Below are 103630 nucleotides of genomic sequence, written 5' to 3'. Positions count from 1 at the left end.
GAGCCATGCCACGAGCCATTATGAGCGGATGTACCGTACCGGAGATCTGGCGCGCTGGATGCCAGACGGTAACATCGAATATCTAGGCCGGATCGACCATCAGGTGAAGATTCGCGGCTACCGGATTGAGCTGGGCGAGGTGGAGGCTCAGCTGCTGAAGGTGGAGGCTGTGCAGGAGGTCATTGTACTCGCGCAAGCGGATGATCAGGGTCAGAACCAGCTGGTGGCCTACTATGTAGCTGAACAAGAAGTTGGTGCAAGTGAGCTGCGCGCTCAATTAGCCGCTGAACTGCCGAGCTACATGGTGCCATCGTACCTGATCCAGCTGGAGCAGATGCCACTGACACCGAATGGCAAGATTGACCGCAAAGCGCTTCCGACTCCAGATGGCAGTCTGCACAGCGGTGCTGAATATGTTGCACCACGTACATGGGTGGAAGCGAAGCTGGCGGAGGTCTGGCAGGATGTGCTGGGTCTAACGCAGGTCGGCGTGAAGGACAATTTCTTCGAGATTGGTGGACATTCACTGCGGGCGACGACACTGGCAGCCAAGATTCACAAAGAGCTGAACAAGCAGCTGCCGCTGCGGCGTATTTTTGAAGCGCCAACGATCGAGCAAATGGCGGTTGTGCTGGAGCAGCTGGAGCAGGTGACGTACGCCGCTATTCCGGTATCGGAAGAGCGCAGCTACTATCCACTGTCCTCGGTTCAGCAGCGACTGTATGTCTTGCATCAGCTGGACCCGCAGGATATTAGCTACAACATGCCATCGGTGCTGCATGTCAGCGGTCCGCTGGATGTGAAGCGGGTAGAGGCGGCATTCCGTCAAGTCATTGCACGTCATGCGACGTTGCGGACTCGCTTCGGAGTAGTGGACGGAGAGCCTGTGCAATGGATTGAAGATACCGTGTCATTCGAGGTCGAGTATGTGCAGGCGCAGAATGAAGCGGCGGCGGCACAAGAGACCGTTACGACACCAGCAGGCGATCTAGATGCGAGCATAGATATGGCCAATCATGCAGCTCCATCGTCATCCATCCAGGCAGACATGGAGACAGACTCAGCTACAACGGATGAAGCAGCGGATGAGAACGCTGTGATTCAGAAATTGGTGAAGAGCTTCGTTCGTCCGTTCGAGTTGCATAACGCTCCGCTGCTGCGGGTCGGTGTGGTCGAATTGACTGCAGGAACGGCATGGTTACAAGAACAATCGCAAGGTCAAATGCAAGAAATGCAAGTGGCGCTGGAGCAGCAAGCGCAAGTAGAAGGCCAGCAACTTGAGCAAGCCCAAGAACAACCACAAGAGCAACCTCAAGTGCAAGCCCAAGGTCAGTATTTACTGTTGCTTGATATGCACCACATTGTCTCGGATGGTGTGTCCATGGGTGTCCTTACAGAAGAATTCGTTCGTCTGTATGACGGAGAACAATTGCAGCCATTGCGTCTGCAATACAAGGACTATGCTATCTGGCAGCACAGCCAGGCACAGCAGGCCTGGATGCAGCGTCAGGAAGCCTACTGGCTAGATACGTTCCGCGGAGAGCTACCTGTACTGGATCTACGGACAGATTATGCTCGTCCGGCAGTACGCAGTAGTGAAGGGGACACGATCGTATTCGGACTGGATCGAGAGGTCAGTGATCGCCTGAAGGAGCTGGCGACCCAAAGCGGATCGACCCTGTACATGGTGCTGCTGGCGGCATATACGACGCTGCTGCATCACTACACGGCACAGGAGGACATTATCGTTGGTACGCCGATTGCAGGGCGTCCGCATGCGGACCTGGCGCCGATGATCGGGATGTTCGTTGGCACGCTGGCCCTGCGGAATTATCCAAGTGCGGAGCAGAGCTTCCGTAGCTATGTGGAGGATGTGAAGCTTCGCGCATTGCAGGCCTTCGAACACCAGGATTATCCGTTCGAGGAGCTGGTGGATCAGCTGAATGTGAAGCGGGATATGAGCCGTAATCCATTGTTCGATACGATGTTCACCTTGCATACGACGGAGGAAGGGGAACTGCAGCAGCTGGCAGAGCTGAGCTTCCGTCCCTATGAGATGGAGCAGGCTCCAGCGAAGTTCGATCTGACACTGGAGGCGCGTGAGGAAGAGGGCGGCATCCAGCTTGGTCTGCAATATGCGACGGCATTGTTCCGTTCTGAAACCATTGAGCGAATGACCCGTCACTTCATTCGTCTGGCAGAAGCCGTGGCAGCGAATCCGAATGTGAAGCTCGGAGAGATCGCCCTGATCACAGAGGATGAGAGTCAGCACATTTTGAACGTATTCAACGATCCGCAGCTACACAGTCTACGCGTGGAAGGTTATGGACAAGGTGCGGAGTCGCCGGGACTCTCGCTTAGCGAACGCTTCGAGGCACAAGTACAGCAGCATCCTGAACGGGTCGCGGTCGTATTTGAGGATACAGGCATGACCTACGCCGAGTTGAATGAGCGAGCGAATCGATTAGCTCGTCTGCTGCGAGCAGCAGGAGTGGAAGCTGACCAACCGGTTGGTATTTTGCTGGAGCGTTCGGCTGAGATCGCTGTGAGTATTCTCGGCATACTCAAGGCTGGAGGCGCGTATGTTCCGATGGATCGCATGTATCCGCAAGAACGGATTCAATACATGCTTGAGGATAGTGGAGCACGTGTGGTGATTACATCCAGTTCAGTTCATTCAGAGGTTCGTTTACCCGCTACGGTCCAAGCTATAGTAATCGACGACGAGGATGTTAGAGCTCTAATGGCTGAGCAGGAAGTCCACAATCTGACTTCCACGGTGGATCTGCATAATTTGGCGTACATCATCTATACGTCAGGTACGACCGGACAACCGAAAGGTGTGCTGATCGAGCAGGGCAGCGTCAACCATCTGGTGGATGCTCTCGCTGATCGTGTATACAGCCGTTATGATAGACCATTGCAGGTGGCTTGGCTGTCGGCCTATGTATTCGATGCATCCGTTCAGCAAATCTTTGCGGCCCTGTTATTAGGTCACACCTTGCATATAGTCTCCCGCGATGTAAGTCTGAACGGCGAACTATTGATTGGCTACTATCGTACGCACAACATTGACTTGTCAGATGGCACACCTGCGCATTTGCAAATCCTGAACGAGACGGTTGCAGTACCCGAGGCGCCAGAGGTCAAGCATTACCTGATTGGTGGCGAGGCGTTGCCGGTAGCTCTTCTTCACACCTTCATGCACAAGTGGTCCGGGTATCATCCGATTATCACCAACGTGTATGGCCCTACAGAAACAACTGTGGATGCTACCGCTTATACCGTGGAGGATGTGAGAAGCCTTGATGAGCTGTTGAAGCAAGGACAGCACACATTATCCATCGGCACACCGCTCGGTAAGCAGTCTCTGTATATTCTGAACGGCAAGCAGCAGTTGGTGCCGATCGGGGTGGCAGGCGAGCTCTATATTGGTGGGCAAGGTGTAGGACGAGGCTACCTGAATCTACCGGAGCTAACGACAGCAAGATTCTTGCACAATCCGTTCGTGAATTCCGTACATGCTGTCGAGATCGAACATCCATCCATTAGTCATCAGACTGACCGGATGTATCGAACGGGGGATCTGGCTCGTTGGTTACCGGATGGAAGTATTGAGTATCTGGGCCGGATGGACCAGCAGGTGAAGATTCGCGGCTATCGGATCGAGTTGGGCGAGATCGAAGCGCAGCTCCTCAAGGTAGACGATATCCATGGTGCGGTGGTTACCGTGTGGGAGCAAGAGGATGGGCACAAGGATCTGTGTGCTTATATCATGGCAGTATCTCCAGTGAATCTGCCGGAGCTGAGAAGCGTTCTGCAGCCAATACTGCCGGATTACATGATCCCGACTTATGTTGTACAGCTGGAGCAATTCCCGCTGACAGCAAGTGGCAAGGTGGATCGCAAGGCGCTGCCTGCGCCAGAAGCAAGACTTGGTGGTGGACGTGAGCATATTGCACCACGGACCGCACTGGAGGCACAGCTTGCACGCATATGGCAGGATGTCCTCAAGCTGTCTAGCGTAAGCATCGGCGACTCGTTCTTCGATGTAGGCGGACATTCTCTGCGGGCGACGACGCTTGTGGCGAGAATCCATCAGGAGCTGGGAAGTCTGATTACGCTGCGTGAGGTGTTCCAGTATGTCACTATTGAGGAGCAGGCTAGACTCATTGCGAAGCAAGGAACGACTGTCTACACAGCCATTTCTTCCGCACCGAAGCGGGCATATTATCCAGTCTCCTCGGCCCAAAAACGAGTATACCTTTTGAGCCATCTGGAGGGCGGAGATACAAGCTACAACATGCCGGGTGTATTGGAAGTGGCAGGAGCCTTGGATGCTGATCGTCTGGAGCAGGCTTTCCGTGCAGTGATTGCTCGTCATGATACACTGCGTACCAGCTTTGAGATGGTGGATGGCGAGGTTGTGCAGCGGATTCATGAGCAAGTTGAATTTGCGATAGAACAACTGGAGGGCGCAGAATCGGAGCTGGATACACATATAGACTCCTTTGTACGCAGCTTTGATCTCCGATCTGCACCGCTATTGCGTGTTCGTCTTGTGCGGACTGGAGGCGACCGCCATCTGTTGATGTACGACATGCACCATATCATCTCCGATGGAGCATCGTCGAACAATATCGTGCAAGAGCTGGTACAACTGTACGAAGGACAGGAGCTTCCACCGCTGCATATTCAGTATAAGGATTATGCGGTATGGCAGCAGCAGCAGATACAAGAGGAGCGCTACCAGCGTCGGGAGCGGTTCTGGCTTGAGCATTTGACGGGCCCACTGCCTGTACTTGATCTGCCGATTGCCTATCCAAGACCTGCAACACGCAGCTTCGAGGGAGCATTGTATGATTTTGCAGTCGAGCCAACTGTGTATGCACAGCTGAAGCAATTGGCAGCGCAGACCGGAAGCACGTTATATATGGTCCTGCTGGGTGCCTATACATTGCTGTTGTCCAAATACAGTGGCCAGAATGATCTAATCATCGGTACTCCGGTGGCTGGTCGTTCACAGCCAGAGCTTGAGCCACTGATTGGTATGTTCGTGAATACGTTGGCGATTCGTCATCAGCCTACGGATAATCACACGTTCCACAGCTACTTGCTTGAGGTGAGAGATCGTACGCTGCAAGCATTCGAGCATCAGGATTATCCGTTAGAGGAGCTGGTGGAGAAGCTGGATATCCCTCGTGATGCAAGTCGGAATCCACTATTCGATACCATGTTCGTGCTGCAAAATACGGAGTCACAGGAGGCGAGTCTGGAATCCCTCTCCTTCCGACCGTATGAGCAGGAGCATCGGATTTCCAAATTCGATCTGACTCTATCCATGAGTGAGGAGGATCGTGTACTGCGAGGATCTTTTGAATACTGTACCAAGCTGTTCGGGGCAGCCGTGATGGAGCGACTCAGTAATGACTTCATCGCGATTCTGTCGCAAGTAGTCGCTAATCCAGATATACCACTCGGTGATATTCAGGTGCACACAGACGAGCAACCAAAAGGCTTCACGCCGGATTCCATTGATTTTGCTTTCTAGCATCTGACGGTAAGTTGAAGTTCCCGGTACTGTTCCTACAGGTTTGATTCACATTGCATGTGCAGAGGGCAGCAGCGAGTCTGCTGTCCCTGCCTGCACTGTATTTTTCCGATAAACGAGCTCAAGTTATTAGCCAAGCACCATTCCAAGCGGGGAGAAACCCCATGAAGCAGGAGGGATGTCATTGAAAGCTTTATTTGAGAAGGAAAAAAAATATTGGAGTCAGAAGCTGGAGCCCGAGGATCGGATCATCACCCTGCCTTATACAACTCATGTACCCAAGGATGTAGCAGCAAACGCTGATTATGCTACATATACATTGACATTTTTATCTGATGTCTCAAGTCGCATATCATCCATCACTGGCGGTAATCCATGGGCTGTATACATGGTGCTGCTTGCTGGAGTAAATAGTCTATTACATAAGTATACAGGTGAGGAGCATGTACTGCTGGGCATTCCTGTTGCAGAGACTGGCAGTGGTGCTGCCAAGCCGCTCAATTCTATGCTCATCCTGAAGAGCACGCTGAATACTGCCACAACCTTCAAGAGTCTGCTCTCACAGATCAAAGCAGATATCAGTGAAGCTATAGAGCACCAGAACATCCCCTTTTGGACCTACACGGAGGGGCTGGATATTCCGCGCAGCAACGCGGACAAGCCGCTATTTCACACGGTAGTCTCCTTACACAATCTTCATGAAGCAGCTTGGATGAATGAGGTTGATGCAGAGCTGCATATGCATTTCAAGTGGGAGAATGACATCGCTTCTCTTACAATGACCTACAATAATAGCTATTACAATGAAACGGCTATTGCATCCTTTGGTGAGCAGCTATCCCGGCTCTATGCCGTTGTACTGCATCAACCGGAGCTAATGTTGTCCAGTGTAGACATACTATCCGCACAGGATGCAGATAGGCTGAAATTTACCTTCAATGATACCATCGTGGATTACCCACGAGAGGCGTCCATTGAAGAGCTATTCTCACAGCAAGCCAAGCAGACTCCTTATCAGGTCGCACTTGTCGAGGAGCAAGGCAGTATGACTTATGGCCAGCTAGACGAGAAGACGAATCAACTAGCTGCTACCTTGCGGAGAGCAGGAGTAGGCCTGGAGCAGCCCGTTGCGATCATGGCTGAGCGATCCGCTGATATGGTCGTCGGCATGCTGGCCATTCTTAAAGCCGGCGGTGTGTATGTACCGATTGATCCAGACTACCCGGAGGAGCGTGTGAGCTATCTGCTGGAGGATTCAGGCGCTGAGTTGCTCCTGGTGACACGAGCTGAGCACAGACCTTTGGGCTATAAGGGAACCATTCTGGATTTGCGGGATGAAGATGTGTATGGTGCAGGTCAGCAGGAATCCTCAGCTTCTGGATCACTGTATGGTCGTGGAGACAACGTTGGCGACAACATAGATGAAGCGACTGACCAGCTCAAGGCTCATAAACCGTTAACTGGCGGCGATCGACTGGCCTATATCATGTATACCTCAGGCACAACTGGTCTGCCCAAAGGGGTCATGGTCGAGCATCGAAATGTTGTGCGGTTGGTGAAGAATACGAATTTCGCAGAGCTTCATGCGGATACAAAAATTTTGCAGACGGGGGCTGTTGTCTTCGACGCATCTACCTTCGAAATCTGGGGAGCACTCCTGAATGGTGGCCAGCTCATCCTCGTAAGCCAGGACGTTATCCTGAATGCTGCAAGATTAAAAGAGACTATACGAGCTCATGGTGTTACGACCATGTGGCTAACGGCACCACTCTTTAACCAATTATCCCAGCAGGACGTGGAGATGTTCGCTGGCCTGAAGGAGCTGCTGATCGGTGGCGATGTGCTGTCTGTACCACATGTGAATCGTGTACTGGAAGCGTACCCGTCATTGAAACTGATCAACGGCTACGGACCGACGGAAAATACGACCTTCTCGACTACGCATGCTATTTCTGGCATTCAGTCGGAAGCGGTGCCGATAGGTCGTCCTATTACGAACTCGACAGCCTATGTAGTGGATCGAGCGCTGCAGCTACAGCCTGTAGGGGCTTGGGGCGAGCTGCTCGTCGGTGGAGACGGAGTAGCCCGCGGCTATCGCAATCGGCCGGATTTGACAGCTGAGAAGTTCATGGAAAGTCCATTCCGCAGTGGTGAGCGCTGTTATCGGACTGGAGATCTTGTGCGTTGGCGTGAAGATGGGACCCTGGAGTATAAGGGAAGAATCGATGCTCAGGTGAAAATCCGCGGCTATCGGATCGAGCTAGGCGAGGTGGAGGCACAGCTGCTGAAGCTGGAAGTGGTAAGTGATGCGATTGTCGTGACACATGAGGATGAGCAGGGGCAGAAGCAGCTATGCGCATATGTCGTGCTGCAGGGCGAGGCTCCTGGGGTGACAATTCACAGTGCTGCTAAAGAAAGAGTTGCTAAGGAGATAACTAGTGATGCTGCTAATGAGCCAACTAGCAGCGTTGCTAACGAGGCAGTAATGGCAGAGACGGCTGCTATCCGAGAGGGAAATATAGCGGGTGTTGCGTCACAGATGCAGGAGCTACGTAACGCCTTGCTTCGAGAGCTACCGGGCTACATGGTGCCTTCATATTTTGTGGAGCTGAAGCAGCTACCGCTCACACCGAACGGCAAGGTTGATCGACGAGCACTACCACAACCGGAGCGAAGCATGCATGGCGGTAGCGTCTATGAACCTCCAAGGACTTCCATGGAGGAGCATCTTGTGAGTATTTGGCAGGAGGTGCTAAATGTCGAGAGGATTGGCATTAAGGACAATTTCTTCGAAGCGGGAGGACATTCTCTACGTGCGACGCATGTTATTTCACTAGTGCATAGACAAATGCATAAAAATCTTCAGCTTAAGGACTTGTTCGACCACCCTACGATCGAGCAGCTTGCACAGGTGCTGGAGACACTGGAGCAGACAGGCTATACTGCGATTCCGATGGCACCGCAGCAGTCACACTACGTGCTATCTTCAGCGCAAAAGCGAATGTACATCCTGAATCAGCTTGAACCGGACGGAACCAGCTACAATATTCCGGGTGCTGTGACACTGACTGGCCCGCTTGATGTCAATGCTATGGAGCAAGCCTTTCAGGAACTGATTCAGCGTCATGAGACATTGCGCACCAGCTTTGATACCGTGCAGGGCGAGCCTGTTCAGCGCTTGCATGACAAGGTGTCCTTTCGCCTTGCGTACATCGAGGCGCATAGTGCTGACAGGGAGCAGACAGATCAGCTGCTACAGGACTTTATTCGTCCATTTGAATTGAACCGGGCACCACTATTCCGGGCAGGATTGATTGCTGTAGGGGCGGACCAGCACATTTTGCTACTGGATATGCATCATATCATATCGGATGGCACCTCCGTTCAGGTGCTTATGCAGGATCTTGTCCGTCTGTACGCCAAGGATGAGCTACCCGCACTACGCATCCAGTACAAGGATTATGCGTTGTGGCAGCAGGAGCAGCATCGAAGCGAACGATACAAGGAGCAGGAGGCATACTGGCTTGGTACCTTCGCTGGTGAGCTGCCAGTTCTGGATATGCCGACAGATTTCCCGCGCCCGGCGGTTCGAAGCTTTGCAGGAGATGTGTTGCCATTTTCACTTGACGCGCGGCAAAGCGCAGGTCTGAAGCATATCGCAGCACAGACGGAGTCTACCTTGTACATGGTGCTCCTGGCTGCATACACAACTCTACTCAGTCACTACAGTGGTCAAGAGGATATCATTGTAGGTTCACCCATTGCAGGTAGGACGCATGCCGAGCTAGCTCCACTAATTGGAATGTTCGTCAATACATTGGCCATCCGCAGCTACCCACAGGGTAGCAAGTCGTTCCGTGATTATGTGCTGGAGGTTAAAGGGCATACGTTACAGGCTTTTGAGCATCAGGACTATCCATTGGAGGAGCTGATCGAGAAGCTAGATCTTGATCGGGATTTAAGTCGTAATCCACTATTCGACACTGTATTTGCATTGCAAAATCTGGAACAGCGCGAGCAGCAGTTGAATGGTCTGAGAATGGAGCCATATCCAGGCGAGCAGACGGCTGCCAAGTTCGATCTAAGTCTATTTGCATTTGAAGATGGAGAAGACATTGTTTGTGGTCTGCAATACGCTACGCGGCTGTATACGCAAGAGACAATTCAGCGCCTGGCCTTGCATTTCCGACAGTTGGTGGACGCGATCATTGAGCAACCGGACATAGCGCTGTCTGCCATCGAGATCATCACGCCGCAGGAAAAAGAACAGATTATTAAAGAGTTCAATAACACGGTCGCAGATTATCCGTATCCCAAAGATTTGCCTGTGCACGTCATATTCGAGGAATATGCAGCGTGTACACCAGAGCAGATAGCCGTTACCTTTGCTGACGAAAGGCTGACCTACCAAGAGCTTAATGAACGATCCGAGCACCTTGCACGAATATTGCAATCTCGAGGGATTCGCCGCAGACAGGGCTCGGATACGCAGCGTGTAGCGCTGATGGCTGAGCGATCCATCGAACTGATCGTTGGTATGCTGGGGATTCTGAAGGCAGGTGGGGCCTACGTCCCCGTTGACCCAGACTACCCGGAAGAGCGCATCCTTTATCTACTGGAGGACTCAGGTGCCGAGCTGCTTCTGGCTCAGCGCTATGATCAGGTGTTCTTTGTGACGGATATTCCAATCCTGGATCTGAGTGATGAGCAACAGTGGCGAGGTGGTTCGCTTGGTGAAGGAAGTGAGTTGAAAGAGACTGCAGGTGATGCCGGGGAATCTGAGAACCTTAATAACCTGCACGGAACTGGCTCGGCATTAACAGAAGAGGATTTTCCTGTGAAGGCAGCATCGACCGATCTTGCCCACGTGATGTACACTTCCGGCACAACAGGCAATCCGAAAGGCGTCATGATCGAGCATCGGAATATCGTTCGACTGGCGAAAAACAGAAGCCATGCCACGCTCGACGAGGGTACACGGCTCTTGCAGACCGGAGCGGTCGTATTCGACGCCTCAACGTTCGAGATCTGGGGGACGCTGTTGAACGGTGGACAGCTACATCTGGTGAGCTATGACACGATTTTGGATACGGTCCAACTCAAGCAGGCAATTCAGCAGCACAGCATCAACACCTTGTTTCTCACGACGTCCTTATTCCACCAGCACTCGCAGCAGGATATTGACCTGTTCACACCGCTGAAGGAATTAATTGTCGGAGGAGACGTACTATCCGTACCACATTTGAATCGTGTGATGGAGACTCACCCGCAGCTTCGAATCATCAACGCCTATGGTCCGACAGAGAACACCGTGTTCTCGACGATCTATGATATTACCGAACCACAGACACAAGCCGTTCCAATCGGTCGGCCTATCGACCATTCCACGACATACATTGTCAATCGAGCGCTCAAGCTACAGCCTGTTGGAGCTTGGGGTGAACTGCTTGTTGGTGGTGACGGAGTGGCGCGTGGATACCTCAACCGGCCAGAGCTGACAGCAGACAAGTTCATTGTCAGTCCTTATCGCACTGGAGAGTATTGCTACCGCACGGGTGACTTGGCACGCTGGCGTGCTGACGGAGTGCTGGAGTACAAGGGTCGAATCGATGAGCAGGTCAAAATCCGAGGCTACCGCATAGAGCTGGGCGAGATTGAGAGCCGTCTGTCCTCTGTAGCTGGGGTAAAGGAATCCATTGTTGTCGTAAGGCAGGATGAGCTGGGACAGAAGCAGCTATGTGCTTATTACGTAACAGACCGTGAGATGGGGGCAGGTCAATTGCGTCAAGCACTATCCCAAGACTTACCCGGTTACATGGTGCCATCCTACTTCGTTCAGCTGGGCGAGCTACCATTGACGCCGAATGGGAAGGTAGATCGTAAAGCACTCCCTTCACCGGAACAGCATGTGGATTCAGGCATGGATTATGTAGCACCACAGACGGAGGTTCAGCAAGCTCTGGCTGATGCGTGGGGAACGATACTTGGTCTTCAGCGTGTGGGAATTCAGGACAATTTCTTCCATTTAGGTGGTGACTCCATCAAGGCAATCCAGGTGTCATCCCGTTTGTTCCAGGCTGGTCATAGGCTAGAAATGAAGGATTTGTTCAAATATCCGACGATTGCTGAGCTATCTACACATGTTCAGCCTGTGACTCAATTGGCGGAGCAAGGAGAAGTTAGCGGCGTGGTACGCCTGACTCCGATTCAGCGCTGGTTCTTTGAGCAACAGACCGCAGAGCCACATCATTTTAACCAGTCTGTCATGCTTTATCGCCCTGAGGGCTACGATGAGCAAGCGCTGCGGCATGCGCTTCAAGCGATCACTACGCATCATGATGCCTTGCGAATCGTCTTCCATACAGCGAACAGCCATTCAGACTATATGGTAGATGACGATCATGTTCAAGGAGAAATTACGGCCTGGAACCGACGAACGGAGGATGGCGAAGCATACCTTCTGGAGGTCTACGATTGCATGGATTTGAATGAGGCGGAACGAACGGAGCAGATTGAGGCTTTGTGTAATGAGCTTCAAGCCAGTATTTCTCTGGAGCAGGGCCCGCTCATGAGATTGGGATTGTTCCGTTGCCCGGATGGCGATCATTTGCTGATGGTCATTCATCACCTGGTCGTGGACGGCGTATCGTGGCGTATTTTGTTTGAAGACCTGGCAGCGGCTTATGAGCAGGCTTCCCAAGTTGCAGAGATCATTCAGCTCCCGCACAAGACAGATTCGTTCCAGACATGGGCTCAGCAGCTCCGTGCTTATGCAGAAGGTCCGGCTATGGAGCAGGAACAAACATACTGGGCAGCGATTGCTCAGACAGATGTGGCTCCGCTACCAGTGGATTATGACCAGACTGATAACGATCAAACCGGCGAAAGAATGCCACTGATTGCCGATAGCGAGACCGTCACCGCCGTATGGAGCATGGAAGAGACAGAGCAACTGCTTAAGCTTGCCAACCGCACTTATCGCACAGAGATGAATGATCTGCTCTTGACGGCAGTCGGTATGGCCTTGCAGGCATGGAGTGGGCAAGAGAGATTTCTGATTCAGCTTGAAGGACATGGTAGAGAGCACATTATCCCGGAAGTGGATATTAGCCGGACGATTGGCTGGTTCACTACCCAATATCCGGTATTGCTCGACATGCCTCAAGCGATGACATTGGGTCAGCGCATCAAGCATGTAAAGGAGGGGCTGCGTAGCGTTCCGAATAAGGGGATCGGCTACGGCATCCTAAAATATATGACAGACTCAGGCAGATTGCCGAGCATGGCAGAGCTTGAAGCTAATCCAGAGATTAGCTTCAATTACCTTGGGCAATTTGACCAGGACATGGAGAGTAATGAGCTTCAGTCCTCGTCATATAACGGAGGGATGCCACTCAGTCCCACGATGGCGCGGACATATACACTTGATTTCAACGGGATGATCTCGGGAGGTCAGCTCGGTCTGACGATCAGCTACAGTACGACCAGCTACCGTTCAAATACGATGGAGGCATTGGCGAGATTGTTGGAAGCGAGTCTCAGAGAAATATTATTGCACTGTATTAGCAAGGAGCAGCCTGAGCTCACGCCAAGCGATATTTCCTATAAGGGCCTTAATGTAGATAGTCTTGATCGTCTCTTGGCCGAGATGAATGTGCACGGAGAGGTGGTCAATGTCTACGGTCTGACTCCGATGCAAAAAGGGATGCTGTTCCACAGCCAGCTGGATCGACAGATGGCTGCACATGATGCCTATGTAGAGCAGTTCAGCTATGATTTGCAAGGAAAGCTGAATATCCAGGCTTTTGCTGAAAGTCTGAACATGCTTGTGCAGCGCCATGAAGCGCTCCGTGCCCATTTTTATTTTGGCCGTGAGACAGAGCCGTTACAGGTCATATACCGTAGTAGGGAGTGCGGCTTTATATATGAAGATTTACGAGAGCTGGCTTCAGAGGAGCAGGAAGCCCGATTAGCCAAGTTCAAGCTGGAGGATCAAGCAAGAGGCTTCGATCTGCGGCGAGACGTTCTTCTGCGTGTAGCAGTTTTGCATACGTCCGAAGACAATTACCGCTTCATATGGAGCTTTCATCACATTGTAATGGATGGTTGGTGTCTGTCCCTGGTAAACAAAGAAGTGTTCGAAGGCTACGCGGCCTTGCAAGCAGGCCAGATGCCGGAGCTAGCACCGCCTGTTCCATACAGCCGCTTCATCGAATGGCTGGAAGCTCAGGATCGCCAGGCGGCAGTAGATCACTGGAAAGACTACCTGACCGGATATGATCAGCAGACTCTGATTCCGGGTACTATATCCGCCCAGTCCCAGCGGACTGAAGGCTATGCTGCTAGTGACTGGGTGAGGGATTTGGATCGCGAGCTGACCCGCCAGGTAGATGACACCGCCAAGCACCATCAGGTGACGATGAATATACTGCTCCAAGCTGCATGGGGAATTGTGTTGCAGAAATATAACCAGCATGAAGACGTACTGTTCGGTAGTGTCGTCTCGGGGCGGCCATCTGATATTAACGGTGTCGAGGAGATGATCGGTCTTTTCATTAATACGATTCCGGTACGTGTTCGAAGTGAGGCAGGGGAGAGCTTTGCAGAGGTCATGAAGAGAATGCAGGAACAGGCTATGGCTTCTCATGCATATGATACGTACCCGCTCTTCGAGATTCAGGCCTTGACGGATCAGAAGCAGACTCTGATTCAGCATATTATGGTATTCGAGAACTATCCAGTGGATGAGCAGGTTGAGCAACTGGGGCACAAGGAAGAAGCTCTGTTTTCCATTGATAATGTGACTGTATTCGAGCAGACCAACTATGATTTCAATCTCGCCGTCATGCCAGGAGAAGGACTCCGTCTGAGCATTGGCTATAATGCTCTGGTATATTCAGAGGCTGATATTGAGCGAATTGCCGGACATTTTGCATATGTACTGCAGCAGGTTGTAGCCAATCCAGACATGGTGATCAGCGATATCAGACTAGCTACCCCTCAGGAGGAGCACGAGATCCTACATGAGTTCAACAGCTGGGGCACAGAACAAGAGGTCTCACTTGAGCAATGCAGTTTTGGAAGAATTGACAGAACGGACAGAGCTCACAGCTCAACGGATCAATTCGTGACTGGTTCAATAAGTAGTTCAACAGGGGAGGTGGGTCAGAAGCTCCATGAAGCTGTTAGCTTCACATTACATGAGCTATTCGAAGAGCAGGCTGCAAGGACACCGGAGCTGGATGCAGTAGTCTTCGAGGACACGAGCTTGAGCTACGATGCTCTGAATCGAAGGGCTAATCAACTGGCAAGAACACTGCGTGATCAAGGTGTGAAGCCAGATCAGTGCGTTGCACTGCTGACAGAGCGCTCCATTGAGATGATTGTCGGGATTCTGGCGATTCTGAAAGCTGGCGGAGCCTATGTGCCGATCGACCCATCTTATCCGTCTGAACGGATTGAATATATACTGAAGGACTCCGGTACAGCGATTCTGATGCTGCAGCAAGGACTTGCAGAGGATATTTCGTTCAGTGGTAAGAAGGTAGTGCTGGATCTTCCTGAAGTCTATGCACAAGAAGACTCCAATCTACCGTCAGCTGCTGGGCCAGAGCACCTTATGTATGTGCTGTATACCTCTGGAACAACAGGCTTGCCGAAAGGGGTCATGGTTGCTCATCGCAGTGTAGCGAACACGGTGAACTGGTTCGCAGATCGCTATGCTGACTATGTCAGACATCGCATTGTGCTGACAGCTGAATATACCTTCGATCCAAGTGTCGAGCAGATCTTCGCCGTGCTCCTGCATGGAGGCGAGCTGCATTGCATTCGGCGGGATACGCTGCTCAGTAAGTCGTTGCTACTCCGTTATATTTCTAAACATGACATTGGCATGCTGGACTTGCCGCCAGTCCTGATGCGGGCTTATCTGGCTGAGGAGCCCAAGCTCGAGAGCTTGAAGACCTTGATCTCTGGTGGTGAGCGACTTGAGGATGCGTTGAAGGATGTCCTACTGAGCAAGGGCTACCGTCTGCACAACCATTATGGTCCGACAGAGACGACAATTGATGCCCTTGCAACCGAATGTGAACAGGGTACAGCCGTACATCTGGGCAAGCCGATTCGGCAGACTGGTGCCTACATTTTGAATGCTCATAGGCAGTTACAGCCAGTAGGGGTTGTAGGAGAGCTCTTCATCGCTGGTGCTGGTCTTGCCAGAGGGTACCTGAACAGGTCTGAACTAACCATGGAGAAATTCGTAGAGCATCCGTATCTTCACGGGCAGATCATGTATGCTACTGGTGATCTGGCACGATGGCTGCCTGACGGAAATGTGGAGTTCGTAGGACGAATGGACGATCAGGTCAAGGTACGTGGCTTCCGGATTGAGTTAGGTGAAGTAGAGGCTCAGCTTGCGGGTATTCCGTCGGTGCGTGATTGCGCGGTCATTGCAGTAGCAGATGAAAATGGTCAGCACCAGCTTTGTGCTTACTTTACGGCTGATGCATCGCTAACGGTACGTTCCATCCGCGAACAGCTGGCGGGTGCCTTGCCCGGATACATGATTCCGTCTACTTTCGTACAGGTGGAACGCATGCCGCTGACGACGAGCGGCAAGATTGATCGCAAGGCATTGCCAGCTCCGGAAGCAGGTATGAATCATGGTATCGAGTATGTAGCTCCTCATACTGATGTTGAGCAAATGTTAGCCTCCATTTGGCAGGAGGTCCTTGATCTTCCGCAGGTGGGTATCCATGACGATTTCTTCATGCTGGGAGGCCATTCCTTGAAGGTGCTGGAGCTTGTGCGCAAGATTCAGCTTGCCACGGGTATTGAGCTTCCGATTCGCACCGTGCTGGATTGCCCAACAATTGAGGAGCAGGCGTTGGAACTGATGAAGGCAGAGCTGGAGACGGGACAGAATCAGCCGATTCTTCGACTTAATGATCATGGCTATGCAACCCTGTTTTGCTTCCCGCCTATGCTTGGTTATGCATTGTCATTCGCAGAACTGGCAAAGCAACTGGACGAGGAGGCGGTTCTGTACGGGCTGGAGTTCCCGGAGGAAGCCATGGATGAAAGGAAGCTGCTGGCAAGCTATGTAGATTTAATTGTCAATACCCAGTCGACGGGACCGTATATGCTGCTTGGTTATTCCATTGGTGGTAATCTGGCGCATAAGGTGGCAGCTGCACTGGAGGTGCAGGGACATTCAGTGGCAGGCATCATTATACTTGATTCGGTGCGTAGCACCGAATACTCATCCGCTACGGCGGAGGAGACGACACAGGAGATTGAGGCCATGCTGGAGCAGGTGCCCGAGGCTTATCGTGAGCTGCTAAATGACTCCTATCGTCGCAAAATGCTCGCCTACGCAGTATATGGTAATCAATTACTGAATACAGAATGCTTGCAGGCTGACATTTACGGACTTGTGGCAGTCGGCTCAGAAGCGGTTAAGGGTAGCGGTGACAATCGTCTACTATGGAAGGATGCCACACAAGGCAGCTATGTAGAGCAGGCCATGATCGGCAATCACTATGAGCTTCTTGAACCAGGCTTTGTGGAGGAGAATGCCAAGATCATTCGTAAGATCATTCGTCATATATGGCAACAAGGAGAGGCGACGGAGAAGTCCAGACTCGTTATCAGCGATAATCGCTGATCAGTTCACTTCTTGCCTTCGCCGAGATCACGATCTTCACATTACTTGTCCTAGCAGCAGAGGATGGTATGATGCCTCTGCTGCGGTGGCAAGCAGATGCCAGACGCTATAGCTACCAAAGCATGTGGCAAAGCACCGTCAAGGCAATGAGTTAACACATCATTAGGTAAGGATGGTACTTCACATGATGAACAAAGGCATGCGTTGCCTGGCAATGTTATTTACAGCGTTGATGCTCTGGAACCAGTCCTATACCCCAATATGGGGCGCAGCAGCCTTGACGCCAGATTCATTGGAACAAGCGATGGATGATCTAATGAGTACAGGATTGGAGCAGTTGCACATTCCAGGCGCAGCTGTTGTTGTGACCAAGGGGGAAGATATTTTCTTCAGTAAAGGCTATGGGTATGCAGATTTGGAACGCTCTACGGCCTTTGATTCGGCCCAGACCATTGTCCCTGTAGGCTCCCTGACCAAATCCTTCAGTGCAAGTGCAGCAATGCAGCTAGTCGAGAGGGAGCAGCTCGATCTGCACGAGGATATTAATCGCTATCTTCGCAGCTATCAAGCATCGCAATATGATAATCATCCCTTTCATATGCATCACCTGCTTACCCACACCTCGGGGCTGGATGAGGCTGTGTATGGGATTAATAGCCATACCCCGACAGGAGCGCTGACAGCAGAAGAGTACCTGCGTGATTATTTTCAGAAGCAACCGCCTATTCGTGAGCCTGGCATCCAGTATGATTACAGCAACGTAGCCTATGGATTGATCGGGAATGTGGTGGAGCAGGTAAGTGGGCAGCAGTTGAACGATTACTTCAAAGCTAATCTTTTCGCGCCCATGGATATGCCCAGTGCTACGCTAGACGTGCCTGTGGATAACCCCAAGCTTGCCCAATCCTATTACTGGCAGGATGACAGCTATGAGAAACAACCTTTCTCATACATCCATCTTCCGGGGGCTGGAGCACTCAGCGTGACGCCAAACGAGTTCTCTCATTATTTGATCACGCACCTGAATGAAGGCTTGTACGGAGGGCAAAGAGTGCTGGAGAGCGAGACGGTTTCAGCGATGCATGCGCAGCAATTCGCAGTAGATGAGCGACTGGATGGGGTAGGGTACGGATTTTTTCGTGGTGAGCTTGAGAATGGAATACCGATGCTGTGGGCTACCGGTGAGATTGATGGTTTTATATCGGAAATGGTACTGATCCCGTCGTATGAGCTAGGTATATTTGTTACAGTCAATGCAGCGAATTCAGGACTGGCCTTGCATGGAGCGGTAGTGAATGCGATCGCCGAAAGACTTCCAGCAGAGGAGCAGGTAGATACGTCTAAGTCACTTCAGAAAGCAGTGAATGAAGAGGATAAACTGCCAGAGGAGGTCGCAGGTGTCTATCAGGCTACCTTGAATCCGGTTCATGGGTGGGGAAAGTGGATTCGCATGCTTGGAAGCATGAAGTACACCGTAAGTCTGCAGGATGAACATACATTGATCGTCAATGGAGAGTTCCCGAACGAGAACCAGACGACAGACAGGGTGTTCCAGACGGCCGCGGATGGCTTGCTGGTCGAGAAGGAGGGTAGCAACAAATTACTGCTATACCAGCAGGACGGTGTATGGACGCTTATCGCCCCGGACAGCAAGACGTTCAAGCAGACAGCGATATGGCATCAATCTCGTATGTTGCTCATCAATTACGCAGCAGCCTCCTTATTCTTTATTTTGGCCCTATTGGTGTGGGTAGTACGGTATGTGAATAGAGCTATACGGCGGACCCAAGCGCGGATCTCTACCAGCCTTGCTGTGATCGCACTGTTGAACACGGTGTTCCTCGGGGTGCAGTTCATTTATGGCAACAGCCAGATCGTATATGGTTATCCAGCTTGGTATATATGGGGAATCTGTACATTGCCGCTGATATCCGCTCTGATTGCAATGTGGGTCATCATCGTAAATGGCAACAAGTTACTTAGGGGAGAAGGCAGGGGCCGGTCGACGGGGAAAATCATGTTTGCGGTCATCACACTGCTGCATACGATATATCTCTATTACTGGAACTTCTTGCCGATCCATTACACTTGATGCTCTTTGGACGATTAGAAGCGTAACGTAGAAGACGTTTTTACAATGTACAGCATGAACAGAGAAAATAAAATCAAAAATTAACAAATTTCACCATGAAAACAAATTGACTTCAAGGAAAAATGTGGTATTTTATTGAATAAGAGATATTTAATTACATTTTTATGCGATAAGAGGATTTTGGAATTTCTAAAAAAATAATTGTTGTTAGGTGGTGTTACAGTGATCATCAGACCCTCATTCCAACGAATCAATAACGCATTTGTGAATGTACAGATGGATAGGGTCTGCTTGATTCCGGAGGCTTTGGATCTTCTTTGCAAATTGGATTACATATGTACACTTATTGCTTTCCGAGTGTGGAACGATTTCCAATCAGGTCAATGGGAGGATGAGTAATGATGAACACATTTGAGGTACTGGAGTCCAATGTAAGATCGTATTGCAGAAGCTTTCCGGTTGTATTTAACAAAGCCAAGAACGATATGCTTTACACCGATTCAGGAGAAGGGTATATTGACTTTTTTGCTGGAGCAGGTGCCTTGAACTATGGTCATAATAATGATTTCATGAAGCAACGCATTCTGGATTATGTAACGGCAGATCGAATCATGCACGGCCTGGACATGTATACGACAGCGAAGCAGGAATTCATAGAATCCTTTTCGGAGCGTATTCTAGTGCCTAAGCAATTGAATTATAAGCTGCAATTCTGCGGACCAACAGGCACGAATGCTGTCGAGGCTGCACTGAAGCTGGCTCGCAAGGTGACGAAGAGAAGTGGAATATTCGCCTTCATGGGTGCGTTCCACGGCATGTCCTTGGGAAGTCTCTCCGTAACCAGCAGTCGCTCGATACGGGAGAGCGCAGGTATTACGCTAGATAATGTAACGTTTATTCCGTATTACAATACCTTTAGTGGGCTGGATACCATTTCTTATATGGAGCACTTGCTCACCGATTCCCATTCGGGGGTAGAGAAGCCAGCTGCGATCATTCTGGAGACGATCCAGGCCGAGGGTGGAATTAACATGGCGGATGCCGATTGGTTAGCGGATCTACGTCATTTGTGCACAGCGCATGATATTTTGCTGATTATTGATGATATTCAGGTTGGCTGCGGACGGACAGGCTCCTTTTTCTCATTTGAACGGGCAGGGATTGTACCGGATATCGTGGTCTTGTCCAAGTCGATCAGCGGTTATGGACTACCTATGTCATTGCTGCTGCTTAGGCCGGAGCTGGATGTATGGAGTCCGGGTGAGCATAATGGTACCTTCCGTGGCAATCAGCTGGCCTTTGTGGCGGCAAAAGCGGCACTGGAATTCAGAGATGCCATCGGGCTAGAGGAGCAGGTGAAGGAGAAGGAGGCGTTCGTTCAGCAATTTTTGCGGGACAGCATCCAGTCGATAGATCCCTTCATCAGAATCCGTGGCATGGGCTTGATCTGGGGGATAGATGTATCGCATCTGGGCGAGGCCTTCGCCAAGGAGGTCACGGAGCTCTGCTTCCGTAGAGGTCTTATTATTGAGCGAGCAGGACGCAATGATACCGTGATTAAGATTATGCCTGCGCTGACGGTAAGCATGGAGAACCTTCGCAAGGGCTGCGATATTCTCGAGGAAAGTATGGAGCAGGTATACAGCTCGCTGGTTACTTCGGTTATGTAGCATGTACTGGGTAGGTCATGATTAAATAAGTAAATGAGGAAGCCGTTCCATGCCGAACTTGCTTTTAATAGCTGGAGAGTCTCTGGCCATTAAAAGCAAGTTCTGTGCTGGAACGGCTTTGTTTACGATGACTACAGTGTAGCTACATCAATGACGAACCGATAGCGAACGTCACTGCGCAATACACGCTCATAGGCCTCGTCCACTTGATCGGCAGAAATCACTTCGATCTGAGGCTTAATATGATGCTCAGCAGAGAAGTCCAGCATTTCCTGTGTCTCGCGGATACCACCTACAAGGGAACCGGCGATGCTGCGTCTGCCCATGATTAAGGAGAATACATGGTACTGATCCGGCTGACTTGGTGCTCCTACGTTCACCAGGGTTCCGTCAATGCGGAGCAGGGATAAATAGGCATCCACGTCCAGATTGGCAGATACGGTATTCAGAATTAGATCAAAACGCCCAGCCAGTGTAGTAAAGGTCTCGGAGTCGCTGGTTGCATAATAATGGTCTGCACCAAAGCTCAAGGCTTCGGCCTTCTTGTCCGTAGAGCGGCTCAGAACAGTAACCTCGGCTCCCAGTGCATGAGCATATTGAATGGCCATATGACCCAGACCGCCCATACCCAGAATGGCTACTTTCTTCCCAGGCCCTGCGTTCCAGTGTCTTAACGGAGAGTAGGTAGTAATCCCGGCACACAGCAGTGGACTGGCTACATCCAAGTCCAGAGCGTCAGGAATACGCACAACGAAGCGCTCCGTTACAACGATCTTTTGACTGTAGCCACCATGGGTTGGTTGACCATCATAGTCCAAGGAATTATAGGTAGAGACCACACCTTTTGTGCAGAATTGCTCCAAATCCTGTTGACAGTATTCACACTCTCCGCAGGAATCTACATAACAACCGACCCCAACGCGGTCGCCTACGGCAAATTTGGTGACAGCCGAGCCGACAGCCTGAACAACCCCAGCGATCTCATGACCAGGCACTAAGGGGAAAATGGCTGCGCCCCAGTCACCGTGGGCAGTATGGATGTCAGAGTGGCAGATACCGCTATATTTAATGTCGATCAGGACGTCATCTGGACGTAGGTCGCGACGCTGGATTGTAGTTGTCTCAAAGTTCGCATTGGCGTGAGACACACTTAATACACGAGATTCACACATGTTATTCGCTCCTCTAGATAGATGTTATAGGTAAGCATATGAGCAAGGCAGACCGAGCTATTGATCTGGGATTGCTCTGCACAAATTGAAGTATAGACCTTCAAGTTAACTTTATAGCAAGAGGAATTTTGAAAATGAACTGAAAAAGATTAGAAAATGATATGTTTGATAGTCTTGGTAGATGGTGGTGGACTATTGACTTCAAGTGAGCTTTAAGTGTTAAATTCAAATATGAATGAAGAAGCACGAGGTGACCTAATGAACATTGCCAAGGTAGCCAAGCAGTTCAATCTGACTTCAGCAACACTCAGGTATTATGAACAGCTTGGTCTGATCCCCCCTGTTATGCGAGATAAGAGAGGGGACCGTAAGTATTCTGAAGAAGATATCAAATGGATTGAATTCATAAAATGCATGCGAAGCGCGGGCCTGACCATCGAGGCGCTAATGGAATATACCTCCTTATTCTCCAAGGGAGAAGAGAGTCTAGAGGAACGCAAAAGCATTCTGATCGAGGAAAGAGAGAAGCTGATTGTCCGTCGCAGAGAGATCGACGAGACGATCCAGCGTCTGGATCAAAAAATTAAGGATTATGACGGAAAGCTGCGGGTAAGTGAGGCGAATCTGAGAGTGGATTATACTTAATTTTGAATAGTTACGAGTAGTTGCGAGATTGGAATCGTGGTAGGGACACTCTCGCGGATGCTGAATGAAAGCCAGGAAAGCATAAATGGAGACCCGGAAAGGGGGGGATATTAGGTGAATCAGATTACTCTTCATCAGTCCGAATTCTCAGATGTGGAGACCATTGCAAATTTAAGAGCAATAGTGCTGTATGATGATTTAACAAGGCTAGGTAGATTTCATGAGGAGAAGGTGCGCCAACGTTTTCGGGATTCATTTGCCCCTGAACATACGTGGATCATACAAGTAGAGTCTACCTTTATTGGGTGCATTGCCTTCAAGCCGTTAGCCAAAGGTTACTTATTAGAGCATTTTTACATAAAACCAGAGTATCAAGGTATAGGCATTGGTGGCCAAGTGCTAGAATATTTCCTTACACAAGATCATGTCGCAGGAAGCCTGGTGACTTTAAATGTTCTTCAAGGAAGTTCAGCCAAACGCCTATATGAACGATTCGGATTTAAAGTGGATCGTGAGGATTCCATAGACATTTTTATGTCAATGATAGCCGGCTTGTAAAGAGAAAGGAAATTAGACGAATGCCATTCGATATTACTAATAAATTTGTGATTGCGGTAGCTTCAAGTGCCTTGTTCGACTTAACGGAGTCTGATCGTGTATTCCAGGAAGAAGGGGAAGCGGCTTATCGAGACTATCAGAGAGAACATGAAAATGAAATCTTAGCACATGGTGTTGCTTACCCACTTATCAAGAGATTGTTAAGTATCAATACACCTGAAGATCAATTAGTGGAAGTGATCTTGCTGTCACGAAATGACCCGGATACGGGTCTCAGAGTGTTTAAGTCCATTGAGCATTATGACCTAACCATAAGTAGAGCTGTGTTTGTTGCGGGGAGTAATCCATTTAAATATATGGCAGCGTTTAATGCAGCCCTTTTTCTATCTGGCAATCCAGATGACGTCAAGGAGGCTGTCGAACATGGATATCCAGCAGGATGTATGTATCCTTCGGATTACATTGATGATGAACAAGATAATGAAATAAGAATCGCTTTTGATTTTGACGGAATTATAGCGGATGATTCAGCCGAGTCTATTTTCCAACAAGGAGCACTCGACCAGTTTCATTCACATGAGAAAGAGCTGGCAAGCCTTCCTTTACCAGCCGGACCACTCTCCAGATTCTTCACGGAAATCTCTAAATTACAACAAAAAGAAATATTGAAAAATCAAAATGACCCTGATTATAAGCCTAGAATACGAATAGCCATTGCTACAGCCAGAAATGCACCTGCACATGAGAGAATGATCAACACACTTAGAAAGCTAGATATCAGAATTGATGAAGCCTTCTTTCTTGGAGGAGTAGAGAAGATCAGAGTGCTGAATGTCTTCAAGCCACACATATTCTTTGATGATCAAGTAGGTCATATTGAGGGTGTAGCCAGAACATTTCCTTCCGTTCATGTTCCATTTGGAGCGATAAATAATAAGCTTGATAAGCAATGAGAAATACAACTGTTGAAGGAGTGGGCTGCCCTTATCATCCAGAACTCACTAATCGAACCTGGAAGGAGGCACGTTGTAGTATTTTTTGAAGGCTTTTGAAAAGGTAAAAGGATCAGGATAGCCAAGAAAGGCGGCGATCTCCTGAATGCTATATTTCTTCTCATATAGATAGTCGCGGGCGCGATTCATCTTAATCTGATAAATGTACTGCCCCGGCGTGATCCCGAGCGCCTTTTTGAAATACGAGATGAAATACTTCTCAGAAATACCGACAAGCGCTGCCAGCTCACTCATTTTGAAGCTCTGGTGCAGGTTCTCATCTATAAAGGCCAGAACTGGCTGCAGCACATCCAGACTTCGCTCCGATGTTCTTATTTTCGTGTCGCTATCCAGAAAATTTCCATGGTATTGACCCAATGCATGCAGCTCGATAATTTTGGCAATCACGGCTGTGAGGCAGGCCTTGACGTATAAGCGGTTCCCTGATTTGCTTCCCTGCTGCTTCAGTCGCTGATAAGCCTGGACAAGCAGGAAGGTCTCATCATGAATCAAGGAGGCAGAAATGATACCCGGGAGCTGAAGCTCACTCAAGATCCGCTCGTTATGACCGATACGAAAATCGAAATGCACATACATAAAGCGACATGCTCCCTCACAGGCTGCGGCAGTGTAAGGCACCCCAGGATAGAAAAATACCACATCGCCAGGCATGACCGTATGTTCCTTACCATGTACCGTGATTTTTGCCTTTCCTTCCTGCAGGAACCACAGATCGTAATCATGATGCATCTTGTGCTCGATCCAGCTCTCGCCATGCTCCGATTCCCAAAAGGAGCTCATACGAATAGTGATCAGCTCGGAGAGCTCATTAAGCATTCCCATGCCCGTGATCTTATCATTCATGAATATCCTTACCCTTCACTCTCTGACATGCATATATATGGCTATTATAACACTTGAGTTAATAACGCTTCCATAAGCTTACTATTTGACATGTACTTCGTACCGACGCATATTCTGTTTTTTGCCACCCAAATTATAATGAACGTAGAACCTATTATTTCAGGGAGGCTAATCATGATAAATACAAATATAGAGCGGCCCAAGGTAGTGGTCATTGGTGCAGGGAGTCTGTTCTTCGGTCGTCAATCCATCTGGCAGATGGTGCACTCATCTTATCTGAATAAAGGAACACTCGCCTTGGTGGATTCCGACCCGGAGAAGCTGTCCAAGATGGTGCGCCTGGCAGAAATGGTGGCTCGTGATAATCAGGTGGAGCTTCGGATCGAAGGAGCTACAGACTGGCGGGAGGTTTTGCCTGGGGCTGATTTTGTCGTGCTAAGCTTCGCCAAGGACTCGGTCAAATATCGTGGTATAGATTGCGAGGTCTCGCTAAAGTATGGCATTCGTATGTGCTCCGGGGATACGATCGGTCCAGGTGGTATCTTTCGGGCGATGCGTGAGCTGCCTGTCATTATGCAATGTGCCAAAGACATCGAGGAGCTATGCCCCGAGGCCTGGGTTATTAATTACATCAATCCTTCCACGGTCCATGGCATTGCGCTGACCCGTTATGCACCAGCCTTGAAATCATTTGCCTTGTGCGACAGCCATCATATGCCCCATAAGAAGATCCATTACGCACTACGTGCAGGTATTATTCAGGAAGCAGAGGAATACACGAGTGAAGTTGATGAGCGTTTTGATTTCCGTATCGCTGGAGTGAATCATTTTACTTGGCTGCTCCACGCAGAGTATGACGGAATGGACGTCATGCCACGGATTGCGGAGGCTTTGCGAGAATCCGCTGGTACCGAGAATGATGGCGGAGATACGGGGGCCAAGGCCCTTCATAACGATGCGATTACGTACGAGCTATATGATATATTCGGTTATATCCCGACCTGCACGGCGCATACCAAGGAATACGTTCGCTATTGGCAGGGACTGGGCAAGACGAAGGATATCATTCCACCGTTGTCAATCTGGGAGACGGAGGACCGCTACAAGCGTCATGAGGAGATGTGGCAGCAAGTGGATGATTTTATAGACGGAACTATTCCAATAGGAGAATATATGAGCACCTTGGGGCCAGATCATGCCACGGATATCATTGAGAGCATGGTGGGCAATCTGGGCAAGAAATTCTTTATTAATACCCTGAATCAGGGAGCTGTGAGCAACATGAATGACGATGCGTTTCTGGAGCTGCTATGCGAGGTTAGTATGGATGGAGTCCGACCGATTTCTGTCGGGGAGATGCCTCGGGGGATAAGAGGGATGCAGGAGCTGGTGCTGGATACGCATGAGTTAACCGCAGCAGCCGTGGTTGAACAGAGCTATACACAGTTGCGAAAGGCTATGTTAACAGATCCATTAGTGAATTCGATTCATGATGCGGATATGATCATTGCAGAACTGCTTGAGCGTGAGAAGGATATCATCCCGTCCATCTGGTATAAGTAACAAGTTGCATAAGAAACAAAATGCATTCATAAACAAAATGTATCAAATAACATCCTGCACCAAGTAACAAAGCAACAAAAGAGTGAGGTCTGTTAAACCGCCCCCAGTCAGCTTGCTCAAAGAATGCTCGCCATGCTAATATGGCGGGCATTTTTGTTCTGCTCAAAAAAAAAATGAATCATTTCGACCGCTGACTTGTCTATAATATAGTCCAACAAGAAAGGAGTGCCGGGGGTGACCGAGCATGAACTATTTAATACTTACAATAAAGAAGTCTACCGCACCTGCCTCTACATGCTTAAGAACAGTCAGGATGCAGAGGATGCATGCCATGATGTATTCGTAACCGTATTTCGGCAGGATTGGTCCAAGGTGCAACATCTACGGGCCTGGATTATGCGGATAGCGATGAATCAGTGCCTGAATGTGATCAAGAGAAATAAGACGAAGACACGCAAGCAGGAGCAACTTCAAGTTCTTCATGACCAGGAAGCGCTTTTCAAGAGATCGGTAGATAGCATTGCTATAGCCAGGGCTTCCTTTGCTGAAATGGAGGAAATGCTGCATAAGCTGCCGGACAAACAGATCAGCGTGTTGACCTTGCGATATATCGGCGATCTGTCCGTACCTGAGATTGCACAGATTCTGAATATTCCGGAAGGAACCGTGCGTTCGAGAATACACAAAGCATTGAAGATACTAAGGCGGAAGCTGGAGCACCAGAATACATTTGGCGTGAGGGGAGAGAACGGATTTGAACTCCATTGAGAACAAGGTTCAAGAGCATATGAACGATGAAGGTGTGCGTTACCCTGATTTCGACCGACTGTGGACGAGCATCCAGAGGGATGAGCTGAGAATGGAAGAGGAGGTCGTGCCCGCTCCTCGATGGTATAGACAAAAGAAGACAGCCATAGCAGCAGGACTAACTGTTGCTCTGATGGCCACTCCAGTCTATGCTGCGATACAATACGACTGGAGCCAACTACTTTCAAGTAAGCCTGGCATTCAGATGGCGCTGCAGGCTGGCTATGGACAGCCCATCGAACAGAGCGTAACCGCCGATGGGGTTACACTGACGGTCCATACGGCCTTTATTGATGAGAATCGTACAGTGCTTCTATATACAGTCAGACCAGGTATAGCAACAGATGGTCAGGAGATCCGATATGATCAGATTGTGCTCAAGGATAGCGAAGGTTCACCGCTGGAAGGTAGATATGTCCAACAGTGGAATGATGAGCTAGGCGTCTATCAAGGCTATTTCGAATCGAATTGGGTCATGCAAGCGGACCAGATGGAGCTGCAATTTGCCATCACGAACGTTCGGTATCTTGAGGACCGAGAGCAGGAAATTCCATGGAATCCGAATGATAAGGAGACACAGAAATTCGAAATTCAGCAGGACGGTATTCAATCGGTCACACTCCAGTCCTTTCCGGCGTCGTCCGATTATATCCGTATCAATTCAGCAGTAAGCTTCACTGATCAAGAGGTACAGGAGGACACCTGGGCAAGAATTCGCGTCTATAATCGAGACAATGTATTGCTACATGAGGCACAAGCTCCAGAGTATGGTACAGCAGGAGCGACAGGGGCCTATTCAAGCCGGCAGCTATTCGATGAGCAGGAATTGCTGGATAAGGGCGAACGATTTACTTTGGCCTACACTCATGTAAAAGCACGTACAGAAGGGGAGTGGAAGTTGAACCTCTCTCTGTCACGCGACCAAATGGAGAAAAGCACCTACAAGCAGCAATTGGATATTCCACTGTCCACAGTAGCTGGTGACGCCAGCATAAGCGAGATGATCGTGACGCCTACCCAGATTCGGGTGACGCTAAAGCATGCTGAGGAGAACCTGCGGATTCCTTATCAGAATTTCCAGTTAGAGGCCGCAGGGCAGCTGATGAATGGCAGGATTCAGCTTGAGGGCGAGCATGACCCACACCAGACAGAAATACGATTCGAACCAGTGAAATCGGCCGTTCTGAACCCGAGCACAGTCACTGCCCAGCCTGTCGTCCTCATTGCCAAGGATCGGATGGATGAGCACGCCGGTGGCAGCACTTCTGTTCACTTGACCAACATATCCTCACAGCCGCAGACCATTCGCACAGACTATGAGGGCTATCCAATTAACTGGACTTATTACACGAAGGATGGCAATCTATACGTCGAGTCGTACAGCACGAGTGCGGACTTTGGAGAGGTGAACCAGACTTACTATCTCCAAGGTGGGGAGAAGCAGTACTCCATGCCGCAATTCAGCAGTGGCTTGGACTCCAAGCATGTAGATGTGTTTGATCATTTTACGGGTACGGATCTCAATCTCTACGTGTGGAACTATACGACCGTGAAGAAGGGTGAACAACTGCGGATTCAGCTTACAGAATAGCTGGGTAACAGGTAGTTTTGAAAATGAAGGGCAGCGACTCTCGAACAGGAGGGTGCTGCCCTTTTTGGGTTTTGCCAATTGTGATCAAATCAGTAGGCACAAGGATCAGGAATATACGAGTTCACGACACCCCTACCGAGATCCGTATGATGAACTGGTCAGGATTTTTCTCCGCAAGATAGTTCAGTAACTCCGTCTCATATACATTTCCACTAATGCTCAGACCTTTGCTCAGTATGAAATCTTTTAAAATAGCATAGGTGTGCGGCATGGTCTCATAGGAGCCTCTATGATCCATGACGGCATACATTCCTTCAGGCTTGACGAGCACTTTATCTCCAGCCATCGGCATGCTGAGCTTATTGGCAACGTAATCGGGATAGTATTGGCCTGCCTCGAAGTTCACTTTGTCAATAATCGTATTGAGCGGAAATTCGTGTAATATGAAGTGCTTTTCACAATAATCCCGGTGCTCAGTCAGCTTGACTACGAATTCCTTATCATCCATAAGTCCGCTGAGCTTCGTGCTGATGAAGTACTCCGCCTCGCAGGTCTCCAGCAGTGGAGCCGAGCGGGGATCATTGTGGGCCACTTCTATCATTTCAAGCGCACCGCTCAGGAAGGTCTGCATCCGCTTCAATCTTAACTGCTCCAGCTCCAATTCCTGCTGCTTCTGCTGGATCAGATTCACGAACAGCGCCGCATTCTGATTTTGCATGAATTCCTTGATTTCCTGCAGTGAGCTTCCTGCTTTCTTAAGGACATGGATAATATCCAGTGCGTAGCAATGATAGAAGGAGTAGTAACGGTAGCCTTTCTCATTGACGAATTCTGGCTTGAGTAATCCGATCTCGTCATAGTGGAACAACGTATGTTTGGTGATGCCTGTAGCTTTGGCCAATTCACTGGTGGTGAAGTATTGCTTTTGAATGTCAGACACGTGTTAATCCTCCATAAATAAAGGGAAATGTTCATCATAAGCAATGGGGAATATTCATCATAAGCAAAGGGGAATATTCATCTGGCTATGGTTATTGTAAATGATGAAATACTACTTGACTATAGGGTTACCCGATAGTTTAGGTTTTTTCTATACACATTTTTATTCTTAGTCCTGCAAGGAGGAGCTTAACACATGTCTACTTTCAAACGCTGGGTGGTTCTAGGGGTTGTCTCCAGCGCACTTTTGCTGATCGTGATGGATATGACCATTCTCTATACGGCATTACCGAGTCTTACCCATGATCTTGGTGCCTCTGCATCGGAGAAGCTATGGATTCTGAACGGCTATTCATTGGTCATGGCTGGCTTGCTGCCTGCTATGGGCACGCTTGGAGATCGTCTAGGCTATAGATTTATTTTTACTGGAGGTCTGATTGTCTTTGGTCTGGCCTCGATTGTCGCCGCCTTTGCCCCTAGCCCGCTTGTGCTGGTGGCTGCGAGAGTCTTGCTTGCCGTCGGAGCGTCCATGATGATGCCAGCTACATTGTCGATTATTCGAATTACCTTCTCGGAGCCACGCGAACTGGGACTTGCACTTGGAGTATGGGGCTCCGTATCCGCTGGTGGCGCGGGACTCGGGCCAATCGTAGGTGGACTTTTGCTGGAGCATTTTTGGTGGGGCTCTGTCTTTCTGGTTAATATACCGATTGTGGTGCTGGCCCTGCTACTTACGTTGCTCTATATCCCGGTCCATCCAGGAAATCCGGACAAGAGCTGGGATTTGGTCAGTTCTGTGCAGATCATGATCGCCTTGGTGACCTTGGTGTATGCCATTAAAGAGATCACCCGGCGCGATGGCTCCATGTTGCTGGCAGGAGTTAGCTTCTTGGTTGGGATTGTCGCCATGGTAATCTTTATCCGCCGTCAACTCAGAAATCCACATCCTTTAATTGATCTGTCGCTCTTCAGAACGCTTCGCTTCTCTGTCGGATTCGTTACAGCAGTGGTGGCGGCTTTCTCACAGCTGGGCATTCAGTATTTAATCACCCAAAGACTTCAACTTGTGGAGGGCATGACTCCGCTCCAAGCAGGAGTATATACGCTGTGCATTCCCATTGCTGCGCTGGCTTCCGGTCCGGTAACAGGAGCCATATTGCATCGGTATGATGTGCTGAGAATCAAGAGTATAACACTGCTGGTTGCAGGTGCGGGTACAGCTATCTATCTGCTACAATTGCAAGGAGGCATGCTTGGACAGTTACTTGGTCTGACACTGCTTGGCGCGGGCTTGGGCGCAGCGATGACAGCTGCTTCTCATTCGATTATGACCTATGCGCCCGCCCATAAGGCAGGCATGGCAGCTTCAATAGAGGAGGTAGCCTTTGAACTGGGAGGAGCCTCTGGCATTGCGATCATTGGAAGCTTGTCGGGTCTGATCTACACGTTATCTCTTCAGATCCCTGCGGGACTGAATCTGCCAGGCATCGTGAAGGATAGCCTGGATGAAGCCAAGCTGGTGTCTGAATCATTGCCTGCAGCGGCATCAGAGGCATTAACAGCGGCTGCTCATACGGCTTTTAATGAATCATTCATGGTCGTCTTTGCAGGAATCACAGTGTTTCTGCTAGCTGCTTCTCTGGTAGTAGATATAGCAAGGGCTCGCTCGAAGCGCAGTAGCTCCTCTAATTCACAGCAGCTTTACTAATTTTACTAGTTCATTGTATTTCAAATGAGCTTGGGCAGATGCCCAGATATTGAGGAGGAAGCATGAAATCCCTTTTGCACAATAGAGTCTTCGTGATCGTCCTGTTTGCAGATTTACTTCAGCAAATGGGAATATGGATACGAAACATGGCCTTGCTATTCTATATTATGGAGCAGACCCATAACAATCCGACAGCCGTGTCCATGCTTACAGCCATGGAATACTTGCCTATTTTTGTATTCTCGCTGATTGGCGGCACCTTTGCAGATCGGTGGAATCCCAAGCGAACAGTGGTTATAGGCGATACATTAAGTGCATTGTCGATACTCATCATCCTGCTTCTCATATCGCTTGGTGTATGGCAGGCTGTTTTTGCGGCTACAGTCATCTCCGCGATTGTGAGTCAATTTTCCCAGCCTTCGTCAGCCGTTCTGTTCCGCAGGCACATTCCAATGGATCAGGTAGGGACGGCTATTGGCATCAATCAAAGTCTAATGGCCATATTCACCATCTTCGGACCGATGCTGGGCACGCTCGTATATACTCAGCTTGGTATTGAGGTCTCTATGGTGGCGCTATTTGGTATCTTTGCCACGGCAGCCATCGTCCAGCTCTTCTTGCCTGCTTCAAGTCGGGAGAAGTCTGCCGAACGTCCTTCCCCTATACAAGATATCAAGGCTGGACTGCAATACGTCATGGGACAATCCAATCTGAGGTTAATCGCTGTGATGTTCCTCATTACGGGACTAGCTATGGGCATTACGATGCCTCTGGATGTCTTTGTCACGATGGAGCGCTTGGGCTTGCCCAAGGAGTATGTACAATGGTTCGCTGCCGCTGAAGGGGTGGGAATGCTGGTCGGTGGAGGACTTGCCGCCTTGCTTGCCACTTGGATGAACCGTTACAGACGGGCCATCATTACAGGGACCATGCTGATCTGGGGTGTGATAACCTTAATTGAAGTATTGTCGGTGTGGCCTATGCTCACTGCCAGTGCACGAGTATTGTCCGGGATCACAACAGCTTTCTTCCAAGTCGTATTCAGTGCCATGATGATCAAGGAAATCAGGGAGGAATATATCGGAAGAACCAATGGCGTCATACTGCCTCTCATGATGGGTGGGCTTCTATTAGGCAGTGCGAGCTCGGGGTTCATTGTGCACCAGGTGGAGCTGTTTGGAGCATACTTTATTGCTGCCACGCTTACGATCGCATGTATCTTTTTCACAGCTCGTCTGAAGCTCGCCGTTCCGAGGAGCGAATCATAAGCGGAATCTGATTCCAGATTGGAATTATGCGGTAGAGTAGTTAGCGGAAAGCGGGGAGGTCCTAGAGAAACGAAGTGTCCGCCTTTAAGCTTGCTGTTCATCTGCTTATAATATGCCTTCAAAAGAACAGCAAGCTTAACAGTGGTCGACAGGACTCCCCGCTTGTAGCGGCTCTAGGCTCACATTTGATCGGGTCAAGGCGCTAGTTAAGTACACCACTACCTACGATGGTTACCTGCACTTGGGGATGAAAGCGAACCTCTGGGTAATCTTTGTCCCAATCAAGCTCGTTCCACAAGGCAGGGTGATGGGCGATGAGTTGTCTGCCGATGCCGAAGGCGTCGCATCTACTGTCTTGTAGCTGTTGGATAATGCGCTCTGCGTCCTCGGTCATCTGATCGGTGAGTTCCCGATTCAGGCGCTGCTGTGTCTCCTTCTTATGCAAATGATTGGAAGCATACTCCACGACAGTAATGGGGAGCTTGATTCGCAAGTACACATCAATCTGCCCATCCCTGAGAACCTTGACTACAAGCTTACGCTTAATGCTTCGTGTTACTGCCTCATAGGTAATATAATTCTCGGGATCATCGGCAGGTCCCGGGTTAACCTTTTTGATGAAGCGCGCTGCTTTTTTCCATTTCCCACTCATGATGACGTACAGGCTGCTTTGCTCTCGACTCAGTGTACCCGTGAATTTTTGTCCATTGAATAAGGCGATTCCTTGTGCAACGATGTCTTTATCCTGCTTGGTCAAATAGGGCAGCACGAAGTCCTGTCCAGGGTCAAGCATTGGAGGGAGCAGAGTCTCCAGCGTCATGTCGGGGAACACACACATTTCCTCCAGACTTCTGATCTTTTTGCTTAAAAATTCCCCCACTAACAGATTGCCGACTTTTCCTTCCTGCAGTAGCTCTCCCGCCTCTCCATCCACAATAGCAATTTTGACGTGTGAGGTTGGATAGTCAGGCTCACGATACAGCACATCCATATAAGGATAGATATCCCTGACTGCCAGCTCCTTACCGTACAGGATCACTCCATATTTGTAATAACGTATATCTCCGCTCACTTTGCTTCGAATCTGATCGGTGCTCTGCCGGATGCTTCTTCCTATGCCTGAATGAACTTCATTGGCGCCACTTTCCTGATTGTTATCGAAGTCATTGACAATTTCCAGAGTCTGCTTGATCTTGCCGTTCGGAGTCAGATCGTATGCTGTCGCATTGGCAAGTCGTGCATCCCTCAGGTTCACCTGATCCCAACAGCCTGTAGTACAGATGAGCAGGGCCAATATAGCAAATGAGCTTCGCATCTTATTCAAGTCTGTGGCGCCTCCTTTTTCTTGAGAATATAAGACAGGATTAACAGCAGCAGCGGCAAAATAATAAGAAAATAATAGGCAGACTGGTTGGCAATGGTGCTAATGGCCTCCAGATCTTCCTGCCGCTGCGGCAGGGAAGCGATGGTACACGAAGCTAGAACAACGAAGGGGACCACATTCTTGTGGCTTTTAAGCTTGCACAAATATGCAATTCCATACGAAGCTGCATAATAATTGCCGCAGATGGCACCAAAGATGGAGATGATCCAAATGGGCAGAAACAAAAAATCTGCCCGGTCCATCGTACCTAGTGGAATAGATCGGAGCAGATAGATTACTGGCTCCGGCATCATGCTAAGCTGCTGCGGGCTGAAGGCAGTGGAGCATATGAATACCGTGAATCCATACAGGAGAGACACCAATCCACTGGCTGCAGTAATCGTTCCGAGCTTGCCTTTGCTGGTGCCCTGAACAAGCGGGAGCACGACAAGAAAGAATTCAAAGCCAAACATAGCCATTAGCGATTCGGTCGAGGCGCTTATGATCTGGGACCATCCTGCTTCGGTCAGGGGTAGCAAGTAAAGTAGATTGGTCTGCATAATCCCATAGCTGATCAACAGCATCATGGGAGCGATCAGAAAGGAGATCAGCACCAGCACGCGTGCGATCGTCCTTAGATTTTGGCGGACCAGGTATATGCTGCTGAACATAAACAGAACCAATATCGCCCAGCGCGGCGTGTTCTGCAGCATCCAACGATTGATGACGTCATAAGCGTTCACTAGGACAGAGGTACCCATAAGCAGATAGTACGCAGCATAAGCGATAATCAGGATGGCTCCGATCCAGCGCCCGGTAATCCGCATCATAATCTGATAAATGGAGGAGGTGGGAAAACGCCTGAGCAGCAGCCAGCACATGAGAATAATGAGTTGGATGAGCATTCCGCCTATAAGTACCGATATCCAGCCTCCACCCTTGGCAATCAGATGAATCCGGTAAGGGAGGGATAAAATATCGACCCCAATCTCGAATTTCATAATCATGAAAAATAATTGTCCACGTGTGATCGTGCTCTCTTTATTCACGTCGTTTCCAACTCCTAGAGAAATACTGTTGCCGGAGCCTTTGAGGCCTAGGGTCATGTGGCCGCTCACGGAGTGCCCACAGCGGGAAGCGAATGAGTACATCCTTCAGGTCACCAGGGCGAAAAGGGGCAAGTGGAGCGAAATAGGGGCTACCAAAGCTTTCCAGCTTGCATAAATGGATCGTGAGAATAATTAGGCCGAAGGCAATCCCGATATATCCGAACAGTGCTGCACCGATCATTAACGGAAAACGGAGAATCCGGACGGCCGCACTCATCTCGTTCGAGGGTACCAGAAATGAGGAGATCGCAGTCAGGGATACGACAATAATCATCGTGTAGGAGACAAGCCCAGCACGTACGATGGCATCCCCAATGACGAGACCACCCACGATCCCGATGGTCTGTCCCACCCGACTTGGTAGACGAATCCCGGCTTCCCGGAGTACCTCAAAGATCAGCTCCAGCAGCATGGCTTCGACAAGAGCAGGGAAGGGGATATTCTGTAAGGATTTCTTGACTGTATGTGCCAACTCTACGGGTAAAATCGCCCAATGGAACGAGATTGTCGCAATGTAGACGGCTGGTAGCGTGAAGGCAATGATGAAGCTCATCATACGAATGAGCCTCAGAAATGAGCTGATTATCCAGCGTCCATGGTAATCATCCGGGCTCTGGTAGAAGGAGAAGAAGGTGACCGGAGCGATGAGAGCTACTGGGCTGCCATCTATCAGAATCGCGACGCGCCCCTCCATTAGATTGGCCACGACCCGGTCTGGCCGCTCGGTGCTTAGCTGCTGCGGGAACAGTGAGAAGGGGGAATCCTCCGTGAATTCCTCGATAAAGCCAGGCGCCAATACCATGTCGGAGGAGATAGCGTGTATACGCTGTTCTACTCGCTCTATTAGATCTGTGTTGGCTATGTCGTGAACATATAAGACAGCTACCTTAGTGCGCGCTTTGCGTCCCACATAGTAATATTTTACGACAAGGGACGGGCTTTCGAGCTGTCTGCGAACCAGATTCAGATTGACAGGGAGCTGTTCGATAAAGCCATAATGCGGCCCCCGGACAACTGCCTCGTTCTCCGGTTCATTTGTGCTGCGGTTGTATAGCTTTTCAGTGGAGAACATAAAGAACTCACGGATTCCATCAATGATCAGGATACAGTGTCCTTCGAGTAGGGCGTCTACAGCTGCATGCAAATCTGTCTGCTTCTGACTGCCCAAGGAGCTGAACATTTGATGGGCGTCTGTGTCACTCTTCTCATACAAGGGAGCCAGCACATTCGTCTGAATCATGTCCTGATCCACGAGTGAATCAATGTATAGGAGCGCGCCTTCTTGTCCGTGCACTGTAACGGACTGCTGTTCCAGATCGTCGGTATGAAATAAAACCTGCTCAAGATACGAAATGTTCTTATGCAGCTCAGTACATGCGGGATGGGATAAGGGCATGAACACACCTCTTGATGTAAGACATACACGTAATGTGTGCTAAATCAGGAGGAATTATCCATGTATAGCATGAGAATAACCTGCTCTAATGACAAACGGGTAATTGAATGTTGTAAGCTCAATATAAATACATCAGAATAAACTCAGAACCAGTAGGGGGTTTGTCGACAAAATATTACAAAATATTGATCTATTTAGAATTGATAAAGTTTATTGACATAATTAGATTATTTATTCTATCATGAAGTCAAATATTGCTAATGCACTAGATTTTGTTAGATTAACCTCATTCAACCTCATTCATTCCGCATTATTATTTTTGTTTCTGAGCACTTCAATTTTTTTTATTTTTGCTTTGTCACTCGCCGCTTCCTAATTCTTACATTTTCCTTAATCAATTCTTTCATAATTAATTCTTTCGACACATCATTGCTGAGAACAGTACAGAAATGCACAGCTTCATGCTATACCTTACTAAATGTTTAGAAGGGAGTATATCATGGATCACATTGCATTATTTTTTCCAGGGCAGGGATCTCAGTACGTTGGTATGGGCTTGCATCAAGAATGGCGGACTTTGGAGTCAGCACGGTTATTCGAGGAAGCTTCAGATATTTTGCATTTTGATGTAAGACAATTATGTGAAGAAGGACCTCATGCCCAATTAATGGACACTGCATATACCCAGCCGGCCTTATTAACCGTAAGCTACATAGCATTTATGCGTTATTGGGAGGAGGTTGGTGTACCTCCAGCCTATTGTGCCGGCCACAGTCTAGGGGAGTACTCAGCTCTGGTCAGTAGCGGAGCGCTAACTTTTGCCGAGGGGCTGCGTGTCGTATCGAAGAGAGGGCAATACATGAAGGAGGCAGCAGAAGAGGGCCGGGGAATGATGCTGGCCATCCGAGGTCACTTGTCATTAGAGGATATCCAAAGCTTACTTGATGATAGTAAGGCAGATCAGATAGCTGTGCTCGCCTGTCATAATTCCCATGAGCAGTATGTGTTATCAGGACATCATGATGCTATCACGTCCTTGGCTACCAGATTGAATAATCAAGGCATAAGAGCTACGCGTCTGCAAGTCAGTGGCCCATTTCATAGTCCATTAATGTCTGTGGCAGCCACTAAGCTGGCTGAGGACCTGAAAGAATGCAACATCCAAATACCGAAATGGCCTGTGATTTCAAATGTGACAGCATTGCCTTATCTTGATGTAGACGATATTCAAAATGGACTGGTGGCACAAATGACGCAGCCAGTACAGTGGGTTCAAACTATTGATTTTATAGCCAATCAAGGTGTTGGTCATGCTGTTGAGCTTGGCCCTGGAACTGTGCTCCGTAATCTGGTGGGAGAGATGACGAACAGCCTTCGAATATACTCTTCTGACATTTTGAAGGATTGGACAGATCTGAAGCAGCAATTCTCTTTGCAGCAATCCATAGTTCAGGCATTATCATTAGCTGCTTCTACGCCCAATTATAATAGGGATGAAGAGGAATATTATTCGAGTGTGACCGTTCCAGTCCAAAGATTAAAGAGGTTACTGGAAGACGCCGGGAGCTCACGAGAGCACCTACATGAACGGCGAATAGCGATAGTTCAATGCCTTCGTTCTATAATTCTTGGCAAGCGCTTGCCAGCTAAGGAGGAGGAGTTAGAGGTATTCCTTTTGTAATATAACTCTGGTACCTAAGAAAATGGTTATTTGTCCCCGAAAGTGAATGAAAACGAAGTATACAACATGCTAATTACAGATGTAGCCTATGTGTGATATTCGTACGATTCCGATTGACACAGTCAATAAAGAGGGGTGCGTAATGGAACAATTTGAAACGTTATTAGACGCGATACAGGCACGAGCTGATAGAGAGTTGCGTGGGATCACTTTCATCTCTGGTGACCAGGATGAAGAGTACATATCTTACCAAGAGCTGCTTCATCAGTCACTACATACTTTGCAACAGCTGCAGAACCGTGGAATAAAGGAAGGACAGCAGCTGATTATGCAAATCGATGATAATCATCTGTTCTTAAATGTATTCTGGGCTTGTCTACTTGGCGGTATTATCGCGGTTCCTGTGAGTATAGGAAATAACGATGAGCATAAGCTAAAGGTCTTCAAAATATGGGGCCAACTATCCCAACCATATCTTATTGCGGATAACAAGGTGTTAGAGCGATTGTTGAAATATGCCGAGGAGCATGAGCTTCAGGAGTCTTTTACCCAAATTACTGAATCTTCAATGAATAGTGAAGAGCTGGATAGAACGGGTACAGGTAAGGGACGTATACATATTTCTACACCACAGGATCTTGCATTTATACAATTTTCCTCAGGCTCGACTGGAGATCCGAAGGGGGTCATGCTCACGCATGAGAACCTTGTGTACAACACAAGGGACGTAGCTGGGGCCTGTGGCCTTCATCCCCAGGCGAAATATCTGGGCTGGATGCCATTAACTCATGACTTAGGCATGATCGCATTTCACCTCACTTGCTTGATGGCAGATGCTTCACAGTACATTATGCCAACAGCTTTGTTCATTAGACGCTCGTCACTGTGGTTGAAGAAGGCTTCAGAGCATAAAATAACGCATATTTGCTCGCCGAACTTTGGGTATAAGTTTTTTCTGGATCAGTACAATCCTGACAATTCTTCTAACTGGGATTTATCGAGCATACAAGCGATTCTTAATGGAGCAGAACCCATTTCTGTAGAGCTATGCAAGCAATTTATGGATAGGATGAGCGTTCACGGTCTCAATAAATCCACAATGATACCCGTCTATGGGCTGGCAGAGGCCAGTGTTGGTGTCACGCTGCCGCCTTTGGTAGGAGATTCGTTCCTTCAACTGCATGTGGACCGACGATACCTGGCAGTTGGTGATGATGTCCGGCAGGTTGACTCAACTGACCCCAACCGGCTAACACTTCTGGACGTCGGTCATCCGCTTGTAAGCACAGAGGTGCGTATTTGTGATCATGAAGATCGTGTTCTGCCTGACCTGACTACCGGCATTATACAGATTAGAGGCAAAAATGTAACGGCTGGCTACTACAACAATCCTGAAGCAACGGCCAAGGTCATAACAGGCGATGGCTGGCTGATTACAGGGGATCTGGGATTTATGAGAGAAGGGCGTCTCATTATCTCCGGCAGAGAAAAGGACATTATCTTTATCAACGGACAAAATGTATATCCCCATGACATAGAACGTATAGCCGAGGAAGTCGAGGGAATTGAGCTTGGAAAAGTAGCGGCTTGTGGAGCTTATAATTCCGTAACAAGACAAGAGGATATTATCGTATTCGTCATGCATACCAAGAAAGTAGACACGTTCGCCCCTATTGCGCAGAAAGTCAAAAGTTACTTGAATTTTCGTGGAGGTTGGAAAATTGGCGATGTCGTTCCGATACGGAAAATTCCTAAGACAACCAGCGGAAAAGTACAGCGCTATGTTTTGGCTAGAGAGTATGAGCAGGGCAAATTTGCAGAAGTTCTTCAGCAGGTGGACGATATTATTCAGGCTTCCCAACAAGGAACTGCTGAATCCGCCGATGCTGCACTAAAGAGTGTAGAACAAAAGCTAATTGAAATTTGCCAGGAAATATTGGAGATTCCGTTGGTTGATAGCAGTATTGCTTTTTTCGACATTGGTATCACTTCGATACAGCTTGTCAGGGTTGTGGATCAGCTTGAACAGCAATTCAATCTGCGTGTTGATGCAGCGGATTTCTTCTCTTATCCAAGCATCGCGAAGTTAGCCAAGTATATTTCAGACCGCTTATTAGCTGACCAAAAGGGTATCCATGTGTCTCATCTGGAATCCGAAGTAGATTCAAAGTTAAACAGCACAAAAGGATATGAGAAGGATATAGCCATTATTGGTATGTCTGGGGTATTTCCGCAGGCGAATACACTTGAACAATTCTGGACGAATGTGGCGGCAGGAGTCGACAATATTCGCTCATATCCTGAAGAGCGCTCTAGGGATGCTCACCATTTCATGACACAGCTGAACCTGGAGGGTCGTAGTCTGGAGATGTCAGAGGGAGGTTATCTTGACGACATTGACAAATTCGATTACTCGTTCTTTCGCTTGACTCCCCGGGAAGCTTCACTCATGGATCCGAACCAGCGATTATTTCTGCAGACAGCATGGAGTACGATTGAGGATGCGGGCTATGGAGGGAGACAGTTAGAGGGGCAGCAGGTAGGCGTGTTTGTGGGTTATTCCAAGACTAGTTTTGAATATGAAAGACTATTATCTGAGATTGAACCAGCGGCATTACCCCAATTTGCTTTGGGTAATCTGCCATCCGTGCTCTCCAGTCGTATTGCGTACCTGTTGGACTTAAAAGGACCTGCAGTTACTGTCGATACAGCCTGTTCTTCCTCGCTGGTAGCCGTGCATATGGCTTGCAAATCAATACTTAACGGAGACTGCGAAATGGCTTTGGCTGGCGGCGTGAAGACTATACTGCTGCCGATCAAATCTGGAATCGGAATGGAATCCTCTGATGATCGTGCCCGTGCTTTTGATAATAGCTCCGACGGAACTGGCTGTGGTGAAGGAGTAGGGGCTGTGCTGCTCAAGCCACTTAAAGCAGCAGAGCGTGACGGCGACCAGATTCTGGCTGTTATTCGAGGAAGTGCAATCAATCAGGATGGAAGCACAAATGGTATCTCAGCACCAAGTGCAATAGCACAGGCGGAGGTTATCTCCAAGGCTTGGAGCGATGCAAGCATTGACCCCGAGACAGTGAGCTATATTGAAGCTCATGGCACGGGAACGAAGCTAGGCGATCCAATTGAAATTGACGGAATTACAAAGGCGTTCCGTAAGTACACAAGTCGCAAGCAATTTTGTGCGATCAGCACGGTTAAAACGAACATAGGCCACCTTTATGAAGCCGCAGGAATTGCAGGTCTACTCAAAGCAGTGCTGTCTTTGCGAAATAAACAAATTGCACCACTTGTACATTTTCATGAACCTAACCGGAGCATTCGCTTTGAAGAGTCTCCAGTCTATTTCAATACACGCCTACGAGACTGGAACACAGACTCGACGCCAAGACGGTGCGGAGTCAGCTCTTTTGGTTTTAGCGGCACGAATTGTCATCTCGTACTGGAAGAGTACACACAAATAGCTGAGAAGAGCCATCAAGCTCATCATGGCAGTAGTCCACAACAGACTCAGCTTGTCCTGACTCTATCGGCACGAACGAAGTCAGCTCTTGAACAGCTTGTTCAGCGTTACGCAGATTTCGTACAACGTACTGTCAACGTGAATATGAGAGATGTATGCTTTACTGCTAATACTGGTAGGCATCACTGGAAATACCGGATTGCACTTGTAGCGGACAGTGATGAGGAAATGAAGCAAAGGTTGCTACAACTGCATGACCAGAACACTGCCGTGGCGGGTGTATTACGGGGAGAAAGTGAGGATATGACCAATAACATCCCAATCCGCCCCCTGAAGCTTCAAGAGTATACGGCCGAACAGCTTGCAATCTTATATGTCCGCGGAGGTAGTGTGGATTGGAGCTCTTGGTATTCGGGAGTGCCACATCAACGTATATCAATTCCTACCTACCCATTTGAACGAAAAAGATGCTGGGTTGATGTACCCATCACAATTCTGGATACAACGTCAAATTACGAATCCAAAGGAGAGCCATACATGGGATTGGAGCATATTGTATCAGGATCGGCAGATATGCATAGAGAAGCTGTTCGCGAGCGACTAGTAAGCATGATCGGTCAAGCAACCCGGCTGAGTCCGGAGGAAGTGTCGGAGGAGACGCATTTCTTGGAATTGGGACTGGACTCGATCAATTTGACACAAATTCGACATAGCATTAAAGAAATATTCCAACTGGATATTCCGATGAATGAATTTTTTGAATCCTTGACTTCATTAGGCAGACTTACGGAATATGTCGCAGCTCAGCTACCAGCAAGCCTAACTGTAGCTTCTCAGCCACCTGATGCGGCTGTCATAGTAGCGGATGTGCAGCATGTGACTACACCAATGGAATCACCAGCAGCAGTTACAAGCACGGCAGGTCCAGAGAGCTTGTCAAGCCATGAACAAGTACAAGGAACAATTTACAGTAATCGTGGGACCCTTATGGAATCTATTGTAGAGCAGCAGCTGCAGCTGATGTCCAAACAGCTTGATCTGCTGGGCCAACAGACAGCAGCTTCTAGGAGGGATAGTTCGCATACCCCGGCTAGGCCAGACACCTTCGTCGCCTCTGAGGTGCGTAGACATGAGAGCTTTGCTGAATCAGCTATATCAGAGGCGGCTGTTGCGACGGTAACAACTACAGTTCGGCAAGGACAACCACTTTTTAGGAAGACTGAAGCAGATACGAAGCCCTTTACTCCCTACAAAAAAATAGAGGTCCATTCGCAGGATTTGCTGCCTGCCCGTCAGGAGCGCCATCTGCAGGAGCTAATTGCAAGATACACGGCCAAAACCGAAAAAACCAAGCAGTATACCGATCAGTATCGAGACGTATATGCTAACAATCGCAACGTTGCTGGATTTCGCCCCGTTCTCAAAGAAATGGTCTATCAATTGATTTCTCAGAGGGCTGAAGGAGCAAAAATATGGGATCTAGATGGAAATGAATATGTGGATTTAACGATGGGATTCGGAGTGAATCTGTTTGGTCATCGACCTGAATTTGTCCGTAAGGCGATAGAGAAGGAATTGGATAACGGTATGTGTATTGGTCCTATGTCCAATATGGCGGGTCAGGTAGCAGAAAAAATCTGTCATATGACCGGCGTGGACAGAATCGCCCTGTACAATTCTGGTACGGAAGCGGTTATGGTAGCTCTGCGCCTAGCTAGAGCGGCTACAGGAAGGGCCAAGGCTGTTATTTTTGCTGGCTCCTACCACGGTACCTTCGATGGCGTATTGGCCATGGGCAATGCAGGGAGTCCGGAAAAATCGACACCACTCGCCCCAGGGATTCTTCAGCATATGGTAGATGACCTAATCGTGCTTCCCTATGGATCGCAAGAATCGCTTGAATATATTCGACTGCATGGGCAGAATCTGGCCGCCGTATTGATTGAGCCAGTGCAAAGTCGTCGGCCAGACTTCCAACCCTCCGAATTTCTGAAGGAGGTCCGTGTGATCACAGAACAATCGGGCACAGCCTTGATCCTGGATGAAGTGATTACAGGCTTCCGCATACATAACGGAGGTGCTCAAGCGTGGTTTGGAATACAGGCTGATTTAGTCACCTATGGCAAAATCATTGGCGGTGGTCTGCCCATTGGAATCGTCGCAGGCAAAGCAAGCTTTATGAATGGTATTGATGGAGGAACATGGCGTTTTGGGGATCACTCGTATCCGCAATTTGAGCATCAGCGTACATTCGTGGCGGGGACCTTCTGTCATCACCCACTTGCTATGGCTGCAGCCTTAGCTGTGTTGGAACGTCTGGAGAAGGAAGGCGAAGAACTCCATCGTGCACTGAATAAGCGCACTTCGGCTCTGGCCTCAGAGCTGAATGCATTCTTTTCCAGTGAACATGTGCCTATGAGCGTTGTGCACTTTGGTTCGCTCTTCCGGTTTGTGCTGCGAGGGGACCTGGAATTATTTTTCTATCATATGCTGGATAAAGGAATTTACATTTGGGAGGGGCGCAACTGCTTTTTATCGACAGCTCATACGGATGAGGATATCAAATTCATCATTCAGGCAGTCAAGGATAGCATTAATGAACTACGCAAGGGAGGTTTTTTACCTGACCCGCCCCCGAACGGTGGGGGAGCTCGTGAGCAGTCTTCCCTGGCGGAAAATACGAACAAGGATTGGCAGCCATCTAATGGAGAAGGAGATTTTTCCCTCCCCATGACTCCCGAACAGCAGCAGCTTTGGCTAGCCTCCTCTAGGAATCAGCATCTATCTCAAGCACTTCAAGAAACGGCTATGCTACGGTTTCGTGGCCCATTGAACCACAGCATACTTGAGAAGGCTGTGAACATCATTGTTTCTAGGCATGAGGCATTACGTATATCCGTGTCTGGGGATGGTCTAACCCAGTGGGTAGCCTCAGGTCTTCAGATGACTATCCCGGTTGTAGACTTCACTTTATACCCGGTGGGCGAGCGTGAGCAGCGGATAGGCGAGTGGCTTAGTGAGTATAAGAGTATTCCATTTCAGCTTACACGTCATGAACCTCTATTTCGAATACATCTGCTCCGGCATTCCCTAGAGCATCATGTGGCCGTCTTTATATTCCATCATCTGATTGCTGATGGGTGGTCGATTGGACTTTTCTTCCAGGAATTAGAAGGACTGTATTCTACATTGCTGCAACAAAAGGAGCATGATCTTAATCCTGCAGTTTCTTTTCAAGCTTATATGAACTGGCAGCAAGAGCAGTTGGATCTCAGAAGCGATGAAGCACTTGCGTATTGGTCGGCCCTGCTGGACAGACAAGATGCATTCATGGAACTACCCTCTCCCACCCGTGGAATAACCGCACCTACCTCTCACGGAGCTAGGTATACCATGATGCTGGATGCAAGTATTGTACAACGACTTAGAGCCATAAGCATGGAGTGGCGTACAAGCCTGTTCAATACCATGCTAACCGCATTTCACATTTTCCTGCATCGGATTACAGGTCACAAGGTGATTATCGTTGGTGTGCCTATGGCTGGACAAGCACAGATGGGTGCGCATGTGATGATGGGAAACTGTGTCAACATGCTCCCTGCCATCTGCGAAATAAGCGGTAATCTAACTGCAAAAGATCATGTTGACATCATAAAGCGACGTATGTCTGAACTGGACCGCTACCAATCCTGTAGCTTTGCCGGTTTGGCACACTTGGGTCTGAAGCATTTGCCGTCGATGCCTGTTGTGTTTAATATGGATCGACCTCTACCTCGTTTGCAGTTTAGCGGCTTGAACACAGAGATCATGGAGCAAGAGCTGTCTTATAGCAAATACGAGCTCTTCCTGAATGTTATGGAAGAGCAGGGAAGTCTTCGCCTGGAATGGGAATGGAATACAGATCTGATCGAGCCGTGCATTATCCCTGTATGGGCTGCTTGTTATCGTGAATTATTAGAATTCATGACTCAGAATACCAATGTCCCCGTGATGGAGATATCGTTGCTCTCAATGCCAGAGACTCAACGCCTGCATACGCTACAGGCAGCTAAGAGGGATGATAAGGGAGGATACTACACCGTCCTCGACTCCGCTGAAGGCTTAGCCTTACCTGGTACCATTGGAATTGTACACAGGGTAAGCGACAGGGGAGAGAGAAGCGTTACCAACGATTTAGCTTATGTAAATGATAACGGGGAGCTTCGTATTTTAGGGAGTTACCATCGGCTTGTTTCTGTTCGAGGCCATCAGCTTCACCTGGGACAATTGGAGAAGTATCTGGAAAAGCAGTTGGGGCTGCATGAGTGTGTGCTAACGACGGAGACGCTCCATTCGGAGCATGCTCTGTCTAACACGGCTGCTCATGTTATAGCCTATGCTGTAGTCGATGCCACCAAGCCATGGGATGAAGAAGGCTTGAAGCAGAGCGTAACCGCATTACTTCCGGATTACGCTCAGCCGAGAAATTGGATTCTAATGGATCATATTCCGCGACGTCCAGATGGACAGGCGGATCTGAAGGCTTTGCCGCAACCGAAAGCAGCCAGTAATGAATATGCTGAGTCCATTCCGTCTGAGGTACTTGAGGCAGAGGAGAAGCTTGCCGCGCTGTGGAAGGAGATTTTGGATATAGCAGTAATTGGTCGTCATGATCATTTCTTCAGTGTCGGTGGCGATTCATTGAAGGCAACGGTACTGTTGTCGAGGATCAATGGGGCCTTCGGTGTGCATATTCCGCTAAGTGAGCTGTTCAATCTAGATAGCATTCAATTACAGGCTGGTTATATCCTGCAAAGTGACAAAACAGAGCGTGAAGTCATCCTCGCTGCTGAATCGCAGGCGTCATATCCACTGTCTTCCTCTCAGAAAAGAATGTACGTGCTGGAGCAGATGGACAGTGGAGCCGCTTATCATGTCTGCGGACAGCTCTACATTGAGGGTCGTCTACAGAAGGAGAAATTCATGAACGCTGTGAAGGAAGTCGTCATGCGTCACGATTCCTTCCGTACAAGCTTTAGAGTGGACAACGGAGAGGTCCGTCAATATATTTCGGATCATGTCACATGGGACACTCCGTATGTGCTCATAGATATGGATCAGCTAGAGCGGGAAAAAGAGGCATTCGTCCAGCCTTTTGATCTCGAGTGCGCTCCTTTGATCCGCGTGAAGCTTATTGAATTTACATCAGGAGACCATTGCCTCCTGATGGATATGCATCATATTGTGGCTGATGGATTCTCAATGTCCATTTTGCTGGATGAAATCATCCAGCGTTATCAGGGCAGGCAGCTACCGGAGATACGATTGCACTACAAGGACTATATTGTATGGGAGCAGGCCCAAGACAAGAAGCTTCAGCAGAAGCAGGATGAACAATTTTGGCTAAAGGTTATGGACGGTGAACTGCCTGTATTGAATATGGTCACAGATTTTACCAGGCCGACGGTACAAAGCTTCAATGGGAACTCCTTCACGGTCGAACTGAAGCCGGAGCTCAGGGAAAAGTTACAAGCCTTGGCAGAGCAGGAGCATATGACATTATTCATGCTCTTTCTATCGGCGTATAACGTGCTTCTGAGCAAGTTCACAGGTCAAGCGGATATTTTAGTAGGCACACCTGTGGCTGCTCGTAACTATGCGGATACACATCACATGATTGGAATGTTCGTCAATACGATCGTGTTGCGTAATCGACCGCTACCATCAATCACATTTAGTGAATTTATGCAGCAGGTCAAGGCCAGTTCTTTACTGGCACTGGATCATCAGGAGTTTCCATTTGAAGAGCTGGTCAGTAAGCTGGAGCCTGTACGTAATCCGAGTCGCAATCCGCTATTTGATACGATGTTCAGCTATCAGAATGTAGCGGTGGATGTAGTAGATATCGGGGAGATTCGGTTCCGGCCAGAGGAATTCAACAGTGGAATATCCAAGGTGGATTTTTCTGTATACGTCAGCGAAAGCAAGGAGCAGTTGAGCTTGACATGGGAATATAACACCAGCTTGTTCGAGCATAGCAGCATCAAGAGGCTTGCCGAGCACTATATACGAGTTCTGGAGGTTGTTGCTGCAGCTCCTGAGACGCGAATTGGAGAAATGGATATCATCACATCGGATGAAAGACAGCTGCTATGGGGTGAATTTAACAAGACAGAGCTTGATTTTCACGAGAACAAGACCATCCATGGGCTGTTTGAGTGTCAGACGGAGCAGCATCCTGAGAAAACAGCGCTCATTTATCGTGAACAGAAGCTTAGCTACAGAGAGCTGAACCAGCGTGCAAATGCCTTGGCGAACGAATTGCGTTCATATGGGATTGGCCCAGGCAAGCTTGTAGGGATACTAGTCGCTCGTTCTCCCGAACTAATGGTTAGCATTCTAGCAGTGCTTAAGGCAGGCGGAGCCTACGTTCCTATAGATCCCGAATTCCCTTCTGCACGTATCGAGTATATGCTTCAGGACAGTGGTGCTGAGGTTCTGCTGAGCAGTCATGAGCTTATTGCTGCAGGTACATACCAGACCAAGATCTTATTCGTGGAAGATGTCTCGGTCTCAAGTGAGAATTGCACAGATCCTCTGCCCTCAGCTCTACCTTCTGATCTGGCTTTTATCATCTATACTTCGGGATCCACTGGCAATCCAAAAGGTGTGATGATTGAGCATCGATCAGTCATGAACTTGATGGCAGGCATGAAGCTATGGATTGATTGTCGGATAGATAAAGTTATCCTGTCACTAACAACGATTTCTTTTGACATTTTCATAGTGGAGACGATATTCCCGCTACTGAATGGGATGACCTTCGTACTTAGTGACCGTGAGCAACAGGTTGATCCAGAGGCAATATACAAGTTGATCACTAGTCAGGATGTTGATCTGGTGCAGATGACACCTTCACGTCTGAAAATGCTTCTTGATAGTGATTATGGGGTTGAGGCGCTACGAGGTGTTCAGGAGATCATTCTCGGGGGAGAGGCTGTGCCTATACATCTGCTTGAAGCATTACAGAACTTGAATGGGCCACGCATTTTCAATATGTATGGTCCCACGGAGGCTACCGTCTATGCGACAGCTGGTGAACTTACAAAGAGTAAGCAAATTCATATCGGAGGTCCAGTCGCGAATACACAGACCTATGTTATCAATGAAAACAACCAATTGCAGCCGATAGGTGTGCCAGGAGAGCTTTGTATTGCCGGAGCCGGGTTGGCACGAGGATATTGGAACAAAGCGGAGCTGACAGAGGAGAAATTCGTTCCTAATCCTTTTCAGCCGGGGAAACGCATGTACAGAACAGGGGATCTGGCCCGTTGGACCGCTGAGGGGAATTTGGAATACCTCGGCCGTATTGACCATCAGGTCAAAATCAAGGGCTACCGAATTGAACTTGGTGAAGTGGAAAACGTCCTGTTAAGTCATCCCGATGTCAAAGAGGTCGTGGTCACGACGATTGCGGATCACAATGAGCAAACAGCTCTTTGTGCCCATCTGGTTCCCGTAGCTGAATTCAGAACGGAAGTGGCATCATTGCACAGCTATGCCGCTGCACACTTACCTTATTATTCGATCCCTGCATATTTTATATGGCTGGATCATCTGCCACTTACGCCTAGCGGAAAGACAGACAGAAAGTCTCTACCTGCTCCGGAACGATCAGGATCCAAGGAGCCCGATTCCTATGCTGCTCCGCGTCATGAGGAAGAGCGAGTATTGGCCGAGGTATGGGAGCAGGTTCTGAATTGCGGGCGTATTAGTATACATGATAATTTCTTCCTTCTGGGCGGCGATTCAATTAAGGCAGTACAGATTATTGCTAGGATACGTACTAAAGGTTATTCATTAATGATCCGCGATTTGCTGGAGCACCCAACGATTCAAGATTTAGCCAGTCATATGAGAAGCCTGCAGCTACCTTCCTTGCAGGAAGGACAAGGGGAGCTGTCGCTAAGCCCATATCAAAGGTTGCTATATAAGGAACAGAGAACGGATCATAGTGTCGCTAGCCCGTATGTTCACCTTAAAGCAAAGATTGGACTGGAAGAAAAGCCATTGCGTGCTGTACTTCAACAATTGCTGGAGCATCACGATACCTTACGCTTGCAATTTAGTCTTGAAAATGGTGTGCTCACCCAACGCTATAGGGATTGGGAGGCTCCGCTATTCGAACTGCAGGTCCATTACGCGACTCATCCAGTGAATGAGTCCCAGAATACGCTGAGCGAAGCGGCCCTGTTGCTCATTAGACGGTTGACACAAGACGAAGCTTCAGGTGTTCAGGCTACTTTACTCCACATGAGCGATGGTGACCATTTGTTGCTTGCAGTCCATCCGCTGCTTATGGATGCTGTGTCCTGGGGGATTTTGCTGGAGGATCTGTCCATAGGATATGGGCAAGCCCTGGAGGGAGAGACGATCCGGTTCGCTGACAAGACCGAGTCCTATAAATCCTGGGTGCGACAGTTGGAGGAGCTCTCGTACAGCAGCGAGTTAATGCGAGAACGAGATTATTGGATTAGGCAGCTAGCTTCAGGAGAACGATTATACAATGCTGGTGCCATAGAGGAGGAACAGCTTCAGCCACGTCGCCTCAGTCGTATCGAATTCAAGCTGTCTGAACAAACGACTAGTCAGTTGATGGAGGAGAGTGGCTATGCATACAATACAGTGCCAGATGAGGTGCTGCTGGCTGCCATGGCCCAGACTTTGTCGGAATCGACAAGACGGAGTGAGCTCGTAGTACAAGTAGAGAGAGCGGCGAGACATTCCGTTACAGATCGGGATATGGACTTTTCCAGAACGATAGGTCCGTTCATATCTGTCTATCCCGTTGCGCTATCAGTACCCGACGATGCATCTCCCTCGATGCTAATCATGCAAGTGAAGGAAGCGGCAAGACAAGCTCCGAATGAAGGGTTAGGCTATGGGATTCTTAAGTATCTCCCTTCCGATGCTGGAGGAGAGCTAGCGCTCAGCGGGGTAGGACCAGAAATCGGATATCACTGCATGACTATACTGCCAATGACTGATTCCAACTATTTCACTCCGGTACACGTAGCTGTTGAAGACGGAATGCGGGAGGGACACAACCTCAGTTCAGGACAGGCTTCTCCTTATGCTTTATATCTGGATAGTCGACTTCTAGGAAGTGAATTGTTGCTGAGCTTGTACTACGATAGCAGTTTATATAGCGAGACGACCATTACACAGTGGTGTAAACGCTTTGAAGATCATGTACTGAAGTTGATTCATCATTGCATGCAGCAATCTATTCAACAATTGACTCCTACAGATGTAGGAGCAAGCGATATGGATCTGGAGGAGTTCGCAGCTATGAAGCTGTTCTATGAGGAGGACCACTAGCAATCATTCATGATAATGACCAGGGAGGCACGGGATGAATAAACGGATGGCGATTGAAAAGGTAGCACATCTGACCCCTCTTCAGGAGGGAATGCTCTTTCATGCGGTCATGGAGCCCGAATCACAGGCTTATATGGAGCAGGTAACTCTTGTACTTGAGGGTGAGCTGCAACTGGATACCCTCCAGCGCAGCTTTCAATATTTGGTGGATAGGCATGAGGTATTAAGAGCCAATATCTATTATCAGAGCGGTTCAAGGTCACGACTCATTGTATTCCAAGAACGGAAGGTACAGATTGACCATGTAGACCTAACGGAATTGACTGATTCGGCCAGTAAGCAAGCGATTGATGCATATCTAGAGACGGACCGAAAGAAGAGCTACGATCTAAGTAAGGACCCGCTTATACGGTTGGGAGTACTCCAGCAATCTCGTAATACTTACACACTGTTACTGAGCTTTCACCATATTCTTATGGACGGCTGGTGCCTGGGGATTATTATGAACGACCTGCTAGCTGCCTATGAAGCGTTCCGGCAGAACCTGGCCTGTCATTTGCCTGAGCCACAGTCCTACACCGGATATGCTCGTTGGTTGGAGAAGCAGGATCAAGATGCGGCGCGTAATTACTGGAGTTCTGTCCTGGCTGGATATGAGCAGCCCGCGACACTTCCGTCCTTTTCAGGAGAATCTCAGAAGGGGAATGAATACAGGCTTCGGGAAATACGTGCGGGGCTGACGAAAGAGACGACGACGCAATTAAGAACCTTGGCTAGACAAAGTGCTGCGACACTAAGCAGTCTATTCATGGCAGCTTGGGGAATCGTATTGGGTCGCTATAATCGAAGCGAGGATGTCGTCTTTGGTACAGTGGTGTCGGGAAGGCCGCCAGAATTACCGGGAGTTGAACAAATGGTGGGATTGTTTATTAACACCATCCCGATGCGTGTCAGGGTCACTGAGGAGCTAACTTTTGTGCAGGTGCTGCGCGAAGTACAACAAAGCATGGTTCAGGCGAAGCCTCATGATTACTACTCTTTGGCTGAGATACAGGCTCAATCCTTGCTGAAGCAGCAATTGCTGGATCATATTGTTGTGTTTGAGAACTACCCACTTGATGATTTTATTAATCGCACCGATCTGCAGCAACGGCTCGGCTTCGTCGTTCGAGATGCACATTTATCGGAAGAGATTCCTTATGATTTTAATATCGAGGTAGAGGATGCAGAGGCTCTGAGCTTTATGTTTGCCTACAATCAGAGTGTATACCAGGATAAGATCATGGAGAGTCTGGCTGAGCAATTGAAATATGTATTGATCCAGATTGCCTCTACATCAGATACTCGGCTAAGTGATCTTTGTCTACTGACGAAGGAGCAGGAGTCAGAGGTTATTCATGACTGGAGCGGATCAGTACAGGAGTTCCAAAGCGTTACGTTCCACGAGCTATTTGAGCAGCAGGCGCGGCAGACGCCGGAACATGAGGCTGTGATCTATGAGGGAACGACCTTAACTTACTGGCAATTGAATGACCAGGCTAATCGCTTGGCCAGTGCACTACAGCAAGCTCATGGAGTGAAGGCTGGAGAGCTTGTAGGAATTATGCTAGAGCGATCAGAGCTGATGCTGGTAGCTGTATTAGGAATTATGAAGGCCGGAGCAGCTTATGTGCCCATTGATCCAGCATATCCCAGGGAGCGAATCGCCTATATGCTTCAGGACTGTGGAACAAAGCTTGTATTGACTGATGAATTACTTCGGGAGCTCCTAACTACTACAGGCTTCTATGGCACAATACTGGATTTACGCCAGCTACTGCTGGATATCCAGACAGAAGAGCCTGTTCATTATAGGGCTAACTATGATCCGCAGAGCCTGGCATATGTTATTTACACCTCGGGAACTACGGGGCAGGCCAAGGGAGTCATGATCGAGCACGAGCAATATGTAAATACAGCCTTCGGATTCAAATATGGACATGGCTTAAAGGATATCCCGGTACGACTACTGCAGGTGGCAAGTATTTCCTTTGATGTGTTCGCGGGGGATATGGCCAAAGCGTTTCTCAATGGTGGTGTGATCGTGATCTGTCCACAGAGGGCCCGTCACGATCCAGCAACGCTGGCTACACTAATGGAGAACCATCGAATTACGGTTATGGAGGTTCCTCCGGCCTTATTAAGTCCATTAATGGAATTTGTGTATGAGCAAGGCACAGATGTTAGTTCAATGAGGTTGCTTATAACAGGAGCTGATATTTTAGGAGCTGATAATTATCGTTTGCTTCTGAAGCGTTTTGGGGGCGCTATGCGCATCATTAACACATACGGTGTTACAGAGGCTGCAATAGACTCCACCTATTATGAAGGGAACGCAGATACCACGGCTCCATCAGGCATAGTGTCCATTGGGAGGGCGCTCCCAAATCACAGGTTGTACATTGTGGATCAGGCATTCCGTCCTGTGCCTATTGGTGTAGCAGGAGAGCTATGTCTGGGCGGCGTCTCTGTTGCACGAGGATATTGGAACAAGCCAGAGTTAACGGCAGAGAAATTTATGATCAATCCGTTTATTCGTGGAGAACGATTATATCGAACTGGTGATTTGGCCCGCTGGCTTCCTGATGGAAATGTTGATTTTATCGGAAGAACCGATAATCAGGTCAAAATACGAGGCTACCGTATTGAACCGGGAGAGATTGAATCTGTTCTATTGGATATAGAAGAGGTGCGACAGGCAGCAGTCTTGGCCAAAGAGGACCGGACAGGCCTAAAATATCTCTGCGCTTATGTTGCAGGGACGGACCGTAAGGAAATATTGCGGGAGGAGCTTGCACGAAAACTCCCATCCTATATGGTGCCTTCCCAGTTCGTGATGATGGATCGTCTGCCTTTGACCCCAAATGGAAAAATTGACCGAAAGGCATTACCGGCGCAGGAGGATTTTCAGCTTGGGGATATGGATTATCTGGCTCCTGAGACAGAGCTTGAGCAGATTCTGGTCTCCATTTGGGAGGAAGTGATTGGTGTTCAGCCTATTGGCGTCAACCATAACTTCTTTGAACTCGGCGGTGATTCCATTAAAGCTCTACAAATGTCTGTCCGGCTTCATGCCAAAGGGCTACGAGTGGATATTAGAGATCTGTTCCGATATCCAGAGATCAGGCTTGTGCTTCCATATATTCAGACTGTTAAGAAGGCCAGTCCGCAAGGGATTGTGGAAGGCAAACTGGATATGTCGCCTGCCATGCTTGAAGCCCTAAACCTTACCTCAGCAGATGTGGAAGTCCCCAGCGCGATATCATCTGTTATCCTGAGGAGCCCCGATGGCTGGGAGGAGAGCTGTCTGCTTCAAGCGTTGGATGTATTGGTGCGTCATCATGATGCTCTTCGTATGATCGTTACAGAATCTGAGGATGGTCTCACTGCATTCAATAGAGGTTTTGCTGGAGAGAAGTATTATGATTATCAACTGCAGGATTGGTCCGGAGCTGCAGAACCATCCAATGAGTTAACGCAGCGGCTATACAAATATGTCACTCGTTCCATGGAACTGAGAGACGGACCCTTGCTGGCTCTGACACAATTCAAGCTGCCGCAGGACAGTTACTTGCATCTGAGTCTTCATAGAGTATTGGCTGAGGAAGACTCATGGAGTCTCCTGCTTCAGGATTTTCGTCAGGCTTACGAACAAGCAGCTCAAGGGGAAGAAGTGAAACTACGGTCAAAGACAGATTCTTACCTGGAATGGGCGAGCCCAACTCATCATACAGCCCGTCAGGCTGCGGCCGAGAAAGAGAACAGCTATTGGTCTGCTGAGGCAGCTATGAACCTGGACGCGCTTCGTCTGGACATAGATACCAATCAGGTAGAGAATTCGCAACTTGTTCAACTCGAATTCTCATTATCTCAACAAGAGACAACTGGTTTCTTAACCGGTTCCTCTCAAGCATACCACACGGAACCAATGGATCTGCTGCTCGTGGCCTTAGGACTCGCCATCAGGGAATGGAATGGCTGTACGCACATACCAGTCCTTCTAGAGGCTGATGGAAGAGCGAATTTGAAAGGGCAACTGGATTTGTCTCGTACAATTGGACGCTTTGCATCGGGGTATCCTGTCGTGCTGGACATGTCCGTACAAGCAGACTTGGGACATCATATTAAGCTGGTCAAGGATAAGCTTCGTCGTGTACCTGCCGGAGGCGCTGGTTATGCATTCGGACAGATATCCATACCAACGCCGCAAATTCGTGTCAAGTATTACTCCTGGTCGGAAGAAGAACAGCAAATGTTATCACCATGGCAACTCCTTCGCGATCGCAGTGAATTAATGATGCAACTGGATCCTCCAGACCCTCACTGCTGCTTCAATGTATACACCTGGGTAGCGAATAATCAACTGCATGTGTTGTTGAATTTTGATGTGCAGAAGTGTGAAAGTAGTAGTGCTTCCGAATGGTTTGGCTTATACCGGCAGTATCTTACAAAAATTATTGCGCATTGCTGTGCGAAGGATACTGAAGAGCATAGTCCGACCGATTTCACTTATAATCAGCTATCCATTAACCAATTGGAGCAGGTGACGAACAGCTTATCCGCCAAGCTCTTAAGTCGACTTAAATAGTGCAAGGACAGGAAGCATGTGCCAATAATTTTTTTCATCAGAGGAGCGATCGATTTTGAGCCAGGTTCAAATTAAAGATCTCTATCCATTATCCCCTATGCAGGAAGGGATGCTCTTTCACTCGATACTTGATGAGAAATCAGATGCCTATTTTCAGCAATCCATTATTAGCCTTGGTGAGGAATTGGAAGTCTCTCTATTACAGCAAAGTCTGCAGCAGCTCATTGATCGTTATGATATTCTTCGGACTGTTTTTACATATAAAGAGACGGATCGTCCGCTTCAGATTGTTCTGGAGAAGCGCCAAGCTGATCCCGTATATGTAGAAGATGTAAGGGGGCTATCTCCGGAAGCTAAGCAGCAACGAATGGAGTATTTATTGAAGACCGAACGTGATAGAGGATTCGATCTGGAACAGGATATACCGTTACGACTTGCGCTGATTCACTGGGACCATCAGCGCTCGAAGCTGCTCTGGATATCTCATCATATTAGTATGGATGGCTGGTGCGTCAAGACAATTGCAGATGAATTCTTGCAAATATATACAGCACTTCGCGACTCTACCCCCTTATCTTTAGGGCCAGTAGAGCCATACAGCCGCTTCATTCAATGGCTTGAGCATCAGAATCGTGACCATGCTCTTGAATATTGGCGTCAATATCTATCTCAACTGGAGCATGAGACGACCATTCCAGGTTATAGTCGACCTTCGATAGCAGCAGCTCATTATAATTCCGCCGATTGGGTGTGCACCTGGGATGCGGACTTGGTGGAAGGTATCGAACGTCTAGCCAGACAATATCGGGTAACTCCAAGTACAGTGTTCCACTCTATTTGGGCCGTATTGCTTCATAAATATAATAACAGTGACGATGTCGTAATGGGCACAGTTGTGTCTGGTAGACCCCATGATATCGCGGGGATAGAAGAAATGATTGGGTTATTCATCAATACCATCCCTATTCGGGTAACAGCTTCGATGCAGGATCGGTTCTCGGAGATACTCACATCGATTCAGCATTCAAGCATAGAATCCGACCGCTATTCATTTTTATCGTTATCAGATATACAGGCCGGTACCGAACTGAAACAAAACCTGATACAGCATCTCATAGCATTTGAGAATGTTCCACAAGAGGGGGCTGCGGACTCCTTCTTAAGCTCAGGTGCGATTCAACTAGAGGGGATTCAAGATATTCATCGAACCAACTACGACCTGAATATCATCGTCATGCCTGGACGTACCTTTGAGATTCGCTTTAGCTATAACCAGCAAGCCTATGAGGAGGAGATGATTCGTCAGCTTGCCACTCATTTGACTCGAGTTCTCAAACAGGTGATAGACACGCCAGATATCCTACTGTTCCAAATCGACATTCTTTCTGAAGATGACAAACAGCTGCTTCTTTTTGACTTGAATCGCACAGCGACAGACTATCCATCAGAATTAACAGTCTATCAATGCTTTGAAGCTCAAGCACTAAGAACACCTGAGGCCGTTGCATTACGAAGTGACTCCAAAGTTATGACGTATCAGGAGCTGAACGAAGAGGCCAATCGCCTTGCTCATTTCCTCATCAATAAAAAAATGGGACCTGGGCAGATCGTTGGCATCGCTGCTGAGCATTCCTGCGAGCTAATCATTGCCATATTAGCAGTATTAAAATCGGGAGCTGCCTACTTGCCTATAGACCCTCAGTATCCAGCCGAGCGTATTCAATATATGCTGAACGATTCCAAGGCACGTATGGTCCTGGCGCATAAGGAACTGCTTCATCGTATGGATTTCAAGGGTGAATGCTTCGATCTCCAGGATCCGTCCATCTACTTGGAGGACTGCAGTAACCCGGATCTGGATTGTAGTAGTGATCAGCTAGCCTATGTCATCTATACCTCTGGCTCCACAGGTCAGCCCAAAGGAGTCATGGTCGTGCACAGAGGCTTGACCAACTATATCTGGTGGGCGAGTGCTAGCTACTTAACTGGTGAGAGAGAAGTATTCGCTTGCTACTCTTCCATATCGTTCGACTTGACGGTGACCTCCATATTCGCACCACTGATTAGCGGACATTCAATCAGACTGTATAGGGATGACCAAGCGGAATTTGTACTGTTTCGAATCCTGCGCGATCAGATGACAACAGTGGTCAAGCTAACCCCTGCCCATCTAACATTGCTGACGGATGCTGGTATCGTGAACTCGAGCGTGCGTACCTTCATTGTTGGTGGAGAGGATCTCAAGGTGAGCCTGTGTCGGAGTATTCATGAGCTGTGGCAAGGAGATATTGCGATTTTCAATGAATATGGCCCTACTGAGACTGTAGTAGGATGCATGATTCATCGTTTTGATTACGATCGGGATACCAAGAGCTCAGTTCCCATTGGAGTTCCTGCGGATAATGTAGCCATATATTTGCTTGATGCTGCGCTGCGTCCCGTACCCTTCCATGTAGAAGGAGAGATATATATTGGGGGGGATGGCGTTGCTCGTGGTTATCTGTACAAGGAGGAGCTGAGCCGGGAGAAATTCATCCCGAATCCCTTTATCCCTGGCACCTTCATGTACAGAACCGGCGATCTGGCACGGAGACGACCTGACGGAACGCTGGTATACGGAGGGCGTGCAGATTTTCAGGTTAAAATCAAAGGATATCGCATTGAACCAGGAGAGATTGAGAATCTGTTGCTTCAGCTCGAAGCTGTTACCGAAGCATATGTTATGGTTCATACTTCCACTCAGGGACAAAAAACATTGTGCGCCTATTTGGCTGCTGATCAATCGCTTACTTCGAATGCAGTTAAGGATTATTTACACCCATTGCTACCGAGCTATATGGTGCCGTCTCATATCGTAGTTCTGGATACATTGCCACTGACGGTGAATGGCAAGGTAGATCGATCCGCTCTTCCTGCACCGGGTATATCAACAGACAAGACTAGTTATGTAGCTCCTCGAACGGAAGAGGAAGCACTTTTGGCAGTGATCTGGCAGAGCGTACTGGGCAGAGAAAGTGTAGGAGTATATGATGACTTTTTCGAGTTGGGTGGCGATTCGATCAAGGCTATTCAGGTATCTGCCCGCTTATATCAAGAAGGCTACAAGTTGAATATGAGGGACCTGTTCAAACATGGTAACGTCGCTGCTCTGGCTGCTCATCTGAAGAAAGAAACGGATCCGAGCGCAGTCAATCAGGAGGAAAATGAGGGCACCGTTACGCTGACTCCTTACCAAATCAGAGCTATCGTTGAGCGAGAAGCTTCCGCCTCTCATCACCATTCAGACATTTTGTACTGGTTCAGACAACAGGGCTTTGATGAGACTGCTCTAAGAGCTGCTCTGCATCAGTTGCTGGCTCGTCATGACAGCCTACGGATGAACATTCACAGAACCTCTACAGGTTATGAGGTTTCGCTTCATGATTCGTGGATGGATAAGCTAATACCTCTGCAGCTTCGAGATGAATACGGGAGATTTGATGCTGGAACTGAATTCAATCGTTTATCTTTACCACCAACAACTGAAGAGAGCCCATTACAAATGGAGCTGTTACATCAGCCAGGCGGCGATCTCTTGACAATTGCAGTCCACCCGGCCTTACTGGATGTTTGGTCCTGGTCTGTGGTTCAGGAGGACTTATCAATAGCCTATGAGCAAGCAAGTAAGAAAGAAGCCGTGTCTATACCAGACAAGACGCTTTCCTTTCAGGCATGGTCTATCGTCTGGAACAACCACATTAGTGAAGCGGAATTCATGGCTGCAAAAGACTATTGGAGTCGGTTCGAACGGGAATATGCGCTAGCACCTGTGGCACAGATTCAACCTGATGGCTTGTTACCAAAGACGGAACGGGACAGTACGGTCAGTTCCATCACGACTAGCTTAACCCTAGAAGACACCACTTTGCTGCTTCGTGATGCACATCACGCCTATAACACGACTCCTCAAGAATTGCTGGTGACCGCTCTCGCCAACACCTTGAAGGATTGGACGCATCATGAGCGAATTGGGGTCTACCTAGAGATAGATCGCCGAGATACGTTATCTGGAGCAGATATCTCCCGAACAGTGGGTTGTCTCACAGCGAGCTACCCTGTATTATTTCAGCTTCGTGAAGACAGTGAGCTGTCAGATCATCTCAAGCATATCAAGGAGCACCTGCGGCATGTCCCTGCATATGGGGTAGGCTGGAGCTATGCACAGATAACCGATGATATTCAGATCAGCTTCTCGTATACCGCTTCTCCACAGGTTGTTCTTGAAGAAGGTATGCATCTGGAGCTATCTGGTCCAAGGCAAGGAAGCGTGCGGGTTAGGGCTCATGCCACTGGCGATTCAGTAACCTTGATGATTCAATATCATCCTGCTGATTACCAGCAAGCTACCATGCAACGATTCATGGATGATTGGTTGCAGCACATCAGGGCTGTGCTGAAGCACTGTGCGGGTATTGCAGAGCCACAATTGACTCCAACTGATGTATTGCTGAAGCCTATCACGCAGGAGCAGCTGGATACGCTAGTGTCCCGTGCGCAGAGTGTCGGAAACATGGAGAACGTATATCCGCTCTCTCCCATGCAGAAAGGAATGTTCTTCCATAATCTGATGAATCGGGAGCAGGGGATGTATTTTGACCAGGTTGCCTTTGATTTGCAAGGCGAGTTTGACCCCCAGTACTTCCGTCAAAGCTTGCAACTCTTGATCCGCAGGCATGCCATCTTTCGCACCAATTTTTACACGGGATGGCATGATCAGCCACTACAGGTCGTATATCGGGATAAGCAAGCCGAGTTCAGCTATCGGGATGTAGTGGGTCAGGACACTATCGTCTCTGACTATATGAGACAGGACAGGTACAGAGGCTTTGATTTGGGCAAAGATGTACTATTACGAGTTGCAGTATTTCGTATGGGAAATCAGAGCTATCGGTGTGTCTGGAGTTATCACCATATCCTGATGGATGGTTGGTGCATGTCCCTGGTGACGGATGAAGTATTCACTACCTATTTTGCTCTCTTGAATGGTCAGCAGCTGCAAGAATCTACAGTAACACCATACAGTGATTATATTCACTGGCTTGAGCGACAGGATAAAGAGAGTGCTCGCAGGTACTGGAACGACTATTTAACTTCCTTGGAGCAACAGACATTACTTCCTGGCGTACAATCGCCACAGATAGCCTGGCAGAATACAAGAGAGATGGAGAGCCAGTCTCTATCCGGTCCAAAAAATGAAGCTACGAAGCCGATGTCAACTTATATCATCGCCAATCATACTGTGGAGCTAGGCAGTGATTTGACAGGGCAGCTAAGGCAGCTGGCACAGCAGCAACGTGTCACGCTCAACAGCGTGCTGCAGAGCGTCTGGGGAATTCTGCTACAGAAGTACAACCACAGCCGCGATGTTGTATTCGGAAGTGTCGTATCTGGTCGCCCTCCTGAATTGGAGGGGGTAGAGAACATCGTTGGACTTTTTATTAACACTATTCCAGTACGAATCACATCAGATGCTGAGCTAAGATTTATAGAGCTACTTCAGCGCTTACAGCAGCAAGCGGTATTGTCTGCCGAATACGACACCTATCCGCTTCACGAGATTCAGTCGTTGACAGAGCAAAAGCAAGCCTTGATTCAGCATATTATGGTGTTCGAAAATGTTCCCGTTACCCAGAGGCTTGGGTTGCTGAGCTATTCTGGATTGTCTGGGGAAGAGGGAATAAGCATTTCCAATGTAGAAGCGACAATGCAAACCAACTATGATCTGAACATCATCGTTGAGCCTGGAGACTCGCTGCAGATAACGATGGAATACAATGCTTGTGTGTATCCTGCTGAAGCCGTAGAGCGTCTGCAGCAACAGTTCCTGTATCTGCTTACCCAGGTTGTGAAGCGGCCGAATAGTCTCGTGGACGAGCTAACATTGGCAACACCTGCTGAGCAGGAGACGATTGTTAATCAATGGAATGCCACTACGGTGGAATATCCGAAGGATAAGTCTATTCGTGAGCTCTTTGAGCAGGCTGCAGTCTTATACGCAGATCAGATAGCCGTCAGGATGGGCAGCAAGGTACTGACTTACCGAGAGCTTAATGAACGTTCCAACGCCCTCGCTCGAACCTTACAGGATAAGGGGGTATGTAAAGAACAGGCGGTAGGCATTCTTTCTGTGCGATCATTAGAAATGATCGTTGGCGTACTGGCCATTGTCAAAGCAGGAGGGATGTATGTACCGATTGACCCGGATTATCCGGTGGATCGAAAAATCTATATTCTGGAGGATTCGGGTGCACAGCTTCTGCTTGTTCATGGAGAAGAACACCTGGATGATGAATATGGCAACTGTGATTTGCTGGATCTGCTCTCAGCGCATTCGTACAGTGATTCTGTTGATAATGTGGAAATGGAACACGAGCATCCAGGAGCAGCATATGTCATTTACACCTCTGGATCCACGGGTAAGCCAAAAGGGGTTGTAGTGGAGCAGCATAATGTGTTGCGGCTAGTTATGAACACAAATTATGTCCATCTGGATAATACAGTTCGCATATTACAGACAGGATCCCTGGTCTTTGATGCATCGACCTTTGAAATATGGGGCGCCCTCCTTCATGGGGGCCAGCTTATTTTGACAGAGCGCGAAGTGCTGCTGGATGTAGCCGCTTTGAAGGAGCTCATCCGCTCTTCAGGGACAACGACTCTATTCATTACAACTGCTTTGTTTAATCAACTCGTGCAGCAGGATGCCATGCTGTTCAGTGAGCTGCGGGAGCTGTATGTAGGCGGAGAGATCATGTCGCTTCCACATGTGAATAAGGTGCTCCACTCCTGCCCATCCCTTTCGCTTAGCAATATATATGGGCCTACAGAAAACACTACCTTTACAACAAGTTATCTGCTTGTCGGGGAACAGACTGAAGCTGTGCCGATCGGCAGACCGATTAGCAACACCACAACATATGTTGTGGATGAGGGCATGAACTTGCTGCCTGTTGGAGCCTGGGGAGAGCTGGTGATCGGCGGGGATGGCGTGGCTCGAGAATATTTGAATCGTCCAGAGCTGACTGATTTACATTTTATTCCGAATCCATTCATTGCGGGCACGCGCCTTTACCGTACAGGTGATCTGGTTCGCTGGCGTGAAGATGGAGTATTGGAATATCAGGGGCGAAAGGATGAACAGGTGAAGGTTCGCGGCCATCGTATTGAGCCTGGGGAGATTGCTTCTTATATGCGCCGAATCGAATCTCTGCATGAGGTCGTAGTTGTTACGTGCGAGGATTCTGAAGGCCAAAAAGCGTTGTGTGCCTATTTCACCTCGAATCGTGAATGGCAGCTGGGTGAGCTGCGAGCCCTGCTGCTGAAGGAACTGCCGTCTTATATGGTTCCGTCCTATTTCGTTAAGGTTAGTCATATCCCGTTGACCATCAATGGCAAGGTGGATCGCAAGATGCTGCCTGAGCCGCAGGCAGCATCCAGGCAAGACCGTACTTATGTGGCCCCAACTACAACAGAACAGAAGCTGCTGGCTTCGATTTGGGAGGGCGTATTAGGCACGACTCCTGTCGGTCTGCAGGATAACTTTTTTGACCTGGGTGGAGATTCGATTAAGGCTATTCAGGTAGCCTCCAGGCTGCAGCAGGGAGGATATAAGCTAGAGCTTAAGGATCTATTCAAGCAACCGACGATCGAACAGCTGGGATCGCTATTAATTAAGGCGACAGAGTCAACAGCTGAACAGGGCGAAGTCGAAGGGCAAGCACCTCTAACTCCTATTCAGCATTGGTTCATTCGGCAGGGAGATGAGGTCGCAACTCATTTCAACCAGGCGGTTCTGCTTCATAGACAGTCAGGCTTCGAGCAAGCTGCCCTGCGCAAGGCTCTGCTTAAGCTAGTCCAGCATCATGATGCGCTTCGTATGGTATTGCGGAACGGAGAGACAGGTTATGAACTCTGGAATAGAGGATGGAAACAGGAGTATGATATTCACCTTGAGATTCTGGACTGGAGGGACCATACAGAAGTTACGGAGCTGCAACGAGGAGTGGAGGATAAATCCAATACCACACAGTCCAGCCTAGATCTAGAGAATGGACCGCTCATGAAGGCTGTATTGTTCCGCTGCCCTGATGGAGATCACTTGCTCATCGTCATTCATCATCTGGTCGTGGATGGTGTGTCCTGGCGAATCATTCTGGAAGATTTGAATATGGCTTATGAGCAAGCGCTGCAAGGAATGGAGTTATCTTTACCAGACAAGACCGATTCCTTCCAGCTGTGGTCGCAGCATCTAACTGCCTATGCGAATGCCTCTAATAGGGACAAGGATGATGCCTATTGGGAGCGGTTGAATCAACGTGCCTTGACCGTATCAGCAGATGACAGCACTTTTGCTGAGTCAAGTGATATAACCTTCGGAGATAGCAAAGTAGTCAAGCTTCGACTGTCATGTGCAGAGACAGAACTGCTGCTGAAGCAGGCGAATCGCACCTTTTATACTGAGGTGAATGACCTGTTGTTGACAGGCTTGGGGCTTGCATTGGCGGACTGGACCGGCAAGGAAGAGAATCTGATCAATATGGAGGGACACGGGAGAGAGGACATTTTGCCAGGCCTCAACATCACCCGAACTATAGGCTGGTTCACCAGCCAATACCCGGTACTCCTCAAGGTCGACAACGAGGATGACCTCGGTACATGTATTAGAAAAGTTAAGGAGGATCTCCGGGGGATTCCGCAAAAAGGCATTGGTTACGGCATTTGGAGGTATTTGAAGAGCACAGTAAATGGTGAATCTCAAGGAGAAAGAGACGCTTGTCCAGTATTCGCTGAGCCGAAGCTAAGCTTTAACTATCTCGGCCAGTTTGACCAGGATGTTCAAGGAAGTGAGGTCCAAATATCTGAATATTCCTATGGTCAGGATATTGGCGATCAATTTCCGTTGCCTTATGATCTGGATTTGGTCGGCATCGTTACCGAAGGTGCTCTCGAAATCGATATTCGATATAACACACGGTTATATTCTGAGCTTTCAGCTCAACAATTTTGCATCACATTGAAGGGCTATCTGAGCCAAATACTTGAGTACTGTACTACCAGCAAACAAAGAGTGTTGTCACCGAGTGATTTATTGTTGAAGGGATTGACGATTGAACAATTAGACAGGCTGGTGGAACGCACACGAGGTATTGGTGAGATTGAGGACGTATTTCCTTTGGTACCGATGCAACAGGGGATGCTATATCACAGTCTGCTTCATCCAGACGACGCTTCTTATTTTGAACAAGCCAGATTTGATCTAGAAGGAGACTTTGAGCAAGCATATTTTGAAGAAAGCCTGCAGCTACTGGCGCGGCGACATGCTGTATTCCGCACGAATTTTATGGATGACTGGTGTGGGCAGCCTGTACAGATAGTATTCTCTGATAAGAAAATCGGCTTCAGCTATGAGGATATACGTGAGCATCATGATCAGATAGACAGATTGACCCTCTTTGCAGCTGCTGATAAGACAGCGGGTTTTGATCTTGGTAAGGACTCTTTGATGCGTGTTGCTGTGTTCCGAACCGGAGAGCGGCGCTTTCATCTCGTATGGAGCTTTCACCATATCCTAATGGATGGTTGGTGCTTGGCACTTGTAAGTCAAGAGGTATTTAGTGCATATGATGCAATGCGGCATGGAGAGCAGCCAGCCAGTCCTCCTGTATCACCGTACAGGAATTACATTGAATGGCTTCAGCAACAAGACAAACACGAAGCTAGGCAATATTGGCAGAGTTACCTGGCAGAATACGAGCATCGAGCCGCCCCTCTAGGAATGAGTAGATTAGTGAATTCTGATCCGAAGGCACAAGCACAGCCTGAATACGTATTGGCCAATCATACGTTCATGCTGAATCGAGAGCTGGTTGCTGGACTGGAGCAGCTGTCCAAAGAGCAGCAGGTAACCATGAACACGCTTCTGCAAAGCATCTGGGGAGTCATGCTACAAAGATATAACCATTGCTATGATGTCGTGTTCGGCAGTGTCGTGTCTGGGCGTCCACCAGAGGTGAACGCCGTGGAGAACATGATCGGATTATTCATCAATACCATACCGGTTCGGGTGCAATGTGAGCCTGATACAAGCTTCAGGGAACTGCTGCGTAACGTACAGGAGCAGGGGCTGTCTTCTACAGGCTATGGTTCATTCCCGCTATTCGAGATTCAGGCACTGACCAAGCAAAGACAAGATCTTATTAATCATATTCTGGTATTTGAGAACTATCCTGTTAGCGAGCAGCTTGAACAATTAGGTACAGGCTCTAATGAAGACGGAGAGCAGTCCTATCGCATATTCAATATGGACTTCACGGAGCAGACCAATTATGACTTCAACCTGATATGTGTCCCGGGAGAGCAGCTTGAAATTATAATGAAGTACAATGCATTCAGCTTCAGCCGGGAAATGGTAGAGCGTATGGCAGGGCATCTGATTCAGATGATGGAGCAGATTGTGAACGATCCATACGCAGTGGTAGGCTCACTTCAATTGCTGACCCAGCAGGAAGTGGAGCTCATTGTTCAACACTGGAACCAGACCGCTGATGTGCCAGTGGGAGATCAGTCAGTCAGCAGACGCTTTGAGGAGCAAGCCTTGCTTACACCGGATCAGGTCGCTGTGAGACATGGGGAGCAGGCTCTGACTTATTACGAGCTGGATCAATGGGCTAATCAGCTTGCATGGACACTGCGGGAGCAAGGGGTGGATAACGAACAAGCTGTAGGCATTTTTGCGCAGCGCTCGCTGGAGATGATAGTAGGTGTGCTCGCCATAGTAAAGGCCGGAGGGTTATATGTTCCGCTTGACCCGGATTATCCGGAAGAGCGAATCCTCTACATGCTGGAAGATTCAGGTGCCATGCTGCTTCTGGCACCACAGGAGCATAACAAGGCAATTCCGTTTCAAGGGCGTACACTGAATCTGCAGGACCCGCTTGTATATAGTAGCAACAGACAAGCTCCAGAGATATCGGGAGCAGGCCAGAATGGGCTGTACATTATTTATACATCAGGCTCTACTGGAAAGCCGAAGGGAGTACTAGTTGAGCATAGAAACGTCTTGAATCTCGTAACGGATACACAGTATGTGCAATTGGACGAGTCTACTTGCATTCTACAGACAGGGTCTCTGGTGTTTGACGCTTCTACTTTTGAGGTGTGGGGTACATTGCTGAATGGTGGACAATTGGTGATGGCAGATGCGGAGGATCTGCTGGATGCAAGCCGACTCGGAAAAATACTCGGAGATAATGGCGTCAATACGATGTTCATGACTACAGCTTTGTTCAACCAGATGGTACAGCAGGATGTCTCACTTTTCACAGGTCTACGGGAGCTAATGGTCGGAGGAGAGGTCATGTCTGTGACACATGTGAACAGAGCGATTCAAGCAAGTTCCGAGCTGCGAATTAGTAATATCTACGGACCAACCGAGAACACCACCTTCAGCACCATGTACACTTTACAGGGACAGCAGTTCGGCAATGTTCCTATTGGTCGCCCCATACAGCATTCCACGGCTTATGTAGTAAATGAATCTTTGCAGCTGCAGCCGATTGGAGCATGGGGGGAGCTTTTGGTCGGGGGAAGTCGTGTAGCCCGGGGCTATGTGAACCGTCCTGAGTTGACGGCTAAGCAGTTCATCTCTTCACCCTTCCGAGCAGGAGAACGATTGTACCGTACAGGTGATTTGGTACGCTGGCGGGATGACGGTGTCCTGGAGTACCAGGGCCGCATGGATCAACAAGTGAAGATTAGAGGCTATCGCGTCGAGCCTGGTGAAATTGAGTACAGAATCGCGAAATATAACGGGGTAAAGGGTGTCTTTGTCAGGGTACTAAGTGATCCGAGTGGTTTCAGCCTTTTGTGTGCATATATTGCAACCAATGAATTGATATCGACACGCGAACTCCGTGATTACTTAGGTGGGCATCTACCAAGCTACCTGATTCCAGATCGATTCCTATTCATAGAGAAACTTCCGCTTACTGTGAATGGTAAAATTGATACCAAATCCCTGCCTCTACCTGAGAATATCGATGTCTCAGGTGCTGGCTATGCAGAGCCGCGGACACCACTAGAACATCAATTAGCGGATATATGGACAACCGTACTCAATGTACAAAGAGTGGGCATTGATGATTCATTCTTTGACCTTGGGGGGCATTCCTTGAAGGCCATTCAGTTGATTGCCGCTATGAAGGAAGCAGGGATATCAACGGAAATTCATCATCTCCTTCAGCAGCAGACGATTCGTCGATTGGGAGCAACACGGTCACTTTCTAATGAAGAAGAGCTTGGTGGCGCTAGTGATCTGTTAAATCATTCTACATTCCGATTCACCAGTGCCGCCGAGGATAGCAGTAACGAGACGGAATTGGAGAGCTTTGATCACGAAAAGGCGCTGCAGGAAAAAAGTAATGAATTGTTGAGAGAGCTAATCGAGATGTGCGGACAATGGTCAGACCAACTATATGATGCTTATACCATCGGCTATTATGAGCTAGCGCCAATTCAGGAGTACCATGCCATGCATCCAATGGTCTCTGGAATGACAATGATCATGGAGGACGCCCTACAGTTGGAGCATTTGAACGCCGCCATTCGACAGTTGATCAGTAATCACGAATTGTTAAGAAGCTGCTTGACCAAGGAGCAGGAAGAATGGAAATGGGAGTTGAAAGAATCGCCGTCACAGCTCTCAGTTCCTCTTCTGGACTTATCAAGCTACTCCAGCTCCTCTCAGCATAAGCTTCTTGCGAGGGTGTTGCCATCCCTGTATTCAGCGAGACATGCAACGGGAACAGGATTGCAATATAGCTTCGTACTCGTTCGTATGAGCACCTACAGACATATGCTGGTATTTCTCTGCTCCCACACGATCTTCGATGGGACAAGCAGCGGTATCTTGCGCAGTCAGCTATTAGATGCATATGTTCAATTGATTCGTTCAGAGGCTAATCTATCATCTGAAGACATTCAAGAGCTTGACAACCATAAGTCCTATAGCTGGAGCTACCCGGATTATGTACAGCATGTTCGGCAAGGGCCACTTGATATGCCAGATATAGAGCTTGTAGATAACTTTAGATTGAGGGAGTTTGCAGACAATCATGTCCGAAAAAACATGCCAGACCGAGCCATTCTGGGCTCCTCAGGTAGCTCGTACCATTGGGAATTCGATTGCTTGCCGAACAAGGAAGAGAAGATCAGCCCATTGGATGTCTCATTGCAATTAGCGTATGCCTTTTTTAGCGATTACTTTGGATTGAAGCAAGTTCCGCTATGGCTTACTCACTTCGGAAGGCAGTATGGCTCCTACAGCTATTTTGGTACGTTTGGCGAGTGTATTGACCATATACCGCTGCTGCTGGTTGAGGAGAGTCCGGATCAGCGAGTGCAGCACTTGCAGGGAATGCTAGACACTGTAATTCATCATCACGTCAACTTTTTCAACCTGATTATGAATGAAGAGATGGTTGCCATCTATCCAGAGTCCAGCAGCTTGCTGAAGATGGGTCTTAAGCAATTGCCTATTGTGTTCAACTACCTTGGTGATATTACTGAAGAGGTGGAGTTAGGCGAATACTTGCACGATCTTGTTGTACTAGATGGAAAAGAGAGTGCAGCGGACGTTATCTACTTCGAGGTGCGATCGAGTGACAATCGACTGCATATCGATTTGACTCTGCCCTACACAGAGCCGAAGGTAGATCTTACCGACATGTTTGAGAAGCATAAGGAGAAGGTGCTATCGCTATGGATGGCCAACAAGAAGGAGATGAATATGTGAGTTTGTTTAGAGACATGCGCTTCTTACGTTTTTTTACTTCCAGAACTTCGGCCAATGTAGCAGATAGCATCTATTCCATTGCACTTCTTTACTGCGTGCAGGCATCAACAGCATCTGTTGCCTTTACCAGCTTTACGTACACAGCAGTATCAACTGCAGCAATATTCAGCTTTCTGGTGGGGCCGCTCGTTGACCGTTACAAGGCCTCGTTACTAGCCAGTATATCTTTATTTGTACAAGCCATTCTAATTGTTCTGGTGCCATGGTTTATTCAGGATCAAGGAACGAACCTAATCGGCATTCTGGTGGTTGTTTTTATAGCTTCGTGCTTCTCCATGCTATTCTACCCGGCCAATTCCAAAATGCTACCGGAGTTGCTACCATCATCAGATTTGATAGTCAAGGCGAATTCATTAATTACGTCTTCAGACCAGATTATCAATATTGCAGGATATCTTGCAGGTGCATCTCTGATCATTGTGCTTGGTATGAAAAACACTTTTTATTTGGCAAGTGGATTATTAATCTTTGCAGGCCTAGTGTATTTGAATCTGAATCGTGAGCGGCAAATACAGAGTGAATTCAATGCTGGTAAGCGAGGGCGCTGGAACTTCAAGCCATATTGGTCAGAGCTTAAAGAGGGGTATAATTTTGTCAAAAACCATACCATGCTGAGAATTATGCTTCCGTTTTTTGCAATGACGAATTTTTCAATGGCTATTCTGATCATTGCCTTGCCATCGATTGCAGTATCCTATAATTCACCTATGTATTACAGCCTGCTGTACATTGTGTATTTTGTGGGGATATTCTTAGGCTCCTTTTTAACAGGGATGCTGCGAAAGAATGGTCTTACAATATCTATATCCTGGATATTCATGGGGATTGCCATCTTTCTTTTTTCGATACTAACAGGGATGTTGTTCAAATTAATAGCTATTCTGCTGCTTGGCCTGTCAGCCGGTGTCATTAACGTATTACAGATATCCTTCGTACAGATTATTACGCCTCTTCCTCTACTAGGGAGGGTAATGGCATTTGTCAACACACTTTCCAGTGCTGCTCTTCCAATGGGTGCTCTGATTGGCGGCTTATTGACACTTCATTTTGAATTGAATGAAGTATTCATGATTAGTGCAGTGATTACCTTACTATGTGGTATTCTACTGCTCTCCATCAAGGCAGTACGACAATTTGAAATTCCTGCTGAAGCAGAGAAAAGAGTGACCGCTGTAGCTGCTACTAGTGAGAACAAATAAGAGTCTGGTCGCAGAAGTGGTCATTATGGTGGCTTTTGCTGTAAACAAATAATTCAATATTCTTTTGCAACAGAAGCATTTATAGCACTTTCCATTGGAGTGTTGTAAGCGCGGAACAAGTCAAGCAGCGAAAGCTCCCTTCGGATAAAAGTTCTAGATAGGTAGGGAGCAAGAGGCAGTTCATTTCATTATGTAAATACCATTAATTTTAAGTAGTATTTTAAATAAATGTAATCTATTTACAAATAATAAAGGTGGGTGTATACTATCGAACAAGCAGAATTGGAAACTATATACAATATCTAGCACATGATGTGAACTTTTTTGGCGGAAGGGTAGGTGGTCTATTATCGATAAGGATGACTTAGCCCTGCAGATCAAGCGACTGATACTGAAATGCTCGCTATTACGTCTGGCGGAGCAGGACGATATTCGGTTGGAGGATAACCTGTTTGACAAGGGCTTGGACTCCATACAGGGTATCCAACTGATCGTGGCACTGGAAGAGGCTTTTCACATGGAATTCATGGACGAGGACTACGACCTTGAGAAATTTCGCACGCTAGCTCGCATTACGGAGTTGGTTGCCGAACGCATGCATTCATTTCCTTAATACAGCTAACAAAATGTTGTCTGGAAAGGAGGTGAGACCATGAAGAAGATTCAAGTGCTTGAAGCTATCGCTCTGGAGAGCGAGCAATTCAAATGCTTTATTACCAAAGTTAGTTCCGAAGTGAAGCAGACAGCTTATCAGTTTCTTTCGTCAGCAAGAGAGTTAACACCAGATTCAAAATCTGCAGCCTAATAGTAGTAGGGAGAATCGGGCTTGATAGACAAAACTCGCTATTCAATTCCGGTTCTCCTGTATTTTTCGGTATGATTATGTTAACTGGAGGACACATTGATGCGCAGCTTTCACTGTCTTGACTTATCCAGTATGTTGAATCATAAAGCCTGCACAACTCCCGAGCAGAAGGGAATTGGAGGCTTGACTGTTGTGGGGTCCTCAATCCCGGAGTCATATTTGCCCTTTGACCAACCTTTCCAATACGATTCGATTCCCTTCATCATGATGAAGCAAGAGATGCTGGATAATATAGAACTGTCCGGTCAACGATTGGAACTTCCACGTATGCGAGCATTGCAGCTACATGTGATCGGCACATCCAGCGAGACGGACATGTGCGAACCGATTCAGTTTGAATTCGAGCGGAGACATGTACATAGTGAATTGCTTGAGCTGGGCTGCTTTTCGTCGTCACATTCTGTCAGGAATAATGAATGCATTATTCAGGCCCCTTATTTGCACACTCGCACAAATATTAATGAACGTATCCAGCCGAAACTGTGGTATACATCGTTGCCTCTAGCCCGATCCGTCGAAATCAACTCCATTTTGCTTGGGGACAATCCGTGCATGCATATTTTCTCGCTCACCATTGAAGTTGATAGTACCAGTACAAAGGAGGTATAGTCCATGTCGTTGGAGACGGGGGATGATTTTGTAGCTGCCCTCAGCAGCTTGGCGGCAGACAATGGCGAGCAATGTACTATTCGAATAGCCTTAATTAGCAATATTACCACCAATCCTATTCTGGACACCTATCTACGGTATTACCTTCTTCAGGAGAACATTCGGGCTGAGTTAAAGCATCTATCGATAGATGAAACCTTGTATGCTCTCACATCCCATGAAGCAGCTCCCATTCCTGAACCTATCGATTATGTCATCGTTGTCCCGCATACCCGCCCTTTTTTGAACCCTTCCCACCCGACTGAACCACTGCAGCAAGATCATACGAGAAGCTTACTGATTTCATTGCTTCAGGGCATCCGACGCTCTACCCCGGCGATTATCGTGTATTGTGCTCTGGAACAGCTAGAAGCACTGGAGGAGGTATTTCATGCTTCACGCGGCAGCAGCCACTCCAAACAGTCCGTCAATGAGCTGAATCAGGCGATCGAGCAGCAAATAAGCAAAATACATAATCTTTTCATCATAGATGTGAATCCGTTGTTGTTGAAATACGGAACTATGCAATTATATGATAACCGTCTATGGCATTGGACGAAAAATCCTTACAGCAGACTGGGCAGCTCTGTCGTTGCCAGACAGATAGCTGCTCAGATAACAGCTCTTTACGGCATTGATCGCAAATGTATTGTGTTGGATTGTGATGGAGTGCTATGGGGAGGCACCGTTGGAGAGGAGGGAATGGACGGAATCCGATTGGCGCCTACTCACCCGGGCTCCTCATATTTTGAATTTCAATCGGAGTTACTTCGCTGTCATGAAAGAGGAATGGTACTTGCATTGTGTAGCAAAAACAATCTAGAGGATGTGCTGGATACTGTGCGGCACCATCCGTATATGCTCCTGCGAGAGCAACACATTGCAGCTTATGCCGTGAATTGGGAAGACAAGGCTGACAACATCAGGCAATTGTCTGTTGAGCTGAATATTACACTTGATCAAATGATCTTTATGGATGACAGTGAATTTGAAATCGAGCGGATCAGACAGGCATTGCCGCAGGTGCGGACCGTGCTGCTGCCCAGGATGCATCCAGATCGTTACCGCAGTTTGTTGCTGGACATGCCAGAACTACTCGTAAGACAGCAGACTGCTGAAGATTCATCCCGTACTAGAATGTATCAGCAGGAGCAAGATCGGCGTCAATTCAGGGAAGAGTATGCACCAGACAGTCTGGAGGAATATTTACGAAGCCTGCAGCTTAGGGCGAGTTTCATAGAGGCTGATACGATGACGATACCCAGAATTGCGCAGCTTACGCAGAAGACCAATCAATTCAACCTAGCAGCTGTCCGATATACGGAGGATGATATTCGGTGCTTCAGTCAAAATGAGGATTTTGAGGTGCTCGGGATGAATGCATCAGACCGCTTCGGAGATATGGGGCTTATCGGAGTTGCTATGGTTCGATATGTTAATCAAGAGGGGTGGATCGAGCTGTTCCTATTATCCTGTCGTGCGCTGGGACGCACACTGGAGGATACGCTTCTTCTTCATGTCCTTGCACGAGTTCGCCGTAAGGGAGTCACATGTCTATATGCTGTTCGAGTGCCATCGAAAAAAAATGAGCAGACTGCGTCGTTCTATCCGGATCATGGCTTCGAACTAGTCGCACAGCATGCCAGGCAGACGCTATATCGGTGTAATCCAGAAGAGCTTGATGAGCATAAGTTGTTCCCGGCCAGATTTGTGGAAGAGCGGTACGACAAGGATCAGGCGGAGGTGAATTTGCATGCATCCCACTGAAGAGTTGTATTTAGCCTGCCACCAGACATTGCTCATGTACTATTTCAAGAGCAGGATCAAGATCAAGCAACCGATAGATGCAGTCTATTGCACTGCATTGGAGTCGATAAGCCGAATCTATGATGGCAGCATTGTCAAGCGACAATCCCGCTTCCATTATACGAACGAAATGCTCCTGGGAGAGTTGCCCCGGCTTGGTATACATGTGAAATTGCTGCAGGGCACAAGTTATACCCACCTGCGCCAGCCGATCTTAGAGCTACTGGAACAAGGCAAGGAAGTATTTCTGTTTGTGGATGAATACTATTTGCCCTATTCACTGCAATTCCAAAAGGAGCACCTGCATCACAGCCACATGCTGACAGGCTATGAGTATCATGCAGACGAAAGTCTGATATTTCATGTCATCGATAATGTAGGAGCCCATATTAAGGAACAGACTTGCCCAGAGTCGATTCTGCAGTGTGCATTCGAGGCCTTGCAGCAGGATAGCATCAGCTATTTTGAATGGGAGGAATCTGAAGGCGTATCATGGGAACGCGCTTACTTTATGGACCGGCTGCAGCAGGCGTTAATCTCTTATGAGGATAACTATGAATTGTTTTATGGGTTGACTGAAATGACAGAGGCTAGTTGGGCGGAAATGTTGCACTCAGAGCAGGATTTGGCCTGTTATGGGCATGCATTCGGTCTGCTGGCTGGCTCTCGCTTCTGCTTCCTTCTAGCACTGCGGGCGTTGGGCTGTGACGGACAAAGAGAAATCGATCTGCTGATGAAGGCCAGCGATGAAGCAAGGGTCATCATGTTCCTGTTTAATAAAGCATTATTTTCTCGTAAATTGAACAGAGAGCGAATTCAGGGAGCATGTCACCAAATATTAAAGTTCAACGAGGAATTGCTTAATGGGTTGAGAGAAACCTGCGGTGCAGGGAGGATGCTGTAATGACAGAACAACTGTATCATAATCCCCGTTATAATTGTATTCATGTAACTTTGGCTGCTATGCTGCACAAACTCGGCTTCGATGAGGAACTGTTGTTTCACCAATCAGGGCTGTATTTTCTGAATGAGCCTGACGGTGATTTGCCTTATGTATTGGACCCTTATTACCGCAAGTTTTCGGATTTAATCCAGTGTTGCTTTGGTGTAAAGGTAAGAACCGAAGAATATATGAGTTTAGCGCTATGTATGGACCGGATTGAGCAGTTGATTACCGATGGCTATCCTGTGGGAATTCTAGTCGATATTTATTCGCTGGAATACAGCAATTCGTTTAACAGCAAGCACTACCTGCATAGTATAGAGATTACTGATTACGTCGAAGGAATGTATCGTATTTTCGATCACTACTACCAGCATCAGGAGCAGGTGCCGCCCAGCAAGTTGGCAGAATGGCTGATGTCCTGCCAAGAAAACCTCAGTGAACAGTTGCTCCTGTTATACCATATCGATTCATCCTCTCGTATTGTGGGGCAGAAGCATGATTACAGAGATTCGTTGATCAGTAATTATGAAATAATGAAGGGTGATCGTATCGGCGCCTATGTCGATCCGTCCCTTGCACCTGGTCTAGTAGGAATAGCTGCAATTATGCCTTATGGTGAAATGCTTATAGAGGATATCTACCTGCCGCCAGTGGAGAGGAACAAACGCTGTTCGCATGGGTACAGCAGCTTGAAGGAAATTTCCAACTCAAGACATCATTGCTATAACTATTTGCAAAAATTTGGCGAGCATCATCTTGCCGGGCTGTACTATGCTGCTCATCAAAGCTGGATGGTGCTTAGCAACTTGTTAATGAGAGCCGCTATGTATCCAAACAGCCAGATGGAACAGCGACTTCAGAAGCGTTTATCCAATATAGCTGAGCAAGAAATTGTTATATTAAATGGAATAGAACGTGAAATAATCAATAAATTGTAACAAATGCATATTGAATTACCACTTTTTGCGTCGGATAATGTAGAAGATAATACTCCATATTTCATATGTTACGTGGGTTTTGGTAATGGAATGGGATACTGTTGATCCATCGATTCTTGCAAGGCCTATATATTTCGAGTTCTTTGGCTGATGTTTCGGCACAGCAATGAATGTCGAAATTGACATATATTCTGCAGTAGCGCAGTCGCTGAATTGGGTGAACGGGCGAAGCTATGGACATGATTACTACCCGGTACCTTTAGGTATCGGGCTCTTGTGCTGTACGGCTTCGTAACAGGGTCCTGAAAGGAGTGAGTATAGGAGTGATATCCGCTACAATGTTCCGTTGTAATCATGACCGTACGAATCTTCAGCGGCTACTGGAGTTTAGATACAAGGTATATGTGAAGGAATTAAAGTATTTGGAGGGAAAGTCGGAATTTCAGTTGCTAGGCATGGAATTTGACGAATACGATTTATATTCTGATCACATTATGATTGAACAGGACGATGAGATCGTCGCGTGTGCTCGTATTATTCAATACAGTGAGCTAGGATTACCTGTACTTAGTAAACTGAATTATTCATATAACAACGAATTAAGGATAACTGATGCAGTGGAAGTTAGCAGACTCATTGTTAAGAGTGAACACAGGGTATCACTTGTTTTTATGCATTTGTTGCAAGCAATCTTCAAACAATTGTTATTGTCTGACTGCCAGAGCGTATTTGCTGACACCTTCGTGGACAGCGACAGCTATAAGCTTATGCTTTCCCTTGGCTTCAAGAAGGCCGGCTGGGAATATAACGACAGTTGCTTTAAGCTGGATGCGCAATCCTCGGTTCTATATTTTCAGATGGATGAGATGAAAGAAATGCTATGCAATCGTCCAAATCGGCGGCAGCAGGCTTTTCTGAAGAATTTGAAGCAACCCATTTCATAAATATGTCGAAAGGGGCAGTGATTGATGGTAGAGCGGCACATTCTTTTAATTCAGCCCCCTCTGCTTCAACCGACCATGGAAGCAGATGTGATTCAAAATAGATACTGGGAGGTTTTGTCCGAAAGTGTGCACAATCTTCTGGTTCGCAAAGGTCTTATCAAAACTCTCAATGAGTACGACAAGAATTTTTCCGGCTTTATTGAACCGAACATTGGTCTACTTTACATCGCGGCGGCAATTCGTAACAAAGGATACAAAATTCATTATATTGACGCCCATCTGGATGATGCCAAAATTCGCTCTGAGCAGGGGCGTGTAATAGCGATCGAGGACATCCAGCAAGCACTTGCCGCCCTCCCCACGGAGGCTCTTAGGGTAGTCGCCATATCGCCACTGACAGTGAATTTCAAATGGGCAATTCGGATTGCGGAAGCGGTTAAGGCACTGAATAAAGAAGCTGTGATTGTACTGGGAGGTGTACATGCCAGCTTTGACTACAAGAACATATTGGAGAAATACGATTGCGTTGATGTAATATCCGTTGGAGAGGGCGAGCAATCAGCTGTAGAACTGCTAGATGTCTTGTATGAGAATGATATGAATGTAGAGGCAGTACAGCATGTGAAAGGTATGGCGATCCGCCGTAACGGAAGAGTTCTATTCACAGGCGCTCGTCCTGACATACAAGATCTGGATATGCTCTCCTATCCGATGTATGAGTTGTTCCCGCCGGATATTATGCAGAATTACATGATTCGCGTCATTACCTCCCGAGGTTGCACTCATAATTGTTCGTTTTGTGTGCCAAGCAAATTCTTCAACCGACTGCGCTTCCGCGACCCTGTCAAGGTCGTTGATGAAATGCAGCACTACTACGAGCTTTATGGCTGTCGTACGTTCATGATTGGTGACCTGAACTTCCTTAGCAGCTACAGAAAAGCAAAAATCTTCTGTGAAGAGCTGGCACGACGTGAAATGGACATCGTCTGGATGTGTCAGAGCAGGGTGGATTTGATTCGTCAGGAAATTGTGGAATTAATGAGTAACGCGGGCTGCATTATGATCTGTCTTGGTATTGAGAGCGCAGGTCAGGAAATATTGGACAATACCAACAAACGGACTACCTTGGATCGTTGTATGGAGGCCTGTAAAATTGTTAAGGAAGCGGGCATAGGGCTGTTTACCTTCTGGGTATTTGGCTTGCCAGGAGAGACACATGACAGCGCTCATGCGACAATCAAGCTGCTCCGGAAGATGTTGGATGATAAGCTGATCGATTATACGCATTGCACCACCTGCGTTCCTTTTCCGGGTACGGATCTGTTTTTGAATCCTGAGAAGAACAAGATCAAAATACTGAGCTACGATTTCGATGATTACTGGATGGGCTGCGATTACCTGGGTGCAGGTCTGCCGGTAATGGAGACGGAACAGCTAAGCAATTATGAGATCTATGCCTATTGGCAGATGGCTCTGGCGGTAGTTGCAGGTCAATTGCTAAAAAATCCAGAAGAAGGGGATATAGCATATGGAGAAGCAAGTACATTACAGCTGGAAGGACGCCACTGATCTTGATGTTGCTGAAGTAACCGATCTGCACAGGCAATATCTCAATTCCGGATACGTACGAATGATGGACTTGATGGACTACGGTCTTGTATTCGAGAAAGCCGAAGGCTGTCTCCTTCATGATCTTGAAGGAAACGAGTACCTGGACGTAATGGGTGGCTATGGCTCACTTAATCTGGGGCACAATCATCCAGTTGTGTTGCAAAGCCTGCAAGAACTCGTTGGGAAGCCTAATCTGTCCCTCAACAGTCTAAGTCCCTATGCAGCAGTTCTGGCTGCGAAGCTTGCGCAGGAGACGGACGGGTACCTGACACGATCATTTTTCTGCAGTAGCGGCAGTGAAGCGGTTGAAGCAGCACTGAAGCTGGCAAGGGTTGCTACAGGGAAACGTCGATTCGTCTATTGTACGGATGCTTTCCACGGTAAATCGCTAGGAGCTTTGTCTGTGGCTGGCCGGGAAAATTATCGTGCTCCTTATGCACCGCTCCTGCCGGATTGCCTTGAGATTCCTTTTGGAGATGCTTCCGCTTTGGAAGAGGTACTGCTACTGGGAGATGTTGCAGCCTTTATTGTGGAGCCGATTCAGGGAGAAGGCGGGGTCCATGTTCCTCCTGCCGGATATTTCCGTCAAGTGAGAGCACTGTGTACGCAATACGAAGCACTGCTGATCCTGGATGAGGTGCAGACGGGCCTCGGTCGAACCGGGTGCATGTTCGCTTATGAGTATGAAGAGATTGTGCCTGATGTGTTGTGTCTTGCGAAGTCACTTGGTGGTGGGATTATGCCAATAGGAGCCTGCATCACTACAGATGAGCTTCATCAGCGCGCATACGGCGACATCACGCAATGTCTGCTCCATTCAGCTACCTTCGGTGGTAACGCCTATGCTTGTGCTGCTGCGCTGGCTACACTGGATACGCTCCACGGTGATCAATTGATCGAAGAGTGCGAGGCGAAGGGATCGTATCTGCTAGAACGCTTGCATCGGCTTAAGGAAGCATATGCATGCATTAAGGATGTACGTGGAAGAGGGTTGCTGCTGGGGCTGGAATTTCATCGAGAGACGACGAATCGTCTGTTGCACGCCTCCGCCGACGGTCTTCAGCATATAATTGAAGGCAATTATGCTGTGCTGGTAGCGGTTCGCATGTTAAAGGAACATCGGATTTTGACAGGGTATTCACCCAACAATCCGGATCTAATACGCATTGAGCCTCCGTTGACTATATCATACAGCCAATTGGATCAGTTCGTGGACGCACTAGAGTGTATGCTGAGATCCTTCGCTCATGCCCATGAGAGCTGAGGCACGAAGGAAGGAATATGAAGTGGCACATGGACGATTCGGACTGGGGCAGCTTCATGCAGCATTGCGGGATAATTCGGACAATTTTCTTGAGTTCTATGGGCGGGGAAGCATGTATATCAAAAAAAGCTATGCGGACGTGTACATTGATGTACTAAAGACAATATCCTTATTCCGCAGCAGGCATCTTCACCTCGGCGATCGCATCGGCATATTGGGTGCTAACTCCTATGCCTATGTACTGGCTGACCTTGCCGCGGTTATGGGCGGATATGTCTCTGTCCCCTTTCCAGACAGACCATTCGCTGAGCAGGTCGGGAGCCTGCAAGCCCAATACAACCTGAAGCTGCTGCTGGCAGACTCGGGTTATTTGACCTGCCCTGAGATGGAGAACGTGATCGAACTGGACAATTTGACGGAGAGCATTGTCGATCAGCCCGCGAAGCAGCAAGAGGTGCATGTACCGGAGGAGGAGCAGCCTTTCATGATCATCTTCACCTCAGGGACGACCGGATTTCCCAAAGGAATAGAGGTGCGCAGCAAGTGTGTGGCAGAATGGATCTCTGTGCTGATCGATCGGTTTGACTTTGAGCTAGATGACAAGGTGTTGGATTTCCTTCCGCTGTCCATTTCCAATGCGAGATTATTCGTGTATGCGGCCATTCTACTGCCCTTCAATCTTACAGTTACGGTACCTGATCAGCTCATGAGGGTGCTGCAGGCTGCACAACCAACAATATTGCAGGGAGTGCCCTACTTATTCGAGACGGTGTATGGCAATGTAATGAGAGCCATTCAGACCTCGCGGTTGCGGCAGACAGCCTACTCCGTGTACCACGCGCTCAAGCCTATGCTGCCTCTTGGACTGAGAGCACGCCTGCAAACGCGCATCTTTGGTCAAGCGTTGCAGTTTTGGGGCGGTCGCATGCGACTGCTCGTCACTGGTTCAGCAGCCATTAGCCCGAAGGTGCTGAGCTTGTTCGATGATATGGGGCTGATTATCTATGAATCTTATGGAATTAATGAGGTAGGACTAGTATCCATTAACAGTCCTGGTCAAAACCGACGAGGCAGTGTGGGGCGCCCCTTCCCTACGAAGCAGATCAAGATTGACGACCAAGGGGAAATACTGATCCGCAGCGACTACAGCTGGGGGAGTTCCTATCTGAATGAGACTGTAGAACGGAGCGCCGAAACGTTCAAAAGCGATGGTTATATCTCTACTGGCGATCTTGGCTATGTGGACAATGAGGGCTATTTGCATATTATTGGACGGATTAAGGAGGTCATCGCGCTCACTACTGGCGAGAAGATTCACCCCAATCAGGTGGAGGCGGCATTGAAAATGTCAGCTTCCGTCAATCAGGTAGCTGCATTTGGGGACGGGAGACCTTTTATCAGCTGTGTAGTTGTTCCGGCCGCAGCTAGCACAACAGTCGATCATATTGAGGCATCAATCGCTGCTGCCAACAAGGAGCTTCCTCCGGCACTGCATATAGGCGGGTATGTCATAGCCAAGGAGGCTTTCAGCACAGAGAACGGGTTAATGAATGCCACACTGAAAATCAATCGATCCAGAATACATGAGGTGTATAGGCAAGAAATTACTTCTATATATAAATAACATTGGAGGAGTGAATCATGAGCCACAACGAGGAAATGGTTATTCGAATTGTACAGGACGTGGTGCTGAAGCTGTATAAGGACAAGGTGACTCTGCAGTCCAAGCTGAGAGATCATCTGGGGATTGATTCCATCAATATGATTGCGATTGCGGCCCATTTGAAGGAGGAGGGCTATGATGTCATTTCCGTTAGCGGTGAGTACGATTTTGCAACAGTCGAGACCGTAAAGGACATTGTGGATATCATCAACGAAATGCAGCCCCAAGTCTAAAATTCAACAGAAATGAGGCGGACCATGTTTGACAAAGCGCGCTATGAGAACAGTAAAAATAATTTGAAGACGGTATTGAATATGTACCAAAGCAATCATTTGTTCCAAGATCCTACGCCGATGACCGTTTCTTTTTTGGTCACAGATCGCTGTAATCTGAGATGCAAGCACTGCTTCAACCACCGCACCAGAAATAACCAATACGAAAAAGCGCAGCAGGAGCTGACACTGGACGAGATCGAGAAAATGTCCTCCTCCATGGGCTTCTTCTCCTCGGCGCTGCTGTGCGGCGGGGAACCGTTCCTACGCGAGGATTTGTATGAGATCGTTAATATGTTTCGCGTCAACAACAACACCCAATGGTTCTCCAGCAGCACCAACGGCCAGTTGACCGATAAGATCCTGTACCAGATGGAGCGGATCAGCAAGCCCTTTCCGAACAAAAGCTACACCATGAATTTTTCCTTCGAGGGCTTTGAGGAGGAGAATGATGCCATTCGTGGCAGAGGAGCCTTCAAGCGCAGTATTGAGACCTGGAAGGAATGCCGGAAGCTGAATAAAATCCATGGAAATATTAAGCAGAACATCGTCAGCACCATGAATGCGGTGAATCAGGAGACATTGCCGGAGTTCTTTGAATGGGCATTCGAGACGCTCCAGCCGGATCGGATCATGCTGCTCCTTATTCGGCAAGACCCCCGCGGAGGCGCTCATCTGAAGGATATTAAGCCGGAAAATTACGAGCGTGCGCGTCTGCTCCTGAATCGTCGCATTTGGGAGGGTACGAATGGAGACTGCAATTCTCCTCTGGCTTACATTCCTGCTGCACAATACCATTATATTTCCAAGACGCTGCAGACCGGTAAGAGATCATTCATGTGCTACGCAGGAAAGCATGGTGCTTTTATCGACTATGACGGAGAAGTGAATGTCTGTGAAGTGATGAATGACGAACGCTGCAACAGCAGCGCCTTGTCGCTTGGGAATCTGCGGGATTACGACATGAATTTTATGGAGCTGTGGAATAGCCCGCAGGCGATGCAGGTCAAGCAGGCGGTGAACCGCCACCCGGTCTGCGAGCATTGCACGCATGAGACCGAAGGGATTTTGCCTTCGGTCTATTTTGAACCGAATTTTTTTGGTATAGAGAGCATGCAACGGGAGATTTGGCGTAAATAATGTGGGGAGGCGTGGCTGATGAACGTTGGAATTGTATCGGCCGCTACCGGAAACGGCCATATCAGTGTAGCTAGAGCGATTGGGAACAGACTGATGGAAAAGGGAGCCCAGGTGTCCATTCGGGAACGCTTCTATGAAGAACTCATGCTCAGCAACAAAGTGATGAGTGATTATTACAACTTTTTGCTGCAATCCTCTACAGAGCTGTGCTGCAAATTCAGTGAGCTGTCTTACTTGACACGTCCGGATCTATCTGAGGACTTTTATCAAGGGACTCGTGAGGCCATCGTACAGTACTTGAGCTCACATCCATTGGATGCGATTGTCTCCACCTCTCATACAATCAATCATGCCATGCTAAGGGTGATGAAAGAGCTGGGGATAGATCGAACGTTGCCCTACTATACGGTAGTCACAGATCCCTTTGTACCGATTTCGGTCGGATTCGATGCGCCGGGTGCTGATCGTTATTACTGCACGGGCCAGTCGGTGGTCGCCTTCTTGCGCAAACGAGGTATTGAAGAGGAACGTATTATGGAGATTGCTTATCCGGTACAACCGCAATTTCTTAAGAGCTGTACTCCGAATGAAATCGCCAGTCTGTGTGAACAGAACGGCTTGCGTCAGGGGGAGCCGATTGTGCTGATTAACAGTGGCTCCCAAGGGGCCTATCATGCTCTTGAATTCCTCAAAACGGTGCTAAGGCAGGTTCCTGAGTGTCAGGTTGTGTTTGTAAGCGGACGTAATGACACTTTATATACTATGGCACAGCGCGTTGCCTCTGCTGCCCGGGACAGGGTGAAGGTCATTGGCTATGCGGAGCATCTGGAGCAATGGATACAACTCGCGGATGTCATCATTACCAAGCCAGGAGCTAATGCTTTCTTTGAGTGTGCGTATGCCCGCAAGCCAATGCTGCTTGATGCGGTGAATGGATTTCTTTTTCAGGAGAAGGGAGTGAAGGCATGGCTGGGCAGCAATTCTGCTGTAAGTGTGGTGGAGCATGTAGATGAGCTTGCCCCTCGTCTGAAGGAGATGCTGCAGCAATTGCGCCTCGGATTCCTCCCTCCAGCATTGCATGCGGATATGCCAGAGGGGGCGCAGGCGATAGCGCAGGATATATGGAGTCGTTTTACCATGAGGGAGCGTGTGAATGTCCATGATTATTGATATGCATGTTCATTTGGCAGATCGCCGAATTTATCCCGATTATTGGCTGCAGGGAATCAAGGATTCAATACGGAGTTCTATCCTCATCGAGAATGGCTTGGAAGTAAACGACGATTTTTTGGATCAGGTGATGGCGGCTACGCTGTATGATACCGATTGCTCGCTATTGATTCGACGAATGGATGAGGCAGGAATTGACCATGCCAACTTACTGATGGCTGATTTTGGATTTGACAGAGAGGACATGCCGACTTCCATAGATGCATTGTATCAGATTCATGCCGAGGCACTTCGACGCTATCCTGATCGCTTCAGCGTATTTGCAGGCGTCGATCCCCGCCGAGGACAGAAGGGGCTGGAGCTGTTTCAGCAAGGGGTGGAGCAATTCGGCTTCTGTGGCTTGAAGCTATATCCGCCCTGTGGCTTTGATCTCGATGATCCACTGCTGTACCCGTTCTATGAGATATGTGAGGCTTACCGTCTACCTGTGCTGGCCCATATAGGACCATCTCTGCCCAGCATGCGAAGAGAGTTCCGATATCCGGGAGCAGTCCTTGATGTAGCGTCACGCTTCAGAAATATTCCCTTTATACTTGGTCATGCCGCATTAGTTCATTATGAGGATAGCAGGAGGCTGCCACTGCACCGGGACAATATCTATCTCGAGGTATCTGGCTATCAACCGCTGCTTCGCCAAGGAGTGGATCTGTCAAGTCGGATGTTGGATCTTATGCACACATGTGGGGAGCGCGTACTGTTCGGCACGGATTGGCCACTGTTCAGCAGTCCACGGGAGATTGTACGTTATTTTCAGGATATGAAGGAACTGACGGATCAGCAGAAGGAGATGTTGTTCTGCGAGAACGCGCGCTCTATATTTGCTTTACGTCGAGGTGTTAAGTCGAAAGCCCAGGAAGGGGAGGCTGCTAATGAGCTATAGTCTCGGATTGGATGCCTCCGTGAATGGGTACACGTTCGATTATGTGAATTGCTTTGAGAAGCCGCTTGGCATCATTCTTGCCAATGATGAGCAGCATTTGCAAAGCTGGTTGTGGATATATCTGAAAATGCTGCAATGCTACCGCTTAGAATACTCAGTAGGCTCGGATGTTTTTTACACAATTGATTTCAACAGCGCTCTCTTGCGTATCCTTGGGCAAAAGCTGGGTTATGTGATGGAGCATCAAAAAGTGCAGCCAGACCAGCTCAACGATATCGTCAAGAAACATATTCACTCCGGCCATCCTGCTCTTGTACCTGGCAATCTGCGTGAGCTGCCTAATTCCTCATACTACGGTAGTGGGGACTGGAAGCATATCTTTCTGATTCATGGTTATGACGATGAGCGACAACTGTATACTGTCACAGACACCGATCATCAGCCAACTGGCCCTGTACTGCATTATAAGGAAAGACAGATGGCATATGAGCTTGTTGACGAACTATTTCGTTCTGCTGGAGAGCATCTGCATACCTCATGGGTATGGAGCATTCATCAGCCAGAGGACTATGTACCGCCTGATGAGAAGGAGCTATTGCTGGAAGCACTCCACTGGCTGATTCACCGTCGAAGTAGCCAACCTTATACGGAGCTGGAGTATATTGAGAGAATTAACTGCGGTAAGAATGCAGCAGATGCTTGCAGCGAATACATTTCAGATGAGGCTGGAGATGTGAGCGAGGCGGATGATCCCGTGAGTAAGGTGGACTTCATGTTTTTACGTTCAGTTAAATACAAGGAACTGCTGTATCGTGAACTGCACACGGTGCTGAAGCGCTGCGAATTATCGCATGAGAGTCTGGAGCAACTGGAGCAACGGCGTACACAGCTGTGTCGGTTATGGTCAGCTATTGCGAATCAGGCGCTAGTCAGCCATTATTTGCAGCAAGCCGTTAGGCTGACTGAGGAGATGAATACAGTTCTCAAGGAAGAGGAAGAGATGATCCAGTTGCTTATTCATATAGAGCAGGAAGTTCGCAAGGTGCCTTCACCACAAAGGGCTGTGCAATCATGAGGTGGCTACGGCAGCCCAGAAGGCTGGTATTGTTACTTGGAGTCCTGCTTCTGACCGTAAGTTCACTGGTCCATTTGGCAGCTGAAGCAACCAGCGTGACTGCATCCGCTCAAGGAGCTATAACAGATGGACAGATTAGCCAAATTGAGAGCATGGTCAAACAACAAATGGAGGTAGCGGATATTCCCGGCTTATCGCTCGTCATTGTGGAGGGCGGGAATGTCACGTATCAGAAAGGCTTGGGCTATGCAGATATTGCTGCTCGTCGCCAGGTCGAGACGGACACTTTGTTTGAACTGGGATCCAATACCAAAGCGATTACGGGATTGGCTATTCTGAAGCTGGAGCAGGACGGGAAAGTTGATCTGAATACTCCGGTCAGTCAATACATTCCGTGGTTCTCTCTGCATAATGGCGGCAGCCAGATTACGCTGAACCAGTTCCTTCATCATACCAGTGGCATTCCATTCACCACGATTGGAGATATTCCGGTCACCAATGGAGAAGCAGCCTTGCAGGAGACGGTGCAGACTTTACGTCAGCAGTCTCTTTTTACGACACCCGGCTCACAGTTTGAATACACTACGATTAATTACGATGTGCTGGGACTGGTCATTGAGCAGGTGTCCGGCAAGAGCTACGAGCAGTACGTCAGGGATGAGATTCTGGAGCCGATGGGCTTGAATCATACCGTTCTGTCTCGTGAAGATGCCCTTGCTCCTGTGGCAACCGGATACAAGCTCGGATGGTTGCAGCCACGACAATATGATGCTCCAGTGTATAAAGGAAATACACCCGCGGGTTACGCGATGATGAACGCTCAGGACTTGGCGGTATGGATAAAGCTTCAGCTAGAGACTCAGCCTGCCCAGGAGGCATATCGCGAGCTCATTGACAAGTCCCATGAGCCAGACCGAACCGTAAGCCCAGGGATTGAAGGCTTCTCGTATGCGGCAGGCTGGAGAATTTTTCAGGACGGTCTAGGTGAATGGTCACATGGCGGGGAGAATCCGAATTATTCGTCGTATATTGTGCTGAGGCCTGGAGAGCAACTGGGTGTTGGTGTGATGGCGAATCTGAATTCGGAAATTACCCCGGTGATTGGCCAAAATGTTATGAACATGTTGATGGGAAAAGCTGTGCTGGGGAATACGACAGACAAGCTAAAGTATATGGATAACCTTGCGGTGCTTGTGGCAGCTGTCGCCCTGCCCCTGCTGTTGTGCAGCGTTGCTCTTGTGGTGAGATGCTGCTTGCAGATTGCCCGGCACAAGAGAGTAAGGCAGCTGTCAATAGGAGGCACTGTCTGGCGCTTCATGGCATTGCTGTTGTTTCTAAGCGGTTTCGCTTATTGTCTGTACAAGCTGCCTGATATATTGTTCTTTAATTTGCCCTGGAGCTTCGTCAAGGTGTGGGGACCACTGAGCCTTATTCCGGCATTAATTTGTCTATTCGCAGCGGTAGCCAGTATATGTCTATTGTACTTGCTGACTAGTGTGTATCCGAAATCCACGGAGCATTCTTTCTTTATGGTTACAATATTGAGTTTTGCGAGCGGACTGGGTAATGCCTCCTTGATCATGATCATTAATGAAACGTTTGCCCGTCAGTCAGCGGGGCTACAATCAGGACTTCTGTTATTTTTTGTACTCGGGATCGTCGTCTATGTATATGGACAGCGCCTTGTGCGTATCCATCTCCTTCATATGACGAATCAGATTCTTTATGAAAAACGCGTCATGCTAATCAAGCACGTTCAGGCTGCCGATTTTGCGAGCATCCAGAATATGGAGGATGGTAAAATTCATGCCGGGCTGAACAATGATACCGAAACGCTAAGCGTTGTGGCCAATATTATTGTGACCTCATTCACGAGTCTGGTTACGCTGCTATGCTGCTTCATTTATATTGGCCTGATCAACTTCTATGGATTCTTGCTCTCGTTCGGGATTATCTTAGTAGCTGCAGGGATATACGCTCTGGTCGGAAAATATGCCAACCGTATTTATGAGCGAACGAGAGATGTCCAAAATGTTTTTTTTCGGTATATTCATGATTTGCTTGGTGGCTTCAAAGAACTGAAAATAAGCCGCAAGAAGACGATGGAATTTCAGACGGATATGATTGAGCAATGTGCTGAATATCGTGATCAGAAAATTAAGGCGGCTCTTGCCTTCGCTAACGTATTTGTAGCTGGCGAGCTTCTGTTCACGATCGTTATTGGAGTTGTCGTATTTTGGTTCCCATTGCTTTTCAGTAGTATGGAGACTAGCCAACTTCGCAATTATATCTTTATCTTTCTCTATATGACCGGACCGGTGAACAGTCTGTTGAATTGCATACCGGAGCTGCTGCGTACGCGAATTAGCTATAAACGCATCCAAGGGCTGATGTCTGAGCTGCAGATTGTCCGAACACCGGAAACTTGCAATCATAGTGTGGATGGTGAGACGCAATTCGAGCAATTGTCATTGGAAAATGTACACTACAGCTATACCAGCAAAGATCGGCAGTCATTTGCCATGGGTCCGGTGAATTGTGTATTCAAGGCAGGAGAAATCACCTTCATAACCGGCGGTAATGGGAGCGGCAAATCCACACTGGGCATGGTGCTGACAGGATTATACCATCCCTCTCAAGGCTCTCTCTGCCTGAATGGCGTCGCAGTCGAGCCAGGGCAGCTGAACGACAGGGTATCTGCTGTATTTAACGACTATTATCTGTTTTCCAAGCTGTATGGCATTCCTTATGCAGAAAGAAAGAAGGAGATAGCACATTATTTGAAGCTCTTGCGGATGGACGAGAAGGTGAAAGTAGAGGAAGGGAAGTTCTCCACGACAAAATTGTCTACCGGGCAGCGTAAGCGTTTGGGACTGCTGGTCACATATCTAGAGGACCACGATATTTTCTTTTTTGATGAATGGGCTGCTGATCAGGAGCCGGGATTCCGTGAGTTCTTCTACAATGAGCTGCTTCCAGCATTGAAGACAAGGGGGAAGTGCGTGATCGCCATCACCCATGATGATCGTTATTTTGACAAGGCGGACCAGATTCTTGAAATGGAGTTAGGCCAGGCTCGCGCCCGAGTGGTGAACAGGATGAGTCAGGTGCAATTTTTCTGATGTCAAGGGAGGTCAGACGAATTGGAGGAAGCGTTGCGGATAGACAGCCGGGATGTGGAGGATTTGCTGAGCTTGAGCCCCGTGCAGCGGGGAATGCTGTACTACGCTATTGCTCAGCCGGATAGCTATGCTTACTGTGCACAGCTTGCGTTGAGTCTGAAAGGGGACATTCGTCCAGAGCTGTTCAGGCAGGCGATCTCTGCTATGGCATATCGGCATGATATGCTGCGGACGGTGTTTCGCTGGCAGGGACTGTCCAGTCCTGTACAGATTGTTCTTCGCGGTAAGGAGCCGACATTTTCATATTCCACATCAGCAGGGACTGATGAAGTCACGCTGGATGTCTTGAAGCGAGAAGAGCTATCAGGTATTCAGCTAGCTGTTAGTCCGGTCCGTTTTCTGCTCTCTGCGAGAGCCAAGAATGAGCATATGCTGGTCATCAGTTGGCATCACATACTGTATGACGGCTGGAGCAACGCACTGTTGCTGGAGGAATTGCTGAATAGCTATGAGCAAATCTGCAATGGAGACGGAGTGGAGACAGCTGTGGCGAGCAGCTACAAGAGTTATATCGAGTGGTGCAGCAGTCAGGACACGGTAGAGCATGTGAGCTATTGGAGCAGTTACCTGCAAGGCTTTGCCAAGCCGACTCCATTACCTGCTTCGAACAGGCTGCGCAGTGGGCAAGCACGAGCTCGAAGCTATTCGTTTTCTTTATCTAGGCAGCTACAGGAGGCTTTGCAGAGTCTGCTAATCATGGAGCAGACGACGCTGGCGGTGCTGGCTTATAGCGCTTGGGCTGTCCTGTTGTATAAATACACAGGGCATGAAGACCTCGTCTTCGGGGCTACCTCATCTGGACGGGATATGAATCTGCCTCGGATTGAGCAACTGGTAGGCTTGTGTATCCATACTCTTCCATTGCGGGTGCAGCTGGATCAAGAGAGCACGCTGAGAGATATTGTGGAGCAGGTGACAACCAATTGGAGGTCCTGCCTTCGTTATGAGGCTGCCGACCCGATGAAGATTAGGCAAGCAAGTGAACTGAATGACGAGGCGTCTCTGTTCAATTCGGTTGTGGTGGTTGAGAATTATCCGCTGCCAGCCGATCGGTGGAAGCAAGGGGCAGCAGGTGATAAGGATAGACTGATTATTCAGGATTATGAGATGCAGGAAAATACAGAATTCGCTCTGGTGCTGGGCGTCATGCCGCTTTTCCATAATCTGTTTACCTTACAGTATGACGAAGGCTTATATGACGAAGAGGTGATAGCTCGGCTGGGGAGGCATTTCGAGCTTATTCTGAATGCTATGGTGAGCCGTATGAATCAGTGCCTGTCTACTATAGAATGGGCATCTGAGCTTGTACATGCACAGGAGGGTCTGGAGCGGATGGGGTTGGAGAAGAAGCTGGAGTTCGATTTCGAATTGTAAAAGAAGGTGAAGTCGCGTGTCCCACATATCGGAGCAATACGAAAATACGGTGCAAGAAGCACGTGCTTACTGGGAAAAGCGCTTTGCCGGACTACCGTCCCAGGGCGTGCCTCCGGGCCATGAAAGACCGGTTCAATATGATGTATGCGGTTTGTTAAGAGTGGAGCTGAACGAACAGCTAACCGTCAAATTAAGACAAGTCAGTAAAGGGCATGAGGCAGGCTTGTATTCATTACTGCTTTCCGGTCTGGTGCTTGCGTTATTTAAGTATACTGCGCTACCGGATATTATCGTCAGCTCACCAACCTATGGACATTCACGCACAAATCGTACTATTCCCTTACTGGTGCATGTAGAGCCGCAGATGACGGTTCGGGAACTGCTGCTTAGTACGAGGGAGACGTTAATTGATGGCTATAACTATCAGCTATATCCACTCCAATATATCGGGGAGCTGAACTTTGCTGCTGAGCGCTTCGGACCACTTACAAAAATGCTTCTGATGCTGGAAGGGATGCACTCATTTGAGGATATTGCAGACATCGTACATTCTGCTGACAACGATATGACGATCATCTGTAACAATGATGGTCCCAAGGCCAAGCTTACAGCTTTATATCACACAGGATATATGAACGAAGATACCGCACTGCTCTTCTTGAACGGCTATATAAATATGCTGAACTACCTGTTGTATAATCCTGCCGAGAAAGTGAGCGGGGCAGATGCGTTCCCGCTGACCCCAATGGAGGATCTAGCAGGCGTAAAGGAAGAAGTGGAGGGCAGTACATCGGCGCTATCAGAGGTCACAGATGTTATAGAACAACAGATGATCGCCATCTGGAGCAAGCTGTCTTCACAGCGTCCGATTTCGCGTCAGCAGAGCTTTTTGGACATGGGCGGTAATTCCATTCAAATGCTGAAGCTGGTTGCGGAGATGAATCGGCTTTATCCCCAATCGCTGAATGCTGCTGAGGTATTTGCCCATCCGACCATTGAGAAGCTGTCCGCACTTATTCGTAGCAGAGTAGGCGTGAATCTGGAAGAAGCCGGCTTGCCTACACACGCCAACAAGCCGGCTGCAGGGCCAGAGCCGCTGACTATTCCTGATCAGTTCTTCATTGACAATAGACCTGGAAGGTATCAGCTTGCCAACCTATCGTATAGTTTACCTGCTTCAATAGCTGGGCAATTAGAGCAATATGCTTTAATGATGCATAACCATTCGGCAGGCATAGTTGCAGTAGCCATCATTGAACGGCTGGCTTCACTTAGCCAGAAAGATACAGCAGCTATTCAGCTGCTGCTCAGAGTAGAGGAGCATATTGATCAGCTACGAGTCGTCACCACCGAACGGAAGCGGTTGCAGACGCCCTTGCAGGTATTAATCCGACAAATATGCGAGTTATGCTACGGATATCCTGCTGATCAAAATGATGAATACAAGCATGGAGATGACCCGATACACTCCTTCAGTCTGGAAGAATGGTCTTCTTTGCAGCGCACTAAGTCGAAGCGGGAGGTATATCCGCTCGTATATGATGCTGATCGTCATTCTGTACGGCAGGAGTGGCTCGACCAATTTGATTTATTGCTTGGTATACGGGTACAGCACCGTCAGGTAAGGCTGTCTCTGCGCTTTAACAGCGCAAGATTGCACAAGCACCAGGTGCAGGCTTGGTTCCAGCAAGCAATCATGGAATTGGAGCAGGTGCTGAGGAATGCGCGTTAATAAACATAGGGAAATAAAATGAAGAGGAGTGCGGTGATATGGATCAAATCGCTTTACTTTTCTCAGGACAAGGCTCTCAGTACAAGGGTATGGCACAGCGGGAATATGATCGCGTCCCGGCAGTTCGATCATTGTTTGCTGAAGCGGAGGGGATACTTGGCTGGGATGTCAAGAAGCTGTGCTTTGAGGACCCTGACGGACGGCTGTCACAGACTCGCTTCGCGCAGCCTGCGCTTTATACAGTGTGTATGGGTATGTTCATAGCATTTCAGGAGCTTGCCCAGGATGACCCCGCATACGTAGCTGGCCACAGTCTTGGCGAATATGCAGCGTTGACAGCTGCGGGAGCAATGACGTTCCGCGACGGGCTAAAGCTGGTGCAGCATAGGGGACATGTGATGCAGGAAGCAGCCGAGCACGCTCAGGGAAGCATGTATGTGATTCGTGGATTGGAGCAAGCGCTGGTGGAAGCCGCGTGTCGTGATATATCAAAGCAACAAGGATACGTTGTCGTAGCTAACTACAATTCTTCAGAGCAGCACGTCATCTCTGGGACCAGAGAAGGAGTGTCAGCGACGGTGGCACAGCTGGAACGGCAAGGAGCTACGGCTATTCCAATGGCGATTCAGGCACCTTTTCATAGCAAGCTTATGGATGCGGCTGCACTGAGCTTCCGCAGTGTTCTGGATGAGGTCTCGCTGACGTTGCCACAGTGGCCAGTGATTTCGAACGTGACTGGATTGCCTTATCCGGAGGATATAGAGCAAATGAAGGATTTGCTAGCATCGCAAATCAAGCTGCCTGTGCTCTGGAATATAGCAATGAGCACGCTGCATCATGCCGGCATCGATACTGTGCTTGAGATCGGACCGCGTCATATTTTGCGAAATCTGGCGGTACAAAATTACCCGGGCATGACCGCTTATGCCTGGGATCAGGAAGAGGACAGGGCAATCTTCTTGAAGGGGGCACGCGATCGTGATGAACAACGTTCTACGATGGCCTCAGGCAATATGATGATTCAGAAGTGCATTGCTGCTGCGGTCAGCACACGCAACCGCAACTGGTCGGAATCGGAGTATCAGGAAGGAGTTGTCAGGCCTTACCGCGAGGTAAAGGAGCTGTTCTTCCATCTGAAGGACAGTGGAGGCGAGGCAAACGAACAGCAAGTACAGCAGGCGCGGCGCATGCTGGAGTCTGTGCTAGCGACCAAAAAAGTGCCGAGGGAAGAGCAAGCATCAATCTGGCAGGATATTCTTCATCCCCTTGCATGAATGAAGGAGGCGACAGGGTTGAAGCCGATTCAGAGAAATGCGTATGCACAGCCAACGACAGGTGGTCCGGTAATAGAAGAAATCAATGAGAACGATATTGCTATCATAGGCATGGCAGCGAGATTGCCGCAGGCCAAGAGTGTCAAGGAGTTCTGGAGCAATCTGCGCAGCGGGCTTGATCTCATTGGCGAGCTTCCAGCTTCCCGAAGAGGAGATATCGAGTCCTATACAGGCTTGTACCATGATAAAGGTAAGAAACCGAACTATCCTCCAGCTGCCTACCTTCATCGTATTGACACTTTTGATTTTTCCTTTTTTCAATTATCGCCTCGCCTTGCTGCGCTGATGGATCCCCACCATCGTATATTTCTGGAGACCGCATGGGAAGCCATTGAGGATGCGGGTTACGGAGGAGATCGGATTCGCACCTGCAGCACTGGTGTATTTGCAGGCTTTAATCCTAGGCTGGAGTATAGAAGGATGATTGCAGATACGGACCCGACATCGCTGGCTGACTCGCTGGCAGGCAACCTCCCGTCTCTCTTAGGTAGCCTTATTGCTCACACACTGGATTTGCAAGGACCTAATATGACCGTGAATACTGCTTGCTCTTCATCGTTAGTAGCAGTACATCTGGCTTGTCAGGCCTTACGCGGCAGGGAGTGCGATATGGCACTGGTAGGTGGAATCCGCCTCAGTCTACTGCCACATGAGGATGTAGAGGGCGCCGATATTGGCATCGTATCGTCCACTGGACGTGCGAAAGTATTCGATAATAGTACGGACGGTTCCGGTGGAGGAGAAGGATCTATCGCCTTATTGCTTAAGCCGCTAGGCGCTGCACTGGATGACAATGATCTCATTCATGCTGTAATCAAAGGCAGTGCAGTGAACAATGATGGACGGTCTGCCAGCTTGGCCGCTCCCAATCCACTTGCCCAGGAGAAGGTCATTCGAAAAGCATGGGAGCAGGCTGGGGTTCATCCTGAGACCATTAGCTATATTGAAGCTCACGGTACCGGAACCCTGCTGGGAGATCCTATTGAAATTGAAGGGATCACACGCGCATTTCGCTCCTATACAGCCAGAAAACAATTCTGCGCCGTAGGCTCGGTCAAGAGCAATATGGGCCATCTCGATACGGCGGCAGGCCTGGCCGGAATGCTCAAGTGTATTTTGTCTTTGAAGCATCATGAGATTCCGGCGAGTCTGCATGTTGAGCTACCGAATAAGAATATAGATTTTGAATCCTCCCCGGTCTTCGTCAATCGCCATCTCAGTGCTTGGGAAGCTGGTGCAGGACCTCGCAGATGCGGGGTGACCTCTTTAGGACTTAGTGGTACGAATGTGCATGTTGTGCTGGAGGAGGCGCCTGAGCAGGATGTTCTTCCTTGTTATGATACTGAGAAGAAGCGAATTGTTGGACTATCAGCGCGCACTCCAGAGGCTTTGCGTACACTGACAGAACGCTATATCAGCTTGCTGACAGAGGATGAGGAGATTGACGCAGATGATCTGTGTTATACCGCTAACACCGGCAGAAATCATTACAGCTGGAGAGTAGCTGTCCTTTTTACTAGTTGCAGTGAACTAAGGACTAAGCTACAGCTTATTGACTGGATGCATCCGGTCTCCCTTCCTTCAGAAGGCATATTCATCACTAGTCGACATGGTGGTAATGAGCCTATTGCAACGTCTTCACAGCTTGAAGGTATTAGAAAGTCAGATCCTGCTAAGGGCTGGATATATGCAGGAATAGAAGAGATAGGAAGCGCTAATGTGCTGGAAGACGACCTGACGGAACTTGGAGAGCGCTATATCGAGGGGAAGACCATCGACTGGAAGTTGCTTTATGAAGGACAAGGCAGAAGAAAGATCAGTCTGCCCACATATCCGTTTGCCCCTACACGTTGCTGGCTAGCGCTGGATAACGTAGGGGTAGACAGCGGATTAAGGGGAAGCGCAGATTTGATAGAGAAGGAACTGGCAAGAGAGAACCTGCCGGAGCAAGCGCTAGCTACTGTAGAGAAGAGCAAGAGAGCATTTCGTTCCGTGGAACTGACAGGCTCACGCAGGGATCGGCCTATATTGTCGGAGGAGTTGTGTATTGCGGAGGTATGGGGGCGCTTGCTCGGATACGACAAGCTTGGCATTCATGACAATTATTACAGCCTGGGAGGGGATTCCATTCTGGCCTTGCGCATTGTCAATACACTGAATGAAGAGCTAGGAACCACCTTGAACGTAGCAGATATTCTCCAGCAACCGACGATCGAGTCACTCGCCACCCTAGTTAGAGCAAAGATGGTGTCACCTGCTGCCATCATCCATCGCTCCATAGAGCATGCCCCGAAGCAGGGGGATTATCCCCTGTCCTCCTCGCAGCGACGGCTGTACCTGGTGGAGCAGCTGGAGGGCCCGACGATCAAATACAATTTGCCGCACCTGGCCGTGCTGGAGGGGCCGCTGGACCCCGAGCGTTTTGCGCGGGCAGTCCGTGCTTTGCTGGCGCGGCATGAGGCTTTGCGGACATCCTTTGCCTTCCGGGACGGGCATCCGGTGCAGCGGGTCCATGAGCATGTCGCCAGTCCGCTGACCTTCCAGGAGGCCAGCGATATATCGCTGGCGTCGCTGCTGGCCTCGTTTGTGCGACCATTTGATCTGGGCTGCGCTCCCCTTCTGCGCCTGACCCTGATCCGGCAGGCAGAGGATCGCCATCTGCTGGTATACGACATTCATCATATTATCTACGACGGAGTGTCCATCGGGATCCTGATTCAGGATTTGCTGGCGTTCTACCGCGAAGAGACGCTGGCTGCGCTGCCCATCCAGTACAAGGACTATGCGTTCTGGCAGCAGGAGCGACTGCGCAGCGGCGAGATGCGGGCACACGAGACGTACTGGATGGAGCAATTGTCCGGCGAGCTGCCGCAGACCCGGATCGCGGCCGATGTCGCTTGGCAGGGGCCGCGGCGCTATACGGCGGGCACGGTGCGCTTCGGGGTGGATGCGTCCACCACCCGCCGGCTGCGAGAGGTGGCGGCTGAAGCAGGAGCGACGCTGTACATGACGCTGCTGGCGGGCTTTGGCGTACTGGTATCGCGCTACACGGGCCAGACGGAGCTGGTGCTCGGTACTCCTGTGTCGGGACGACAGCACCCGGATATGGAGAAGCTGATCGGCGTATTCATTAACGTGCTGGCGCTGCGGCTGAAGGTCGACGGCCAGGCGAGCTTTCGCACTCTGCTGGCGGAGGTACGCCAGACAGCACTCAGGGCGTATGAGCATCAGGACTATCCGTTTGAGGATCTGGTGGAGCGCCTGCAGGTGCCGCGGGATACCGGGAGCCATCCGCTGTTCAACATCTTGTTCGCGCTTCATCCACGTCCTGAGGCACTGCCTGCGCAGACCGGACTGCGCCTGAAGGAAAGCGAGGAGCAGCTGAATACAGCGGCATACGATCTAACGCTGGATGTATTGGAGAGCGGCGAGGGGCTGGAGTGCAGCCTGGTCTATGCGGACGAGCGGTACCGGGCGGATACGATGGAGCGTCTGGCCGGACACTGGCAGGAGCTGCTGAAGAGCATTGTTGCGTCAGCGGATTGTGCGCTGTCGCAGCTGGGGATGCTGACGGCTGGGGAGGAGCGGCAGCTGAAGGCCTTTGCGACGGAAGCGGGAGCCTCGTCTGTGCTCCCCTGCGCCAGTACAACCGCAACGCGTCTGATTGTCGATGCGCTGCATCGTCACGGGGATGCGCCCGCACTGATCTGGGGAGACGAGCAGATGAGCAGTCGGGAGCTGGAGGTGCGGTCTGCGCGTCTGGCGCAGGAGTTGCGCTCACGTGGGCTCCAGCCCGACGAACGGATCGGTCTGCTGCTGCCCCGTACAGGTGCGCTGCTGGTGGCGATGCTGGCCAGCTGGAGGGCCGGGGCGGCCTATGTGCCGCTGGACCCGGCCTACCCGCCGGAGCGCTTGACGCACATGCTGCAGCATAGTGGGGTGCGGCTGTTGTTATGTGCAGAGCCACCCGCCCCGGGCATAGGCTATACGGGAGCCGTCCTGCGGCTGGATGAGCGGGGGAGGCTGCTGGGAGCCGCCGAAGGTGAAGCTGCCATGACAGCACCCCTAGAGACCGGGCTTACGGAGGGGGATACCGCGTCGCCTGCGGGCTTGGGAGTCGAGTCTGTCCCGAGCCGTGAGGGGATGTCAAGGTTGAGGGAGCACGTCTCGGAGGACCAGGCTCCCCGCCACCATAGCTGGGTGCAGGCGTCGCCGGAGCCATTCGCGGAGCCCGGGCAGGCAGATGCTCTGGCGTATGTCATCTATACCTCTGGCTCCACGGGACAGCCCAAGGGCGTCATGATTGAGCAAGGGGCTGTGGCACATCTGCTGGAGCAGCTGCCGCAGAAGCTCGGGTTTGCACCCGGACGTCGCCTGCTGTCCGTGACGACGGTATCCTTTGACATCTTTGTATTGGAGAGCCTGGCTCCACTGGCGTATGGCATGACGGTCGTGCTGGCCGACGAGCGGGCGCAGCAGGAACCGCAGCGGCTGCTCAGGCTGCTGGACAGTCAGCAGGCAGACCTGCTGCAGGTGACTCCTTCGCGACTGCGGCTGCTGCTGGAGGCGGGAGAGGGGAAGTTGCCGTCTTCGCTGCGCACGCTGCTGGTCGGCGGAGAAGCGTTAGCGCCGGAGCTGCTGAAGCAAGTACGCCGCAGCTATACAGGGGAGCTGTTCAACCTGTACGGACCGACGGAGACGACGGTCTGGTCGCTGGTGCAGTCGCTGGCCCAGGAGCCGGAAGACGGGCCGGTCCCGATTGGCCGTCCGTTCGGGCAGACCGAGGCGTATGTGCTGGGTCCCTTCGGCGAGCCGTTGCCCATAGGCTGCATGGGTGAGCTGTGGCTGGGCGGACCGGGGGTAGCGCGGGGCTACCTTGGTCAAGAAGAGCTGAGTGCCGAGCGGTTCCGATCTGCGCTCCGGGCTCGGGATAGGGAGACAGATCGTGCACATCGTACCTTGATACTTCCAGGGACGCGGCTGTATCGCACAGGAGACCGCGTACGCTGGCGGGCAGAGGGCGTGCTGGAGTACATGGGACGGCTCGATGAACAGCTCAAGCTCAACGGCTACCGGGTGGAGCCGGGCGAGATTGAAGCGCGGCTGCATACTCATCCAGCCGTGCAGGAAGCTGCCGTCCGCCGCTGGGATGGCCCAGGCGGATCGCAGCTGTGTGCCTATGTGCGCGCCAATCGCCCGTTGACGGCCACGGAGCTGCGTGTCCATCTGGCGGAGGAGCTGCCGGGGTACATGATCCCGGGCAGCTACGTGCAGCTGGAGGAGCTGCCGCGTACGCCGGGAGGCAAGCTGGATCGGCAATCGCTGCCGCAGCCAGAGCGTTCGCGTCTGCTGGGAAGCGGAGCCGGACGGATCACAGGTGATGCACTGGAGAGCGAGCTGGCGAGGCTGTGGAGCCAAGTCCTGCAGCGGGAGTCCATTGATCTGGATACACCGTTCTTCGAGCAGGGCGGTACGTCGCTGCTGCTGGTGCGGCTGCACCGGGAGCTGGAGGCGCGTTACCCCGGGGCGATCGGTCTGACGGAGCTGTTCGGCTATGCGACGGTGGCACGGATTGCCCAGCGGGTACGAGAGCAAGCGGAGCGAGCGCGTGAACGGGAGGCGCATTTGCCCTTATTGAGGTTGCCCGTCGGCTATAGCCGGACACAAGGCGCGGCAGTACAGCCAACGGCAGGGCTACGGTACCAGCTGGGAGCGGAATCGGCGGCCTCCTTGCAGGCAGCGGCCCGGCAGTGCCAGCAATCCGTGGAGCGGCTGCTGCTGGGGCTGTATCTGGTGCTGCTGGCCGAACTGGGCAGCGAGAGGCCCATGGGGCTCAGCGCTACCCTGGACGGGGAACGACAGGTCACGCTGGTCACGGTGGAGGGGTGGAGCCAGCAGGTGCAGGATGCCGATGATCTACGGAGCCGCCTGCTGGAGGTGCAGACGGCCTGGGAGCAAGGTCATCGACTGTCGCCGGAGCAGGTGATCCGGCTGCAGCGGGAGCCTATACGTGCGGGAGGCGTGCGTGGTTTGTTCCGCAGCGGCGCCGGCGGTCCGGGGCGGATGGAGCAAGGGTATGATCTGATCCTGACGTGCACCTGGGAGCGGACGGGAACAGCGGCAGACGCGAAGGAAGCGCTGCTCCTGAAGCTGAGCTACAATTCCAGACGGCTGGAGGCAGAAGGGATGAAGCGGCTGTTTTCGGGATACGTCCGGCTACTGACTTCTGTAGTGGATCTGATTGAGAAGGGCCTCTTTACTGAGGCTGCTTCGCTCATACCTCCTCATCAGCCGACCCAGCCTGGCACCTTACCACGACCAGCCAATCTCATTTCCAAAACGGAGGTAGCGTATGAGTAATGAGGTCATGAGGGGGTTGACTGCTGGTGATATAGCTGAACCGGGAATCGCATACTGGAGCAGCATTGTTGCGAATTCCCCTGAGTTCGCAGGAGTTCCTTTTGATTATCACAATAAGGGCGCAGCACAATACGAGGTAAGTCACCTTGACTTGACTCCTGCTGATATAAGCCGGCTTAGAAGTGTATGCGAGCAAGAGCATATTTCTCTCGCCGCATTGCTTGCTTCACAGGTCTACTATTTGATTCATCGTTACGGACAATCGGAGCAGCTCTTGCTTGGCTGTACATTGCGTGAGAAGCGGGAGAAGCAACAGACAGAGGATTGCTGTATTGTGCAGCTTCAGCATGATGATCAATGGTCGCTTGTTGACTTTCTGCGCTTTGTTGAACAGATACTGCAATCGTCAGAACGGCAGTCATTGCTGCATTTTGAGGCAGGACTCCGTTCATTGGCAGCGCGAGGGAAGTCCGTCGAGCCCATGCGAGCTCCGCTGCTGGATGCTATGCTGGAACTCCATTTGGATACAATCGAGGAACAGGCGCATGACCGATCTAATAAGGCATTGCCAGTCCTTGCTGATTTATATTCATTTTTTGACCTGGGCTTCTGTTGGAGAACCTGTGGAGCAGGTTTAGCCTGTGAGATTCATTACAATATCACTCGTTATAAAACAAGCACGGTGGAGCAATTAACCGATCATTTGCGCTATTTGCTGCAACATGTTCACGATAGCCTGCATTTGCCGCTGAATGAAGTCCCGCTATTCTCCTTAGTGACGGAGCACATGCTTTTGAACGAATTTAACAGCACGTATTGTGACTATCCTGCTGATCGGACACTACAGGAGCTGTTTGTACAGCAAGCAAGAACGTCGCCTGACCAGCCTGCCGTCATGGATGAGCATAAGCAATTATCCTACCAAGAGCTTGATGTTCTTTCTAACCGCTGTGCAAGATGGCTGAAGGAGGAGGGGATCCGAGCTGGGGATGTAGTAGCGGTCATGATGCCTCGTTCCGTGGATACGGTCATTGTTGTGCTTGCCATACTCAAGACAGGAGCAGTGTGCCTTCCTGTTGATCGCTTTTATCCGTCAGAGCGGGTGTTGTATATGCTTGAGGATAGCGGGGCTCGTATGCTGATCCATGCTGCCCGTGACGAGGCTGTGATGCGTCTGCTGCCCAAGCTGCACACTCAGACGGCTGCGTATGAGGTGTTAGGAATTTCTGCATACAGCGATGCAATGCTTCCCTTCACCACAGAGCAGGCAAGTCCAGCTTATATGATTTATACCTCTGGCTCAGAAGGCGCTCCCAAAGGAGTGCAGCTCTCTCATCACGGGATTATCAATCATGTACTGACGAAAGTATCCCTGCTGGATATGAACGAACAGGATCGAATTAGCCACAACATCAATTTAAGCTTTGTTGCCTCGATATGGATTATACATGCACCGCTGCTGACGGGAGCAGAGCTTGTGATTTACAGCGACCAGATTATTAAAGACGGTCCGGCATTCTTCCGCCAGGTCGATCATGATGGCATAACGTTGATGGAGATCGTCCCGTCTGCGCTGGAAGCCTATCTTGATATGGTTGATATGGGTGCTGCCAAGGCCAGACTCTCTCATCTCAAAAAACTGCTGATTACCGGGGAAAGGGTCCATCCCGAATTGGTTAACCGCTTTTACAGGGAGTATCGCATTGAATTAATTAACGCGTACGGCCAAAGCGAATGCTCGGATGATACATTGCACTATACAATTCCTTATAGTACCCATACTGATCGAGTCCCTGTAGGCAAACCGTCTCACAACACGCGTGTCTATATCCTAAGTGACAGGCTGCAATTACAGCCACCGGGTGTTCGAGGCGAACTATATATTGCAGGAGAAGGGGTATGTGATGGATACCACCGCCGCCCAGAGCTGACAGCTGCCAGGTTTGTGGCTAACCCGTTTGTGCCAGGCTCGATTATGTTTCGTACGGGAGATTATGCCAGATGGGATGAGAATGGGAATGTTGAATATCTCGGGCGTGTAGACCAACAGGTCAAAATTCGCGGCTATCGCATTGAGCTAGACGAGATCAAAACATGCTTGCTGCATCATCCAGATGTCAAACAGGCCATAGTGACCGTCCGAAAAAACGCTGCAACTGCGCCGATGCTGTGTGCATATATCGTATGTCATCAAACGCTATCGACTGATACACTGCGCGACTATCTGGAGGAGAGGTTGCCGGAGTATATGCTGCCAGATCGGATGATGGTGCTAGAGGCTTTTCCTCTTCTACCGAATGGAAAAATCAACATGAAGGCTCTTCCTGATCCTCCTAGACAGCTGGACTATAAGTCCGGAAAGTATGAGCATAGTAAGAACACAGGGGACACATGCAGCGATAACAACGACTTGCAGAGTACGCATCTTACGAATACCGAGCAAAGACTTGCACACATCTGGTGCCGTCTGCTAGATCTTCCGCAGGTGGGAAAGGACGACCATTTTCTGAAGTGTGGAGGCAGTTCCTTCACGGCCACGAAGCTGGTCTATTTGCTGTATCAGGAATTTGAGAGAGACGTAACGATTAAAGATATATTCATCTATCCCGTCTTAAGTGAGCTAGCGGCGTGGATTGACAATTATGGGCCAAGTGCTTCTCAACCTATCGGACATGCTCCGAAGCAGGAGGATTATCCCCTGTCTTCCTCGCAGCGACGGCTGTACCTGGTGGAGCAGCTGGAGGGCCCGACGATTAAATACAATTTGCCGCACCTGGCCGTGCTGGAGGGGCCGCTGGACCCCGAGCGTTTTGCGCGGGCAGTCCGTGCCTTGCTGGCGCGGCATGAGGCTTTGCGGACATCCTTTGCCTTCCGGGATGGGCATCCGGTGCAGCAGGTCCATGAGCATGTCGCCAGTCCGCTGACCTTCCAGGAGGCGAGGGATACATCGCTGGCGTCGCTGCTGGCCTCGTTTGTGCGACCATTTGATCTGGGCTGCGCTCCCCTGCTGCGCCTGACCCTGATCCGGCAGGCAGAGGATCGCCATCTGCTGGTATACGACATCCATCATATTATCTACGACGGGGTGTCCATCGGGATCCTGATTCAGGATTTGCTGGCGTTCTACCGCGAAGAGACGCTGGCTGCGCTGCCCATCCAGTACAAGGACTATGCGTTCTG

The 103630-nt window shown here is 49.1% G+C and carries 44 protein-coding genes; 38 read left to right on the top strand and 6 right to left on the bottom strand.

The window, feature by feature from the left end; all coding sequences use genetic code 11:
* The 4 genes from D328_RS29750 to ectB all read left to right on the top strand — a co-directional run.
* On the top strand, positions 1–5551 hold a 5551-nt coding region (locus D328_RS29750), incomplete at its 5' end, for a non-ribosomal peptide synthetase (RefSeq protein ID WP_018887722.1).
* A 184-nt stretch (positions 5552–5735) separates the two neighbouring features.
* Positions 5736–17216: a non-ribosomal peptide synthetase gene (locus D328_RS0124630; RefSeq protein WP_018887721.1), complete on the top strand. Its 11481-nt coding sequence runs from the start codon at positions 5736–5738 to the stop codon at positions 17214–17216.
* Positions 17217–17400: 184 nt separating this feature from the next.
* Complete coding sequence (locus D328_RS0124625) at positions 17401–19308, top strand: serine hydrolase domain-containing protein (RefSeq protein WP_018887720.1); 1908 nt, start codon at positions 17401–17403, stop codon at positions 19306–19308.
* A gap of 401 nt (positions 19309–19709) precedes the next feature.
* Entirely contained in the window at positions 19710–20978 is a 1269-nt protein-coding gene (ectB, locus tag D328_RS0124615) for a diaminobutyrate--2-oxoglutarate transaminase (protein ID WP_025680878.1), read from the top strand.
* 131 nt (positions 20979–21109) lie between these two features.
* Here ectB and D328_RS0124610 read toward each other — a convergent pair whose 3' ends face one another.
* Positions 21110–22150, bottom strand: coding sequence for an NAD(P)-dependent alcohol dehydrogenase (locus D328_RS0124610; RefSeq protein ID WP_018887717.1), 1041 nt, complete (start codon positions 22148–22150; stop codon positions 21110–21112).
* A 258-nt stretch (positions 22151–22408) separates the two neighbouring features.
* Here D328_RS0124610 and D328_RS0124605 point away from each other — a divergent pair, with 258 nt between their 5' ends.
* From D328_RS0124605 to D328_RS0124595, 3 genes are all read left to right on the top strand, one after another.
* Complete coding sequence (locus D328_RS0124605) at positions 22409–22795, top strand: MerR family transcriptional regulator (RefSeq protein WP_018887716.1); 387 nt, start codon at positions 22409–22411, stop codon at positions 22793–22795.
* A 114-nt stretch (positions 22796–22909) separates the two neighbouring features.
* On the top strand, positions 22910–23353 hold the full coding sequence (locus tag D328_RS0124600; RefSeq protein WP_018887715.1) for a GNAT family N-acetyltransferase: 444 nt from the start codon (positions 22910–22912) through the stop codon (positions 23351–23353).
* 20 nt (positions 23354–23373) lie between these two features.
* Positions 23374–24306 carry a 5'-nucleotidase gene (locus tag D328_RS0124595; protein ID WP_018887714.1) on the top strand — a complete coding sequence of 311 codons (933 nt, stop codon included), beginning with the start codon at positions 23374–23376 and terminating at the stop codon, positions 24304–24306.
* 48 nt (positions 24307–24354) lie between these two features.
* On the opposite strand, the gene D328_RS0124590 is transcribed toward D328_RS0124595, so the two are convergent.
* Entirely contained in the window at positions 24355–25209 is an 855-nt protein-coding gene (locus tag D328_RS0124590; RefSeq protein WP_018887713.1) for an AraC family transcriptional regulator, read from the bottom strand.
* Positions 25210–25383: 174 nt separating this feature from the next.
* On the opposite strand from D328_RS0124590, the gene D328_RS0124585 reads away from it, so the two are divergent.
* From D328_RS0124585 to D328_RS0124575, 3 genes are all read left to right on the top strand, one after another.
* Positions 25384–26772 (top strand): family 4 glycosyl hydrolase, encoded by a 1389-nt coding sequence (locus tag D328_RS0124585; RefSeq protein WP_018887712.1) that lies wholly within the window; start codon positions 25384–25386, stop codon positions 26770–26772.
* 234 nt (positions 26773–27006) lie between these two features.
* On the top strand, positions 27007–27540 hold the full coding sequence (locus D328_RS0124580) for an RNA polymerase sigma factor (RefSeq protein ID WP_018887711.1): 534 nt from the start codon (positions 27007–27009) through the stop codon (positions 27538–27540).
* Positions 27527–29170 carry a DUF4179 domain-containing protein gene (locus tag D328_RS0124575; RefSeq protein ID WP_018887710.1) on the top strand — a complete coding sequence of 548 codons (1644 nt, stop codon included), beginning with the start codon at positions 27527–27529 and terminating at the stop codon, positions 29168–29170. Before D328_RS0124580 ends, D328_RS0124575 begins: the two co-directional genes overlap by 14 nt.
* 121 nt (positions 29171–29291) lie before the next feature.
* Here D328_RS0124575 and D328_RS0124570 read toward each other — a convergent pair whose 3' ends face one another.
* On the bottom strand, positions 29292–30110 hold the full coding sequence (locus tag D328_RS0124570) for a MerR family transcriptional regulator (protein ID WP_018887709.1): 819 nt from the start codon (positions 30108–30110) through the stop codon (positions 29292–29294).
* 195 nt (positions 30111–30305) lie between these two features.
* Between D328_RS0124570 and D328_RS0124565 the strand changes: the two genes are divergently transcribed.
* Both D328_RS0124565 and D328_RS0124560 read left to right on the top strand, forming a co-directional pair.
* On the top strand, positions 30306–31817 hold the full coding sequence (locus D328_RS0124565) for an MFS transporter (RefSeq protein WP_018887708.1): 1512 nt from the start codon (positions 30306–30308) through the stop codon (positions 31815–31817).
* Positions 31818–31879: 62 nt separating this feature from the next.
* A complete protein-coding gene (locus tag D328_RS0124560; protein WP_018887707.1) occupies positions 31880–33085 on the top strand; it encodes an MFS transporter in 1206 nt (401 codons plus the stop codon).
* A 202-nt stretch (positions 33086–33287) separates the two neighbouring features.
* Here D328_RS0124560 and D328_RS0124555 read toward each other — a convergent pair whose 3' ends face one another.
* The 3 genes from D328_RS0124555 to D328_RS0124545 are packed head-to-tail and all read right to left on the bottom strand — an operon-like array spanning position 33288 to position 36953.
* The gene (locus D328_RS0124555) at positions 33288–34400 is read right to left on the bottom strand and encodes a Ger(x)C family spore germination protein (protein WP_025680868.1); all 1113 of its coding nucleotides are present in this window, start codon (positions 34398–34400) and stop codon (positions 33288–33290) included.
* 5 nt (positions 34401–34405) lie between these two features.
* Positions 34406–35497: a GerAB/ArcD/ProY family transporter gene (locus tag D328_RS0124550; RefSeq protein ID WP_018887705.1), complete on the bottom strand. Its 1092-nt coding sequence runs from the start codon at positions 35495–35497 to the stop codon at positions 34406–34408.
* Entirely contained in the window at positions 35490–36953 is a 1464-nt protein-coding gene (locus D328_RS0124545; protein WP_018887704.1) for a spore germination protein, read from the bottom strand. The genes D328_RS0124550 and D328_RS0124545 overlap by 8 nt, the downstream gene beginning before the upstream one ends.
* A gap of 499 nt (positions 36954–37452) precedes the next feature.
* On the opposite strand from D328_RS0124545, the gene fabD (D328_RS29745) reads away from it, so the two are divergent.
* From fabD (D328_RS29745) to D328_RS0124415, 26 genes are all read left to right on the top strand, one after another.
* Positions 37453–38634: an ACP S-malonyltransferase gene (gene fabD, locus D328_RS29745; protein WP_018887703.1), complete on the top strand. Its 1182-nt coding sequence runs from the start codon at positions 37453–37455 to the stop codon at positions 38632–38634.
* Positions 38635–38776: 142 nt separating this feature from the next.
* The gene (locus tag D328_RS0124535; RefSeq protein ID WP_018887702.1) at positions 38777–51469 is read left to right on the top strand and encodes a non-ribosomal peptide synthetase; all 12693 of its coding nucleotides are present in this window, start codon (positions 38777–38779) and stop codon (positions 51467–51469) included.
* A gap of 34 nt (positions 51470–51503) precedes the next feature.
* On the top strand, positions 51504–56096 hold the full coding sequence (locus D328_RS30485) for a non-ribosomal peptide synthetase (protein WP_026281362.1): 4593 nt from the start codon (positions 51504–51506) through the stop codon (positions 56094–56096).
* Positions 56097–56151: 55 nt separating this feature from the next.
* Positions 56152–69927 (top strand): non-ribosomal peptide synthetase, encoded by a 13776-nt coding sequence (locus D328_RS30090; RefSeq protein WP_026281361.1) that lies wholly within the window; start codon positions 56152–56154, stop codon positions 69925–69927.
* On the top strand, positions 69894–71186 hold the full coding sequence (locus D328_RS0124520; protein WP_018887701.1) for an MFS transporter: 1293 nt from the start codon (positions 69894–69896) through the stop codon (positions 71184–71186). The genes D328_RS30090 and D328_RS0124520 overlap by 34 nt, the downstream gene beginning before the upstream one ends.
* A gap of 346 nt (positions 71187–71532) precedes the next feature.
* A complete protein-coding gene (locus tag D328_RS30870) occupies positions 71533–71799 on the top strand; it encodes an acyl carrier protein (protein ID WP_081625352.1) in 267 nt (88 codons plus the stop codon).
* A gap of 39 nt (positions 71800–71838) precedes the next feature.
* Complete coding sequence (locus tag D328_RS31130) at positions 71839–71991, top strand: hypothetical protein (RefSeq protein ID WP_018887699.1); 153 nt, start codon at positions 71839–71841, stop codon at positions 71989–71991.
* A 99-nt stretch (positions 71992–72090) separates the two neighbouring features.
* Positions 72091–72660 carry a hypothetical protein gene (locus D328_RS0124505; protein ID WP_018887698.1) on the top strand — a complete coding sequence of 190 codons (570 nt, stop codon included), beginning with the start codon at positions 72091–72093 and terminating at the stop codon, positions 72658–72660.
* A 3-nt stretch (positions 72661–72663) separates the two neighbouring features.
* Positions 72664–74466 carry an HAD-IIIC family phosphatase gene (locus tag D328_RS30480; protein ID WP_018887697.1) on the top strand — a complete coding sequence of 601 codons (1803 nt, stop codon included), beginning with the start codon at positions 72664–72666 and terminating at the stop codon, positions 74464–74466.
* The gene (locus tag D328_RS0124495; RefSeq protein ID WP_018887696.1) at positions 74453–75409 is read left to right on the top strand and encodes a BtrH N-terminal domain-containing protein; all 957 of its coding nucleotides are present in this window, start codon (positions 74453–74455) and stop codon (positions 75407–75409) included. Before D328_RS30480 ends, D328_RS0124495 begins: the two co-directional genes overlap by 14 nt.
* Complete coding sequence (locus D328_RS0124490; RefSeq protein ID WP_018887695.1) at positions 75409–76389, top strand: BtrH N-terminal domain-containing protein; 981 nt, start codon at positions 75409–75411, stop codon at positions 76387–76389. The genes D328_RS0124495 and D328_RS0124490 overlap by 1 nt, the downstream gene beginning before the upstream one ends.
* Positions 76390–76712: 323 nt before the next feature.
* A complete protein-coding gene (locus D328_RS0124485) occupies positions 76713–77333 on the top strand; it encodes a GNAT family N-acetyltransferase (protein WP_154659322.1) in 621 nt (206 codons plus the stop codon).
* 24 nt (positions 77334–77357) lie between these two features.
* Entirely contained in the window at positions 77358–78902 is a 1545-nt protein-coding gene (locus D328_RS0124480) for a B12-binding domain-containing radical SAM protein (RefSeq protein ID WP_018887693.1), read from the top strand.
* Positions 78862–80208 (top strand): aspartate aminotransferase family protein, encoded by a 1347-nt coding sequence (locus tag D328_RS0124475; protein ID WP_018887692.1) that lies wholly within the window; start codon positions 78862–78864, stop codon positions 80206–80208. The genes D328_RS0124480 and D328_RS0124475 overlap by 41 nt, the downstream gene beginning before the upstream one ends.
* Before the next feature lie 22 nt (positions 80209–80230).
* Entirely contained in the window at positions 80231–81832 is a 1602-nt protein-coding gene (locus D328_RS0124470; protein ID WP_018887691.1) for an AMP-binding protein, read from the top strand.
* A 17-nt stretch (positions 81833–81849) separates the two neighbouring features.
* Positions 81850–82104 (top strand): acyl carrier protein, encoded by a 255-nt coding sequence (locus D328_RS0124465; protein WP_018887690.1) that lies wholly within the window; start codon positions 81850–81852, stop codon positions 82102–82104.
* A gap of 24 nt (positions 82105–82128) precedes the next feature.
* Positions 82129–83283: a radical SAM protein gene (locus D328_RS0124460; protein WP_018887689.1), complete on the top strand. Its 1155-nt coding sequence runs from the start codon at positions 82129–82131 to the stop codon at positions 83281–83283.
* Between the two features lie 18 nt (positions 83284–83301).
* Entirely contained in the window at positions 83302–84453 is a 1152-nt protein-coding gene (locus D328_RS0124455) for an MGDG synthase family glycosyltransferase (protein WP_018887688.1), read from the top strand.
* Positions 84437–85393, top strand: a complete 957-nt coding sequence (locus D328_RS29730) for an amidohydrolase family protein (RefSeq protein ID WP_018887687.1) — start codon at positions 84437–84439, stop codon at positions 85391–85393. The genes D328_RS0124455 and D328_RS29730 overlap by 17 nt, the downstream gene beginning before the upstream one ends.
* Complete coding sequence (locus D328_RS0124445; RefSeq protein ID WP_018887686.1) at positions 85383–86468, top strand: cysteine peptidase family C39 domain-containing protein; 1086 nt, start codon at positions 85383–85385, stop codon at positions 86466–86468. The genes D328_RS29730 and D328_RS0124445 overlap by 11 nt, the downstream gene beginning before the upstream one ends.
* Positions 86465–89590: a cyclic peptide export ABC transporter gene (locus D328_RS0124440; protein ID WP_154659321.1), complete on the top strand. Its 3126-nt coding sequence runs from the start codon at positions 86465–86467 to the stop codon at positions 89588–89590. The genes D328_RS0124445 and D328_RS0124440 overlap by 4 nt, the downstream gene beginning before the upstream one ends.
* Positions 89591–89611: 21 nt before the next feature.
* On the top strand, positions 89612–91024 hold the full coding sequence (locus D328_RS0124435) for a condensation domain-containing protein (protein ID WP_018887684.1): 1413 nt from the start codon (positions 89612–89614) through the stop codon (positions 91022–91024).
* 16 nt (positions 91025–91040) lie between these two features.
* Positions 91041–92756, top strand: coding sequence for a condensation domain-containing protein (locus D328_RS0124430; protein ID WP_018887683.1), 1716 nt, complete (start codon positions 91041–91043; stop codon positions 92754–92756).
* 38 nt (positions 92757–92794) lie between these two features.
* Positions 92795–94030 carry an ACP S-malonyltransferase gene (fabD, locus tag D328_RS29725; RefSeq protein ID WP_018887682.1) on the top strand — a complete coding sequence of 412 codons (1236 nt, stop codon included), beginning with the start codon at positions 92795–92797 and terminating at the stop codon, positions 94028–94030.
* An 18-nt stretch (positions 94031–94048) separates the two neighbouring features.
* A complete protein-coding gene (locus D328_RS30475; protein WP_018887681.1) occupies positions 94049–100450 on the top strand; it encodes a non-ribosomal peptide synthetase in 6402 nt (2133 codons plus the stop codon).
* Positions 100443–103630: non-ribosomal peptide synthetase (locus tag D328_RS0124415; protein ID WP_018887680.1), on the top strand; the 3188-nt coding region annotated here is incomplete at its 3' end. The genes D328_RS30475 and D328_RS0124415, both read left to right, overlap by 8 nt.

The sequence above is a fragment of the Paenibacillus massiliensis 2301065 = DSM 16942 genome (assembly GCF_000377505.1).
Classification (GTDB): Bacteria; Bacillota; Bacilli; order Paenibacillales; family Paenibacillaceae; genus Paenibacillus; species Paenibacillus massiliensis.
This window is presented reverse-complemented; position numbering and strand designations above follow the sequence as displayed.

Excerpts from the sequence above, each read along its gene's own strand:
- D328_RS0124520 (WP_018887701.1), top strand. The coding sequence starts at position 69,894 with ATGGATGGCCAACAAGAAGGAGATGAATATGTGAGTTTGTTTAGAGAC.
- D328_RS0124535 (WP_018887702.1), top strand. The coding sequence starts at position 38,777 with ATGGAACAATTTGAAACGTTATTAGACGCGATACAGGCACGAGCTGAT.
- D328_RS0124460 (WP_018887689.1), top strand. The coding sequence starts at position 82,129 with ATGTTTGACAAAGCGCGCTATGAGAACAGTAAAAATAATTTGAAGACG.
- D328_RS0124560 (WP_018887707.1), top strand. The coding sequence starts at position 31,880 with ATGAAATCCCTTTTGCACAATAGAGTCTTCGTGATCGTCCTGTTTGCA.
- D328_RS29730 (WP_018887687.1), top strand. The coding sequence starts at position 84,437 with ATGTCCATGATTATTGATATGCATGTTCATTTGGCAGATCGCCGAATT.
- D328_RS0124465 (WP_018887690.1), top strand. The coding sequence starts at position 81,850 with ATGAGCCACAACGAGGAAATGGTTATTCGAATTGTACAGGACGTGGTG.
- D328_RS0124445 (WP_018887686.1), top strand. The coding sequence starts at position 85,383 with ATGAGCTATAGTCTCGGATTGGATGCCTCCGTGAATGGGTACACGTTC.
- fabD (WP_018887682.1), top strand. The coding sequence starts at position 92,795 with ATGGATCAAATCGCTTTACTTTTCTCAGGACAAGGCTCTCAGTACAAG.
- D328_RS0124455 (WP_018887688.1), top strand. The coding sequence starts at position 83,302 with ATGAACGTTGGAATTGTATCGGCCGCTACCGGAAACGGCCATATCAGT.
- D328_RS0124555 (WP_025680868.1), bottom strand. The coding sequence starts at position 34,400 with ATGCGAAGCTCATTTGCTATATTGGCCCTGCTCATCTGTACTACAGGC.
- fabD (WP_018887703.1), top strand. The coding sequence starts at position 37,453 with ATGGATCACATTGCATTATTTTTTCCAGGGCAGGGATCTCAGTACGTT.
- D328_RS0124545 (WP_018887704.1), bottom strand. The coding sequence starts at position 36,953 with ATGCCCTTATCCCATCCCGCATGTACTGAGCTGCATAAGAACATTTCG.
- D328_RS0124610 (WP_018887717.1), bottom strand. The coding sequence starts at position 22,150 with ATGTGTGAATCTCGTGTATTAAGTGTGTCTCACGCCAATGCGAACTTT.
- D328_RS31130 (WP_018887699.1), top strand. The coding sequence starts at position 71,839 with ATGAAGAAGATTCAAGTGCTTGAAGCTATCGCTCTGGAGAGCGAGCAA.
- D328_RS0124480 (WP_018887693.1), top strand. The coding sequence starts at position 77,358 with ATGGTAGAGCGGCACATTCTTTTAATTCAGCCCCCTCTGCTTCAACCG.
- D328_RS0124505 (WP_018887698.1), top strand. The coding sequence starts at position 72,091 with ATGCGCAGCTTTCACTGTCTTGACTTATCCAGTATGTTGAATCATAAA.
- D328_RS0124495 (WP_018887696.1), top strand. The coding sequence starts at position 74,453 with ATGCATCCCACTGAAGAGTTGTATTTAGCCTGCCACCAGACATTGCTC.
- D328_RS0124490 (WP_018887695.1), top strand. The coding sequence starts at position 75,409 with ATGACAGAACAACTGTATCATAATCCCCGTTATAATTGTATTCATGTA.
- D328_RS0124605 (WP_018887716.1), top strand. The coding sequence starts at position 22,409 with ATGAACATTGCCAAGGTAGCCAAGCAGTTCAATCTGACTTCAGCAACA.
- D328_RS0124590 (WP_018887713.1), bottom strand. The coding sequence starts at position 25,209 with ATGAATGATAAGATCACGGGCATGGGAATGCTTAATGAGCTCTCCGAG.
- D328_RS0124625 (WP_018887720.1), top strand. The coding sequence starts at position 17,401 with ATGATGAACAAAGGCATGCGTTGCCTGGCAATGTTATTTACAGCGTTG.
- ectB (WP_025680878.1), top strand. The coding sequence starts at position 19,710 with ATGAACACATTTGAGGTACTGGAGTCCAATGTAAGATCGTATTGCAGA.
- D328_RS0124475 (WP_018887692.1), top strand. The coding sequence starts at position 78,862 with ATGGAGAAGCAAGTACATTACAGCTGGAAGGACGCCACTGATCTTGAT.
- D328_RS0124585 (WP_018887712.1), top strand. The coding sequence starts at position 25,384 with ATGATAAATACAAATATAGAGCGGCCCAAGGTAGTGGTCATTGGTGCA.
- D328_RS0124440 (WP_154659321.1), top strand. The coding sequence starts at position 86,465 with ATGAGGTGGCTACGGCAGCCCAGAAGGCTGGTATTGTTACTTGGAGTC.
- D328_RS30480 (WP_018887697.1), top strand. The coding sequence starts at position 72,664 with ATGTCGTTGGAGACGGGGGATGATTTTGTAGCTGCCCTCAGCAGCTTG.
- D328_RS0124595 (WP_018887714.1), top strand. The coding sequence starts at position 23,374 with ATGCCATTCGATATTACTAATAAATTTGTGATTGCGGTAGCTTCAAGT.
- D328_RS30485 (WP_026281362.1), top strand. The coding sequence starts at position 51,504 with ATGAATAAACGGATGGCGATTGAAAAGGTAGCACATCTGACCCCTCTT.
- D328_RS0124565 (WP_018887708.1), top strand. The coding sequence starts at position 30,306 with ATGTCTACTTTCAAACGCTGGGTGGTTCTAGGGGTTGTCTCCAGCGCA.